This window comes from Haemophilus sp. THUN1690 (assembly GCF_059704375.1).
The window spans coordinates 461,371-576,713 of sequence record NZ_AP046582.1 but is presented as its reverse complement, the minus strand read 5'-3'; the positions used below and the strand labels follow the sequence as shown (position 1 = coordinate 576,713).

Here is a 115,343-nt window from a genome sequence, read left to right as displayed (position 1 = left end):
GCCATTTAACTAACTGCTCTTGCGCCCCTTTTTTCGTGTCGCGCAATAAAGTGCTAATTAAACTAACGTTATCATCTGTAAACCATTCCACACTAAAATCTTGCACGGCAGTATCTTGGCGTTGATTCACTAATTGTTCTGCTTTATTGACCGCTTCATTAAAAGAACCAATTTCATCCACTAAACCATTTTGGAATGCATCACTGCCTAACCAAACCTGACCTTGAGCCAGTTTATCTACTTGTGTTTTAGAAAGCTGGCGGCCTTTGCTGACAATCTCTAAAAATCTGTCATAACCATGCTCAATTTCTGTTTGATAAATATCTTGCACTGGTTTTACTAACGGAGAAAATGCGGATGTATTAGCTAATTCAGTGGTTGAAACACCGTCTGCATTCACGCCTATTTTCTTAATGCTATTTTCAAAAGTCGGGAACATCGCGAAAATACCGATAGAGCCCGTAATGGTGTTTGCATCGGCAATAATATAATCCGCAATGGATGAAATCCAATAACCACCAGATGCGGCCATAGCCCCCATAGAAACAATCACTGGCTTACCGATTTTCTGTAAATTTTCAGTCTCTTGTCGGATAATTTCTGAAGCAAAAGCACTACCGCCCGGTGAGTTGACTCGTAAAACAACGGCTTTTACTGAGTTGTCATCGTAAGCTTTACGGAGAATTCGTGCAATAGTATCACCACCAGCATTTTCTTCATCGCTTTCACCATCTACAATCGTTCCCTCAACATTCACGACTGCAATTTTATTCGGTACATTGTAATGTTCTAAACGATCAGGCAGTTGAGTCAAATAATCATCAAGTTCAATGAGATTCGCTTTCCCGTCACTCCCTTTCCCAAAAAGTGCGGTAAGTTTTTTATCTAAATCCAAACGAGTTACAACATCGGTTACTAATCCACGTTGTTGGGCATAAGCGGTACTATTGCCTTTTAATGCTTTAAGATCCGATAAATATTGTTTCGCATTCGGCAAAACGTTATCTTTCTTAATCTTACGATTTTCGCTGACGGATAAAACATAATTATTCCACATTTCACCTAACCAACGCTGCATATTTGCTTTTGCCTCAAGAGACATGTCGTTGCGTAAAAATGGTTCAACTGCTGATTTATACGTTCCCACGCGGAAAATATGTGGTGTAACGGCTAATTTGTCGAGCATTTCTTTGAAATACAAATTCTCTTGCGATAAACCGTGAATATCCACACTTCCAATTGAATTTAAATAAATTTCATCAGCAAAGCTCGCTAAATAATATTGTCCTTGAGAATAATTATCCGCATAGGCGATCACTGGTTTTCCTGCATTTTTAAACTGGCTGATAGCGCCACCAATAAAATCTAATGCGGGTAAATCTGCCCCTTCAAAATAATTAAGATAGAGTACTAATCCTTTAATTTTAGGATCATCTTCCGCTTGTTTAATGGCAAATACCACATCAAACGTCGAAATTTTTCGAGGGACGTGCTCGCCATTCAATTCGCTTAACGCATCTTGCCAACGAAGTGTTTCATTTCGGTTGTCCGCTAGATAGCCATCTAAATTCAGTAATAACGCGCCTTCCCCTGTTAATGTTGTAGATTTTTTTCCTCCGCTTGAAAAGCTAATAATCACCACTAGCAATAGTACAAAGCCTAAAAACACAACATTCATCACAAGATCACGAATGAAACATAGCGCTTTCCAACATAATTTTAATACTCGAAACATACAAATTACCTTTAAAAAATTTGCGCTAGCGTATCACAAAGCTTTGTCAAAAACTATGCTATAATGACCCGCACTTTTACTTATAAGGGATAATAAAATGGATGCGTTAACTCTTTTAACAACAAGAAAATCAAACAAAAAATTGACCGCACCTGCGCCTAATACAGAACAACTTGAACTTATTCTCCAAGCAGCAATGCACGTACCAGCTCATGGGAAATTACATCCTTATCATTTTGTTGTAATGGAAAATGATGGATTAAATAAATTGGAAACGCTACTTAAAGCAGCCGTTGTGGAATTTGATTTGGGTGAAGAAAAATTAAATAAAGCTGAAAATTTAGCACATCGAGCGCCTATGGTCATTGGTGTCGTAGCAAAGATAGATCCAACTATTGCTAAAGTACCTGGATGGGAACAAATGTTGAGTGCAGGCTGTGCAACTTATGGATTACAACTGGCTGCACAATCACAAGGGTTTGATAATGTGTGGATTTCAGGGAAATGGGTTAATGGCACTGCATTACGAGAAGCTTTCGGATGTCGTGAACAAGATCGTGTGATTGCGTTAGTCATGATTGGCATAGGCATGGAAAAAGCCGAACGTGAATGTCGTGTTATCGATACAAAAGATTTTGTAACCTATCTATAAAATATTTCTTGCTTTCCTCAAGACTTAGAGGAAAGCAAAATATTGCCTACTCTTCTTCCAATTCATCCGCCATTGCCGCCAATATTTCTCGTGTAAGAAGGGCCAATGCACGATAAAAAGGCAAAGTTGCTTGATTTTCTACTTGAGTTAAAAACTTCGCTGCACAAGGTAATAAAAAAGTTTCAAAGAATTCTTGTTGAGCCACTAAAGAATCCGAATTATCTTCAAGCCAAGAAGCTGTAAGCAATAATAAGGCAAAATGATCCGCACTTTCCACCTCTGGCATATTGCGTACAAGGCGAAAATTCATAAATTCTTCAACATCAATGTCATAAGCTGAAATAGCAGTCATAACTTTACCACTGGTACCAAATAATTTTTGATACTCTTGATTCAATAAATTGAGATCAATTTTAACTTGTAAGCTATTCAGCGCTAATTCACTCTCTTTATCAGTATCTAACGCCCAAACTTGACTCAAACCTTTTTGTTGCAACCAAGTGAACGCGCCTGCAAGTACTTCATCGGTAGGAGAACGATAAAAAAGATTACCGAATAATCGACTAATTAATGAAAAATTATTAATTTGTTTTTCAGACATTACGCTTTTTCCTTTAAAAATGCGGTCAATTTTTCTTGTGTTTTTTGAGCGGCAAGTTCAATCATTGCTTTACGCGCCTCATCATCAATTAAATGAATATCACCGAATAATTCAAACTCAACATTTTCAATGCCACAGTAATTAAACAGTCCATTAATCAAACAATGATTGAGGGACTTATCTACACCAAATTCTTTATATTTATCAACATTACTGCCAATCGTAATAAATTGCTGCATTTGCTTATTTTTGAGCAATCCCACTGATTCGCCGTTTTCCGTTTTATAGGCAAAGCCATGACTTAATACGCGATCTAAATAACCTTTCAATATTGCTGGAAAGCCCATCCACCAAAGGGGATAAACCAACGTAATTAAATCCGCTTGAAGAATAAAATCATGCTCTTGCTGAATATCTTCTGGAATAATACCTTTGTTAGCATTCTGCAATTCTTCATGAGATAAAATTGGATTGAAATTCATTTCATAAAGATCACGAAAAAATACATTTACACCATTTTCTTGACTAATTTGCTCAATACGATTAGCAATCGCTCGCCCAAAACTACGCTTAGAATTAGGATGAGCAAAAATAATTAAGTGGTTCATTTTTCTTACCTATTTGTAGGGAAATAAAACGTGGCAAAAGTCTATCAAAATAGACCGCACTTTGCATATAGAATCACATAAAAAAAGCGGGCATAGCCCGCTCTTTTATTTGCATCATCATTATGCTGCGTTTTTACGTTCTTCTTCCATACATACTGCCGCAGTAAATAATACGTCAGTTGATGAGTTTAATGCGGTTTCAGTTGAGTCTTGTAAAATACCGATAATGAAACCTACACCGATCATTTGTGCTGCTACATCATCAGAAATACCAAATAAGCTACATGCTAATGGGATTAATAATAATGAACCACCTGCCACACCAGATGCACCGCAAGCACAAAGAGAAGCCACGATACTTAATAAAATCGCACTAACAAAAGATACTTCCACACCTAATGTGTGTACTGCAGCTAACGTTAAAATTGTGATCGTGATTGCAGCACCTGCCATATTGATGTTCGCACCCAATGGAATAGAAACAGAATAAGTTTCTTCATCAAGGTTTAAACGTTTTGCTAATTCAATATTTACTGGGATATTTGCCGCAGAACTACGTGTGAAGAATGCAGTTACACCACTTTCGCGTACACAAGTCCATACTAATGGGTACGGATTACGACGAATTTTCCAATAAACTAATGCTGGGTTAATAACAAAAGCAGTAAATAACATTGTACCGATTAATACTGCAAGTAATTGCACATAACCCCCTAATGCGACTAATCCTTTATCAGATAAGGTTTCAGCCACTAAACCGAATACACCAAATGGCGCAAAAGAAATAATGACGTGAACAATTTTTGATACGCCTTCAGCGAAATCAGATAATACGTTCTTAGTTGCATCAGATGCATGACGTAACGCTAAACCTAAACCGATAGACCATGCTAATACACCAATAAAGTTTGCTTTGAAAATTGCATTTAATGGATTGTCCACCACGTTTAAGATAAGGGTAAATAAAACTTGACCAACAGCTTGTGGCGCTGAGCTTGCATCTTCTTTGGTTGCAAGTACAACTTCCGTTGGGAATACGAACCCTACAATAACTGCGACAATCGCCGCTAAGAAGGTGCCTAAAAGGTAAAGCACGATGATTTCTTTCATATTGCTTTTCGTACCAATCTTACGGTTTGCAAGCGCAGCCATAACAAGGAAGAAAATCAAAATTGGCGCAACAGCACGCAATGCTTTAACAAAGATGCTACCTAAAACGCCTACTTTTTCCGCAATATTAAAACCCAAAGCACCTTCAAGTGCAGGTCCAACAAGCGCAATAATGATCCCTAGAACTAAACCAGTTGCAATTCTTTTTACTAAATTGCCCTGGAATAACAGACGAAATAAACGAGATGTGTTCATACTTTTATCTTTCTTTTCAATAAATTTAACTTCAGATTGTTACCAATCCACCTACAAGGGAATTAAAGATAGCGTAAATTCTTATCGAAAGAAAATATTTTTTGTTATTTTTTATCCAATAAGTGAACTTTTTTCTAAATTTGTTAGATATTTTCTAAAAACATACTTATAAAAAAAATTTTTATTTAACCTATTGACACCCTGTATGAAATACCAGTAAACTTTAACTGTACAAAAAAACAAGGTAAAAGGTTATTTATCCATATTATTTAACAGGAGATAAGAGAATGAGCAACCAAACTTTGACTTCACAATATGAAATGGATTTTTCTTATAATCCACTCCCTTTTTTCAGTGATATGGATGACAGCCTTAAATTCAATAAAAAACTAGACTTGAATCTTTATTGCATTAAGCGTCCAAAGCAGACCTGTTTTATTCATGTAACTAATCCAAATATGTTAGCTTGGGGAATTGAAACTGGAGATATGCTAGTCGTCGAAAAAAATGACGATCTTTATTCAGGTGATCTTGTTGTGCTAGAAGAAAATAACGAATTTCATGTCTATGAATTTATGGCGCATAGCGGCAATTACCTTTTCATGGCATTGGATTCCACTACACCAAATATAAATACAAAAGATTGGTCAAATTTACCTATTGTCGGCACAGTAACCAATACGATTCATCAAATGAAACGTCGCGATAAAATGAAATGGGCAGCGTAGTTAAAGGCGAATAAAAAAGTGCCCTAAAATGATCTGCACCTCAAAAGCAGGAGTAAACAAACCCGTAATTAAGGTGCTGATTTTATTATGGATAAACACTACACAATCGCATTTAAATAACAGTTTCTCTAACCAATAACCGTCTAAGATTTAAGTGAGATAAAATTTAATTTTACTTATTTATTACCACTTCTCTAACGCTTCTTTATCGCTTTCTCTTGCTTCAATCCAACGTTCACCTTGATGGGTTTGTTCTTTCTTCCAGAATGGGGCTTTGGATTTTAAGAAGTCCATAATGAATTCATTGGAGTGATAAGCATCACCTCGGTGAGCTGAACTGATACCAACTAAAACAATTTCATCACCAGTATGTAAAAGTCCCACACGATGAATTACAGATACTCGCTGGATATCCCAACGGACTTTCGCCTGTTCTACAATTTCACGTAAGGCTTTTTCTGTCATTGCGGGATAATGTTCCAAATATAAGCTGGATACCTCATCGCCTAAATTAAGATCGCGTACTTTACCCACGAAAATAACCGTTGCGCCAACCGAATGTTGCTCAGAAAGCCATTGGTAAACGACATTTTGATCAAAAGGTTGTTCTTGTACTGAAATTTGAATATCCGTCATTTAGCCTCCTGTTACAGGTGGGAAAAACGCAATTTCATCACCATTTTTGACCGCACTTTCTAATGGCATCAAGGTTTGATTAATGGCGACTAAAAGCTTTCCTTTTTCTAACGCTAACGCCCATCTATCACCTTTTTGAGCAAGATGTTCACGCACCGCTTCTGCTGTCGCAAAATCGCCTTCAAGCTGAATAGAATCTTCCCCGATTAATTCTCGAGTTTGAGCAAAAAATAAAACATTTAACATCTTATTTTTCCTCCGCAATAAAATGACCGGATTTTCCACCACTCTTTTCTAACAGGCGAACGTGCTCAATCACCATGTCTTTTTGTACGGCTTTACACATATCGTAAATGGTTAAGGCAGCCACACTTGCAGCGGTTAATGCTTCCATTTCTACGCCGGTTTTACCGGTTAATTTGCAAAGAGATTGAATACGAACTTGATTGGTTTCAAGTAACGGTTCTAAATTCACTTCTACTTTAGAAAGTAACAATGGATGGCAAAGCGGGATAAGTTCCCAAGTACGTTTTGCCGCTTGAATACCTGCAATACGTGCTGTAGCAAATACATCGCCTTTGTGATGTTTGCCTTCCACGATCATAGCAAGGGTTTCTTTTGACATAGTAACGATGGCTTCAGCACGAGCTTCACGAACGGTCTCTGCTTTTGCAGAAACATCCACCATATTGGCTTCGCCTTGAGAATTGATATGCGTAAATGTAGTCATAATAAAATAAAAGTGCGGTTAAAATATTGAATGTTTTACATGTGTGATGAAAGCAAAATAAGTGAACAGTAAAAGTCACCTATTTTCTTTTAGCCACCGATAGAAGCTAAATGATTTCTTACGCCACTATCACCGATATGCAAATAATGATGTTCACGTTTACCTTGCAATGCAGAAAAAATACGTGCTTGCAAAATATCTTGCTGTTCATGGGATTGCAATAAATCACGTAATTCAATGCCTTCTTCGCCGAATAAACAGAGATGAAGTTTGCCCTTCGCTGACACTCTGAGACGATTACAGCTTGCGCAGAAATTCTTCTCATAAGGCATAATTAAGCCAATTTCGCCAGCATAATCAGGATGCGTGAAGACTTTTGCAGGGCCATCTGTATGGGATTTATGCTGTAATGTCCAACCATTTTTCAACAATTTATCAGCTAAGACTTGTCCAGAAAGATGGTGTTTATCAAAGAAACTATCCATTTCACCCGTTTGCATCAGTTCGATAAAGCGCATTTGAATTGGGCGATCTTTGACCCAAACAAGGAATTGTTCAAACTCTTTGTCATTCAAATTTTTCATCAAAACTGAATTAACTTTGACTTTGTTGTAGCCCACTTCAAACGCACGATCGATACCACGCATCACGTCATCAAATTTATTGATACCCGTAATTTGGTGGAACATTTTTGGATCTAAGCTATCAACACTGACGTTAATAGACGTAATTCCTGCTTTCTTCCAATCAGCCACATCTTTTGCCATGCGATAGCCATTTGTCGTGACAGCTAATTGACGGATTCCATCAATATTAGCAATGCTTTCAGCAATAGAAATAAAATCTTTGCGTAAAGTCGGTTCGCCACCCGTTAAACGGATTTTCTCTGTGCCCATTTCAGCAAACGCTTGAGCAAGGTGGGTAATTTCTTTTAAAGTTAAGAAACTTGGTTTGTTGGCTTCGGGTTGATAACCATCAGGTAAACAATAGGTACAACGAAAGTTACACTGATCGGTAATCGACAGTCGTAGATAATAATATTGGCGTTGGAAAGGATCGACTAAGCGAGACTCTCCTACGTTCTTGATAGGAATGGATTGCATTTTACACCTTTCTAAATACGGAGAGGATAAACCGTTTCCAGCGTATCCCTGAATAACACACGGCGTTATTGGCTTGTCGCCGTATTTCTTGTGAAACTTAGGCTAAACAAGCTCGGAGTTATGCGTTAAATTTAATTTGTCGTCATTCTAAAAGATTTCACTTCATAAAAACAATCAATAATATTGATGAAAATCAGTATTTTCCTAAATTATTAAAAATCAATTATATAAAAAAATACATAATGAATTTAAAGCTGCCTCATTAGTGATAATTAATCTTATTTATGTAAATAACCATAAATTTTGACCTGATTATTATGAGGTATTTTTATTGATTTAAATCATAATTTAATCAATAAATAAATCTCTCTACTTTTCATAATCAGAAAAATATCCTACCATTTTTATCGGATTTATTTTTACTTAATCAATATAGGAGTGATTTATGTCTTTTGCCCAACAAAAACTTAGCGAACTCGCTGTTTCAATTCCAGGTGCAACTAAAATTTTTCGTGAATATGATTTAGATTTTTGCTGCGGAGGTTCTGTATTATTAGAAGTCGCAGCACAAAAAAAGAATCTTAACCTTGCTGAAATTGAAAAACGTTTAACTGATTTGCAACAAAGTAAATCAGAAAATAATGATAAAGATTGGACTTCGGCATCTTATGCAGAAATGATCGATCACATTATTACTCGTTTTCATGATCGCCACCGTGAACAACTCCCTGAATTAATTACATTGGCGGAGAAAGTAGAAAATGTACATGGTGATCGTGATGACTGCCCTGTCGGCGTAGCCGCACAGTTAGAAAAAATTTATGCTGAACTTAGCCAGCATTTAATGAAAGAAGAACAAATTTTGTTCCCTATGATCAAAATGGGAAATTATGCTATGGCCTCAATGCCAATTCGTGTAATGGAAATGGAACACGATGAAGCAGGACAAGATGTGGAAGTGATCAAATCGCTTACTAATAACTGCACGCCACCTGCAGATGCTTGTTTCAGTTGGAAAGCCTTATATAGTGGTATTAATGAATTTATTGATGATTTAATGCACCATATTCATTTGGAAAATAATATTTTATTTCCACGTGTATTAAACGAAAAATAATTTAATATTCGTCAAAAAACAACCGCACTTTAATCTATTCCGAAAAATAAACTAAAGTGCGGTCATTTCCAAAAAATTTTGAGTTGGTCGATAAGCCGAGTTCTGTCGTGAACAATCATTCCTCTAGGCGACAAATTACTCTGCCGCTCAAGCAACCTACCCGAATCCTGAGCGGGCCACTCATTGGATTCCTATTTGGTCTTGCTACGAGTGGAGTTTACCCTGCTGCCAACCGTTACCGGAGGCACGGTGCGCTCTTACCGCACCCTTTCACCCTTACCGTTTACACGGCGGTCTGCTCTCTGTTGCACTGGTCGTCGGCTCACGCCGCCCGGACGTTATCCGGCACTCTGCCCTGTGTAGCTCGGACTTTCCTCTCGTTTACTTGTCCCACTAGGTCGTATAAATACGGTTAAGGGCTTCAATAAACCAGCGATTGTCTAACCAACTCGGAGCGTAGTATAGGGGCAATCATTAGTGCGGTCAATAAAATCCCCAATTTTTAGATATTGCTCGTCAATCTTATAAACAATAATGCCTCGCTCACATCGAATTTTTCATTCGTATTTTTTTATGATTCCGCTAAAATAGCGCCAATTTCAACCGGTCTTTTAGGAAGAAGAATGAACTATCTAAAAATTGCACAGGATTCCCTTTCAGTGGAAAGCAACGCACTTTTGCAACTCAGCCAACGTTTAGGCGAGGATTTTAATCAAGTCGTGGATTTAATCCTTGCTTGCGAAGGACGATTAGTCATCGGCGGGATAGGGAAATCTGGTTTAATCGGTAAAAAAATGGTGGCTACCTTTGCCTCTACGGGCACACCAAGTTTCTTTTTACATCCGACTGAAGCCTTCCACGGCGATTTAGGTATGTTGAAACCAATTGATATCGTGATGTTGGTTTCCTATAGCGGTGAAACCGATGATGTCAATAAACTGATTCCAAGTTTAAAAAATTTTGGTAATAAAATTATTGCTGTGACGAGTAACAAAAATTCCACGCTCGCACGCCATGCAGATTATGTTCTAGATATAGCTGTTGAGCGTGAAGTGTGTCCAAATAATCTCGCGCCAACAACATCCGCACTTGTAACGCTTGCACTTGGTGATGCACTCGCCGTGTCGCTCATTACGGCACGCAATTTTCAACCAGCTGACTTTGCTAAATTCCATCCAGGTGGCAGTCTTGGTCGTCGTTTATTATGTAAAGTGAAAGATCAAATGCAAACTCGCCTACCAACAATTTTACCGACCACTAATTTTACTGACTGCCTCACAGTCATGAATGAAGGGCGAATGGGCGTTGCCTTAGTAATGGAAAACGAGCAACTTAAAGGCATTATCACGGATGGCGATATTCGCCGCGCGCTTACAGCCAATGGTGCAGAAACGCTGAATAAAACAGCTAAAGATTTTATGACAAGTTCACCAAAAACTATTCATCAAGACGAATTTTTATCCAAAGCAGAAGACTTTATGAAAGCGAAAAAAATTCACTCGCTAGTCGTTGTTAATGATGAAAATCACGTGGTGGGTTTAGTAGAATTTTCAAGCTAAGGAATCCCAATGCAACAAAAATTAGAAAACATTAAATTTGTTATTACTGATGTAGACGGCGTACTCACCGATGGACAACTTCATTATGATGCCAATGGTGAAGCCATCAAAAGCTTTCATGTTCGCGATGGTTTAGGCATAAAAATGCTGATGGATGCGGGTATTCAAGTGGCAGTGCTTTCTGGTCGCGACTCCCCTATTTTACGCCGTCGCATTGCCGATCTTGGTATTAAATTATTCTTTCTTGGAAAACTTGAAAAAGAAACCGCTTGTTTTGATCTTATGAAACAAGCAGGCGTCACTGCCGAGCAGACCGCTTATATTGGCGATGATAGCGTAGATCTTCCCGCCTTTGCAGCGTGTGGAACTTCTTTTACTGTGGCTGATGCCCCTATTTATGTGAAAAATGCTGTTGATCATGTACTTTCTACCAATGGCGGAAAAGGTGCCTTCCGAGAAATGTCCGATATGATTTTACAGGCACAGGGAAAATCTTCTGTGTTTGATAGCGCCCAAGGGTTCCTAAAATCAGTGAAAAACATGGGGCAGTAATAACTCATTCGTCAATATTATTGCTCAATAAAAAATAAAGTGCGGTTAATTTTTAACGAGTTTTAAAATCTCTCAAAAATCAACCGCACTTTTATATTTATAACGCTCCCATACTCTTTAACAAGACTCTTTCCTAAAATACTCATAGAACTGCGGTAAGAGTTGCGTAATCAAATTCAATTGCTGATACGGTAAACTAAAGACAGCGCGCTCTTCTGCCGTCATCTCTTGTTTTTCTAATTCTTTTAAATGTGTTTCAATACGTTCTTGCTGTTGGTTAAAAATAGCTTCGGATATTTCTTCAATGTGTTCTAAGGTATAGATAATTTTCTTTGCCACAGGATAAAAACCGGATAAAAACTGTGCGGTCTGTTGCAAATTTTTCATTCTGTCGCGATAAGCGCCAAGGGCAGAAATATAGCTTAATAGAGAATAATTAAGCTTGAGCAAATCAAAACCTTTCTGTAAATATGCCTTATATTTCACTGGCTCATTATTCATATTAGAAAGTGTTGTACTCAGTGCGGCTGCATATTGATGCGCATTGCGACGTGCTATGCGATATTTAAGATCGTCGCTTTTACCAAATTGCAATTGGCTAATAATATGCAATAAATATACCGCATCACTACGCAATGCTTGATGACTCACTTTATCAAGCTGCAAATATTTCCAATCCGGCCATAAGTAAGATACTGCAAACCATGAAATCGCGGCACCAAGCAAAGTATCGAGTAAACGAGGCATCAACGCAGCAGCCGTATCGAATCCCATGACATCAAAACTGAGCAATACTTGTAGTGTGATGAAAAAGGTTGAAAAGCTGTAATTATTACTACGGAAGAAAAAGAACAAAGTACTTGTGAGCACCACAAGCCCCAGTTTTAATTCTAAGGTTGAATTTAAATAAGGTAATAGTGACCCCACCACTACGCCTAATATCGTGCCAATAATACGCTGACGTAAACGGACTTTAGTTGCTGAATAGTTTGGCTGACACACAAATACAGTGGTCAATAAAATCCAATAACCAAGATTAAATTGGAAAAACTCAACAATTGCACAACATAAAAATACCACAATGGATAAGCGTACCGCATGACGGAACAACGGCGACTCAAAAGTAAAATGACTAAAAATCACCGCACTTATATTTTTTAACCCTGTGATTTGTTCCGTATGAATTTGAGCTAATTGTTCTGTATCCGTCGTTTCTTGTGCCAATTGGCGAAGTTGCCAGTTGATACTTTGTAGATTATCTAACAAGGTTTGAATCTCAATCAGTTCATCTTGATCATTGAGATGTTGTGCTTTATATAGTTCAAAGGAATGCAAGGTGCCCAAAAGTGCACGTTCGACACGTTCATTAAAATGATAAGGTTTATTTTCACGTAAACTCACCGTGATTTCTTTACAGGATTGTGCTTGTAGCTCTAACAAACGTTGAACACGGAAAATCAAATCTGTATTTTTTAGTTTTTCCGTTATTTGTTGATAATCAAAATGTGTAGAATTGGCGCGCTCATGAATGTCTTGTGCGGCAAAATAGTAACGTAACATTCTCTGGGTACGAGGATGGCGATGTTGCCCTCTAATACGGTAAAAAAGTGCGGTACGCACAATATTAAACGCCGTGACAACATTCGCATTTTTCATTGCAAAATTGAGATGTTTTTTTTCAATCTCAGCTACTTCGTCAGGATCAAAAAAACAGGATTTAGTATCTAAATATTCGCCCAACGCACAAAACGCTTTAGCGACACTTTCTTGCACGGGACGATTTGGGAAAAACAGGTAAACAATCAGAGTCACCACACTATATAGCAAGGTACCGCATAAAATCATTATGGGATTAATAAACCATACATTTCCTTCAGGCACATAAGTCAGCGTGGTATAAAGAGCAACCACTAATGAACCAAAAGCAATCGTGCTATAACGCTGCCCTACGGCGCCAATCATGGTGAAAATAAATGTCAGCACCGTCATTAACACAATATATTGGATAGGCTTACCTATATGTAACTGCACAATAAAGGATGAAATAGAAAAGGCAATGAGCGTGAAAAATACGTTTTTCAATCGTCCAGTTAAACGGTTATCCAAATCCACTAAACCACCTGCAATAATCCCTAGAATCAAAGGCATTGATTGCGAAGAAATATCAAAAGCCCATATTCCCACTGCCGCAATATTTACAGCAATAAAAACAGGAATCGCAGCGATTACTTTGGCATTTAACCGAATATTCATTTCAAATCCTTATCAAAATAGAAAAGTGAGCAACAAGGCTCACTTTTTATTGTATGAAGTGCGGTAATTATTTATGGGATTTTGCCCAATTTAAGAAACGTGTTTGAGTTTCTTTATCAGCTTGTTGGAACCAATATTGGAGCTGTTGCTCTGCAACGTTTTCACCTTGAACAACCACTTTACCTTTATTCGCTTTTGCATTACTTGCTGGAGTAGCGACCATTGGGCTAGCTGCTGTAGTTGCAGCAAATGCAGCAAATGCAGCAACAGATGCGGTTGCGCCAGACGCATTATATTCAGCAAGATCATTCACCACATTAGCACTTGGAAATAAACCTTCTTGTTTTAACACATCCACTTTTGCTGAAAGCGTATTACCAGATTTTGTTTTTACGCTAATGCTTGGCATTTCATTGAATTTATCACCTTCTGAACGACCACGAATAGCTGGTGCCGAAATAACAAGATCCTCTGCATTGCCTTGAAATGTCACGATTACTGGGTTAGATTCAAAAAGGGTTTGGCTAGATCCAGAACCAATAATTTCACTTAAACGAACAACAACCTGATGGTTTTGGGTGTCATTCACAGCAAAGGTTTTAGCATCCTTTGCAAGAGATTTAGATGCCTTTTGACCATCAATGGCTAAAAGCTCAAGGTTAGATGAAGTAGAAACCATGCCAGCAAAAGTCGCTGTGCTAGCACATAATGTTGCAAGACCTAATACAACAGCACGTAATTTCATAATTACTCCTTTTTATAAATGAAAATGAAATCGTTCCTTATGCTATGCTAAATCAGCAAAAATGAAAATAAAAAAAGTGAGAATTAGTTTAAAAAATCTTTGTTGTAATAGCACAAATAATCACAATATTTTATCATGTTGATGTCTAGACTAGTCACGACTAGTACCAAGCACAATGTAATCTATAAAATATCAATAGGAGTAACAATGTTAAACGATATTTTAACTGGCTATGGAATTTTCATTCTGGAAATTCTAACAATTTTATTACTCATTCTTGCTATTGTTGGTTTGGTGATTTCTTATCGTCAACATAACAAATCTAAAATAGGAGAATTAGAAATTAAAGACTTATCTGAAGAATTTGATCATCAAGTTCGTGTTTTACGTGATTTTAATCTTTCAGAAGAAGAGCTAAAACAGCAAGCTAAAGCAGAGAAAAAAGCTGAAAAACAAAAGGCTAAAAAACGTAAAGAAAAATTAAAAAAAGGTGAAACCTTAGATGACAAAAAGAAAAGCTATGTGTATGTCTTGGATTTTCATGGTGATATTTCAGCATCAGAAACGACCACACTTCGAGAAGAAATTTCAGCAATCTTAAATGTAGCAACACCTGAAGACGAAGTATTATTACGTTTAGAAAGCCCGGGCGGTATTGTTCATGATTATGGGTTTGCAGCCTCTCAGTTGTCTCGTTTGAAACAAAAAGGCATAAAATTAACCATCGCTGTAGATAAGGTTGCAGCAAGTGGCGGTTATATGATGGCTTGTGTAGCAGATAAAATTGTATCTGCGCCTTTTGCTGTTATTGGTTCTATCGGCGTCGTAGCACAAATTCCAAACGTTCATCGTTTATTGAAAAAATATGATGTTGATGTAGATGTTATGACTGCTGGTGAGTTTAAACGCACAGTAACCGTATTAGGTGAGAATACCGAAAAAGGCAAACAAAAATTTCAACAAGAGTTGGAAGAAACCCATCAATTATTTAAACAATTCGTCTCACAAAATCGCCCTTGTGTAGATATTGATAAAATTGCTACTGGGGAACATTGGTTTGGCCAACAAGCAATCAACTTGAAATTAGTCGATGAAATTTCAACCAGTGATGATTTAATTTTGGAAAAAATGAAAGAAAAACATGTAGTAAGTGTGAAGTATCGATTGAAAAAATCCTTGATAAAAAAATTAGGTCGTCAAGCTGAAGAAAGTGCAGTAAATATTATCCATCGTTATACTACAAAGCGAGCAAATGATTTTATACATTAAAAATAGATATCTTTACACTCCTTTACAAAAAAGAGGGATAATTCACTGATTTTATTATTTACAAGACAATTTTTTGCCTTTACTATGTACAGCGGAAGCTTTTACAGTTTTATAATATTTAATTCATGAAGTTTCATCATTCTCTTTCCGAAGAGCTATTGACAAATAAAAGGTAAAAAAAATGAAATTATCCCGCATTTTATTATCAACTGTTGCCATCGCAACTGCTGCAGCTTGTGGTAACTTGAGTAAGGTGACTGACGCTGGTAAACCAGAATATAAAGACGTAAATGGTGAACAAGTACCTCAATTAGTGTGGCCTAAAATTGATTCTGCGACATTTAACCACGATGGTAGCCAATTTGGTACCTGGCCAAATTGGGACAATGTTCGCATAATTGAAGCTGGAATGAATAAAGATCAAATTCGCCAATTAATTGGTAATCCACATTTTACTGAAGGATTGTATGGCGTGTCTGAATGGGATTATGTATTCAATTATCGTGAAAATGGCATTCATAAGATTTGTCAATATAAAGTATTATTTGACAAAAATCATAATGCGCAAAGTTTCTTCTGGTATCCAAACAGTTGTAATGGAAATTCAGCATTTAATTTGAGTGGTGACTTTTTATTTGATTTTAACAAGGATACTTTAACAGCTCAGGGTAAAAAGGTAGTTGATAATGTTGCATCTCAATTAAAATCTGCTGGTGCTAAAAAAGTTAAAGTTGCAGGTTATACAGATCGTTTAGGTTCTGAAACTTACAACTTAGAGCTTTCCCAACATCGTGCAGACAGAGTTAAAGCTCGTTTGATTGAAGATGGAATTACAGCTGAAATCACCGCTGTAGGCTATGGTAAAAACCCTCAAATAAAAGCTTGTGATGGTGTTAATGGACAAGCACTAAAAGATTGCTTACGCCCTAACCGTCGTGTTGAGATAACTGCTTCTGGTTCTGTATTAAAATTACAAGAAGGTGGTCAATCTAACGGTGGTACTCAAGGTCCAGCAAAACTATATCAAAAATAATTGATATTGAGCTTCAAAAATACTCCACTAACATAAATCAAGTAGAGTATTATTAATTTCAAGACTTGCGCATCTAATGGTTTAAATGATTAGATGCGCTTTTTATTCATCTCTCACAAAACGAGAAAATCTCAATTTTCTCTTTACCCTACCCCAAATTTTCTATTGTTATCGCGCCTATAAATGAGGATAATAGCCGACCTATACACAAGGCAGAAAGCAATGACACAATATATTTTATTAATTATCGGTACTGCACTGATTAACAACTTTGTATTGGTGAAATTCTTAGGACTTTGTCCTTTTATGGGCGTATCCAAAAAAATTGAAACCGCAGTGGGAATGGGATTAGCAACAATGTTTGTATTAACTGTCGCCTCCCTTTGCTCGTATTTAGTTGATCATTATATTCTTGTTCCCTTAAATGCTACTTTTTTACGCACATTAGTATTTATTTTGGTTATTGCCGTAGTTGTACAATTTACCGAAATGGTGATAAATAAAACTAGCCCAACACTATATCGTTTACTTGGAATTTTCTTGCCTTTGATAACCACAAACTGCGCAGTTCTCGGTGTCGCATTATTAAATGTAAATCTTGCTCATAATTTAACAGAATCTGTCATTTATGGTTTTGGTGCATCTCTTGGCTTTGCACTTGTATTAGTGCTTTTTGCTGCGCTTCGTGAACGTCTTGTAGCAGCCGATGTACCTTTAACTTTCAAAGGTTCATCTATCGCCCTTATCACCGCTGGTTTGATGTCTCTTGCTTTTATGGGATTCACAGGACTAGTGAAGTAATAAAATGATCTATCTTTTAATGGCTATTACCATTTTGATTTTATTTATTGGGTTCTCTCAGTATTTTTCAGGAAAAAGAAAGAAATAATGACCCTTTTATTCATCATAATCACTTTACTCGCTTTAATTTTCGGTGCGATTTTAGGCTTTGCTTCACTTAAACTCAAAGTTGAGGCCGATCCCATTGTGGAAAAAATCGACTCTATTTTACCACAAAGCCAATGCGGACAATGTGGTTATCCGGGATGCAAACCATACGCTGAAGCTATTTGCAATGGAGATGAAATCACAAAATGTATTCCTGGCGGTCAACCTACCATTGTAAAAATTGCAGAAATTTTAGGTGTTGATGTGCCAGCAATGGACGGTGTAGAAGAACCTATCGAGAAAGTCGCTTTTATTGATGAAAACATGTGCATTGGCTGCACAAAATGTATTCAAGCCTGTCCTGTTGATGCCATTATTGGTACAAATAAATTCATGCATACGATCATTCCAGATCTCTGTACAGGTTGTGAACTTTGCGTAGCACCCTGCCCAACAGATTGTATATCAATGATTCCCGTGAAAAAAAATATCGATAATTGGGATTGGAAGTTTGATGCAAAATTAGTCATTCCAGTAATGAATGTAAATGGCACTGAGAAAAAATTGGTTGTGGGGAAATAAATGGCGGACGTATTATCTCGTTTCAATTCTGGTAAATTATGGGATTTCAAAGGTGGCATTCATCCGCCTGAAATGAAATCACAATCTAATTCACAACCATTACGTCATCACCCTTTAGTTACGGATTTTTATATTCCTCTTAAACAGCACGCAGGAACAATGGGTAACCTTTTAGTAAAGGAAGGCGATTACGTATTAAAAGGTCAACCTTTAACACAAGGTGATGGCTTACGTATGCTACCCGTTCATGCGCCAACTTCAGGTACAATTAAATCGATTAAACCTTATGTCGCTGCACATCCGTCTGGTCTTGATGAAGCTGCAATTCATTTGCAAGCAGATGGCTTAGATCAATGGCTAGAGCGTAATCCTATTGATGATTTTTTAACACTCTCGCCAGAACAACTCATTAACAAAATCTATCAAGCTGGTGTAGCTGGCTTGGGTGGTGCAGTATTTCCGACTGCCGCTAAAATTCAATCAGCAGAGAAAAAAGTTAAACTCTTAATTATCAATGGTGCAGAATGTGAGCCTTATATTACTTGTGATGATCGTCTTATGCGTGAACGCGCCGATGAAATCATAGAAGGCATTCGTATTTTGCGTTATATCCTACGACCTGAAAACGTAGTCATCGCCATTGAAGACAACAAACCTGAAGCAATAGAGGTAATTCGTAAAGCGCTACAAGGAGCAAATGACATTAGCATTCGCGTGATTCCAACAAAATATCCTTCGGGTGCCGCAAAACAGCTTATTTATTTACTTACAGGAATGGAAGTACCAAGTGGCGTGCGTTCTTCTAGTATTGGCGTACTGATGCATAATGTTGGTACAGCCTTTGCAATTAAAAGAGCGGTTATAAATGACGAACCTTTAATTGAACGTGTCGTCACCCTTACTGGTGATAAAATTCCTAAAAAAGGTAATTATTGGGTTCGACTTGGTACACCAATTTATCAAGTATTGACGCACGCTGGTTATCAATTTGATGAACGTTATCCAGTGTTTGCCGGTGGCCCCATGATGGGATTGGAACTTTCCAACCTAAATGCACCGGTGACCAAAATTGTCAACTGCTTGCTTGCACCAGACTATTTTGAATATGCAGAACCAGAGCCTGAACAAGCTTGTATTCGCTGTTCTAGCTGTTCTGATGCCTGCCCAGTCAACTTGATGCCACAGCAACTCTACTGGTTTGCTCGTAGTGAAGATCACAAAAAATCAGAAGAATACGCCCTCAAAGATTGCATCGAGTGCGGGATTTGCGCCTATGTATGCCCAAGCCATATTCCGCTGATTCAGTATTTCCGCCAAGAAAAAGCAAAAATTTGGCAAATAAAAGAAAAACAGAAAAAATCAGATGAAGCCAAAATTCGTTTTGAAGCGAAACAAGCGCGAATGGAACGTGAAGAACAAGAGCGTAAAGCACGTTCACAACGTGCAGCAGAAGCACGTCGAGAAGAATTAGCGCAAACCAAAGGTGAAGATCCTGTTAAAGCAGCGTTAGAACGCTTGAAAGCGAAAAAAGCCAATGAAACAGAATCAATACAAGTTAAAACGATTACCTCAGAAAAAGGGGAAGTTTTACCTGATAACGCTGATTTAATGGCACAACGTAAAGCTCGTCGTCTGGCTCGTCAGCAAGCGGAATCTCAAGTCGAAAACCAAGAACAACAAACTCAACCAACCGATGCAAAAAAAGCAGCAGTTGCAGCCGCACTTGCTCGAGCAAAAGCGAAAAAACTTGCGCAAGCAAATGAAACCGCTGAATCAGTCTCAAATACTCAAACCGTAGAAAGTGCGGTAGAAAAAACAGAAGAAAATTCAACCGCACTCGATCCGAAAAAATCAGCCGTAGCCGCTGCTATTGCTCGTGCAAAAGCAAAAAAACTTGCTCAAGTGAATGGAACTACAGAATCAGTTCCAAGCACTCAAGCGATAGAAAGTGTGGTAGAAAAAACAGAAGAAAATTCAACCGCACTTGATCCGAAAAAAGCAGCCGTAGCCGCTGCTATTGCTCGTGCAAAAGCAAAAAAACTTGCGCAAGTAAATGGAACAACAGAATCAGTTCCAAGCACTCAAGCCATAGAAAGTGTGGTAGAAAAGACAGAAGAAAATTCAAGCGCACTCGATCCGAAAAAAGCAGCCGTAGCCGCTGCGATTGCTCGTGCAAAAGCAAAAAAACTTGCGCAAGTAAATGAAACCACTGAATCAGTCTCAAATACTCAAACCGTAGAAAGTGCGGTAGAAAAAACAGAAGAAAATTCAACCGCACTTGACCCGAAAAAAGCGGCGATAGCTGCGGCTATTGCTCGTGCAAAAGCGAAAAAACTGGCAAAAACACAAGCAACATTAGAAAATTATCAGGAATAAAATAATGTTTAAAATGGTTAGCTCTCCTCATACTCATTCGGGGAAACTCACAGCGCGTATTATGCTTTGGGTAATGTTGGCAATGATGCCAGCTTTTTTCACGCAAATTTATTATTTTGGATTTGGCGTGGTGTTTCAATCCGCATTAGCCATTGGTACAGCAATCATTGCGGAATTTATTGCAATAAAATTACGCGGCAAAAAGCCGTTAAATTATCTTTCAGATTTCAGCGTATCCCTGACTGCTTTAATTTTGGCAATGGCTATTCCACCTTATGCGCCTTATTGGGTCATCATCATTGGAACACTCTGTGCAGTTTTATTAGGTAAACAGATTTATGGTGGTTTAGGACAAAATCCATTCAATCCTGCGATGATTGGCTATGTAATTCTCTTGATTTCATTCCCGTTACAAATGACAACTTGGATGCCACCAATTAATTTATTACAGGAACCACCGACTTTTTTAGATGCATTTTCATTAATATTTTCAGGTTTAACCACTAATGGATTCACCCTTTCACAACTTACACATAACATTGATGGCATCACCCAAGCAACGCCTTTGGATAGCGCAAAAATTTTCTATAAAAGTCACACTCAATTAAATGATTTTTATGAATTAATTAAACTGCCTATCTTTATGGGTAATGGAACAGACTTTGCTCAAGGATGGTGGCAAGTCAACATGGCTTTCTTAACGGGCGGAATTTTCCTTATTTTAAAACGTGTCATTCACTGGCAAATTCCAGTGGCGATGCTTGTCACCTTTTTCTGTTTAGCCACCGCGACCGCTTTTACTGGCTTCACGCATTTAAGTGCGATTAGCCAACTCGTGAGTGGTGCCATGATGTTTGGCGCATTTTTTATTGCGACAGATCCTGTCACGGCCTCCATTACACCACGAGGAAAAATTATTTTTGGCGCATTAGTGGGGTTATTTGTCTATCTCATTCGCTATCACGGAAACTTTCCAGATGGTGTAGCATTCGCAATTTTATTAAGTAATATTTGCGTTCCACTTATCGATCATTACACACGTCCTCGAGTATCTGGTTATCCAACAAAAGGAAAAAAATAATGGGCACAGTAAAAATCACATCGCGTTACGGGATATTGTTAGGCTTTGTCGCCCTACTCTGCACAGCAATTTCTGCGGGTATTTTTTTCCTAACAAAAGATAAAATTGATGCAGTGATGGCGGCACAACAACGAGAATTACTTTTACAGGTCATTCCACAAGATTATTTCAATAATAATTTGCTAGAAAGTGCGGTTATCCCTCAAGATAAAAATTTGGTGGGCATTCAGAAAATTTATTTTGCAAAAAAAGATGGAAATATTTCTGCTTATGCCTATGAAACCACCGCGCCTGATGGCTATTCTGGCGATATTCGTTTGCTTGTGGGATTAGATCCGAAAGGTGAAATTTTAGGCGTACGAGTAATCGAACACCATGAGACTCCTGGCTTAGGCGATAAAATTGAACTCCGTATTTCCAACTGGATTCTAAATTTCACTCATCAATCGATTAATGAGCATAATTTAAGCGAATGGGCAGTAAAAAAAGATAGCGGAAAATTTGATCAATTTTCTGGTGCAACCATTACACCTCGCGCAGTGGTGAATCAAACTAAACGCTCAGCATTAATCATGCTAAATAACCAAGCCTTGTTACAACAGCTTTCAACACAAGTGAAATAATATGACAGATTTAACTGAAAAAAATACCGCACTTGAAGAAGAACAGATAGAAAGTGCGGTTGAAAATCAACAAAAATCCATGTGGAAAGAAATCTTTGCTCAAGGAATTTGGAAAAATAATCCAGCGGTTGTTCAACTTCTCGGGCTTTGTCCGCTTTTAGCGGTGTCTAGCACAGCCACCAACGCACTTGGCTTGGGATTAGCAACAATGCTTGTGCTCACTTGCACAAATACGGTCATTTCGCTTTTCCGTAAATATATTCCGAATGAAATCCGCATTCCAATCTACGTGATGATCATTGCGACCACAGTAACTGTCGTTCAACTTTTAATGAATGCTTATACCTATACGCTTTATCAATCACTTGGGATTTTTATTCCACTTATCGTTACCAACTGTATTGTGATTGGTCGAGCAGAAGCATTCGCCTCAAAAAACAGTTTACTCCATTCAGTTTGGGATGGTTTCTCAATGGGATTAGGAATGGCGCTTAGCTTGACAGTACTTGGCGCATTGCGTGAAATCATTGGACAAGGTACGATTTTTGACGGCATCGAAAATCTATTTGGCGAACAAGCAAAATTTTTAACACTCCATATTTACCATACAGAAAGTAGCTTTTTACTTTTCATTTTGCCTCCAGGCGCATTTATAGGATTAGGCTTGCTCCTTGCAATAAAAAATCGAATTGATAAATAAGATGAATAAATTAAAAAGAATCGAAATATTAACCCGATTAAGAGATCAAAATCCCCACCCGACCACAGAATTACAGTATAATTCGCCCTTCGAATTATTAATTGCGGTAATTCTATCGGCACAAGCAACCGATAAAGGCGTGAATAAAGCAACAGAAAAACTATTTCCTGTTGCAAACACGCCACAAGCGATTTTAGATTTAGGATTAGATGGTTTAAAAAGCTATATTAAAACTATCGGGCTTTTTAATAGCAAAGCAGAAAATATTATCAAAACCTGCCGTGATTTAATTGAAAAGCACAACGGTGAAGTACCCGAAAATCGCGAAGCCTTAGAGGCATTAGCGGGTGTGGGTAGAAAAACAGCCAATGTTGTACTAAATACGGCATTTGGTCATCCAACCATTGCAGTGGATACCCATATTTTCCGTGTATGCAATCGAACTAATTTTGCACCAGGTAAAGATGTTGTAAAAGTAGAAGAAAAACTGCTTAAAGTCGTACCTGATGAATTTAAAGTGGATGTTCACCATTGGTTAATTTTACACGGTCGATACACTTGTATCGCACGTAAACCTCGTTGTGGCTCGTGCATTATTGAAGATCTGTGTGAATATAAAGAAAAAATTGAGTTTTAATTTTTGCGATAAAACACCTTAATTATTTACCGCACTTTTTATTAAAAATAGGAAAACAAATGACAACAAACAACAAACAACGACAAACTTGGTCGAGCCGACTCACTTATGTCATGACTGTCGCAGGCGCAACTGTCGGTTTCGGCGCTACTTGGCGTTTCCCTTACCTTGTGGGCGAAAATGGTGGCGGAGCCTACGTGCTACTTTTCTGTATAGCAATGATCGTAATCGGTATTCCGATGATTCTCGTTGAAAACGTTATTGGCCGTCGCTTACGTGTAAACTCCATTGATGCCTTTGGCGATAAAATTCTAGATAAAGGAAAAGGCATTTCCAAATATTGGAAAATCCTTGGTTATATGGGCTTACTCGGTTCATTCGGTATCATGGCGTATTATATGGTGCTTGGTGGCTGGGTTATTTCTTATATCATCAACCTAATTAGCGGTACATTGGATATTTCAACACCAATTACAAAAGACATTGCCAAAGATTTCTATGAGCTGCATATTGGCAATAGTCCTTATGAAATTATGCTATACACCTTCTTATTTGTTATAGTGAATTACATTATTTTAGCTAAAGGGATCATTGGTGGAATTGAGCGCTCTGTAAAATATTTAATGCCATTGCTATTCATCTTCCTCATTGGAATGGTTATTCGCAACGTAACATTACCTGGCGCAATGGAAGGAATTACATTCTATTTAAAACCTGATTTCAGCAAAATTACGCCACAATTATTTATCTTCGTTTTAGGTCAGGTATTCTTCGCATTAAGCCTTGGTTTTGGCGTATTAATTACCCTTTCCAGTTACTTAAATAAAGAAGAAGACTTAATACAAACTGCAGTTATTACTGGTTTTACCAACACAATTATTGCCGTACTTGCGGGCTTTATGATCTTTCCATCACTTTTCACCTTTGGAATTGAACCAAATGCAGGCCCAACTTTAGTATTCCAAAGTTTACCTATCGTATTCTCTCACTTATGGGCGGGTAAATTCTTTGCAATTATTTTCTTCGGCTTATTATTAATTGCTGCGCTAACTACTTCAATCACAATTTATGAAGTGATCATTACCGCATTACAAGAAAAGCTCAGAATGCGCCGTGGCAAAGCGATTGTCTTAACCCTTACTGGAATTTTTGTCTTAGGCAATATTCCTGCAATTTTAGGTGATAATGTATGGAAAGATTTCACCATTTTCGACAAAAGCATTTTTGATTTCTATGATTATGTTAGTGGAAATATTCTCTTTATGCTGACCGCACTTGGTTGTGCTATTTTCGTTGGTTTCGTGTTAAAAGATGAGGCGAAAAAAGAACTTTCTCCAACACCTCACTCAACATTCACTAAAATCTGGTTTAACTATGTGAAATTCGTTGTGCCAGTGATTATTTTAGTCATCTTTATCAGTAACCTATTCTAAAAAAGAAAAACCGAGTCTTTACTCGGTTTTCTTTTTTAAAGGAAATATCTATAAAAATATTTGTGCCTTTAAGCCAATTCGCGTCCCTTCTTTTATAACATTTTCTAACCGCACTTTAAATCCATGTAATTCCGCAATTCGCATAACAATAGAAAGTCCCAAGCCACTGCCCTTTTCATTTTGTCCAGCTGGGCGATAAAAACGCTGACCAAGTTTTTTCAAATCTTCGGGTTCAACACCACCGCCATTATCTTCAACAATAATCTGAGAAGATGTGATTTTTACTGAAACGGTTGTATCTTCTGGGCAATATTTAATGGCATTATCGAGTAAATTTCTAAGCATCAATGAAACTAAAATTGGTTGCCCTTGTTTTGGCGTTAGTTCAGATTCTTTCTCAAAAGCCAACGTAATTTTACGTTTTTCTGCCACAAAATAACGCTCAGCGATCAGCGATTGAATGATTCCTTCCCAATCAATAGGCTGTAATTCTTCCAATTCTTGTAAATTATCCAGTTTTGAAAGCGTTAAAAGTTGCTCAATTAACTGCGATGCACGATCAATGCCTTGTGTTAAATGCAAAAGTGCTTGTTCTCGTAATTCACTATCATCACCAGCCAGTTGAGCAACTTCAGTTTGAATACGCAATGCCGCCAATGGACTACGCAATTCATGGGCTGCATCAGAGGTAAAACGACGTTCGCGTTGTAACATAGCCGAAGTGCGGTCAAAAAATTGATTTAAATTTTTTACTAAGGGTAAAATTTCAACGGGTAGCCCCTCAGTATTCAGTAATGACACATCACCAGATTTTCTCGTTTGTACTTCTTGGCTCAAACGTTTAATCGGTCGAAGTTCTTTATGAATCAACCATCCTAAAACAATAATCAAAATAGGCAAGCTAGCAAACCAAATCCACATTTGCCCAAAGATCATTTCTTCAATTAAATCTTCACGATAATCTAACTCTTGCCCTACTGCGATAATCAATTTCCCATTCGCTGCCGTACGCCAGAAAATTCGCCAGTTATCGTCATCATCATAAGTATGAGAATTATGAAAACCCATTTTATTATTAAAAATAAAATCTTTTCCATTTCGTCCATCACTGAATAAAAGTTTCCCAGTTTTAGAAAAAATAGCAAAGGCTAAGGCATCATCGTCATAACTTTTTTTTAATGCCGACAGTGAATTTTTATTTAGCGTTGTGCTAGATTCCACCAAAATAGTACTTAAATCTGAATTTGCGAGCCGTTCAGCAAAGAGAACTTGTTGTGCATCAAAAACTTTATTCACATCGTGGCGCACTTGCCACCAAGCGACAAGCGTAGAACCAAGCCAAACAAAAAGTGCGGTTAAACAAAGCACAGAAATAAGACGCAACGTAAGGCTTCTATTTTTCATTTTTCAATTTGTCCTAAAGCATACCCAACACCATGCACCGTGCGAATAAATTGTTTCCCCAATTTTTGGCGTAAATTATAAATATGCACGTCTAATGCGCCGCTGCTAATTTCCTCATCCCAACTTGATAATTTTTCTTCAATCGATGAGCGAGACAATACGCGATCTTTATTCAGCATAAATAATTCAAGCAATTTATATTCACGGCTTGTTAAAGAAATAGGTTGATTATTTAGCCAAACAGAACGCTGATTTGGATCTAGTTTAACGCCTTCGTGCTCAATCACCGAATGATGATGGCCATAACGACGACGAATCAGTGCTTGCAAACGCGCCGCAACTTCAGCCAAAGCAAAAGGCTTGCAAAGGTAATCATCTGCACCACTTTGTAAACCTTTAACACGTTCATCTAATGTATCTCGGGCAGTCAAAATCAATACGGGTATATCTTGATGCTTGGAACGCCATTGTTGTAATACCTCTAATCCATCAAGTTTAGGCAATGTCAAATCCAATACCACCGCATCATAAGGCGCAGACGCTAAGGCATCCATTCCTGTTTTACCATCTGCAAACCAATCCACCGCGAAACCTAGTTTCGTTAAACCAATCTGTAAACCATTGCCGATTAGATTATCGTCCTCTATCAATAAAATTCTCATAAAAATTGACCGCACTTTATAAACAAAAACAGCGAGCTAATGCTCGCTATCTTCAAAGATAATTATTCTGCTTTTTCGATACGCAATACATCAAGTTCTGCTTTCTCAAATACCTCGTTATCCAATTTTCCATAAATTTTAACTTTATCCTTTGAATCTACGTTTAAACCATTCCAAATGCGTTTTTTGATTTCAATCTTGATTTGCCCAGTCCCATCAGTAAACCAAAACTCATCGTCATCAATTTGCTGAGTGATATTCCCCACTAAAGTGATCATTGAATTATCTGCAGCAGATAAAGCTTGTTTTACGCTAATTGCTGAAGGGGTTGCTTGTTGAAAACCGCCTTGAGCATTTCCGCCATTAAAACCTGCGAATGCAGAAGTGGTTGCTAATGCGAAGATTGTTGCTAATGCAAATTTTTTCATAATGTTTCCTTTTTAAGTCAGTTAATTTCAAGCACCATTGCTTGGATGTGCGTATTAAAACAAATAAATCTTAAGAAAAGATTAAGAAATATAAAAAACCTAAATTTTTTTTAATTTAGGTTTCTCATAAATTAAAGTTTATTCAACTGCTCAATAGACGGTGCGTAATAATAAGCGCCCGTTACAGCCTTAGTGAAACCTAAAATGCGGTCAGTTTTTCCATCTTTTTCACCAAACATATTAAGTAACTGTTGTTCAATGTTATAAAGCGTTGCACAGTAAGCAATAAAGAATAATCCGTGTGTACCGCTGGCTGTACCATAAGGTAAGCTTTGACGTAAGATTTTTAATCCCTTGCCATTCTCTTTTAAATCTGTACGACCAACATGAGAAGTATCCGCCTTATCTTCCATTTCTACGCTATCCGTTTTGGTGCGTCCGAACACATTTTCTTGTTTTGCTGTATTTAATTTTTCCCATTTAGCGAGATTATGTTCATAACGTTGAGTAAACACATAACTCCCATCTTTATCATTGCCATTTGAAATTAATGCCACTTCTGCTCGTTGTGCATCCTTTGGATTTTCAGTTCCGTCAATAAACCCCGTGAGATCTCGTTCCTCCACCCAACGGAAACCATGAATTTCTTGCTGAACGTCAATAGCTTGAGCAAAAGCATTAACTGCAGCTTGTGCCACAGAAAAATTAACGTCAGGGCGTAACGATTGAATATGAACTAAAAGATCGGTTTGTGTACTTGGCGCAGTTAAATCACCTTTTCCTAAAGTAACAAAAGGTTTAAGCTCTGGTGCGTCCTGCCCACCAAGGGTTTTCCAAGCTTTATCGCCGAAAGCAACTACCGCCCCCAAACGTGCATCGGGATAAGTTTGTTGAAGCTGTTCTAAGCTAGTAAGGAATTGGCGAGCCGCCGCTGGAATCTGAGAATAATCTGAGATATTTGCTTCTAAAAATACGCCTGCTTTGCAACCATCAAGCAAAATACCAGTTTGTGCTGTCATAAAAATCTCCTAAAAAGGCAATTGGAAAACTCTTGCATTATAACAACAGCCATTAAAAAATCTTAAATATTCAAATAAAACTTGATCTGAGTAACAAAAATTCAAATTTATTGTTGAGATTTTTTCTCATTAGATATATCTTTCAAATAAGAATGGATTTCATTTATAAAGTTATTAGTTATATGCCCTACCTTTTACGTTATATCAGCATATCTTTACTCTTTTTATTTTCTCAAGCAGTCTTTGCCGATAATTATCAAAAATGGGTAGATGACATCACTCAACGCTTGAATCACACCGAACAACTTCTTAAAGAAAACAAAATTGATGATGCCAAAACCGAAGTTCAAATGGCCTATTTTGAGGTATTTGAAAATTTAGAAGGTCCCATTCGCATTAATTTTTCTGCGCAAAAAAGCTATCAAATGGAAGCCACTTTTGGTGAAATCCGCAAAATGATTGGCGAAGGTAAATCAATGAATGAGGTTCAAGCCAAAATCAACGGTTTAAAAAATGAATTACAGCAAGTTTTACCTTCTCTTGTTGAAGGGCATCAACTCAATGCTGATAGTCAGCACGGCGTTTATGATAATCAAGCCATCAAACCTTATTGGCAACAAAGTTTCAAAACCATTGATGATTTTATCGCTCAAGCCATTACCGCTTATGAAAGCGGTGATTTTGCCAATGCTAAAAAAGCATTCCAACAAGCTCAATATGACGGCTACAAAAATTCTGAAATGGAAATGTCGGTCAGAACCAACCGCTCTTCTGAAATTTCAGCCGCAATCAATCAACAATTCTATAATTTGATTCGTTTGAGCGAACAACCTGATCAAATGACGGAAATTGCTTACCAAAGCACTCAACTCTTGCAAGATATTGAAGAACAGCTTCCTAATTTGCCTACCACTCGCGATGAACAAAACGCTCAAGCGACACAATCACAAGCGCAAACTTCAAATAACGTTGCAGAGCAAGATTGGGCAAAAATTACGACCGAAATCAACCAACGTATTCAACAAGCTATCGCCCTTTATGAACAAGGTGATGCGAAAAAAGCCATGCTTGCAGTGCAAGACACTTACTTTGACGTATTTGAAAGTTCTGGCATGGAAAACAAAGTAGGCTCGCGCGATAGCAACTTTAAAGCAGAATTAGAAGGTTATTTCACCCGTTTAGTCAGTCTAATGAAAGCGGGAAATGGCGACAAATTACAGGAACAAGCTGCAGGTTTAAGACAAAACTTAGCCAAAGCGGTTCAAATATTGCAAGGTGGCGAACAAAGTGATTGGTCTATGTTCTTATATAGCTTGCTTATTATTTTACGTGAAGGCTTAGAAGCGTTATTAATTGTTGCCGCTATTGTGGCTTATATGGTGAAAAACAATCATCATGATAAATTGCCAGTTATTCGCCAATCCGTTTATGTGGCGTTAGGGGCAAGCATAGTTACTGCATTCATCTTCCAACTTATTTTTGAAAACTCAGGCCAAAACCGTGAATTGCTTGAAGGTTTCACGATGATTATCGCGGTCTTTATGCTGTTTAGTATGAGTTACTGGTTGCTTTCTAAAGTCGAAGCACAAAACTGGAAACGCTACCTCGAGGGCAAACTCTCAACGGCATTAACGGCAGGCTCTCTATTCGGCTTATGGCTTACCAGTTTCCTTGCTGTATATCGTGAGGGCGCAGAAACCGTATTGTTCTATTATGCCCTAGTTGGCGATGCGAAAAGTGCGGTCAGTTTAGCCTATCTTTTTGCCGGCTTTATTTGTGGGGTGATTTTACTCGCAATTTGCTACTTTATAATGCGTTACACCGTGGTTAAATTGCCATTAAAACCATTCTTTATGTTTACTGGTTCATTTATGTATTTAATGGCATTTGTGTTTGCTGGCAAATCTGTACTTGAACTTATTGAAGGTAAACTGTTTGAACCAACATTAATTAACGGTGTACCAGAAATCTCGTGGTTAGGTGTTTATCCTTATGTGGAAACCCTTGTGCCACAAGCGATCTTAATTCTTGCTGCTATTTTTGCTTTGTTTGTTATGAAATATCAAAGCAAAAAAGCGGTTTCCAATTAACTCAAAACTCATCTCAGGAGAGAAACTATGAAAAAAGCACTTCTTAGCGCAAGTTTATTAGCAGGAATGTTTGCAGCAACTTCTGCTTACGCATTCCAAGAATATCCAATCGGTGAAGCGGTTACCATGAATGACATGGAAATTGCAGCGGTTTACTTAAAACCAGTGGATATGGAACCTCGCGGCATGGGCTTGCCTGCAGCAAAATCTGACATTCACTTAGAAGCAGACATTCACGCGGTGAAAGGTAACAAAAACGGTTTTGGTGAAGGTGAATGGATGCCTTATTTAACCATCAACTATACTTTAGTCAATACCGATACTGGTGCTAAACAAGAAGGTACCTTCATGCCAATGGTTGCTGGCGATGGCCCACACTATGGCGCAAACATCAAAATGATGGGCGTGGGTAACTACAAATTAACTTATCATATCGATCCGCCACCAAAAGCTGGTATGCACCGCCACACCGATGAAGAAACTGGCGTAGGTCGTTGGTGGAAACCATTTGATGTAAATTATGAATTTAAATTTACTGGTTTAAAATAATAGTGCTGTAGGGTGGGCTTTAGCCCACCAATTAACAATCAGACATGAAAAAACGGTGGGCTAAAGCCCACCCTACCATTTAAAATTCTCTTTCTATGACTTATTTTTTCATTTTTGTTCTGCAATCTCTTTTGCCAATTTCGCTTTTACTCGGTGCATCTTGGGCAATCAAAAAAGGCAACATTTCGCCTAAAACGCTTATTTGGCTAAGTCTTATTGGCTTGGCTTTGGGTGTTGTCCTGCGACTCAATATTCCTAATAGACAAACCAGCAATCTTATTCTAACCATCGGTTTTTTAATTATCTTCTTACTTTTTGCAATCAGCCAATGGAGCAAATCATCAAACCTTGCCGCATTCTGGCAATTTGCATTAATGCTTATAGCAGGAGCAACTTGGGCAAAAGATCCAAACATCACCGCACTCACCAACACAGATGTTATTAACACTGACTTTATTTTAAATATAAGTGCGGTTATTTTTGGCGTAATTTTTAGTTTAGCTTCAAGTGCATGGCTCTATTTCTTACTTAAACAGCAACAAAAAACACAAGGGAAATCCACCGCACTTTTTGCACTCAGCTTTTTACTTTTTGTCGCTTTAATTCTTCCGCTTGTAGCAGAACTACTGCTTACCTTAATGAAATTACAACTCATTGAACTAACCAAAGTGCGGTTAAGTTTTGTGGCAAAATCAGGGGAAATCTCCGCTTGGCTCAATATCATTTGTGTTGTATTAATGCTCGTTGTGTTGTGTATTTTTACCATTCAAACACATTCAATACGTTTAAGAGAAGCAAAAGCCGAAAAAGATCTTATTGAAAAACGCAAAAAATTAGCCTTCGTACAAACATCAAAACGCACTATTTACTGGGGAATACTGGGTATTTTATTTGTTGCCGCAAGCCAACTTTATTGGGAAAAAGTTGCCTCTCAACCGCCACAACTTTCCGAAGCAATTCCAGTACAACTGAATGACAAAAATGAAGTGCATTTAGCACTAGAGCCACTTAAAGACGGTAAACTTCACCGTTTCGTTTGGATTGCTGATGATGGCAAAGCCGTACGCTTTTTCATTATCAATCGCCAACCGAATAAAGTCAGTATGGCGGCAGTATTCGATGCTTGCCTACTCTGTGGCGATCAAGGCTATGTCATGCAAGGCAATCAAGTAGTCTGTGTTGGTTGTGGCGTGCATCTCTTTATTCCATCCATTGGTAAACCAGGCGGTTGCAACCCTGTACCTATTGAAAATTGGCAACAAACTGAAAATGAAATCGTGATTTCTCGTAAAAGCCTTGAAGATGGCTTAAATCTATTCAGTACGATTGTGGAAATTGAAGTGCAAGATCCTATTAGTGGCGCCAAACTCAAAAACACTAAAACTGAATATAAATATAGCCACGAAGGGCATACTTATTTCTTTGAGAACGAAAAAAATCTCGATTTATTCCGCGATAATCCCGATAACTATCTCGGCATTAACAAAAACGAAAATCCAAAAGGGGAATAACAATGCTTGCTCGAATGTTATTTCAATCTTGGCGATTTGGTATCAAACGTAAATTACTCGCCATTATAACTATATTCTTAGCGGCAGGCTTAGTCTCTGCGCTGCTTGCCGTTTCCATTGATATTGGTGACAAAATGGCGAAAGAGCTGAAATCTTACGGTGCCAATATTTTGGTGGAGCCAGCCAGCAATGCGGCATTGCCTGATGAACTCAGCCATAGCGCATCATTATCTAGCCAAGATTTTTTAGATGAAAAAGAACTACCCAACATCAAAGATATTTTCTGGCGAAATAATATCGTGGGGTTTTCCCCGCTGCTTTCAGCAAATGTGCAAGTGACAAAATCTTCACAACATTCCACCGTACTTTCAGCGCCTAAAACGATTAATATTCTTGGTACCTTCTTTGATCATAATATTGCCGTGCCTGATGAAGAAGATTACCACACAGGACAACGAATCATTAGCCCTTATTGGAAAGTAAAAGGGGAATGGGTTGATGATTTAAACAATGACTTTGGCGAAATCGTCCCTGCACTTGCTGGCGAACAACTAGCCAAAAGTAATGATTGGAAAATTGGCGATAAACTTAGCTTAAGCTACACAAACGACAGCGGCGAAAGCCAACAAAGTGTGGTAGAAATTAAAGGTATTTTAAGTACTGGTGGAACAGAAGATAATCAGCTTGTGATACCCCTAAGTGCGGTACAAAATTTGCTTGGTTTAGAAGGCAAAGTGCAATCTGTCCGCGTATCTGCCCTCACCGTGCCAGAAAACGATCTTTCCCGTAAAGCGCGTGCCAATACGGATGCCTTAGATGCGGAAGCCTATGACCGTTGGTATTGCACCGCTTATGTTTCATCAATTTCCCATCAATTAGAAGAAGCAATCTCTGGTGCAATGGTTCGCCCAATTTGGCAAGTCGCCGCGTCTGAAGGTGTCGTCATTGGCAAAATCCAACTCTTACTTGCGGTCGTTACCTTCGCGGCATTAATCGCTGCAGCAATGGGGATTGCTTCCTTAATGAGCGCAGGAATTATCGAACGCTCAAAAGAAATTGGCTTAATGAAAGCCCTAGGTGCCTACCAATGGCAAATCACCTTACTGTTCTACTGTGAAGCGGTGTTGAGTGCATTAGTAGGCGGAATATTTGGCTGTTTAGCTGGATGGGGATTAGCCAAATTTATCGGTGCCGCATTATTCGGTGCGCCTCTTGATTTCGCTTGGATCGTCGTGCCTTGTGTTCTTGTGCTCTCCATTCTTATTGCTGTGATTGGCACTTGGTTCCCTGCACATAAAATCGCTAAACTTTACCCTGTCGAGGTGCTTTATGGCAGAGCATAAAAGCACAAAAACTCAAAGCATGTTCTGGCGATTAATTTTCCGCGCGTTGCGATTACGCCTCCAACGAGTATTCATTATTTTCACCGCTCTTACTGTAGGCGCAAGTATCGTCACTGCAATGGCAGCGGTTTACTTCGACATCAACACCAAAATGAGCCAAGAATTACGTACTTTCGGAGCAAATTTCTACATTGGTTCAGCCGATGGTGGAATGATGAATCAAGCAGAATTAAACGCAATTTTGCAAAAAGCACCCGATAGTTTTATCACGGCAGCCAGTCCTTATCTTTATGGCGTCGCACGCAGTGATTTAGAAAAAATTGTACTGATGGGCGTAAATTTTGATGCCATGCGAATCCTCGCCCCTTACTGGCAAATTACGGGATCAGCAATCAACGTAAACTTTGACGATCGCAATGCGATGATCGGTAAAACCCTCGCTGAACGATTACATGTGAAAGTGGGAGACAGCCTACAACTTTCTAAAAATGCCGTGGAAAAATACAGTTTCAACATTAAAGGAATTGTAGAAGCTGGTGATGCAACTGACAATATGCTTATTGTAAATGTTGAATTTGCACAAAATTGGTTGGATAAAGAAGGCGTAGTAAACAACGCCTTACTCAATGTACAAAATGAGCAAGGCGCCAATACAGTGGATCAATTTGCCGAAAAAATCATGCAACAATATCCTGATTTAACCGCTCGCCCGATCCGTAAAGTTTCAGCCTCAGAAGGACAAATTTTAGAAAAAATTAAAGGCTTAATGGGCTTAATTTCCCTTGTGATTTTGGTGCTTGCAACCTTATGTGTGAACACCACCTTAATTGCAATTGTTGGCGAACGCGCCAAAGAATTTGCCTTACAGAAAGCTCTGGGCGCGAGAAAATTAGACATCATTCGCCAAATCAGCACAGAAATTTTAATTATCGCTTTCTGTGCAATTATTATCGGACTTGGCTTGGGTTATTTATTAGCTCAACTATTGGGAATAACCGTATTCAAATCTTATATTGATATGCGACTTCCTGTATTGCCAATTACGATTGTACTTTCATTATTAGTGGCATTTGTAGCTGTTATTATTCCAACACGTCGAGCATTGAGTATTAATGTTGCGAATGTGTTGAAGGGTGAGTAAAAGTGAAACGCTTATAAATTATGTTCTTCGTTTTTACTTCTGCCAAATCTCCCCTACCCCTCTTTGCTAAAGAGGGGTAATTGAGGAAATTTTTAGTGCTGAGATTTAACCTACCATTTGAGATAATAAAAGTAGATAACACAGTTATAGTATATTTAACCACAAAACCACTCCCCTCTTTAGCAAAGAGGGGTAGGGGAGATTTGGCAGCCTTAATTCACGAAGAAATTAGATAATAAAAGTAGATGAAACAGTTATAGTATATTTAACTACAAAACCAATCCCCTCTTTAGCAAAGAGGAGTAGGGGAGATTTGGCAGTCTTAATTCACGAAGAAATTAGATAATAAAAGAGAAAAACATGACCAACTTTGTAATAGAAACCCAACATTTATATAAACGCTTCGGGCAAGTTACCGCGCTGGAAGATATTAATATTCAAATCAAACAAGGGGAATTTGTTTCCATTATGGGGGCATCAGGCTCAGGTAAAACCACGCTGATGAATATTTTAACGGGCTTAGATACCGCTAGCGAAGGTAACGTGATTTTGGATGGTGTTGATGCTGCCCAATTAGATGAAGTCGGTCGTCAACGTTTCCGCGCAGAAAAAATCGGCTTAGTGTTTCAACAATTCCATTTAATCCCTTATTTGACCGCACTTGAAAACGTGATGCTGGCACAACATTATCACAGCGTGATTGATGAAGCATCCGCCAAAGCAGTATTAGAACAAGTAGGCTTAGGCCATCGCATTGATCATCGCCCAAGCCAACTTTCAGGCGGTGAACAACAACGTGTTTGTATTGCGCGTGCGTTAGTGAATCAACCGCCCGTTATCTTTGCCGATGAACCAACGGGAAATTTAGATGAGCAAAACGAATCTTTAGTGCTAGATTTGCTTACAAAACTTAATCAACAAGGGCGCACTATTGTGATGGTGACACATAATCCAGAGTTAGGTGAACTCACCGATCGTGTTATTTATTTACATCACGGAAAATTTGTAAAGGAAGAAAATCATGCTAACAAATAAACTATTGAAATTAGTTGCCATAAGTGCGGTTATTTTTGGCGCTGTTTCTTGTAAAGATGAAGTTGCCTCAGTGGGGCAAAAAGCACCTGATATTGCCGCCTATGATCTTCAAGGTAATCCTGCAAACCTTGAGAATTGGAAAGGCACACGATTACTTATTTTTTGGTCAGAAACTTGCGGACGTTGTATCGCAGAGTTAAAAGAATTTGAAAAACTCGCAGAAGAGAATCCTGGCAAAGTTTCACTGATTGCGATTAATGTGGATAGCGATAAAATGGACACCAAAGCCGTCGTGGCTAAACGTGAACTCCATTTGCCTGTAATCAAAGATCAAATGAAAATTACAGCAGAACGTTATCAACTTATCGGCACGCCAACTTCATTTGTCATTAGCCCTGAAGGAAACATTCAAGCTAAATATGAAGGCAAAATACCCGAAGACGATTTAACCAAATTATTTAAAGGATAATCCATGAAAAGAATTTACTCTACTCTACTCTCTTTAAGCTTACTCACTGCCAGCCAACTTGTATTGGCTGATGTGAATGCGGAACAAGCTGAAAATTTTTATAAACGAACCTGTGCCACTTGCCATGGAAAATCCGCTGAAAAATCAGCATTCGGACAATCCAGAATTATCAACACGCTAAATTCAGAGGAAATTTACACCGCACTTTCCGATCGTAAAAGTGGAAAAATACAAGGTGCAGGCAACATGGTAAAAAGCAGATTGAGTGAAGAAGAGATAAAAATGCTGTCTGAGTTTGTGCCGACATTGAAAAATAAGTAAACAAAAATGCGGTCAATATTGACCGCATTTTTATCACAATCCAACATTATCTTTAATCCGTTCAGCAAACATACCGATGCTCAACGCAAAATAATTAGATTTATTCCAATCCAAAATAGTACGGAAATTATTTGAAACTAAAAATGCTCTGCCCGCTTCACGATCAGGGCGAACTAACCAAAGCTGAGCATTTTCAAGTGTATTTAATTTTGCTTGCTCCTGTGGATTGGTGCTTTTTAATATTAGCCCCATCGCTTGCCAATCTTTTAAAGAACGAGTTTTATTGCTTTCTGTACCAGAATAACTCAAATCAATAGGTTGCGTAAGCATCACCTCTACGCCCCAAGGCAAACTATTATCCCAGCCGACTGTATGCAAATAATTTGCAATAGAAGCAAAAGTATCAAATTGGTTTTTCCAAATATCTTTTACGCCATCATTATTTCCATCAGCCGCATAACGTAAGAAAGTGCTTGGCATAAACTGAGTTTGTCCCATCGCGCCCGCCCATGAACCTAACATACGTTCACGTTGAATATGATCTTTTTCAAGCATTTTCATAGCTGAGATAAATTCTTTCATAAATAATTTTTCTCTACGACCTTCAAAAGCCAAGGTTGCCACTGCAGAAAGTACATCATATTTACCTTGATAATGCCCGAAACTACTTTCCATTCCCCATAACGCAAGTAAATACTCCTGCTGAACACCATATTTTTGGCTTGCTTTTTGCAATGGCGCTTGCACTTCCCAATAACGCTCAGCCGCGACATTCACTTTATTTTGAGTTAGCACTCTATTGAGATAATTGCTCGTGCCATTCGGATTAGACACTGGAGGGGAATTAGGATCTCTTTTACGAATTTTACCGGCTTGTTCACGATCTAAATCTACTGCCTTTTGCATATAGAGAATATTATTTTGAGCATTCAATACCGATAATGACACACCTTCAGCGGCTGCTTTACCTTTTAAAAATTGAACATAATCATTAAAATTTTCTGGTGTTCTTTGCTTAGTATAACTAGTGCTATTAACTACAGGCTTAATATCAGACGAACTAGAACAGCCAACTAAAAAAAGTGCGGTCGATAATACAGAAATTTTAAATAACATATTCAATTTCATTGGATTTCCTATTTACGTAAAAAAGTTTGATAAAGGTTTTTTAATAACGAGGTTGGCAATAAACGAGAACCAAAACGCAATGCAAAAGTAAATAATCCAGATAACAATCCTTGAATTCCCAAACGATATTTTAATTTGAATAAACGCCATTCTGCTTTGGCTTGATTGACACCACGACGGCGACTCACCATGCCATTTCCTACTCGTGCATAAACTAAAATATCAGGCAAATTCGCGACATGTAAACCTTGCGCGACAAGTTTTATCCACAAATAATAATCTTCTTGAAGATCTTCATATCCACCACAATTAATGACCGCACTTTTTTGATATGCCACCGTCATGTGATTAAACGGACAACGTTTTTGCGTGAATTTGATAATTTCTTGAGCTGACGTTGGCACATTACGATATGCCACAATATCATTTACATTTTCACCAAATTCAGCAATTTGTCCGCCAAAAATAATGGTTTCAGGATGATTTTCAATAAACGCCACTTGCTTTTCAAAACGATCAGGCACGCAAATATCATCGGTATCCATACGGAAAACCCAGTCATAATCACAATGCAATAAACCTTCGTTCAAGGCTTTGCCTAATCCTCGATTTTGCGGCAATTTAACTAATTTTAGTGGCAGTTTTGTTTCAAACTCCGTCACAACAGATTCTAATTCTGGCGTTACTGCGCCATCAAAAACCAATACAATTTCATCTGCTTGACGAGTTTGTGCAACAAGACTTTCAAAACACTCCCGTAAGAATTGAGGATTTTCCTTAATATATAAGGACATTAGGACTGAAAATTTCATTTTATTTTCCCAACCGTTTTAAATTAATGGCTAATTTTGGCGAAATTAAAATAACCAAAGTAATAATAAATTGTTTAATGCTTTTTGTTTTCTTAAAAATATCAAAATAATATTTTGCTGCTTTACGCGATAAATTCATGATATGGGGATAAGCCAAAATATAGCTCGCGTTAATATCAAAATTACGAGCTTGCTCTACCGTTTTCACATAATGCTCGCGAATATAATCAATGGCTTTTTGTGTGTTGGTAGTATCCGTAGACACACTTGAACGTTTGGTATGGAAAGTACAATAAGTTAGAGGTTCATTAATTTTATAAGGGGTAAAACTTGGCTCTTGTAGCAGTTTTAATAAGAAATCATAGTCTTCCAAAGAACGAAGTGCGGTGGATAATCCACCTATTTTTAAAAACATCTCTTTTTTAATTGCAACCATTGGCATGCCACCAATCTTATTGGCTAACAAAATACGTTCTGTCGAGATTTCTTGGGGTTCAATCGGTTGAGTCACATAAGTAAACCCTTCATTGACCATTTCACACTTAGCTGGATGATAAATAAAATTAATATCTGGATTTTGCTCAATCACTTGTAATATTTTTTCGCATTTTTTCGGCATAAAACGATCATCATCATCGAGAAAAAGCAACCAATCTCCCTTTGATGCACGCGCGCCAATATTACGACTTTCTGCTGCACCTTGATTGGTTTCGTTACGGATGACCTTTACCACAAATGGATAAGATTGTGTCACTTCAACGGGGTCTTTCGAGCAATCATCCACAATAATCACTTCAAAATTACTTGATGTTTGTTGAGTTAAACCTTCTAATAAAACTGGCACTTCTGCTTTTCGATTATAAGAAGGCACAATAATGCTTAACATAATTCCTTCCTTTAATTAACCAAATTTTTCTTAATCGCAAAGATTTTTTTCAATGGATATTTCATTAATTTTTTAAACAAATTATTGGATAAAGATCCACGAACACTTTCTAAATTGCTTATCAATACAGGATTTTCAATGACCATGAGAGGGCGAACCACTTTATTTCTTATATTAAAATCCTGTTCAAAGAGTAAAAAATCATCTGCTAACCAAAATAGTTTGTTTTGAGAAACTTGCTGGATAAATGTTCTTGCAGCAGATTTTTTAATAAGATAGCCCACAGTTCCAGCAAAATAACTTTTATAAGGGAAAGCGTAATTTACATTGCCTGTTTTTTTGCATAAAAAAGAAAAAGTTGTTGGATAATTAATTTCTAAATCGGCATCATTGAAATCATTAATTTTTGACTGCCCAACCAATACAATTTCAGACTCAAGTTTTTCTGCTAAAAGTGCGGTTAAATTTTGCTGAAAATCTTGGTGGAATAAAGCATCATCTTCACAGACTAACGCATAGCTATCTTCAGCGATGTCGTTATCTTCGACAATTTTTTGGTACACAGAAAGATGGCTTAAGGTACAGCCGATTTCACCCTTAGTGACATTACGGCCATAATGTGCTTTAAATTGTTCAATATTAAAAATAGCCGCTAATTCATTCCAATCTTTTTGCATGGTATTAATAGCAGAAAAAATTTGGAAATCCTCAGTATTTTTTTGAGAAAAGAATAATTCCCGACGCTGAATATCTTTATCTAAAGAGATCAAATATTTTTTTAACATAAAATTATTCCTTATAAAATCGCTTTCCATTCTTCAATAATTTTCTCAATGCCATAATCTTCACTCATTACACGAGATTTTTCTGACATTTGCTGATAAAGTTCAGGATGATTCATTAATAAATCTAAACCGTTAACCATTTCTTCAATATTATTTTTTTCACAAAGAAAACCATTTTCTTTATGCTCCACTAATTGCTTTACACCCGGAGAACAATTAAAGGCAACAATAGGCAAACCAAATGCCATCGCTTCAATAACAACTAAAGGCAAGCCTTCTGTTTGTGAAGGTAAACAATAAATTGAACTACTTTCATAATAAAAAGCGACATCATTGGTACGAGGAATAAAATTAACTGAATCTTCAATATCCAATGCTTTAGCAAGATTTTTTAAATTCTCTTCTTCCTCACCCGATCCCACTATTTTTAAATTCCAATCGGGATGATTTTTTGCTAAAACTTGCCAGGCTTTTAATAAATAATCAAAACCTTTATAAGAAAATAAATGCCCTACAGATAAAATAGTTTTATTTTCCCATTTTGCTAATTTATTCTTTGGCAAAAGAGTATTTGGATTAGCAATACTGATTATATTGTTCGTTTTAAATTTTTCTTGCCACAGCGTTTTTTCTGACTCGGTTAATGTAACGACTTTATCACATCTTGTTGAAGCTAAATATTTACCGAGTGTGCGAACTAGACGATTGCCAGTAAAGTTAAAAGAATAATGCTCCCATAAAATATGCTTTACATGTAAATTGACCAATGCCAAGGCAGAAAAAAGCATAATCGCACCATCAACCACAATTAAGGTATCCAGCTGCAATTCTTTAACCAATTCTCTTAATTTTTTTGTGATAGAAAAATAATCTTTTTTCAATGAATAGGGCAATTTATTCATTGCGTAAATATTAATTTTTTCATCGACTTGGAAAAAAGGCTTATTACCGCCAATGCTAATAAAAGAAACATCATATCCCTGTTTAGCGAGAGCATTGGCAACATTAATAGAAACGCGCTCCGTTCCACCCGCACTTTCGATATTCATAATAAAGAAACCAATTTTTTTCATCTTAGATTTCCTTATAAATCGTTAATCCAAGTTCTGGGAATGAATCGTAACAGAATTGCCATCTTGGAATACTCGTTCTAATAAAACGAATTTCTACATTAGGATGACTTAATAAATTAAACGCAACAGAACTGAAGAACGTGTAAATAATCACTTTTTTATTCGATAAATTCTTAAATACGTAATCTTCAAAAATGAGTTCTGATTCAACATAATTTACCCCATCTACTCGGTAATCTTCTGCAGGATGAGGGAAATAATAGTCAAAAGGAATCTGATCTTTTAATTTTTTTATTAATGAGAGGTTTTCCTCTTTTGTATTTAACAAGGGCTGCCCAATAAAAAATGAGACCTCTCCATCTATATCGCAATCTACTTTATTATCCCATAAGGAAATAGGTTCAATATTGGAAACAATATTTTTGTAATTAGGATAAATCGTATAATGTTTTTTTATTTTTTTAAATAATTTATGCACATTATATTTATCGCCAATAAAGGCTTTAATCAGTTTATATTTAAATGTATCAGGCTCTCTCAATAAATTGGGGTGAGGGAAAATATTATCTGAGCCATCATCAAAGGTATAAAGCTCTTTAAATGAAACATGGCTAAGATAAGTTTGTAGCCATAATGAATTAAGATTAGCGAGAAAAACTTTATCAAAACCTTTGTGCGTAATTTTATTCTTGATCTGGCGCATTAACTTGAGAGAGTCGAAACCTTTTATATCTTTTCCCGTATCAATGTTCACCGAATCACTACAAACTTCCGCTAATTTACTCGCGTACAAGGTTCTTTTTTTATCCCACACACCACCAAACATGACGCCAAAGAATTGCTCGTTAGGATGTAATTCAATGATTTTTCTCGCAATTAATACTTGCAATGGTGTGCAACAAAGAATGAGATTCATAGGGTTTTACTCACTTTAGATGTCATAAAATAAAGAATAGGAATAATGGAAAGCGAACCAATAATTCCAGCATAAGGGATATATTTAATTTCTGTAAAAGTTAAAGCCACAAGGCTCGCTACATAAATGATTGTAGATAAAACCGAACATTGGGAAATAAGTTTATTTTTTCCATAATAAAAAAGATAATTAACTAAAATCAAATAAGGAATACTTAATGTGGTCGAAATTAAAAATAAAATAAAATAATATTTCGTCCCCACAAATTGGCTACCTAAAATCCAAACTAGCACATCTTCAGGAATAATCCACATGACTAAAGCAGGGATAGGTATCAGCAAAAACGAAAATAACGCCCATTTATGTAACTGTTGAATCACTAATTTTTTTTGTTTTAAGGCTTCATAAAAATAGGGAATGATCGCTTTATTAAGTGCTTGAATAGCAATAGAAACCACCAAAGCAAGTTGAGCGCCCATTGCATAAAGCCCTAAATCTGTTTCACTGAATTTATGATAAATAAAAATACGGTCTAACTGCCCTTTTAAGAAAAAGCTCGCATGATGCAAAATAAGCGGCAATCCAAATCCTAAAATATAAAATAATGCAGATTGATAATGTTTAAATTGATATTTTTTAGATGTTGCACTCTTTCTGTAAAGAAAATAAGAAAAAAACCAAACGACTAAATTGCTCAATAAAATTGCCAAAATTCTTTTTTCAACAAGATCATTTTGATAATACTCGAGCAATGCGACGGTAAATACCGCACCAGTAACAGTGAGTGAAAATTGAATAAAAGCATAGGACCAAGCCTTTTTCTGGCATTGTCTTACACTTAACTGAACATTTAAGAAAGATTGGAAAATTGAGGAAAGTGCAGCGTAAAATAATATTTCAGACTGAGCAATCCAACACCCCATTAAAATAATACTGCCAATTATCGTGGTATAAGCATAGCCAATGTTCACTACTAAATTTAATGAACGTTTTCCATAAAAATAAAAATAACGGGAAATTGCGCCCTCTTGAGTTAAAGAAACCACAATCAAAAATAAACTTAAAAAAGTTTGATAATAAGAAAGTGAGCCATACCCTTCTACGCCTAATTTACGCGATAAATAAGGCAAAAGTAAAAAAGGAACTAACTTTGACGATAATTCCCCAACAAGGTAAATGACACTGTCTTTAAAAACTTTCATAAATATAACCGCACTTTTGATGAATTCGAGCGTTTGTTTATCAAAAAATAAGGGGGCTTATTTTAACAAAATCAACATAGACAAGCTATGACTAATCATTATAATGAAACCGCTTCATATCAAGGATCTTATCTATGTTAGAACTAGGAAAACTTCTTACCGCACTTATCGCGCCACCTCTTAATACCTTTGTATTACTGATTATTGCAGCAATTCTTTATCGTGTTCATTTCAAAAAATTAGCCAAATTTATGGCATTTATCAGTTTCACGTGGCTTTATATCATGAGTGCACCTTTTACTGGTTTATTACTAACAGATAATGATGATATTCCAGCCCTTACCCTAGATGACTATAAACAAGCTCAAGCCATCGTCATATTAGGCGGTGGATCTTACCCAACCAAAGAGCTGTATGCAGAAACAGCTTCTGGCGCACCGCAACTAGAACGCTTACGTTATGCGGCATTTTTACAAAAAGAAACGGGCTTACCTATTTTGACTACTGGCTATTCTTTGATAGGCATTTCTGAAGGCGACTTAATGGCAAAAGAACTTAACCAATTCTTTAATGTGCCAACGCAATGGATCGAAAATAAAGCCCGTAATACGGAAGAAAATGCCAGTTTCAGTAAAAATATTTTAATTAAAGATCATATTCAAAAAATTATTTTAGTAACAAATCAATGGCATATGAAACGAGCCAAATATCTTTTTGAAAAACAAGGATTTAATGTACTTCCTGCTGCAGCGGCAAGCTATGTCAGCAAAGGAAATCTATCTGCAAAATCTTTTATTCCTGACTTAGGTGCATTGAATAGCAATATGATTTTATTAAAAGAGTGGATTGGTTATTGGAAAGCCCATTACTCACAATAATTTGCTTATAAAAACGAATCTTCTTTGATGAAAATCACAGCTTGCATATATATTTTCGGTTACCATAAAAATCACTCAATTTGATGTAGAGAACAAGTTATGAACGGAATCGAATTACGCATTAAAGGCAAAGTGCAAGGTGTGGGATTTCGCCCTTTTGTGTGGTTGTTAGCAAATGAATATGGCCTAAAGGGCGATGTAAATAATGATGGGCAAGGAGTATTAATTCGATTTGTAAATCCAGAAAAAGAAGCACTCACGCTTTTTTTAAAAGATTTACAGGAAAAACTACCGCCCTTAGCTTTAATCACAGATATTCAGCAATGTGAAAAACACTGGGAAAGTCTACCGCACTTTGCTGAATTTGTAATCCGAGAAAGCGAAAACAATGCGATGGACACACAAATTGTGCCTGATGCCGCTACTTGTCCCGCTTGCGTAGAAGATTTATTTAATCCTGAAAATCGTCGTTATCACTACCCTTTCACTAATTGCACCCATTGCGGGCCTCGTTTTACGATTATCAAAAAGATTCCTTATGATCGTAAAAATACATCGATGTCGGATTTTCCTTTCTGCCCAGATTGTGAAAAGGAATATAAAAATCCAGCAGATCGCCGATTTCATGCCCAACCTAATGCCTGCCCAGTTTGCGGCCCGCATATTTGGTTACAAGATACCGAACATCAACTTGCAACACATCAAACAGCCTTAAAACAAACCGCACTTTTGCTCAAAGAAGGAAAAATTTTGGCAATCAAAGGGATCGGTGGTTTTCATTTGGCTTGTGATGCAAAGAATTTCGATGCGGTTCAATTACTGCGAGATCGCAAACATCGTCCAAGCAAACCTCTTGCCGTCATGGTGCCAAGTTTAGATTTTTTACAAAATTTAACAGAAACCGAAATCAAATTACTCACTAGCACAGCTGCGCCAATCGTTTTGTTACAAAAAAATAAGGTGCCCAATCTCGCAGAAAATATCGCACCAAATTTAAATGAAATTGGGGTGATGTTATCGAGTAATCCATTACAGCATTTGCTTTTACGTGAAATCAATCAACCGCTCGTCATGACATCTGCCAATCCTAGTGGTCAGCCACCTGTTTTAGACAACGAAAGTGCGGTGAAAAAATTGAGTAATTTGGCAGATTTCTATCTTTGCCATAATCGCGATATTTTGCAACGTGCTGATGATAGCTTAGTGAGAGCCTCTTTTGATGGCGTAGAAACACTACGCCGAGCACGTGGCTACGTTCCTGATGAAATGCTATTGCAAACGGAAAATACAAAAAATATCTTAGCGTTGGGTTCTGATCTTAAAAATACATTTTGCCTACTAAAACAAAATAAAGCCGTTGTTAGCCAACATATTGGTGATACCTCTAATGAACTTGTGCAACAACAATTAGAAAATAATATCGACTTATTTTGCCAAATTTATCAATTCAAACCAGATTTAATCGCGGTGGATGCTCACTCAGGTTATTTTTCATCAAAAACGGGGAAAAACCTCGCAAAAAAATTATCGGTACCTTATGTGGAAGTGTTACATCATCATTCACATATCGCCGCTGTATTGGCAGAACATCATTGTCATGAACAAGTGATTGGTCTTGCCTTAGATGGTATTGGAATGGGGGCTAACGGGCAACTTTGGGGCGGTGAATGTTTATTAGTAGATGGCGAACAATCTCAACATTTAGGTGGATTGCCTGACGTTGCTTTGCCAGGTGGCGATCTTGCGGCAACTCAACCTTGGCGTAATTGGCTTGCTCATCTTCAAAAATTTGTACCGAATTGGCGTGACATCGCAGCTAAAACTTGTTCCGAATTACCTTGGGAACCTCTTTCCAATGCCATTGAACGTAATCTTAATTCCCCCCTTATTTCATCGGCTGGAAGACTATTTGATGCCGTAGCTTATGGGTTAGGTATTGTGGGCGAAAAACTCTCTTGGGAAGGAGAAGCAGCGTGCTATTTAGAAACGCTAGCCACAAAATCTGACTTTATCAAAGATGAAAAAAGTGCGGTCAATATTCAGGTTAAAATGCCAATCAAAAATAATCAATTGGATTTAGCCACATTTTGGCAAGATTGGCTGGATTACGATGATTCCAAAGAAAACAAAGCATTTATTTTCCATTATGCGCTGGCAAAAGGTTTTGCTGAATTAGCTCGTCAGCAAGCAAAACGCCACAATTGCAAAACCATTGTGCTTTCAGGCGGTGTAATGCATAACCAATTATTACGTCGTTTATTGAAACAAGCGCTTGCAGAATTTAATGTGCTAAGTGCACATCAATATCCAATGGGAGATGGCGGATTAAGTCTAGGGCAAGCGATGATCGCATCAAGATTGTCTGGCTAATGCCAAATTCATTTAAGCAAATGTTCTTATTCGCATATAAAAAACGATCGCCAGTTAAGCGATCGTTTTTTATGAATGAAGGCAATTACAATCGAGTAATTTCACCTAAATCGCCCCCATCCTTCAAAAATTCATAGAAAAATTCTACCGCACTTTTTACAGCTTCACTCATCGGAAAACCAAAGGAAACAAGATCAGGCTGGATACCAATAAAAATAACCTTAGGGATATCTTCCCTAATTGCTCGATTAAAAAGTTAAGTGGCAAATTATGCTAGTTATACAAAAATGTAGATTGAAAACACAATATTCTACTGTACTTCACCAAGTAGTTTATTCAGCCTAGCGATCTCTTTTCTTTGCATTTCTATTATTTCATTTTTATGTTTTAGTAGTTCTTCTTTATGAGCTAGTTCAGTCTTTAGTTGAGCAAGCTCAAATGTCAGCCCGTGTGAAGAGCCTATGATATTAATATTGCTATCACTTTCCTGAAATAAAACGACATTGCGTTCACCAACTGACATTAACTCAATAATATCCATATCCAAAATATTAACAATTTGTTCTAACTTTGGAATATTTAACCTTGTTTCCCCACGTTCGATTTTAGCGTAACCATTTGTTGACATCCCTAATTTATTAGCCATCTCTTCTTGAGATAAATGTTTACTTTCTCTTAAAAACTTAATTTTTTCATTCACTTTCATACTTAAACCCACATTTTAGGAAGAATTACAAACATTACGTTGTTTGAAGAACATAATGCCAACTAGCATAATATACACGATTTTACCCTCCTAAATAACTATATGGAATCACAAAAATGAATTGGTATATTCAAGTTTTAAAAAATTATGCAACATTTAGCGGACGAGCAAGAAGAAAAGAGTATTGGATGTTCGCGCTTATCCATTTTGTTGTCTTCATTATTCTAAGCATTTTAGATGGAGCCTTAGGAATGATAACCGAATCAGGCTTTGGTATTCTTTCTGGTATCTATGGTTTAGCGACTTTATTACCTGCTTGGGCTGTATGTGTAAGAAGATTACATGATACCAATCGCAGTGGCTGGTGGGTGCTTATCTCAATTATTCCGCTAATTGGTTTTATCGTATTATTAGTATTTATGTGCTTAGATAGTAAGCCTGAAGCTAATAAATATGGCGATGCTACAAAATAATTAAATCTATTTCTAGGAGGGTAAAATGTCAAAAAACACTTGGCAAATATTTAAAGAAGAATATCAGATATTTTGTTCATCTTTAAACATTAAGCAATCGCTTATTCCACTTATCATTATTACATTAACAATACTGATTTCAGTAAAGATCATTTATGAACCAAAATATTTAAGGTGGTCTGCCATTGGAATGAGTGTAGTAGTTTTATGTTGGACTAATCGTCTTCCTAAAAGGTAATTTTTATGAAAAAACTAATTTTGGCTTCAACTGCTTGTTTATTGCTATCCGGTTGTTTTTCTGAACTACCAAAATGTGATGATACTGAAGTAAAAAAAACGTTAGATAGTATGATTACGACTAACTTAAGAACATTAGATCGCTCGCTTAAGTTCATTGATGTAAAAAATATTGAAGAAACAGGATTTAATAAAAATAAAGAAATTCGTCTTTGTACTGCTGATATTCTAATCTCTAATGGAGAAGAAGAAAGTATTATTTACAATATTCACTGGCAAAATAAAAAGAATTCAATGTTTTATGTTGAAATTCAAGAATAACTCTCTCTTAAAATCTACCGAAAAAGGTAGATTTTATTCTATAAAAATCAACTAAATTAGGTTTTATATGAACAAATTACTACTACCTGTAATACTTGGGCTCTGTGCATTCAATACTCAAGCGGTAATGAATCCCAATACCCCTTTAGGTAAAGACACGTCAGGAAAAATAATTACCTATAAAGATTTTGAAAAAGTTTTTATAAAAGAACTTTCAAAAGGTGTAAAAATAGCAGAGAAAAACAATGAAGAAATTGAAGCCTGGGACTTTATTGAAGCAGTAAATGGCATTCGATGTGATGTGGCAACTGAAGTATTAGGAAAGGCACAAAGTACAGAAGGATTAGGCAATAAATATCCTACTGAATTATTCGAAGCAGCAATGCATGTAACAGAAAAATGCTTAATGAAAGAGAAATCGATCTTTAAAGCAGAATAAATTAAAGGACATAAAATGAAATTATTACACAAATCTTTGTGTATCTTTTTATTTGGATTGTCGACTATAAGTCAAGCATCTAAATATAATGATTCTGAATATGAACAAGCATTAGATAATCTTGTTACGTCCATACAAATGTTAGAAGAAGAAAATGTTCTTCAAGATAATCTTGATTATATCAAAACAATGCTATCTGAAATGAAGTGCTTAAATCTCACGCGCGTATCCAGTGATCTTGATGAAAAACCATTAAAAACATCAACAAGATTGCTTGTTAATCAACAAGTAAACGAGTTATTAAATGATTGTAATAAGCCGTCACAAGTTGCAAATACTCAAGTAAAAAATGAAGAATTAAATAAAAAAGACGCTGAAACTTCCAGATTTAGAGGTGTATATGAAAGTTTAAGAGATGAACAACGTTCAGATATTCCATTTAAACTATTAACATCAAATGATAAATATTATTCAAATGGAAAGGAACGGTATTTTAAAGATGTATTAGGAGAAATGGAATTTTTTATTAAAAGGCTAAGCTCAGATAATGTATTAAATTTTAATAATCTTATTGATACTATATCAGGGACTGAATGTTTACTCGCAGCGTCAATGTTTCATAACCTTGTTGAATCAGGTCCTGAACTTAGAAAAACCATTAGTGATCAAGAAATGAAAATAATTATTAAGGTAAGAAATGAAATATTTAGAACTTGCCAATCTCCTAAGCAAATATTTCAACCTGTAGATTAAAAAATAGCAAGCCTACTTTAGGCTTGCTTATTTTTCATCTACAATCTCGTTATTTCAGATAAATCCCCATGATCTCTCAAAAATCCATAGAAAAATTCCACCGCACTTTTTACAGCTTCAGTCATCGGAAAACCAAAAGAAACAAGATCGGGCTGGATACCAATAAAAATAACCTCAGGAATATCTTCCTCTAGTTGCTCGATTAAAAAATTAAGTGGCAAATTATGCGTGCTGACGAAGAACATTTCGGCAATAAGTTCTTTATCGATAATACGAATTTTGCCAACAGGCAATTCCATTTCTGTTGCATCAAAGATAATTAAACGCTTTGGTTTCATGGCTCGGATCTGATGCACAAGATTTTCTGGTGCTGAACCACCATCAAGTGCGGTCCAATTTGGCAACGGATTTTCACTACAAAGCTGAGCAAGATAAGGACCTGCACCGTCATCGCCCATCATTGTGTTACCAACAGTTAGAATTACATTTTCATTCATCACGACGTTTCACCATAATATACATCACAGGTTCACGCTGGATGGAAGCAAGCGTGTCCATTAAAATATCGACCCATTTTTGATGTTCAGGCGAAAAATTAGCTCTATTTTCATCAAGTGCCTTAGCCAATAAATTCACATGACTCGAATCAATCACAATTTCGCCAAATTTCATCAAGCCCGCAAATTTACGTTTTGCATCGCCTTCAGGGAAGGTATCTACAAAACGTTGATAATCTGCATAATCACAAATTAGCAATTTTTTAAAGCAGTCAATTACTCCAACGTGGTGACCAATCGCAAGGGAATAATACATTACTTGCTTGGCTTGCTCTGGAACTTGCTCATCGTTTTCAACAAAACGCTCATTGAGTAAATAGAAAAAAACTTGGGTTGTCATGGTACGTCCTATAAAACTTGTAAAGTAATTTCTTCGCTAATCAATACTGCCAAATCTCCCCTTACCCCTCTTTGCTAAAGAGGGGGATTTCTCTTTAGCAATAAAGCGTCTTCTCTCTCATTTTAATTTTCTGTTCTTAATGCAGAAAACTAGATTGAAATTGACTGCTCTTATTCCCCTCTTTAGCAAAGAGGGGTAAGGGGAGATTTGGCAGAAATCAAAACGGAGCTATTAGTTTATTTAGCAATCATTAGGCTATCCCGAAAACGGCATACTAATTGCATGTAATCGGTTTACGATTTCACTCAAACGAGGATCCGCTTCACGTTCCAAAAATTCGCCAAGGCGAACGCCAAACGGAACCTGATCTTTTTCAGACATCATACTCATAAATTGATTAGCAATGTCTCCACCTTGTCGATAACCCGCCAAACGACGCGCTTCACGTTCTAATTCCACGCGTAAATCTAATGGAATATTTGGGAAACGTAATTTAGCCTCTGCATTAGGATCGGCAATTTCTTGTTTACCTTTGAGTTTTTGATCAAGTAAACCAAGTGCCATTGCAAAACCATAAATAGTCGCGGCTGGAGTTGGAGGGCAACCAGGAATATACACATCAATTGGTACAATTTGATCGCTACCGCCCCACACGCAGTACAAGTCATGGAAAATACCGCCACCACAACCGCACGCTCCATAAGAAATACAGATTTTTGGATCGGGTGCAGCTTGATAAGCACGCATTGCAGGTGTACGCATTGCACGAGTTACCGCGCCGGTAAATAATAAAATATCCGCATGGCGAGGTGATGCAACAACCTTAATCCCAAAACGTTCAGCGTCAAAGGTTGGTGTAATGGTACTAAAAATTTCAATTTCACAACCATTACAACCGCCACAGTCAACACGATAAACATAAGCGGAACGTTGAATATTTTTCAACAAAGTTTGTTTCATTTTCGCAATGTTTTCATCCACACTAAATGGCGTTGAAATACCATTCACGGGCATTGGGATTTGTGTGTTCATCTTGCAATCTCCCTAACGTGATCAAATAACGCCAATTTCACGCGCATATTGGATTCCATATCGGCGGTTTTTTCCAAACTGTTTTGGCGTTTACAGGTTGGGCAAGTATTGAGCACCGCTAATTTATGTTTTACCAGTTCATCGTTATCCAACGTTTGTTTGAATAAATCCACGGCATAATTGAGTTCTTTATGAGAAACAAAAGGTTGACCACATTGATGACAAATCGTTGTAGTAAAGGTTGTTTCTTGATAAAGATCCTGTTTATTGCTGACTGATAATTCAAAATCTTGGCTTAAACGAATGGCTTTTGTCGGACAAACTTCTTCACAACGGCCACAGAAAATGCAGCGGCCTAAAAATAATGACCAAGTACGTTCGCCTGTTTCAGGATCAGTACGCATGGTAAGCGCATTAGCTGGACATGCCATTGTACAGGCTGCACAAACAATACATTGATCAGAGTTCAGTTCTGGTTTACCACGGAAATCAGGATCAACTTCATAGGGTTTAAACGGATATTTAGTGGTAACATCCCCCGCATTTAATACGGTTTTAAGTAATTTAAACATTGTGCGCCCCCTATTTTAATGGTGAATTTTTACGTTCAATGCCGTAGCGTTCGATTTCTTTATAAGAAACCGTTTGAGCTTTGCGTTTACGTACATCCACCACCGTCACACGGTCAGTACAAGAATAGCAAGGGTCAAGGCTACCAATGATAAGTGGCGCATCTGATACCGTATTGCCACGCAACATATAACGTAAAGTTGGCCAGTTTGCATAAGTCGCTGCACGACAACGCCAGCGATATAATTTTTGGTTATCGCCAAGCATTGACCAGTGAATATCTTCACCACGCGGCGCTTCCGTGATACCTAAAGCAAAACGTCCAGGGGTGTAATTGAAACCTTCAGTGATAATCGCACCAGTTGGCAAGTTATCTACCATATAATCAATGATATTCATGGATTCAAACACTTCATTTACCCGCACTTTCACACGAGAAATGACATCACAACCATCTTCAGTGAAAACATTGAATGGCACATCGCCATAACCTGAGAATGGATGAACTTTACGCACATCACGGGCAAAACCAGAGGCACGAATTAATGGCCCAACAGGACTGAAATCACGTGCTACTTGGCGTTCTAATTTACCTACGCCCACAGTACGTTGTTCCATATTTGGCGTATTGAGTAAAATGTCCACCAATGTTTTGATTTCTTCACGCATTTCTGCAATAAGCTTAATGCATTGTTCACGTTGATGTTTCAACATATCACGACGCACACCACCGATAAGGTTAATACCATAGGTTTTACGTGCACCAGTTAGTACTTCAGCCAAGGTCATGGATTTTTCACGCACACGGAAGAATTGCATAAAGCCTGTATCAAAACCGGTAAAGTGGCTAGATAAACCTAAGTTCAATAAATGACTGTGCAAGCGTTCAACTTCCAACAAAATTGCACGAATCCATTGTGCACGTTCAGGAATTTGAATACCTAACGCATTTTCGACTGAGTTAGCATAAGCAACGCTATGAGTAAAACCACAGATACCGCACACACGGTCAGCCAAGAAATTGACTTGATCGTAATCCATTCGGGTTTCTGCCAATTTTTCCATACCACGGTGTACATAGAATAAACGATAGTCCGCATCAATGATATCTTCCCCATCCACGAATAAACGGAAATGTCCTGGTTCATCCGAAGTGATATGTAACGGGCCAAGTGGAACAATACGTGCTTCGCCTTTTTCGTTAATAAACTCATAGGTTTCCGTTGCCGTAGTTGGATCTGGACGCAAACGGTAGTCCATTGAATCTTTACGTAATGGGTAAAGATCATCTGGCCAGTCATCTGGTAACACTAAACGACGTTGATCGGGAAGACCGACGGCTTTTAAACCGTACATATCGAATAATTCACGTTCGCCCCACACCGCCGCTTTGACTTTCGGTGTCACGGAAGGAAATTCGAGTGTGACTGGATCTACGAGTGCTTTAATCGTCACAAAAGTTTTGACGACACCTTCCATAGAAAGCACATAATACACTGCATAATGACCATGAATTGAGCGTTCATCGTTACCAAAAACTAATGGCAACCAGCCTTCATGTTGATAGTAAAGATATTCCACCACATCAGGTAACATATTAGTTTTCACTGTTAAAGTCACTTGATTCGGTGTAGACCACTCCTCATCTAAAATGGTATTCGGAAATTTTGCATTAACGGCTTCAATATAATTTTTGCCGAGCATTTTTACCGGATCGACCGATGTATTTTTAGTTAATTCCATTTTTTCCCCCAGTTGTCGATCATTTCGCTAAACTTTGCCAAGGTAAAACTAGCATATCGCCAAAGGACACATGTTCAGATCCAAGCACAATTCCTACCGCACTTTTTAGTAACTGCAAGATTGGCTCTGCAATATGGATACCCATTACAAACATTAACAACAATAGTATGGCCATTGCCGCCAAAGAGACTTTACTGACTTCGCCTGCTTCCACATTATCAGGTTGTTTGCCAAGCACTGTTTTTAATAGCATTAAGGCAAGTCCTGCAAGCACGATAGTGAGTAAAATTAAGCATAAAATAACTAACCAAGTTTTACCCGCTGTAATCCCTGCAACCACAACACTAAATTCACTCACAAATACGTTAAATGGAGGGATACTACCCAATGCCAACGCACCACCTGCGAAAAGCACCGCACTCACTGGTGCAACACGCCATAATCCACGCACTTGATTCATATCACGAGTTTTATATTTCAATAGAATATTACCCGATGCACAGAATAATAAGGTTTTCGCAAGACTGTGGTTGATGGTGTGAAGTAAACCTGCAAATACCCCAATTGGGCCACCAAGACCGAAAGCGAAACTGATTAAGCCCATATTTTCGATACTTGAGTAAGCAAGCAAACGTTTAATATCAAATTGCACGATGATAAATAACGCCGCCACAAGCACTGAAAGTAAACCAAAGATCAACATTAAAGTTTGTGGAAACTCTGCGCCAACCGCTTTTGAAACTAATGTGTAGTAACGCAACACCACAAGCATTGCACAGTTTAATAACACCGCTGATAAAATTGCACTCACTGGGCTTGGTGCTTCACTGTGTGCGTCTGATAACCAAGTATGCATTGGAAATAGACCGCACTTCGTGCCGAAACCAATCAATACGAAAGCGAATGCGATATACATCAACATTGGGTTTAAACCTGTGGCTTGTTGATTCACTGCTGACCAGAAAATCGCTTGGCTTGGATCAGCAAGCACGCCATTTGCATTAGCAAAGGTTAAAAGTGTTCCGTATAAACCGAAAGCGACGCCAACAGAACAGATGATGATGTATTTCCACGCAGCTTCAAGGGATGTTTTTTGTTTGTAAGTACCGACCAAAAACGCAGAGCTTAATGTTGTCGCTTCAATGGCAACCCACATTAAAATTAAGTTATTGGTGATAACTGACACAATCATCGTAAAGAAGAATAAGTGTAAGAAGCCGTGGTAATGTGCATAGGTTTTAAAATCAATATGCCATTCTTCCAATTCTGTGTTCATATAACCGATGGAATACACTCCAGCAAGTGAACCCACGACAGCAATTAAACCTAAGAAAATGGCAGAAAGACTATCAACATACACCCAGTTGTTAAATGCACTGATATTGCCTTTTTCCAACACGCCAGAAATGACCTGTACAGAAAAGAACAACATCAAAATTAACCCAGTAATATGGAATGCGGTACAAACTGTCCGATTTTTTGTTCCGCGTAGTGCAAAGCTTTCAAAAGCGATGACTAAAGGTGCGACTAATAACGCAATTATCCATTGTTCATACATAGCGTTACCCCTTCAAACTCATAAGTTGTTTAGCATCAACAGTGTTGAAAGTGCGGTAAATTTTATTCACCAACACCACCATAATGATGACCGCAAAAATCGCATCGGTGGTAATGCCGATTTCAACTAATTCTGGCGCATTGTTGGCAAGTAAAGCCAACGTTAAATGCGCACCGTTTTCCATTAAACAATAACCGAAAACTTGTTTCACAATATTGCGTTGGCTCACAATACACACTAAACCTAAAAGGAAGTGGCTAAGTGAGACTGACAACGCTGGTTTTAAATGTTCAACTAACGGTAAGTTCACTGGAATGACAACAAAGTAACATAAGCAAACGATGATAGATGTGATCGGGATCAACCAAGCGACATTCATTCCTGCAGGAGTTTGACTTTCATCAATTTTTCGTAAAGAAAAGATTAAAATTCCTGGCACTAATAATACTTTCGTGATGAATGCACTAATGGACCACATATAAAGTTCGTGAGCTTGCATTTCAAATGCCAAATAAACGAATAACACCACCAATACAAGAGACTGTAAGCCATAGCATAACGCGGATTTTTTTGCGGTTTTTGCCATAATGACACAAAGCGATGTAATGATGAGCAAACTCGCTAATACATTGATCATTAACATAATTCTCTCCTTAACCCGCAAGGCCTAACCAATAGGCAGCGATAAAGCTAGAACACACAGACATCACCATTAAAATCACTAAAACAAATGTCATAGAGAATGGCAATGGTTGTGCATTTTGCACGTTTTCAGATGGTTTACCGATAACACATTGACCAAATTTATAAAGCAACCAAACAAACGTTGCAGTAGATTCAATCAACGCAATCACCATTAACCAAGTTACCCATGAATATTCTTGTCCAAGATCGAAACCTGCGGCAAATAATGGGAATTTACTGAAGAAACCGTTAAACGGCGGCACACCAGCAATAGCCAATGCAGCAATACCAAATCCAGTACCAACCACAGGCATGGTGCGCATAATCCCTTGTAAACGAGGCATTGAACGTGTGCCTGTGGCATAACTCAATGAACCTGCAACTAAGAAGAATAAACTTTTCGCAAAGGCGTGGTTAAAGATATAAGCAATCGCTGCAACAAAAGCTAATTTAGAACCTAATGCTGCAAGAGAAAGCCCGATGAAAATGTAAGAAAGTTGAGTAATAGTTGAATACGCAAGTAAGCGTTTTAAATCCGCTTGTGGCAAGTACATTAAGAAACCATAAATCAATGTAATCATTGCCATCACAGTTCCCACCTCACCCACAATGTGCGGAATTTCACCAGCAGACATCACGGAACGAGCGAAAATATAGACGCCCACTTTTACCATTGATGCGGCGTGCAAATACGCACTGACAGGTGTTGGCGCTTCCATCGCATTTGGTAACCAAATTTGCATTGGAAGTTGCGCTGATTTACCCCATGCAGCAAACATCACGCCAAATAACACGATAGTTTTCGCTTCTGGCGCAAGATGTTCTAACGCCGTGATAGAGAATGTGCCAGATTGGCTAAATAAATAAGCCGCGGCAAGATATAAACCTAATGAACCTACGTGAGTGATAATCAACGCTTTCATCGCAGCCGCCATTGCTTTTTGGCTTTGATAATAGCTGATTAATGCCCAAGAACATCCCCCTGTGATTTCAAAGAAAAGCAACTGACCCGCTAAAGTTGATGAATACACCAAGCCCGCCATTGCACCGATGAAGATCAATAAGAAAGCATAAAAACGAGGTAATCCGTTATGCGGATGTTCACGGTTTTTATCGGTTAAATAACCACAAGAATATAAGCAAATTAAGAAACCTAACCCCACAACGGCAAAGGCAATTAAAGTGCTCACTGCATCTAAGGTCACGCCGAAGATTGCGGTATCACCAAATTTAACTAAATCATAGGTGACAGATTGTACGCCATTTGCATACCACTGCCCTGCCACAGCCAGTGTGCCAAGGGTAGCAAGTGCGGCAAAAATTGTGGCAATTTTTGGGAAAGATTGTTTGTTCAACCCCACAATAAACGCACCGACAAACGGCAAAATGATTGTAATTAGTGCTAAACGTTCCATATTTCCTCCTTACAATCCTGTGAAGTAAAACACAAACGCCAACACTGAAATGCCGAAACCGACCACAGTTAAACGTCCTGTTAGCATAAAACGGGTACGTGCCAATGTGTTTTCAAATACACATGCGGCGATAAATACCACGAGTAATTTCACAAAGAAAGAAACGATGCCTAAAATGACCGCACTTACCGTGAACTCTTGTGCTGCACCGAATGGGAAAAGCACACTCACAAAGATAGAGGCAACCACCATTGATTTTAAACTCAAACCGACTTTCAATAAGGCGAAAGAAGGGCCTGAATATTCAGTAAGTGGGCCTTCTTGAAGTTCTTGTTCTGCTTCAGCTAAGTCAAATGGGATTTTGCCCATTTCAATAAAGATCGCAAAAGCAGCGGCAACTAAGGCAATTACTGTTGCAACGGGATATTGCCAAGGTTGGCTAGAAAGTGCGGTGCTAATCACTGCAAAATTTGTAGAACCTGCAATTAAAGCAATCACAATGAATGCCAACATTAAGATTGGTTCAACAAGTACGCCTAATGTCACTTCACGGCTTGCACCTAAACTTGAGAAAGTACTGTTAGAATCCAAACCCGCAATTGAGAAGAAAAAGCGGAACAACGCGAACAAATAAATAACGGTGATTAAATCACTGCCTGCCCCAAACGGTGAGTGATGAGTAAACATGGGTAAACTCATCGCAACCACCATGACTGTGCTAATTAACACATAAGGCATAACACGAGATACCCAACCCGCATTATCTGGCCAAATATTTTGACGCGTCATTAATTTAGCAATGTCGCGATAATCTTGTAACAAGCCCGGACCACGACGAGATTGAATACGAGCCCGAATCATCCGTGAAATGCCTGAAAAGAGTGGTGCCAAAGCGAGAAGAATTAACGCTTGCACAATGGCTAAAAGGAACATTCCAGCGGAAGTGGAAATTTGTGAAGGTAATGAAATCATAATTTCCTCCTACATCAACGCAATGGAAAGTAATAACACAACCAAGGCAATCACGAAGTACACGCAATAAACGCGGAAGTCGCCTTGTTGTAGCCATTGAATTTTACGACCTAACCATGGGATAAAATGCGCAATCGGCATTGTTACTTTTTCTTCCCAGAATGGTTCTGTTTTGGTCGCACCTGAAATTAATGCATTGATACCTTTTGCACCAGCAGGCGCAGGATCAAGCACTTGACGCAAGGTATAAAGTGGTTTGAAGATAATACGAAGCGGACGAGTAAAACTACCCGCAGATGCTGCCATATCCATTTCGTAAGCATAACCACAAGCCCAAGGGTTGCCTTTTGCACGATCTGCCATACGATTGCCTTTGGTATAAGCGTAATACATAAACGGCAACACAAAAAATGCAATCAACATAATGCTCACCATTGGTGTAGAAAGCACCGTATTCGGTGTATTGCTTGCTACCACTACGCCATTTTCTGCTAAATTAAGCATTTCATTATGAGAAAGTGCGGTTGCAATATTGGCAATAATTGGAGTTACCACAGAAGCGCCAACGCCCAAAAGTACACAGAATAATGCCAAGATTGCCATTGCAATCACCATTGGTTTTGGCACTTCACGTGCATGTGCTGCTTTTTCGCTGCGTGGTGCACCACCAAAGCTAATACCATACACTTTCACGAAACAAAGTGCGGCAAGCGCACCTGTTAAGGCAAGCATAATGATTGCAACAGGACCAGCGATACGTAATACCACATCATTGTGTTGGCTTAGGCTGAATAAAGATTGATAAGTAAACCATTCACTCACAAAACCATTAAACGGAGGTAATGCAGAAATTGCCATGGTACCAATCAAGAAACAGAAAGCAGTAAATGGCATTAATTTGCCAAGTCCGCCCATTAAATCCATATCTTTTGAATGTAAACGGTACATCACAGAACCAGCACCCAAGAACAATAAGCCTTTGAATACCGCATGGTTAAGTAAGTGATATAAACCGCCAAGTAAACCGACAATAGCAAGTACAGGATTATGGATTGCCATACCAATCATACCGACACCTACACCCATCATAATAATGCCTATGTTTTCTACGGTGTGATACGCCAAAAGTTTTTTGATGTCATGTTCTGCTAAGGCATAAAGTACGCCAAGCACAGAAGAAACTGCGCCAAAAGCAAGCACAATCACACCAAACCACATATTGTGTGCGCCAAGTAGATCAATACCAACTTTGATAATCCCGAAGATACCGATTTTAACCATCACACCAGACATCATTGCAGAAGCATGAGAAGGCGCAGCTGGGTGAGCTTTTGGTAACCAGCTATGCAATGGAATCATCCCTGCTTTTGCACCGAAACCAAGAAATGCCAAAATAAATACCGTAAAGGCTAAAGGCATTGAAAGCTCGGTGTGGCGGAAGGCTTCAAATTCAAAGCTACCTGCGTAGCAATAGAAAATAAAGAAAGCGATCATAATCAACACAGAACCAGCGTGAGCAATGAAGAAATACAACAAGCCCGCATTGGTTGCGTTGTCATCTTGTTCGGTTAGTACTAAGAAGTAAGATGCCAAAGACATCATTTCAAAGAACACTAAAAAGTAGAAAGCGTTATCGCTGGTGACTAAGGCAACCATTGAGGCGATAAACAAATTCATAAAGAAGCCCATCGTGCCAGCGCCTTTACCAATGTATTCTTTCACATAGGAAAAGGAATAAAGTGCGGTGATAATAACCATTAAAGAAATGACACACACCATAAACGCAGCTAATCCGTCAATGCGGATTGAAAATTGGGCGAAGTCGAAAGGGGTTGAAAACACATCAACGACCGTATCGTTGCTGATAAGCACGGGAATGCAGGCAACAATGCCTAACAAGCCACCAAGTACACCGGTCACGCCGGATATATTGATTGAAAGTTGTTCATTTTTTCGCACAGCGAGAGAAATAAACGCACCAACGACATAAATCAACAAGGACGTGATGAGCAAACTGATTGAAGAACTCATAATTTCACTCCATTGATTAACGAGTAAACAAACAATAAACTTTTATCTTGGCACGACAGGAGAACCCACCATTGCCATTTCGCGTTTTTTGCGATTTGCTTGTTCGATACTCTCATCACTAATTAAGAATAAAGTTTTTGTTGGGCAAGTTTGAATACAAGCAGGGCCATCTTCACGGAAATAGCAAAGGTCGCATTTCACTGCGATAGCTTTTACACCTGGTTCCCATGCAAGCATATTATGAACATCAGTATTATTCGGTGCGGTGCGAATATCACGTTTTACCGCATCAGTGAAAGAGAAACTGTCGTAGTGGTTTGGTGCGTCTAATGGCGCGCTACCGTGTTGAGTAATCGCCCCGAATGGACAAGCAATGGCGCAAAGCTTACAGCCAATACACAAACCTTCGTTTAATTGAATAGTGTCATTTTCGTGCTTAATTGCATGCACAGGGCATACCGTAGCACAAGGTGAATCATCACAATGACGACATAAGATCGGCACAGTAATATCGTCGTTACGCATTACTTGTAACCGCGGAAAGGATTGTAATCCAAAAGCTTTGTGTACTTCGCTGCAAGCAGCCATACAGGTATTGCATCCAATGCAATCTTTCGGATCACCTATAACAAAACGGTTCATATTTTCCCCCAAAGTATGTATAGATAGAAACAGAAAGTAGGTGGAAGGCATTACACCAATACATCACAATAACCACTCTGGAAATAAGGATACTCCTTCAGAGTTACCCAGACTAGAGTAAAACGATTGTTTTATTGACTGAGATCATAAATTTTTTTGTTTTTATCGAAGGGAAAATTTGGTATTGAGATTGACTCTCAATTCAATTTGTTAAGATTGTAAGTAATTGAAACTATTAAACTAATTATTGAAAAACAATTGCTAATGCAATGTTAAAATCCTGTTGGCATTTTCTCATTTAGCACAAAAGTGCGGTAGATTTCTCGCAAGTTTTGGAGACTATTTTTAAGTGGATTTTCATCATAAAAATCCTCTTTTCTAAATGAGAATAAATAAAAAAGACATAAAAAACACCGCACTTTGCGGTGTTTTTTCATTATGTTTTCGCTACCAGCTGATTACCATTGGTAACCTACGCGAGCTGCAAGACCATTTTGCCCCTGATAGTTACCAGCTGCAATACCAACTAAGCTCTTACCTCGTGTATAAGCTTTCGGAATAGTTGCATCCTTTAAATGACCTACTGCATTCGTGATCGCATAACCATCATATATCTAATACATTTATCGTTAAAGGCACTGAAGATTTGCCTATCGGGGTGATTGTCAAGCCTGAGCCATTAATGACAGTCATATCTCCTATCGCATTGCTAAACGTAGCGCTAGCTAACCCCCAGCTAAATTGTTAGCTAATTTAAATCATAATGTTCCCTCATTTTTATAATTAACAACAATATTATTATCTGACAATTCTATTGCGGCCCCCTCTAGAAGGTTTAAACGACTCTCTTCCATACATCTTGACTCAATTTTTTAATACTGCATCAATCTTTTCTTAGCAAAATTATCACTTATAACTGTGGCCGCAACAGAATTGTCTCCCCCATATAGAAAAATTATCTCCAAAATTAGATTCTTTATCACACCATATAACTGTGATCCATTAATAACGTCTGTAAAAGAACTACAATAGCTACCGAATTATATCTCGTTGCAGTAGCACCACTCCTAATAACAATACTATTAACCTTATTAACACTTGAACTTGTATCAAGAGAAAAAGAAAGATCTCCTACTTGCACTTTTACTCCAGTAACTATATGCGGAAAATAAAAGGAAGTTAGAGTAAAAATTAGCTCAATTGTATCGATGCTAATATAAAATTTAAGTAAAAAAGCGGGTAATTTAGAGGAAGTTTTTAAGATTAAAGATTCTACACATTACAAATCAAATGAAACATGAATTGGTATAAATAAAATATTTAGCACAATAAAAAATCTGCCCTTAATCAGCTAGAATTTAAACTAACTTTTCAGGGCAGATGATTAAAGTGCGGTCTTTTTTATCAAGTTTTTTAATTATTCTTCGATAGAACGTAATAATTCGTTAATGCCTACTTTACCTAAAGTTTTTGCATCCACTTTTTTCACGATTACGGCGCAGTATAAGCTGTATTTTCCACATTTGGATGGAAGGCTACCAGATACCACCACAGAACCTGCTGGTACACGGCCGTAGTGAATTTCACCAGTCTCACGATCATAAATTTTGGTTGATTGACCGATGAATACGCCCATTGAAATAACACAGCCATCTTCCACAATAACGCCTTCTACCACTTCTGAACGAGCACCGATAAAGCAGTTATCACCGATAATGGTTGGGTTAGCTTGTAATGGTTCTAATACGCCGCCGATGCCTACACCACCAGATAAGTGAACGTTTTTACCGATTTGTGCGCATGAACCTACCGTTGCCCATGTATCGACCATGGTACCTTCACCAACGTAAGCACCAATATTTACATAAGATGGCATTAATACGCAGTTTTTAGAAATGTATGCACCTTTACGCACCGTTGCAGAAGGCACAACACGGAAACCTTCTTGAGCAAAACGTTCTTCAGTGTAATCCGCAAATTTTAATGCCACTTTGTCGTAATATTTTGTTTCTGCACCATCAATGATTTGGTTGTCATTAATACGGAATGAAAGTAAAACCGCTTTTTTTAACCATTGATGTGTTACCCATTCGCCATCAATTTTTTCTGCAACACGGTATTTACCAGAATCTAATCCTTCGATCACTTCTTCAATCGCTGCACGCGTTTCTGCATCAACGATTTTCGGTGTAATTTCTGCACGTTTCTCAAATGCAGCTTCAATAATTGCTTGTAAGTTTGACATTGTATTTCCTATGTTTTGTGTGAATAAGATGGAATCTGTTTTACCATATTTTCGCTTGCTGCGCAAAAACACCTAAAAAAATCACCGCACTTTGTATTAAAACAAACTGCGGTGATCCTAAAACATAATTGATTAAAAAATTGAAAGCGCTAAACCACAAACGACTGACATACTCAATACAACTGCAATCATTGCATAACCAAAATCACTCATGTTTTTCTCCTCACTAAAAATGGTGCCATATTGTAACAAGATTGTTTTAAGAAAATCACCTCTTTTACAAAAAAATTTCAATAAAAGTAACGAAATTTTTTACAAACCTTTATAATAGGCAAAAATTTTTGGGGATCGAAATATGGCAACAATTAAAGATGTCGCAAAAATGGCTGGCGTGTCCACCACAACCGTATCTCATGTTATTAATAAAACTCGCTTCGTTGCAAAAGATACGGAAGAAGCGGTGTTATTAGCAATTAAGCAGCTTAACTATTCACCCAGCGCTGTAGCGCGCAGTTTGAAAGTCAATACCACGAAATCCATTGGGATGATTGTGACGACCAGTGAAGCGCCGTATTTTGCCGAAATCATTCATTCTGTTGAAGAACATTGCTATCGACAAGGTTATTCTTTGTTCTTGTGTAATACACAAAATAAACCTGAAAAAGTCAAAAACCATTTGGAAATGTTGGCGAAAAAACGGGTAGATGGTTTGCTTGTAATGTGTTCTGAATATACGCAAGATTCATTGGATTTGCTTTCGTCATTTTCTAGTATTCCAATGGTTGTAATGGATTGGGGCCCAAATGCGAATACCGATGTAATTGATGATCATAGTTTTGATGGAGGTTATTTAGCAACCCAACACCTCATTGAGTGCGGCCATAAAAAAATCGGGATTATCTGCGGTGAACTCAATAAAACTACGGCAAAAACTCGTTATGAAGGCTTTTTAAAAGCAATGGCTGATGCGAATCTTGAAGTGCATAAACCTTGGATTTTCGAAGGGGCATTTGAGCCTGAAGACGGTTATGAATGTATGAATCGTTTACTGGCTCAAGAGGAATTACCAACTGCCCTATTCTGTTGTAACGATGTGATGGCACTTGGTGCAATTTCTGCACTGACAGAAAAAGGATTGCGCGTGCCCGATGATATGTCTGTTATCGGCTATGATGATATTCATGCTTCACGTTTCTATGCGCCTCCATTAACCACCATTCACCAATCGAAGCTACGATTAGGCAGACAGGCGGTGAATATTTTGTTAGAAAGAATCAGTCAAAAAGATCAAGGCGTTCAGCAATATAGCCGTATTGACATTGGCCCTGAGCTTATTATTCGAAAATCCGTTAAATCAATTTTATAAAACTTATTAAAAATAAACCGCACTTTTTAAATAATCTATAAAAAGTGCGGTTCTTTTTTATCTATTTTTTAGCTTTTCTTGATTATCTTCAAGGTTTCCTTGAATAGCATTTGCCCTATCTTCCGTTTTTAGCTATATCTATCGCCAACTTACGAATTTTATTTTTTACTTTTAGGAGTTCCTATGACACAAGAGTACCGCACTCTGCGCAATAACATTAGTATGTTAGGGCGTTTTCTCGGAGAAACTATCAACGATGCCCAAGGTGCCGATATTCTCGAATTAATCGAAAATATTCGTAAACTTTCTCGTAATTCTCGTGCGGGTGATGATAAAGCAAGACAAGAATTGCTCGACACGCTCGGTAGTATTTCTAATGAAAATATTATTCCTGTCGCACGTGCTTTCAGCCAATTTTTAAACCTCACGAACATTGCAGAACAATATCAAACAATTTCGCGTGAACATTCTCTAGCACAAAGTTCTTCTCAATCCTTAAGCGAACTTTTCAAACGCTTAAAAGAACAAAATGCCTCAGTGGAAGACGTGCATAAAACAGTCGAAAAATTATTAATTGAGCTTGTTCTTACCGCACATCCAACAGAAACAACACGTCGTTCACTCATTCATAAACACATTGAAATCAATAAATGTTTAAGCAAGCTAGAACATCATGATTTAACTGAAAAAGAACGCAATATTATTGAACGTCTATTACTTCGATTAATCGCTGAAGCATGGCATACCAACGAAATTCGTACTGTTCGCCCAACGCCATTTGATGAAGCAAAATGGGGCTTTGCGATGTTGGAAAACAGTTTGTGGCAAGCCGTGCCAGAATTTTTACGTCAACTAAACGAAACTGCCCGTGAATTTTTAGGTTACGATTTGCCAGTAGGATTAAAACCCGTACGCATTTCCTCTTGGATGGGCGGCGACCGCGATGGAAACCCATTTGTCACCGCACAAATCACCAAAAAAGTGCTTTATTTTGCCCGTTGGAAAGCGGCGGATTTATTCTTACAAGACATTAGCAAATTAGCCGATGAACTTTCAATGGTGAAATGTAGCGATGAATTTCGTGCTAAATACGGTGAGCATTTGGAACCCTATCGTTTCGTGGTGAAAAATTTACGCAATCATCTTACGGCAACATTAGCTTATTTTGATGATCTCCTATCAGATCGCACACCGCGCGTATCCGAAAGCGAGATTATTTTAGAAGATAATCAACTTTGGGAGCCGCTTTATGATTGTTATCAATCTTTAATCCAATGCGGTATGCGCATTATTGCCAATGGTTCATTGTTGAATATTTTGCACCGTATTAGTTGTTTTGGCGTGACACTTTCCCAAATGGATATTCGCCAAGAAAGCACACGTCACACCGATGCCATTGCTGAAATCACGCGCTATATTGGTTTAGGCGATTACTCTCAATGGACAGAAGACGATAAACAGGCTTTCTTAATTCGGGAATTAAGCTCACGCCGTCCATTGATTCCGCAAAACTGGACGCCATCGCCTGAAACCAAAGAAATTTTAGATACTTGCAAAGTGATTGCTCAACAAAAACAAGGTGTCATTGCGTGTTATGTTATTTCGATGGCGCGCAGTGCATCTGATGTTTTAGCCGTTCATTTACTCTTAAAAGAAGCGGGCGTGCCATACCATATTCCTGTCGTGCCATTATTTGAAACCTTGGACGATTTAGATGCAGCCGAAAAAGTCATGACTCAACTTTTCAATGTGGGTTGGTATCGTGGCGTTATCAATAATCGTCAAATGGTGATGATTGGCTATTCGGATTCGGCAAAAGATGCGGGAATGATGGCGGCCTCTTGGGCGCAATACCGTGCACAAGAAGCCTTAGTGAATTTAACGAAAAAACTTGGCATTGAACTCACTTTATTCCACGGACGTGGTGGCACCATTGGTCGTGGTGGTGCGCCAGCACATGCAGCATTACTTTCTCAACCGCCTCGTTCACTAAAAAATGGTTTACGTGTGACAGAACAAGGCGAAATGATTCGTTTCAAACTGGGTTTGCCCGCTGTGGCGGTAGAAACCTTTGATCTCTACGCTAGTGCTATTTTAGAAGCAAATCTTTTACCGCCACCAGAACCGAAACCAGAATGGCGCATGATAATGGACGAGCTTTCCACTATTTCTTGCGATATTTATCGTGGTGTGGTTCGTGGTGATAAAGATTTTGTTCCTTATTTCCGCAGTGCGACGCCAGAACAGGAACTCTCCAAACTGCCACTTGGTTCTCGCCCTGCAAAACGCAATCCAAATGGCGGCGTGGAAAGTTTACGCGCGATTCCTTGGATTTTTGCCTGGATGCAAAATCGCTTAATGCTACCCGCTTGGTTGGGCGCTGGAGCATCTATCCGTCAAATTATTGAACAAGGCAAAGGCGATATCATTCATGAAATGTGCGAAAACTGGCCGTTCTTTTCAACGCGAATCGGAATGTTGGAAATGGTATTTAGTAAATCGGATACTTGGCTTTCCCAACAATATGATCAACGATTAGTGAAAAAAGAACTTTGGTATTTAGGCGAAAATTTACGTAAGCAACTTGAAGATGATATTCAAACTGTGCTTTCACTTTCTCACCAAAGTGAACTGATGTCTGATTTACCTTGGATTGCAGATTCAATAGCATTGCGTAATATCTACACGGATCCACTCAATCTTCTGCAAGTAGAATTGCTTCACCGTTTCCGTGAAAATCCAGAGCAAGTCAATCCCGATGTGGAACAAGCATTGATGATTACCATTACAGGTATCGCGGCTGGGATGCGTAATACGGGCTAGAAGGATGAAAAAAGTGCGGAAAATTTTCCGCACTTTTTTATTCAAATCGATCACTTAATAAAAATTGTAAAACCGCATCCATTCTCAAATGAGGAATACTCTCCCCTTGTTCTAAAGGCTGAGGTTCAAAACTATCGAAATCAAAGTGCGGTTGTTTTTGCCAAAATTCTGTTCTTGGTAATTTACTTGGCACCGTTCCTGGATAAAGCGTAATCAGTTGTTTATCAATAGAACGAATCCCTTGAATTGCTTTAATTTCTTTTCCTTGCTGATTCACAATCACTTGCTTTGTGGTACGAACCGCAGCAATAGCGGTATATTCCGTATCGATTCCTTCAAATTCCACATGACGCCCCCCCTCTTGCACAATTTGACGCATTAAACTCACTAAATTTGGAATTTGATCCCGAGTAATATGATCCGCTTTCGTCGCAACAAACATTAATCGATCAATTCGCGGAGAAAACAAACGATGAAGAAAATTTCTGCTACCATAATGGAAATTATTAAATAACTGATTTAAGCCCATTTGCATATCTAAAAAGGCTTGCTGACTGTGATTTAAAGGCGTTAAACAATCCGCCAAAATAACTTGACGATCAAAAGTAGAAAAATAATTTTCGTAAAAACCTTTCACAATTTTATTGCGATAATAATTATAACGTGTTGTCAGCACGGCAAAATAACTATTCGATTTAGCTGTTTTTTTCAAGGTTTTCCACTGTTCTTCCGAAAGATGAATCAATGGGAAAAATTGCAATGCTGGCGCCCCCTCTAAATCACTGGGCAACACAAATCGCCCAGGCTGAATAAATTGCATGCCTTGCGACTTACATTGGTATAAATAATCTGTATAACTTTTCGCTATCTTGGCTAAAACATCTTCATTTGCGACCACACTTAAATCTAAACCCTGCAACATGGAAAACCAATTCTGTGCCAATTCTTCTCGAATGCCAGTTGTGACCTTGATTTGCTCTTGTGACCATTGTTGAAAATCTAGATTTAATAACGGCAAATCGAGCAGCCACTCTCCCGGATAATCAAAAATATCCAGATAAAGCGTACCACGTTCTTTCAAATGGCGTAGCAAGCCAGATTGACGTTGAAAACGAATTGCTAAACGTGTTTCACTCACACCCCGAGTAGATTGAAACCACTGAGGCGGATTTTGTGACAAATCATTTAAATTACTTTCATAATCAAAACGTGGCACACTGAGATCTTGTTGAGATACTCGTTTTACCGCCAAGATCGCACCATTTCTAGCTGCTTCAAATAATGGCAAATGCTGTGATGAATTTTGATTAATGGAGAGAAGTTGATTGATTAAACTTGTAATAAACGCCGTTTTTCCACTCCGACTTAACCCTGTTACCGCCAAGCGCAAAGTGCGGTCAAAACCACGATTAATGATTTGATTGATTTCGTTTTGAACCCTATTAAACATTCAATATCCTAGCCATTTTTACTAATATGCCTTACAATTTGGCACATAATTTATCACAATGCATTTGTTATGTTACGCAAAAATCTTACGTTTTTCTGTTTTCTATTTGGTATTGGCTTGAATTCCCAACTTCAAGCGGCTCCGCGCGTACCAGAACACCTAACAGAAAACGGACTAACTTATTGTACTAATGCCTCTGGATTTTCTTTTAATCCGCAAACTGCTGACGCTGGCACAAGTATGAATGTCGTAACAGAGCAAATTTATAACAAACTTTTTGAAATTAAAAACCATAGTGCGAACGTTACACCCGTGCTCGCACAATCCTATTCAATTTCACCAGATAACAAAGAAATTTTAATTAATTTACGCCGTGGGGTAAAATTTCATCATACTCCTTGGTTTACCCCAACTCGTGATTTTAATGCGGAAGATGTGGTGTTTTCAATCAATCGAGTGTTGGGTCATGATACTTACTTGCCAACCTTAGCAGAAACAGCAATTACCTATAAAAACCCACAATATAAAGTGTTTCACGAGCAAGCAAGAAAAGTTCGCTTTCCTTATTTTGATAGCATTAAGCTTAATGAAAAAATTAAATCAGTGACCGTACTTTCGCCTTACCAAGTGAAAATTGAATTATTTGAACCAGATTCATCGATCTTGTCGCATCTTGCCAGCCAATATGCCATTATTTTTTCACAAGAATATGCCTATCAATTAAGTGCTGACGATAATCTCACTCAATTAGATACTCACCCCGTGGGCACTGGGCCTTATCAAGTAAAGGATTATGTGTATAACCAATATGTTCGCTTAGTGCGTAATGAAAACTATTGGAAAAAAGAAGCAAAAATTGAAAATATTATCGTAGATTTATCTACCGATAGAAATGGGCGACTCGTCAAATTTTTCAATAATGAATGTCAAATAGCCTCTTATCCTGAAGTGAGCCAAATTGGCCTATTAAAGAGCGACGATAAGCACTACTATATGCAATCCACTGACGGAATGAATCTGGCATATCTTGCTTTCAATTTTGAAAAACCATTGATGCAAGATCGTACCATTCGAGAAGCTATCTCACAAAGTTTGAATCGCGCACGTATTATTCACAACATCTATCACAATACTGCGACAGTGGCGAATAATATTATTCCTGAAATATCTTGGGCTTCTAGCGTAAACACGCCAGAATTTGACTTTGATTACAGTCCAAAAATCGCGAAGAAAAAATTAGAAAATAAACATCTTTCGCTCAATTTATGGGTAATTAATGAAGAACAAATGTATAACCCAGCACCTTTTAAAATGGCGGAAATGATTAAATCCGATTTGGATCAAGTCGGCGTGAAAGTGAAAGTGCGGACAGTGACACGCACATTTTTGAGTGAGCAACTTCGTAATAAATCAGAAAATTACGATTTAATTTTAGCGGGATGGTTAGCTGGAAATCTTGATCCTGATGGATTTATGCGCCCTATTTTGAGCTGTAATACGCAAAATGAAATCACAAATTTATCTAACTGGTGTAACGAAGAATTTAATAATTTAATGGATCGCGCGATTGCTACCTCTAATTTATCTGAACGGGTGCGCGCTTATAATGACGCTCAAGAACTGATTCTACATGAATTGCCGATTATCCCTATCGCGAATGTAAAACGCATTTTGGTGGCAAATAGCCGAGTAAAAGGCGTGGAAATGACACCTTTTGGTAGTCTTAACTTTTCTGACTTACGCTTACACAAGGAGAAACCCTAATGTTGTGGTCTGTTATTCGCCATACCCTTTGGGTAATCTTGCTCTTGCTTGTGTTATCTTTGCTAAGTTTCGTGATTTTATTGCGAGATCCGCTTAATGCAGATCTCGTCACTCACAATATTTACACCAGTTATTTTAATTATTTAAGCACCTTATTACATGGCGATTTTGGGATTACTTATAACGGTGGAAAATCTCTGATAGATTTGATTCTAACGGTACTTCCACCCACATTAGAGCTCTGTTTTACCGCACTTTTATTAGCGTTCATTCTCGGCGTACCGCTTGGCATTATAAGTGCGGTAAATTCTCAGCATATTTTTGCCAAGAGTTTAAAAAGTTTATCTTATGTTGGTTTGTCGATCCCTATATTTTGGCTTGCGCCGATTTTACTTTATGTGGCGGCAGTAAATCATTGGGAAATTGCATCTATTGGGCAATACAATTTACTCTATGAAATAAAACCGATTACTGGTTTCCCAGTCATTGATGTTTGGTTTATAGATGTGCCTTATCGAACCAAAATTGTACAAAATGTTTTGCAACATTTAGCCTTACCGACACTTGTGCTTTGTATTTTGCCAACAATGGAAATTATCCGAATTATTCAACAACGAGCAGAATATGTTTTGAACCAAAATTTTGCCAAAGTTGCCACGACACGGGGTTGGTCAAAATGGAAAATTCTCCATCAATATGTATTCCGTAATACGTTTCCTCTGCTTGTTCCACAAGTACCGCGCGTGTTCACCCTAGTATTAACTCAATGTATGTTGGTAGAAACAGCTTTGGGTTGGCCTGGAATTGGTCGCTGGCTGATCGATGCCGTAATGCAACAAGATTACAATAGTATTTCTGCGGGTGTAGTTGTTATTGGCGTTTGCATTATTTTGATCGACACATTCATTAAAGCGCTTACTTTCGTGCTCGATCCATTTAAAAAGAAAGGTTGGTATGCAAGATAAAGAACCTGAAGAATTTCGAGAAAATACCTCAATATTCCAAATATGGCTACTATTTCGCAAAAATACCGTTGCGTTGTTCAGCTTTTATTTATTAACGTTGTTAATTCTAACCGCACTTTTCAGCGGTTGGATCGCACCTTATGCTCATAATATGCAGTTTGTTGGGCAAGAATTAATGCCGCCATCTTGGGTTGAAAAAGGGCAAATTGCCTTTTTCTTTGGTACTGATGATTTAGGCCGTGATGTACTAAGCCGGCTAATTATGGGCACAAGTTACACGATTGGATCATCGTTGCTAGTCGTACTTGCAGTTGCCTTAATTGGTGGAACGCTTGGCATTGTTGCGGGTATGTTGAAGGGCTTAAAAGCGCGTTTTGTCGGCCATATTTTCGATGCCTTTTTATCTCTCCCTATTTTGCTCATTGCCATCGTGATTTCCACTCTGATGGAACCGAGTTTATTGAATGCAATGTTCGCAACACTTTTAGCGATATTGCCGTATTTCATCCATGCAATTTATCGAGCCATTCAACAAGAATTGAAAAAAGATTACGTGCTCATGTTAAAACTCGAGGGCATTTCTAACTGGGAGTTATTAAAAAGTACGATTTTGCCAAATATCACCGTAGTCTATGTTCAAGAAATTGCACGCGCATTTGTTGTCGCCATATTGGATATTAGCGCCTTGAGTTTTATTTCTCTTGGCGCACAGCGACCAACCCCAGAATGGGGCGCAATGATTCGAGATTCTTTAGAACTCCTCTATCTTGCACCTTGGACAGTATTACTCCCTGGCTTTGCAATTATTTTTACCATTTTATTAAGCATTATTTTTAGCAATGGCTTAACTAAAGCTATCAACCAATATTACGAATAATTTATGGCACTACTAGACATCCGTAACCTAAATATCGAAATACAAACCTCAAACGGCCTCGTTAAGATTGTGGACGGCGTAAACTTATCGATTAATGAAGGGGAAATTTGTGGGCTTGTTGGCGAATCAGGTTCTGGTAAAAGTTTAATCGCTAAAGTAATTTGTAATGCCATCAAAGAAAACTGGATTATTACCGCAGATCGCTTTCGTTTTCATGATGTAGAGTTACTAAAACTCAGTCCTAATAAACGTCGAAAGTTAGTGGGTAAAGAAATATCCATGATTTTCCAAGATCCTCTTTCTTGTCTTGATCCAAGTCGGAAAATTGGTAAACAATTAATCCAAAATATCCCGAATTGGACATTTAAAGGAAAATGGTGGCAATGGTTTGGTTGGAAAAAACGCCGTGCCATTGAATTATTGCATCGTGTAGGGATAAAAGAACACAAAGATATCATGGCAAGCTATCCTAATGAATTAACGGAAGGTGAAGGACAAAAAGTCATGATTGCTATCGCAGTGGCAAATCAGCCTCGCTTGCTCATTGCCGATGAACCGACTAATGCATTAGAAGCTACAACAGCATTACAGGTATTTCGATTACTTTCGAGTATGAACCAAAACCAAGGTACAACCGTTTTATTGGCTAGCAATGACATCAGAAGTATTAGTGAATGGTGCGATCAGATTTCTGTACTCTATTGCGGGCAAAATACGGAATCAGGCACAACGCAAATGTTGCTTGAAAGTCCTCATCATCCTTACACACAAGCATTGATTAATGCCGTACCTGATTTTACGCAGCCTTTGGGATTTAAAACCAAACTAAGCACCTTAGAAGGTACCGTGCCAATTTTAGAACAAATGCCTATTGGTTGCCGTCTTGGTCCTCGTTGTCCTTTTGCACAGAAAAAATGTATTGAAAAACCAACTCGATTCAAAATAAAACAACATGAATTTTCTTGCCATTATCCAATTAATTTACGCGAGAAAACCTTCAAAGAAAAAGCAATGAGCGCACCATTAACCCTTGCAAGCAAAGGAAGTGAATAATGCCGTTATTACAAGTAGAAGATTTGACTAAAACTTTCAAAGGCCGCAAGCGTTTATTTGGTACGAGTGACTTTAATGCGGTAGAAAACGTAAGTTTTTCTCTTGAACGCCAACAAACTTTGGCGATTATCGGCAAAAATGGTTCTGGAAAATCAACGTTAGTAAAAATGATCGCGGGCATTACACAGCCCACTTCTGGCAGAATTTTATTTAACGATCATGAATTGCAATTTGAGGATTTTCAATACCGCGCGCAACATATTCGAATGGTGTTCCAAGATGCGAATTCAGCGTTTAATCCTCGCTTAAATATCGGTGAAGCATTAGATGCGCCGCTACGTTTAGCAACAGATTGGGATGAAGAACGTCGCAATCAAAAAATCTTTGAAACACTGTTACTTGTAGGACTTTACCCCGATTACACAAATCTAAAAATCAAAAATCTTTCTATCAGCCAAAAACAGCGTGTCGCTTTGGCTCGCGCGCTGATTTTAGAACCTGAAATAATTATTATAGATGATGCACTTGGTAATTTAGATGCCTCGGTACGCATTCAATTACTAAATTTAACCCTTGATCTGCAGCAACGTTTGGGCATCTCTTACATTTATGTAGGGCAAGACCTCGGCGTGATTAAACATATTGCAGACACAGTCATCGTGATGGATAAAGGGAGAATGATAAAGAGCGGTACGCCTAAAACGCTATTTACCGATCCACAAACAGATGTAACTGGCCGTTTAGTGGAAAGTTATTTTGGAAAAATTTTGGATGAAAGTGCCTGGGTAAAGGAAACTCATACGAACTAAGGAAAGAAAAAATGAACTCTCGTCCCTTTTATTTCGGACTTATATTTATCGCGATTATCGCTGTACTTGCTAGCTACTTAGGGAGTACCGACTTTTCTCATCACTATCATATCAGTGCCTTAATTATTGCCATCTTGCTGGGAATGGCAATCGGCAATACCATTTACCCGCAATTTTCTGCACAAGTGGAAAAAGGTGTATTATTTGCGAAAGGTCCTCTTCTTCGCACAGGCATTGTGCTGTATGGTTTTCGACTCACCTTTGGCGATATCGCAGATGTTGGATTAAATGCTGTTGTCACTGATGCGATTATGCTGGTTTCAACCTTTTTTCTTACCGCACTTTTGGGTATTCGTTATCTAAAAATGGATAAACAATTGGTTTATCTCACTGGGGCTGGATGTAGTATTTGTGGTGCAGCAGCGGTAATGGCAGCAGAACCTGTTACCAAAGCAGAATCTCATAAAGTTTCAGTGGCGATTGCCGTAGTGGTCATTTTCGGGACGCTTTCTATTTTTACTTATCCATTTTTCTACACTTGGTCACAAAATTTAATTAACGCTCATCAATTCGGTATTTATGTTGGCTCTAGCGTGCATGAAGTGGCTCAAGTTTACGCGATAGGGGGAAATATAGATCCTATCGTAGCGAATACCGCCGTCATTACCAAAATGATCCGAGTGATGATGCTCGCACCATTTTTATTAATGCTTTCTTGGTTATTAACACGTAGTAATGGGGTATCAGAAAATACATCACACAGAATTACAATTCCTTGGTTTGCTGTACTTTTTATTGGCGTTGCCATTTTTAATTCTTTTGATTTATTACCAAAAGAACTCGCGAAATTATTAGTTGAAATCGATTCTTTCTTATTAATTTCAGCAATGGCTGCGCTTGGCTTAACTACGCAAGCAAGCGCAATAAAAAAGGCAGGACTAAAACCTCTGATTTTAGGGATACTGATTTATTTATGGCTAGTGATTGGGGGATTTTTAGTGAACTATGGAATATCAAAATTAATATAAAATTCACTTAAGATTGACCGCACTTTTAAAGTGCGGTCTTTTTTATGAAGAATATTTTCAGATATGCTTATTTAAAGGATTAAATTACGCTCTATTTCAAAGTACGATTTAATAAACCATCCTCTAAAAATAAAGGACCAATTGGACGTTTAGGAATATCAAACTTTTGCGGATAAATCACATCAACCAAATACAATCCATCGGGTTTTGCTGTTGGTGCGGCAAGCTGACGATTTTTCTGCTCAAGTAGCCATTGCATCCATTCAATCGGCTTATTTCCAGCACCGACCTCAATCAAACTTCCCACAATATTGCGCACCATATGATGCACAAAAGCATTCGCTTGAATATCAACAATAATATATTTTCCAATACGAGACACATTCAAATGATGCACATTACGCCAAGGGGTATGGGACTGACATTGTGCAGCGCGGAAAGAGGAAAAATCATGTTCTCCTAATAAACATTGCCCTGCCTGATGCATTTTTTCGGCATCTAAATCTAAATGACAATGAGTCATTCCTCCCGCTAAAATCGCAGAGCGTAATTTATTACAATAAAAAATATAGCGATAACGGCGTGCTGTTGCAGAAAATCTCGCATGGAATTCATCATCGACTTGTTTTGCCCAACTCACTGCAATGTCATCAGGTAAATGAGCATTAGTACCAAAAGCCCAAGCCTTCTCTGGACGAACCGAATTCGTTTCAAAATGAACAACCTGCCCCGTTCCACTCACACCAGAATCCGTTCTGCCAGCACAAAATATTTCAATTTTTTCATTCGCAATACAAGAAAGCGCCTTTTCTAATTCTTCTTGTACACTGCGGACTTTTTCTTGTCTCTGCCAACCATAATAATTTTGCCCGTTATACTCAATGCCTAATGCGATTTTCATTTTTTACCTTTTGGCTTAATAAAGTGCGGTTATGGTAGCTCAAGTTTATTTGGAGCGCAAATTCACAAAATCACTCCAGAATTTATTAACAAATAAGTGATAGCTTCCAAAAATTACAGCAATAAATGTGACATTTTTGTGATAAAGATCTCATTCTGATAATCTATCATTAGAGTTTACACTCCAAATTACCTATAATTAATCAACATATTATGAAAAACTAAAAGGAAAATTATGAAAACATTGAGTGAATTTATTGTTGAACGCCAGGCAGAATACCCAAATGCAAAAGGAGAATTGAGTGGTATTTTGTCGTCAATTCGTCTTTTAGCGAAAATTATTCACCGAGATATTAATAAAGCAGGCTTAACAAATATTCTCGGCCAATCAGGTGTTGAAAACGTACAAGGCGAAAGTCAAATGAAACTTGATTTATTCGCTCATAACACGATGAAAGCGGCATTAATGGCGCGTGAAGAAGTGGCTGGTTTTGCATCTGAAGAAGAAGAAAGTTTTATCGCGTTTGATACGGAACGTGGACGCAATGCCAAATACATTATTTTAACGGATCCCCTTGATGGTTCTTCGAATATTGATGTAAACGTATCCGTCGGTACAATTTTCTCTATTTACCGTCGCGTATCTCCAATTGGCACGCCAGTCACCTTAGAAGATTTCTTACAACCAGGGAATAAACAAGTTGCTGCAGGTTATATTGTTTACGGCTCATCAACTATGTTGGTATATACCACTGGTCATGGGGTTAATGGTTTTACTTATGATCCATCAATCGGTACATTCTGTCTGTCGCATGAAAATATGCAAATGCCAAAAACTGGCCGTATTTATTCCATCAATGAAGGACAATACCTCAAATTCCCACAAGGTGTGAAAAAATATATTAAATATTGCCAAGAAGAAGATAAAGCGACCAATCGCCCTTACGCCTCTCGCTATATTGGTTCACTTGTAGCAGACTTTCACCGCAACTTATTAAAAGGCGGCATTTATATTTACCCAAGTGCAACTAACTATCCAAATGGCAAACTTCGTTTATTATATGAAGGCAATCCAATTGCATTTTTAGCGGAGCAAGCTGGTGGTGTAGCAACAGATGGTTATCGTCGAATTTTAGATATCGAACCAACCGCACTTCATGAACGAGTTCCATTATTTGTTGGTTCACAAGATATGGTGAAAAAAGCGCAAGAAATGATGGAAGAATTCAAAGAATAATAAAAATCTCCTCGATTAAAAGAGGAGATTTTTATCAATAAACTGATCAAAAAAACCGAACTTAATGTTCGGTTTTCTTTTTCATTATATGATACGGCGCGATTGAGTGTAAGTTCTAGCCCAATATTCTTCATCAAGGGAACTTATCGTCACACCTTGCCCTGTACTTGCATGCATAAATTGGTTGTTACCAATATAAACACCGACATGGTTATTTCTACGGAAGAAAACTAAATCGCCTTTTTTCAACTCTGATTTACTAATTTGTTTACCTAAATAGCGCTGTTCAGCCGTAGAACGCGGCAATTCAATACCAAATGCTTCAGAAAAAGTTGTTTGCATAAATGCAGAACAATCAATACCATGTTTAGTTGTACCGCCCATACGATAACGAGTGCCTACCCATTCATTATAAACACCAGCTAAAGCCTTATCACCCATCAATGCAGATGAACGGTTTGTTCTCACTTTGTGGAAAATCCCTGAACGATTACCTTTTTCTAAATTACTAATCAAACCGGTTAATTGAGCATCATCACTTTCTGAAATAACTTGATGATTTGCCGTTCGAGGACCATTAGAACAAGCGGTTGCAAGCGTCGCTAAACCGATAATAACTAAAATTCTTTTCAACATAATTTAAAATAATTAAAAGATATAAAAATACAATTTTACCCGAGACTATCAAAATTTGAATGAAATTGCCAGTAAAAATCCAATTTTAATGGAATTTTTGTGATCTTTTACGCAATTTTGGTTTAATTTGTACCACCTACGGTAATTTCATCAATTTTTAGTGCTGGCTGTCCAACACCAACTGGCACACTTTGCCCTTCTTTACCACAAACTCCGATACCTAAATCAAGTTCTGATTTATCTGCAACCATAGAAATCTTTTGCATCACTTCAATGCCACTGCCAATTAAAGTTGCGCCCTTCACAGGTTTCGTAATTTTTCCTTTTTCAATTAAATAAGCTTCTGAAGTAGAAAATACAAATTTACCAGACGTAATATCCACTTGCCCACCACCAAAGTGCGGTGCATAAATGCCCTGTTCTACAGAAGCAATCAAATCATCAAACTGACTTTGGCCAGCAAGCATATAAGTGTTAGTCATTCTAGGCATTGGTAAATGAGCATAAGACTCACGTCGTCCATTCCCCGTTGGCGCCACGCCCATCAAACGAGCATTCATTTTATCTTGCATATAACCTTGCAAGATCCCATCTTTGATGAGTACATTGCACTGGCTTGGCACACCTTCATCATCAATAGTTAATGAACCTCGACGATTTTCAATCGTGCCATCATCCACAATCGTACATAACGGTGAAGTCACTTGTTCTCCAATCTTGCCTGTGAAAAGTGAACTTTCTTTACGATTAAAATCCCCTTCTAAACCGTGACCTACCGCTTCGTGTAACAACACGCCTGGCCAACCAGCACCTAATACAACTGGCATTAATCCAGCAGGTGCCGCAATTGCGCTAAGATTTACTAAAGCTTGACGAACCGCTTCTTTAGCAAATCGAACTGCTCGAATATCGCCATCAACAACTTCAAAGAACCAATCTAAACCGAAACGCCCACCAGAACCACAACTGCCTCGTTCACGTTTGCCATTTTCTTCTACTAACACAGAAATAGATAAGCGAACTAAAGGACGAATATCTGCGGCTAGCGTACCATCCGTCGCCATGACTAATACTTCTTCATAAACGGAACTAAGGCTTGCTGATACGCGGGTTACGCGATGGTCTTCCGCGCGTGCTGTACGATCAACTAAATGTAATAGCTCAATTTTTTTCTCTTTAGTCAAACTTTCCAAAGGATTAATCGCTGCATAACGAGCAATCGGATTTACAACATTAAAAGCAGATGGCGAAATCAAATTCCCCTGTTTGACTTGCGCGATCCCCTTTACAGCCTCCGCACATTGCTGCAAAGAGGCGAGATTAATTTGATCCGCATAAGCAAAACCTGTTTTATCACCAGAAACTGCTCGCACGCCAACACCACGATCAATATGAAAACCGCCTTCTTTTATAATGCCATCTTCCAATACCCAACTTTCATCTTGGCTAAGTTGAAAATACAAATCAGCATAGTCAATATTACGATGCGACATCATATCGAAAATATTGAGCAATGCTTTAGTTGAAAGATTACTTGGTGTCAGTAATGTATTTGAAACTTGGTTTAACATATTTTTTCCAGTCTAAAAGTAAATATCTTGTAAGAGCTTGTGTCCGTTTGGTGCAACAGCACAGATTAACATCAGATGAATAAAGTGCGGTTAATTTTGAGGTTATTTTTCCAAATGCGCTAATCCAAATTGGTACAAAGCATTCTTCTTATAACCATACAACTCAGCAACAATAGCCGCCGCTTTTTTTAGCGGTAATTCTTCTGCAATTAATTCAAGCGCTTTCACTGCTTGTGGAGAAATTTCATCGTTATTGTCAGATTTTGGTTTGCCTTCCACAATCAAAACCATCTCGCCTTTTGTACGATTGGGGTCTTCTAAAAGCCATTCTCGTAAATTTTTAATCGTATTACCCGTAATCGTTTCCCAAGTTTTAGTAATTTCACGGGCTAACACAATATATCGTTCTTCCCCTAACACCGATTGCATATCTTCTAATGTATCTAAAATACGGTGAGTGGATTCATAAAAAATTAAAGTGCGGTCTTCTTCTGCGATATTTTCTAATTTATCTTTGCGAGCTTTACTTTTCGCAGGTAAAAAGCCTTCAAAACAAAATCTATCAGAAGCAATCCCCGATGCGCAAAGTGCGGTAATTGCCGCACATGCTCCAGGCAAAGGAACAACGCGAATGCCAGCTTCACGGCATTGGCGTACTAAATGAAAACCAGGATCACTAATTAATGGCGTCCCCGCATCAGAAATCAAAGCAATATTGCTACCTTGCTTGAGTTTTTCCACCAAAATATGGGCTTTTTCTTGTTCATTGTGATCATGCAAAGCAAAAAAGGGCTTTTTGATACCGTAATGACTTAATAAAAGACCACTATGACGGGTATCTTCTGCTGCAATTAAATCCACTTGCGCAAAAGTATCTAAAGCACGATGGGTAATATCCTGTAAATTGCCAATCGGTGTGGCAACAATGTATAAAATTCCGGTTAAATCAGTCATTTTTGTTTGCTTTTAAGTTATGAGATAAGTAAGATCTGCCACAATTATTGTCTGTTCATGATGGAGCAAGAATGTCTATTCTATTACAAGGCGGACGTTTTAAAAAACGTTTAATGCCAATTTTATTGTCAATGGCCTTAGCTGGCTGTTCAAATCTACTTGGCAGCAGTTTTACGCAAACTTTACAACAAGATGCGAATGCAAGTTCTGAATTTTATATGAATAAATTAGGACAAGCACAAGAACTTGAAGATCAACAAACCTATAAATTGCTCGCGGCTCGCGTGTTAATCAGTGAAAATAAAGTTGAACAATCAGAAGCTTTATTAAGTGAATTAGGTGAATTAAATGATGCGCAAAAATTAGATCGTGCATTAATTGAAGCGAGAATTTCTGCTGCAAAAAATGCTAATGAAGTCGCTCAAAATCAATTACGTGCATTGGATTTAAATAAATTAAGCCCGTCACAAAAATCTCGTTATTACGAAACCTTAGCTATTGTTGCTGAAAACCGTAAAGACATCATTGAAGCCGTAAAAGCGCGGGTAAAAATTGATGAGAATTTAACAGATGTACAACGTCGTCAAGATAACGTTGATAAAACTTGGGCATTATTACGTTCAGCAAATACTGGTGTAATCAATAATGCTTCAGATGAAGGCAACGCGGCTTTAGGTGGTTGGTTAACGTTAATCAAAACCTACAATGATTATATTCGTCAACCAGTTCAATTAAGCCAAGCATTGCAAAGTTGGAAAAATGCTTACCCAAATCATGCAGCCGCAACGTTATTCCCAAAAGAATTGCTTACATTGCTTAATTTCCAACAAACGAATGTGTCACAAATTGGTTTACTATTGCCATTAAGTGGTGACGGACAAATTCTTGGTACAACCATTCAATCGGGTTTCAACGACGCGAAAGGTAACTCAACCATTCCAGTGCAAGTATTTGATACCTCAATGAGTTCTGTACAAGATATCATTGCACAAGCAAAACAAGCGGGGATTAAAACGTTAGTGGGTCCATTACTAAAACAAAATCTTGATGTAATTTTAGCGGATCCTGCACAAATTCAAGGTATGGATGTGCTTGCATTAAATGCAACACCAAATTCTCGTGCAATTGGTCAACTTTGCTATTATGGACTTTCACCAGAAGATGAAGCAGAATCCGCTGCAAATAAAATGTGGAATGATGGAATTCGTAGTCCACTCGTCGCCATGCCGCAAAATGATTTAGGACAACGAGTAGGTAATGCATTTAATGTACGTTGGCAACAATTAGCGGGCACAGATGCGAATATTCGTTACTATAATTTACCGGCGGATGTCACTTATTTCCTTCAAGAAAATGGTTCAAATTCAACCGCACTTTACGTGGTCGCTAATCCAGATGAATTGGTTGAAATGAAAGGTTATTTAACGAATAGCGCACCAAATTTACGTATTTATGCAAGCTCACGCTCAAGCTCCAATACAGCAAGTAGCAATCCTGAGTTTGTCGCTCAAATGAATGGTGTTCAATTTAGTGATATTCCATTTTTTAAAGAAACCAATTCACCACAATATCAAAAACTAGCCAAAACAACTGGCGGTGAATATCAATTAATGCGTTTATACGCAATGGGTGCTGATGCTTGGTTACTCATCAATCAATTTAATGAATTGCGCCAAGTTCCAGGATATCGCTTAAGTGGTTTAACCGGTATTTTAAGTGCGGGTACAAATTGTAATGTTGAACGCGATATGACTTGGTATCAATATCAAGATGGTGCAGTTGTACCGGTCGCAAACTAATGTTTTCTTTAAAACGTCAACAAGGGGCGAGCTTTGAGCATCAAGCTCGCCTTTTTTTAGAATCAAAAGGCTTAAAATTTATTGCAGCTAATCAAAATTTCAAATGTGGTGAACTTGATCTTATTATGAGTGACAAAGAAACCATCGTTTTTGTTGAAGTTCGCCAGCGTTCTAATAATACCTTTGGCTCGGCAATAGAAAGCGTAGATTGGCAAAAACAACAAAAATGGTTGGATGCTGCAAATTTATGGCTAATGAAACAAAATATGAGTTTAGAAGACGCCGATTGTCGTTTTGACTTAATCGCCTTTGGCAAAACGCCCCAAGATATTCAATGGATTCCTAATTTTCTCGATTAATGGCTTTTTATGATGTTACAAAAAGTAAAAGATATTTATAGCGAAAGTATTCAAATTCAAATTGCTGCGTCTAGCATACTTTCGGAAAATATTGCTAACGCCACCCAAATGGTGATGCAATGTTTACTTGGTGGCAATAAAGTGATCGCTTGTGGCATCTCGCGTTCTTATGCCAATGCACAGTTTCTCGTATCTAACTTGCTTAATCGATACGATTTAGCAAGACCGAGTTTTCCCTCTGTTCTATTAAGTTTAGAAAGTGCGGTGGGTTCTTCTCTTGTTTTTGAACACTCGCCTGAAGAATTGTATTGTCACCAATTTAATGCCGTTGCCAAACCGGGCGACTTACTTATCGCTTTTGCACCTTTGGGAACAGAGAAAATCGTGCTAAACACTATTTCTCATGCAGTAAATAAAGAAGTTAATGTCATTGCACTCACTGGCTCTAATAACGATGCAATTCAAGGAATTTTAGCTGATAGTGATTTAGAAATATCGATTCCGGCAACCAAAGAAAGTCGAGTCCTAGAAAACCATCTTTTTGTTATCAATGCCCTTTGTGAATTAGTTGACCATACCTTGTTCCCAAGTGCTTGACAGCAAAATAAATCAATTTCAAACTAGCAGTAATTTAATCTCAAAAGGAGTTAATTATGACATTATCCCCGTTAAAAAAACTGGCTATTGTGCTTAGCACAACATTCTTTTTACAAGGCTGTATCGTTGCGGCTCTTGGTGGTGGCGCTGCAGCAGCTAAAGTAGGTACCGATCCTCGAACTGCTGGTACACAAGTAGATGACGAAACACTCGAATTCAAAGTAGAAAATGCCGTTGAAAAAGATGCTCAAATTAAAACTGAAGGTCGTGTAAATGCCGTGTCTTACAATGGTCGAGTACTTTTAATCGGTCAAGTGCCTAATAGTGGTGTAAAAGACACTGCCGCAGATCTTGCAAAAGGCGTTGAAGGTGTCAATGACATTTATAACGAACTGACTGTTGGCCCGAAAATCTCTTTTGCACAAATTAGCAAAGACAGTTGGATTACTACGCAAGTCAAATCAAAAATGTTAGTCGATGGTCGAGTTAAAGCAACCGATGTTAAAGTTATTAGCGAAAATGGAGAAGTTTTCCTACTCGGTACAGTGACTCATGCCCAAGCTGATGCAGCCGCAGATATTGCGAGCAAAATCAGTGGCGTGAAAAAAGTAATTAAAGTTTTTAAATATCTCAACTAATCTTTAAAGTGCGGTAAAAATTCAACGAATTTCAACCGCACTTTTCTCATTTTTACAAGTAAAAAATTTGATTTTTTTGCTCTTTCTAAAAAACCATTTATTTTTAAATAAGTTACCTATTGTCAATAATTCAAGCAAAAAATTTATTGCTTGATCTCAAGCAAAAAACACATTACCTTGTGCGTGATTTTATTACAAACACTATATCTTGTGTTTAACATCGCCATAATAACAAGGGTCGTACAATGAATAAAAGCTTAATGGTAACCAAGCGTGATGGCACGCAGGAACAAATCAATCTTGATAAAATCCACCGTGTTATTACATGGGCAGCAGAAGGTCTAGACAATGTGTCTGTTTCCCAAGTTGAGCTTCGCTCACACATTCAATTTTATGAAGGCATTCGTACTTCAGACATTCACGAAACTATTATTAAAGCAGCCGCAGATTTAATCAGTAAAGATACGCCTGATTATCAATTTTTAGCTGCTCGCTTAGCGATTTTCCATTTACGCAAAAAAGCCTACGGTCATTTCGATCCCCCTCGTTTATACGATCACGTCAAAAAATTAGTACGCATGGGTAAATACGATCATGCCTTATTGGATGATTACACCCGTGAAGAATGGGACACAATGGACGGATTCATCGACCATTGGCGTGATATGACGTTCTCTTATGCTGCCGTAAAACAATTAGAAGGTAAGTATTTAGTTCAAAACCGTGTGACGGGAGAAATCTACGAATCAGCACAATTCCTTTATTTACTCGTTGCCGCTAGTTTATTCTCTAAATATCCAAAAGAAACGCGTTTGGATTATGTAAAACGTTTCTACGATGCAACATCTACCTTCAAAATTTCCTTACCAACGCCAATTATGGCTGGAGTTCGCACACCAACTCGTCAGTTCAGCTCTTGCGTATTAATTCAATGTGATGACAGCTTAGATTCAATCAATGCAACCGCATCAGCTATTGTGAAATATGTTTCACAACGTGCGGGGATTGGTATTAATGCAGGTGCAATTCGTGCATTAGGTAGTGAAATTCGTGGCGGTGAAGCATTCCATACGGGTTGTATTCCATTCTATAAATATTTCCAAACCGCGGTGAAATCTTGCTCACAAGGTGGCGTTCGTGGCGGTGCGGCGACACTTTATTACCCTATTTGGCACTTAGAAGCAGAAAGCTTGCTTGTGTTAAAAAATAACCGTGGTGTAGAAGACAACCGCGTTCGTCATATGGATTATGGCGTTCAATTAAATAAATTAATGTATCAACGTTTAATTAAAGGTGGCGAGATTACTCTATTTAGTCCATCGGATGTACCTGGACTTTATGAAGCATTCTTTGCGGATCAAGATAAATTTGAAGAACTCTACGTAAAATACGAACAAGATCCAACTATCCGCAAACGTACTGTCAAAGCCGTTGAGATTTTCTCTTTATTAATGCAAGAACGTGCATCAACAGGCCGTATCTACATTCAAAACGTAGACCACTGTAATACTCACTCTCCGTTTGATCCACAAGTGGCACCGGTTCGCCAATCTAACCTATGTTTAGAAATCGCGTTACCTACGAAGCCGCTTGAGCACATTAATGATGAAAATGGAGAAATCGCACTTTGTACCCTCTCTGCATTTAACTTAGGTAAGATTGAAAACTTAGATGAATTAGAAGAACTTGCCGATCTTGCAGTGCGTTCACTTGATGCATTATTAGATTATCAAGATTACCCTGTTGTGGCGGCAAAACGTAGTTCACTTGCTCGTCGTGCATTAGGTATCGGTGTCATTAACTATGCTTATTACCTTGCGAAAAATGGTGTTCGTTATTCTGATGGTTCAGCTAACGATTTAACTCATCGCACTTTTGAAGCCATTCAATATTATTTATTGAAAGCCTCTATGAACTTAGCAAAAGAGCAAGGTGCTTGCGAATACTTCAATGAAACCACTTATGCAAAAGGCATTTTACCTATTGATACCTATAAGAAAGATTTAGATGCCTTAACACAAGAGCCATTACATTATGATTGGGAAAGCTTGCGTAAAGATATTCAAGAATTTGGTTTACGTAACTCAACATTAACCGCCTTAATGCCATCGGAAACCTCATCGCAAATTTCCAATGCGACGAATGGTATCGAGCCACCACGTGGTCATGTAAGTATTAAAGCGTCAAAAGATGGCATCCTAAAACAGGTTGTACCTGAATACGAAAACTTAAGCGATAACTACGAATTACTTTGGGATATCCCAAGCAATGACGGCTACTTACACCTAGTCGGTATTATGCAAAAATTCGTAGACCAAGCGATCTCCGCCAACACCAACTACGATCCAAAACGTTTTGAAGATGGAAAAGTACCTATGAAAGTGTTGTTAAAAGATCTTTTAACCGCTTATAAATATGGCTTAAAAACCCTTTACTATCAAAACACCCGCGATGGCGCTGAAGATGCTCAAGAAGATCTTGATGACGGCTGTGCTGGTGGGGCTTGTAAAATCTAACTATTTACTTTCAAATTATTAGCGGGCTTTAGTCCGCTACTTGTAACCTATTAATTACTATTGGCAAAATTAAGGTTGCCAAAACGGGGAACAATATATGGCATACACCACTTTCTCACAAACCAAAAACGACCAATTAAAAGAACCAATGTTCTTTGGTCAAAACGTTAACGTTGCGCGTTACGATCAACAAAAATATGAGACGTTTGAAAAGCTCATTGAAAAACAACTTTCTTTCTTCTGGCGTCCGGAAGAAGTAGATGTGTCGCAAGACCGTATCGACTATGCCGCGTTACCTGAGCATGAAAAACACATTTTCATCAGTAACTTAAAATATCAAACCCTATTAGATTCTATTCAAGGCCGTAGCCCGAACGTTGCATTATTGCCGTTAGTGTCTATTCCTGAATTAGAAACTTGGATTGAGACTTGGACCTTCTCTGAAACCATCCACTCTCGCTCTTACACCCACATTATTCGTAATATCGTGAACGATCCATCTATTGTATTTGATGACATCGTGACCAACGAAGAAATCATCAAACGTGCGCGCGATATTTCTTCTTACTACGATGATTTAATCCGTGACAGCCAACTTTACAGCCTATATGGTGAAGGCACTTACACTGTAGATGGTAAAGAATGTGTGGTGACATTACGCAACTTGAAAAAACAACTTTATCTTTGCTTGATGAGTGTGAACGCACTTGAAGCGATTCGTTTTTATGTATCCTTTGCTTGCTCCTTTGCCTTTGCGGAGCGTCAATTAATGGAAGGTAATGCGAAAATCATTAAATTTATCGCACGTGATGAAGCGTTACACTTAACGGGTACGCAGCATATTTTAAATATTATGGCTGCAGGTCAAGATGATCCTGAAATGGCAGAGATTGCAGAAGAATGTAAACAAGAAGCCTATGATTTATTCTTAGCGGCTGCAGAACAAGAAAAAGACTGGGCTGATTATTTGTTCAAAGACGGTTCTATGATTGGTTTGAACAAAGACATTTTGGTGCAATACGTGGAATATATCACCAATATCCGTATGCAAGCGGTCGGTCTTCCATTGCCATTTGGTGCTCGTTCTAACCCGATTCCATGGATTAACGCATGGCTTGTTTCTGACAACGTACAAGTGGCACCACAAGAAGTGGAAGTGAGTTCTTACCTTGTTGGTCAAATTGACTCAAAAGTTGATACGAATGATTTTGGGGATTTCGATCTCTAATTAAAAACACATAAGAAAATAACCGCACTTTGGAATATTCTTTTTAAATATTTAAAGTGCGGTTAATTTTTTGTTCATTTTAAAAGGCTTTCTAACAGAGAAAGCCTTTTATTTCTTAGATTTCTAATAACAATCTTGTTGGATCTTCCAATAATTCTTTAATCGTTACCAAGAAACCAACAGATTCACGACCGTCAATTAAGCGATGATCATAAGATAAGGCAAGATACATCATCGGACGAATCACCACTTGACCATTAAGCGCAATCGGGCGTTCTTTAATAGCGTGCATTCCTAAAATCGCACTTTGTGGTGGATTGATAATTGGAGTGGACATAAGAGAGCCAAACACGCCACCATTTGTAATGGTAAAATTGCCGCCAGTGAGATCTTCTACTGTCAATTTACCATCACGACCTTTTTCGGCTAATGCTTTAATTTGTTTTTCGATCTCTGCCATGCTGAGCTTATCGCAGTCGCGAAGCACTGGTGTGACTAATCCACGAGGAGTCGAAACCGCAATACTGATATCAAAATAGTTATGGTAAACAACATCATCACCATCAATAGAAGCATTAACTTCAGGATAACGTTTTAATGCTTCCACAACTGCTTTAATATAAAAAGACATAAAGCCTAAACGGACACCATGCTGTTTTTCAAATTTTTCGCCATAGGTTTTACGCAAAGTCATTATCGGTTGCATATCCACTTCATTGAAAGTAGTAAGCATTGCTGTACTATTTTTGGCTTCCAGTAAACGTTCAGCAATACGTTTACGCAAACGGGTCATTGGAACACGTTTTTCAGAACGTGCGCTATAAGCCACCGTACTAATCGTATTTTGTTCAGTGGCAGCTTCTTGTTTTGCTTGCAGTGCTTGTCGTTTTGCGATTTCACGTTCAATATCTTCACGTGTTAAACGTCCACCCACACCGGAACCTTGAATTTGCTCTGCTTGTAAATCATGTTCTGCTAATAAACGACGAATCGCAGGGCCTTGATCCGCATTATGATTATGACTATTTTCAATCGCTGCATGTTGACGATCAGATGGTGTAGGTTCATTCGTTGCTTTTAAAGTCGCGGAACTGACATCCCCTTCTTGAGCCGTAGAAATTTTGCCTAGCAGCTGTTTACTCACCACAGTTTCGCCCTCAGCTTGAACAACTTCTGCCAGTACGCCATCAGAAAGTGCGGGTACTTCTAGCACAACTTTATCCGTTTCAATTTCTACAATAACTTCATCACGTTTAACAGTATCACCTACTTTTTTATGCCAAGTAGCAACGGTTGCATCCGCAACTGATTCAGGTAGGTCTGGAACAAGAATTTCAATGGTCATTTTATTTTTCCTTATCTCTTAACTTAAAGTGCAACTTATTGCACTGAATTACTCTTTTACTTTTTATCCATGATGCAATAAGTGCATCTATACATTTATAAAAATATCTTAATTTTCAACCGCACTTTATAGGGTTAACGCATCTTCCACTAATTGTTTTTGTTGTTTAGTGTGAAGCGACATATAACCCACAGCAGGCGAAGCTGAAGCCGGACGCCCTGCATATTTGAGTTTAACGGATTCTGGAATTGCTGATTCAAAATTATGTTTGCTGCAATACCAAGCCCCTTGATTAAGAGGTTCTTCTTGGCACCATATATAATCCGTGACATGTGCATAAGGCTCAAGCGCTTTCTTCACATCCTCATGTGGGAATGGATAAAGCTGCTCAATACGAATAATCGCCACATCTTTTTGATTATTGGCGCGACGTTGTTCAAGTAAATCGTAATAAACTTTACCTGAACACATGACCACACGTTTTACATCTTTAGGATCAAGCTCGTCAATTTCTCCAATTACCGTTTGGAAAGCTCCATTAATCAACTCATCTAAACTGGATACAGCCAATGGATGGCGTAACAAAGATTTTGGAGAAATGGCAATCAATGGACGGCGCATTTTACGTAAAGATTGACGGCGCAACATATGGTACACCTGCGCTGGCGTTGATGGCACACAGACTTGCATATTTTGTTCAGCACAAAGTTGCAAATAACGTTCAAGACGAGCAGAAGAATGTTCAGGTCCTTGTCCCTCATAGCCATGAGGCAATAGCATAACTAAACCACACATTCTGCCCCATTTTTGTTCGCCGGAGCTAATAAATTGGTCGATAACAATTTGTGCACCATTAGCAAAATCACCAAATTGCGCTTCCCAAATGGTTAACGTTTTTGGATCTGTTGTTGCATAACCATATTCAAAAGCAAGTACAGACTCTTCTGAAAGTACTGAATCCCATACTTCAAAACGGCCTTGATTGGCGTGTAAATGTGTTAATGGTACATACCCCGTACCATCATTTTGATTATGCACCACGGCATGGCGATGGAAAAAGGTTCCACGCCCCGCATCTTCACCGGATAAACGAACATTAACACCTTCATCAAGCAAGGTTGCATAAGCCATGGTTTCAGCCATCCCCCAGTCGAGCAATTTTTCGCCTTGATACATTGCTTTACGATCATTATAGATTTTTTCTACACGAGGATGCGCACGTAAACTTTCTGGATATTCACATACACGTTTAGCAAGCGTTAAAAAACGTTCCTGTGAAAATTTGCTTTCATACGGCGCAGTCCAATCATAGTTGAGATATTGCAACCAATCCATTTTTGCCGTATCCATTTCTCGCCATTCTGATACGACTCGATCACCATTATCTAGCGCATCGCGATAATCATTCGCCATCTCGGTAACTTGCTCTTCAGTCATCACGCCTTCTGAAACTAAGCGATCTGCATAAACTTTGCGAGGTGTAGGATGTTTTTTGATGATGCTATACATCATTGGCTGAGTAGCTAATGGCTCATCAGCTTCGTTATGACCATGACGACGATAAGAAATTAAATCAATAAAAATATCTCGTTTGAATAAATTACGATATTCCACCGCCATACGCGCAGCAAAAGCCACCGCTTCAGGATCATCACCATTAACGTGAATAATCGGTGCTTGAATCATTTTCGCGATATCGGTGCAATACTCTGTAGAACGCGTGTCATTCGGATTAGATGTCGTAAAACCAATTTGGTTATTAATCACGATACGAATGGTACCACCCACACTGTAACCACGAGCATTTGACATATTCAATGTTTCTTGAACAACGCCCTGCCCTGCTACAGCGGAATCTCCATGTACGGTAATCGCTAAAACTTGACTACGCGTTGTATCATTAATGCGAGTCTGTCTTGAACGCACAGAACCCACCACTACTGGGCTTACAATTTCCAAATGAGATGGATTGAATGCCAACGTTAAGTGAACTCGCTTATCATCCACTGCGAAATCAGAAGAAAAACCTTGATGATATTTCACATCTCCCGTACGTTCACTCGAATGTTTACCTGCAAATTCATCAAATAAATCCTCTGGCTTTTTACCTAATACATTCACGAGCATATTCAAACGCCCACGGTGTGCCATTCCCATTACCACATCATTTACACCTTGGCGACTAGCATGACGGATAATTTCTTTCATCAATGGAATAAACGCATCACTTCCTTCTAAAGAAAAGCGTTTCGCCCCTGGGAATTTTGCACCTAGATAGCGCTCTAAACCGTCTGCAGCTGTCAGTTCACGAAGAAAATTAACACGTTCTTCAGATGTAAAAAGCGGTTTCTCTAACACACTTTCCATTTTGCTCTGAAGCCAAGTTTTCTGTGCCATATCTTGCACATGCATAAACTCTAAGCCAATTGAGCCACAATAGGTCTCTTTCAACATTTGAGCTAACTCACCAAGCTTAATGGTATCGCGTTTGTAAACGTAATGATTAATATTGAAGGTTTCGTTGAGATCTTGTTCGGTAAAACCGTGATGACGATAATCTAATTCAGGGACGGAAGATACTTTCCAACGATAATAATTGAGGGGATCGAGATTAGCCTCTAAATGGCCACGAAAACGATAGGCATTGATAAATTGTAGAACTTTCACCAATTTTGCACCAGCAGCAGGATCTATCACTGTCACCGCTTCATTATGATTTTCTCGCGCTAAGCGACGAAAATAATCTCGTACTGGTGTATGGGGTTGTTCAAGTGCGGTCATTTTTGGTAAAGAATCAAAAGTGGCTCGCCAGCTTTCCTCCACCGACTGCGGATCACTCAAATAGCTTTCATAAAGTTCTTCTATATAAGATTGATTTGCACCACCTAATGCTGTGCTAGCTAACCAATCATCAAATGCCTTGTTTTGCTGCATAATTACCTCTTTATTATGATTATTTGGAACAATCTTTTTCGCTCCATTTTTTATACATTATACATAGGATTGAAAAGGAAATAAGCCTCTTATCAGAAATTGTTACAGATTTGTGATCTGGCTCAAATGTTTAATTAATGACTTGGTTTAGTTAAATGAATATAACAAAATTTTCTTATTCAATATTCTTAAAAAACCAATAATTCGAATAACTCTATAACAAAAAAAATACTTGGGGATAAAGAAGAATATACTTATGATAGATAGAAAAAAGGCGGGTAATTCCCGCCTCATAATGTAAAAGGTTGTTGCTAGCTAACTAGCCAAAACTTTAACTAAATACTTAGAAAGTTAAGAATGGTGCTATTTTTTCAATAGTGGTTGAACCTAAACCATCAATTTTTGATAACTCTGCGATGTCTTTAATTTTGCCAACTTTATTACGATAGTCGATGATTGCTTGCGCTTTTTTCTCACCGATACCAGAAAGTTGTTGTAATGTGTTAGCATCCGCTTTATTAATATTAATCTTAGCAGAATCTACAACAGATTTAACGTTATCTTTTGCACTATTCATTTTTTCTGCTGCTTTTTCTTTCGTTTCTTTCACTTTGTCCGCAGCTTTGTGTTTTAAAGCTTTGTGACTATATTCTGATGAAGAATCTTTTAATGCTTTTGCTTTATCTTTTACTGAATCAACCTTTTCTTTCGTTGCAGCCATTTTTTCTTTCACAGAAGAAACGCCTTCAGTCGCTTTTTCTTTTGTTGAAGAAACTTTTTCTAAAACATTTCCTTTCGCAGCTGACGCAGAATCTTTTACTGATTTCACGTTTTCTGAAACAGTTGTTTTAACATTATCTTTCGCCACATCTTTTAATGTAGCCAATGGATTTTCATTTGCTAATGCAGAACCTGAAATAGCAAGGGTAAGTGCGGTAACACTTAAAAGAGATTTTAAAGATTTCATATAAACTCCTATTATAAAATTTGCCTGAGGCATACTTAAGACTCCCCCTATGGCAATAGGTTCAAAATACCATAAAAAATTCACCGCACTTTTAACGATTTAAAAATGGGTTTGTCTGTTTTTCTCGGCCAATGGTTGTATAAGGTCCATGCCCAGCAATAATAATCAGATCATCATTCAACGGTAATAGTTTTGTTCGAATAGAAGAAATCAATGTTTCATAATCCCCGCGAGGGAAATCGGTACGACCAATTCCACCTTGAAATAATACATCGCCTGTAAATGCCACTTTTTTCTCATGTTCAATAAAACCAATATGCCCTGGCGTATGCCCTGGTAAATGTAAAATCTCGAAATTAAAGCCATCTAATTTTAAAATTTCACCTTCTTGATTAAACCAACGATCAGGTAAAAAGGCTTCAATATTTGGAAAACCAAAACGTTGCGCTTGTTCTGGCAAACTCTCAAATAAAAATTTATCTTCTTCATGAGAGCCCCAAATTTCGACGCCAAAATGTTGTTTCAACTGCATGGCTGCACCAACATGATCTAAATGACCATGGGTAAGCAAAATCACTTTAAGATTTAAATCTAGTTCTTCAATACGCTGAATTAGGCGTTCGGCTTCGCCGCCCGGATCAATGATTGCTGCATTTTTGTCGTCATCCCAAATCAAAGAACAGTTTTGTTGAAATGCGGTGACTGGGATAATTTCAATATTCATGTTTGCTCCTTATAATCGATAAAATTGTTGAGTATTCAAAAGCATTTGCTCTTGAACATAATGTAATGGCAAAGATTTTAATTCAGCTACTTTCTTCGCTACTGCAAATAATTGCTCAGAAATTACCGCACTTTCAAATCCTTCATGTGGCCAAGGACTATCCGTTTCAATCATCAAACGGTTTAACGATAAATGTTGAGCAACATACTGTGTTTTAGGATTCCATAAAATATCAGGCGTTAGGCTCGCAAAATATGGTGTAGATAAAAATTTCTGAAAAGATTTTTCATCTGTCTTAAACCAATGAAAATGGGCACGTTGAATATTATGTTTCTGCAATAATTCAAGGGCAATATCCACATCATTATGCACAATATGTAAATTTAACGGCAAATCCCATTTTTTCGCTATCAGAATAAATCGTTCCAGTAATTCAATGTAAGGTGTGTAATCCAAATTTAAATTTTCACGTTTAGAATAATATGGCAACCCCACCTCGCCAATCGCAGAAATCGATGAATGATGTTCATCAATCCATTGAAATAATTCTTCTCGCTCTTCTAAATTCAGCAAGGGCTGTTCAGGATGAAAACCAACTGCAATATAAAGTTTCTCGGGATAAGCCTGTTTTAAATTCAATAGTTTTTTAGCACTTTTTAGATTCGTACTTACTGTAAGCATACCTGTAATCTTTGAATCACCAAGTGTTTTCTGAATATTCTCATCAGAGAGTTGATCCAAATGAAGATGACTGTCAAATAGCATAGTATTTTCCAATGAAAAACCGCACAAAAGTGCGGTCAATTTTAAATTTATTTTATACCCCTTTCCAGGTTCTAACAGGGCCAGTATCCACATGAATAAAATTACTTGTTGGATAATATCCTACTCCACCATTACTCAGATTTTCTGCAGCAGCTTTTACTTTAGACAAAGGCACGCCTGCAATGCGAAAATCAATGGCCTTTCCTTTAATATGATAACTATTACTTGCTACTCCGCTACTTTGACGATGGCGCATTGCATTAGTTGCAGCAGAACGATACCCACAAATTACTTCAATTTCAGCATTGCGTAACCCTAAATTTCTTTGAATGTTATAAAACTTGTGGAATAAATTTGGATCCATTCTATGAACTTGGTTTGTTCGTTTATCGCGCATAAAATGATCCAATTTCTTTAATATTGCGCTCGAGAAACCTTTGTGTACAGAAAATTCACCACTTAATCGCTCTCCCGTATTAATGTTACGGAACGTCAAGATACGAGGCTTAGGTGTTGAAACCATTGCTAAGACAGAATTTGGTAAAACTGATGCACCTAAAACAATTCCACCGAGCGACAGCCATTTACGTTTCTGTTTATCAACCTTATGCATCATCTCTCCTTTCTATTTTTTGATGGATTATTAAAGATATTTTTTAACGACATTCCAGTTAATTCCACTAAAATTCATCAATCCATCATATTTATAAATATCTGGCAATACCTGAATATTTCCATTCTCAACCCAAGATGTCACATAGTATATAAACACTGGGTTTTCCGAACGAATTGGGGCAGAAACCGTTTTTTTACTCTCTAAAACATTCTTTTTACGTTCATCAGACCACCCTGCTTCTTTCAATAAAATACTAGCAAGTTGATCTGATTTTTCCACACGAACACAACCAGAACTTAATGCGCGATCTTTACGGCTAAACAACCCATGATTTGGCGTGTCATGTAAATAAATGGCATCTGTGCTTGGCATATTAAATTTATAATTACCCAATGCACTATCGCCCGCAGCTTGTCGAACTCGATAAGGGAATTTATTACCAATAGATGCCCAATCAATAGAAGCTGGATCAACAACATTTCCCTGACTATCTAAAATTGAATAATTATGTTCTGCAATATAATTTGGATCCGCTTTCATTTTTGGCAATAAATCTTCATTAATTAAGCGAGTCGGGGCATTCCAAGGTGGATTAACAACAACATTACTCAATTTGCTATACATCACTGGCGTACGTCGTTCATCCTTACCAACAATAACACGAGACTCCAAAATTAAATTACCATCACGATAATACTGCAATTTATAACTTGGAATATTTACAAAGATGCCATTATGAAAATCAGGAATTACTCGCAAACGCTGTGCATTAATTGCAAGTTTCTGCCCAACCTCTGATAAGCCTGATGCAGATACCATTGATGACAGTGCTTTAACAGTTTGATGATATAAGTGATTATCACCCGATAAACTTTGTACAAAACTTAAAAGTTGGCCATTTTCTACCGCACTTAACCAACGTTGAATATGCTCATCTGCAGGTTGTTGAACTTGATAAGCGCTAGATGAATAAAGCCAGCGTTGAGCTTGCGCGCCCACATTTTGAGTATAATACAAATAATCTAGCAATATATCGCTCAATAAAACATCATAAGCTAACCCGTCTTGTTGTTCGATCAATTCAAAGGACTCTAAGGATTTTGCTGAACATTTAGAAATACCACTAGCCACCATTGCTGCGTAATCCTGTAATAATTGGCGAGCCGCAGCATTATCTTTCCATAATGGTGTATATTTACGTTCTGCATATAAACGAGCTAACAAAGGCTTAAACTGTAAAGCATGCTCGCCTATTTCATGGGTGAGAGACATCTCTAAAATCGATTGCTTTTCCTGTGATAAGCGCGCTTGATCTAATTTAATTTCTTCTTCGAGCTTTTGTTTTTCTTCCGGAGATAAATGCGAAACATCAATTCCATGAATTTGCGCAGATTTCCCATTGTTTGCAAAATCTGCTAAAGCGCATCCTGATGTCATCATTGACAATGACAACACAAATACTGAGAGCTTTGCAGTGCTTTTAAACATAGCCATTCCTTAAACATTTCCTAAAAACAACCGCACTTTATCTAAGTTCTAAAACAAAGTGCGGTTAAAATAATTTTATTTTTTCTCTTCTACTTTTTCTGTTGGTTTCTGAGCTTCTTTACCAATATCTTGCGCACTTGAATTCAACATGACAAAATCCGCAGCCATTTTTTCTGCTTCTTTTAAGAAGAAATCTGGCGCTTCATAATCTTTCGGTAAATCATCAATATCATTTAATGCTTTTTTACCTTCGCGTTTAAAACGATCATTAATATCTTTTAAGCGTCTTGCATCATCCTTATCATTTTCAGCTTTACGCGTTTGATAATTCAACGATAAGAATTTGCGATCACGGCGCTCATTACGAATTTTTAAATCTTCATTCAATGCAACAAATTCAGGATCTTTAGCAATACGCTCAAGATGTTTTTTATTTAATACATCAACGTCTTTGCGCGCATTACCAACTTCTTTATAAGTTGCGGATGGAATTTTATCCCACGGCAATGCATTATCTTCTTTATCTTCACCGTACTCTTTCGCATCGATAATTTCAGGGAAATTAATATCTGCCGCCACACCTTTTAACTGAGTTGACCCACCATTAATTCGATAGAATTTTTGGATGGTATATTGCAATAAACCTAACGGCGTCTGATCCAAATCATACACAAAATTTAAAGGACGACTTTGCTGAACGGTACCTTTACCGTAAGTATTTTGTCCAATAACAATACCACGATTGTAATCCTGCATTGCCGCTGCAAAAATTTCTGATGCCGAAGCACTGTAACGGTTAATCATGATAAACAAAGGACCTTTATATTGTTGCTCAGCATCATCGTCTTCATGTACACGAATTCGTTGATAAGCATCACGTACTTGCACAACAGGACCATTCGTAATAAACAAACCACTTAATGAAACCGCTTCTGTTAATGCGCCACCACCGTTCTCACGCAAATCAATAATTAACGCATCAGCTTTTTGTTTTTCTGCTTTAACCAATAATTTTTTAACATCATCAGTTAAACCAATATAGAAACTTGGCACTTTGATTATCGCAATATTTTTGCCATCGGCTTTATCCATGGTTAATTTTGCGGCTTGATCTTCAATACGGACTTTATCGCGCACTAAAGTAATGATACGGGATTTTCCCCCTTTAGACGGTTCAATTTCCAACCGCACTTTTGTGCCTTTTTTACCTTTGATTTTCTCAACAATATCTTCTAAACGCCAGCCAACGATATCTTCAATCTCGCCTGTAGCTTGTCCCACACCAATAATTTTATCTCCGGGATGTAATTTTTTACTTTTCTCCGCTGGTGCACCAGGAACAAGTGACTTAATACTTGTTTCATCATCTTCTGATTGTAACGTTGCCCCAATCCCCTCAAGAGAAAGATTCATGCTTTCGTTAAAACTTTTCGCTGTTCTTGGTGCAAGATAGCTGGTATGTGGATCAATTTCGCGAGCAAATGCATTCAAATAAGTTTGAAGAATATCATCAGCCTTAGTTTGAGTTAAACGGCGAATTGCCAAATTATAACGTTTGGTAAGTTTTGACTTAATTTCTGACCATTTTTTATCTTTTAATTTAAGATTGATAATGTCATTTTTTACTCGCTCTTCCCAAAGTTTGTTAGCTTCCTCTTCGGTTTTCGGAAATGCTGCTTTTTCACGATCAATTTCAATTTGATCCTGGCCATTCAAATTAGGCTCTTTATCTAATAAAGACAACGCATAAGCATAACGTTCATAACGACGCTTCATCATTACATCATAAATATCAAAAGCAGCAGAAAGATCACCTTGATTTAACTGGTCATCCAACTTAGCGCCATATTTTTGACGAAGTTCATCTACATCAGATTGCAAAAAGGTGTTATGGCTAAAATCAATATTTTTGATATAACGATCAAAAATCTTCTCAGAAAAAGCATCATCCAATGAGATCTTTCGATAATGCGATTGGGTTAATCGAGTCGTTGCACGCTTAGTCGCCAACTGATTCTCTTCGCTTGCTGTTGGAATAGTGATATCGCTCAGTTTTAATTTAGGCTGCACAGCCAAAGCAGGCACAGAGCCGATTAACAATACCGATAACAATGCGCTAGTAATCACATTTTTTGAAATATTAGATCTCATAACCTTTCCCGAGTAGAATTAAATCATTATGCAAATAAACGATCTGCAGCTACGCTCATAACCAAACCGTTTTCAAGTTCAACACGTGCTGAGTCTTTTAGCACTTCCACTACTGTTGCTTTTTTCGCATGATCACCAGCTTTTACTTTCACCACAGAACCAACAGAAATTTGTGAAAAATCAACCGCACTTAATGACGGTTTATTGAAATGTTTAGCATTTTTATTTACAGGTTTACGTGGGCGTTGTTTTTGTTGAGCTTTTTTCGCTGCAGCCTCTGCTTTACGTTTTTCGGCAACACGCGCTTTAGCATCTGCAAGCTGTTGAGCTGCATGGGCTACATGTTCAGCTTCTAACACGCCGGCTGGATTACCTTGTAAATCTACGCGCACTGCGCCTTCGCGACAGCCATGTAAATAACGCCAATTTGATGTGTATTGACGAAGAGCCTGACGCAACTGAGTTTTGCTTACACGCTCATCATCTTGTAATGCTTCCGCTAAATCTTGGAACAGACCAATTTTTAATGGTTTTGCTTCGCCTTCTAAAATAAAGCAAAGTGGGAATTTTTCAGCCAAATACGCAATAATATCTTTTGTATTGGTTAGTTTTTGTGAATTTACTTGCGCATCAGTGGTCTGAACGCCAGATTGAGAATCAGTCATGTTAGTTATCCTAGGGTAAATATAAACCGACTTAGTTTATCGCACTTTTTACAAAATTTACAATGAATCAAAACATTGTGAATAAATTTTGCACAAAAATAGTCAAGAACACTTCCCATATATACTTAAACAAGGCTAAAATGACCCGTTTTTAACAACCGAATAAAAGATAATCTTTCGTGCAAGAATCAAACCTCACACAAAAATCATTTCAAATTATAAAATGCGAAGAATGTGATGTTAGCGTAGAAACACCTTTAATATTAAATAAAGATGAACAAGCTGAATGTCCACGTTGTCATCACCATTTAGCGACAGGTGGGCGTTGGTCTGTTCATCGTTGTGCTATGGTTGCTTTATCGATCCTTATTTTGATGCCATTTGCCTTGGGTTATCCCCTATTAAGTCTTCATTTGTTAGGTGTAAAAATTGATGCATCTATTTGGGAAGGTATTTGGAAAATGTCAGTGGCAGGCTATGAATACACTGCCTTTATGGTGTTTATCTGTGCCGTTGTGATGCCAATTACCTTTGCAATTTTAGTCATCATGCTCTGGATTGCAAAAATTTTGCATATTAAACCACGTAGTGTTTTGCTTTTTTTAGGTTATATAAAACCTTGGGTTATGTTTGATGTTTATTTAGTTGCGCTAGGCGTGACGATGTTCAAGGTGCGTGAATATGCAACACTGGAAATTAATGTTTATTTAATTCCCTTTATTTTCACCGCACTTTTGACAACCTTACTTTTTATCAAATTAAACCTTAAAGCATTATGGAAAGAGTTTTATCCCGAAAATGAACCCGCTTATGATGCAAACAACATTGAATTATGTAATGCTTGTAACTATACATTTTCAAAAAACGGTATTCATTACGATAAAAAGAACAACCCACGATGTCCGCGCTGTTTATCGCCTGTTCATATTTCAGATAATATTAAGTTACAACGCACTTGGGCAAGTTTAATTGCAGGGATTATTATGCTTTTCCCAGCAAATTTATTACCCATATCAGGCATTTATTTAACAGGAGCACTCTCTGAAGATACATTAATATCTGGTGTAATTTCTTTTGTTAACATGGGCAGTTATTTTGTTGCTTTCGTGGTATTCTTTGCGAGTATTTTTGTCCCAATCAGTAAAGCGGCAATCTTACTTTACTTACTAAGTTGTGTTCATTTTAAATGGCAACATTCTATAAAATGGCAAATACGTTTATTGCATATTGTGCATTTCGTTGGGCGCTGGTCGATGCTAGATTTATTTGTATTAGCCTTAATGATGTCACTAGTAACTAGGGGTGAAATTATTAATTTTACCGTTGGTCCTGGCGCATTTTACTTCGGCGCTGCCGTATTTTGCAGCATGATTTCAACCTCACAATTTGATAGTCGATTAATTTGGAAAATTTATGACAGAGAAAAATAGTTCTTCAATGAAAGATCAACATACAGAAATTACAGCGGCAGTACGAAAAACTCGTCGTATTTCTCCATTTTGGTTACTTCCCTTTATTGCATTATGTATTGGGGCAATTTTATTCTTCCAAATTGTTAAGGAACGTGGCACAAGCATCACGATTACCTTTACCAATGGCTCTGGTATCGTTGCGGATAAAACACAAGTTCGCTACCAAGGTTTGCAAATTGGTGTGGTGAAAAAAGTAAATTTCACAGATAACATGCAAAAAGTGGAAGTTGTTGCCAATATCAATCCTGAAGCGTCAAGTATTTTACGTGAAAATACAAAATTCTGGCTTGTTCAACCAAATGTTTCACTTGCAGGAATTTCAGGTTTAGATTCTCTCGTATCAGGCAATTACATCACTCTTCAACCGGGTGATGGCGATCACGAAGACGAATTTATTGCGGAAGAACAAGGCCCCATTGCCCAAGTTTCGCCTGGAGATTTATTGATTCACTTAATTTCTGATGACTTAGGCTCAATTTCCATCGGTGCATCCGTCTATTTTAAAAAACTACCTGTAGGAAAAATTTACGATTACCGCATTAATAAAGACAATAAAGTGCAAATAGATGTGGTGATTGATAAAGCCTATGCACAGTTTGTGAAAAAAGATTCACGTTTTTGGAACATCAGTGGCATTAACGCTAACATTAGCCCATCAGGCTTAAATCTAAATGTAGAAAGTTTAAATGCGGTTGTACAAGGTGCTGTTTCTTTTGACTCTCCAGCTGATAGCCCAAAAGCAGATGAAAATAGTCATTTCACGCTCTATACCAATTTAAAAGCCGCAAAACGTGGCATTGAAGTCAACGTAAATATACCTGCATCTGCTGGTCTCGTTGCAGGACAGACCGAGGTTTATTCTCAAGATAATCCTATCGGGATTCTTTCTAAAATAAGTGCGGTTGAAAATAACGATGAAATTTTAGAAGGCAGTTTATTGATAGATCCAAACCAAGCCTCTTTATTTAAAGCGAATAGCAAAATTGTACTTCGCAATAAAAAAACGGATCTTGGTAATTTAGCAGATCCAAAAAAATTCTTTCGTGGCGAATATTTTGATGTCATTGCCGGAGATGGTGAAACTAAGCACCAATTTGATGTCATTAAAGAAAATGAGTTATTACTCAATGCACCTAATACATTAGTTTTAACACTCACCGCACCAGAAAATTATGGGGTAAGTGAAGGGCAAAATGTGTTTTATAACAACATGCCAATTGGACAAATTGTTTCACAAAAAGTCGACGTAAATGGTGTGCAATTTAAGGCAGCAATTGCATCCGAATATCGCAATTTAATTCACGAAAATACACAATTTGTCGCAGCAACCAACTTTGATATCAGCGTTGGATTAGACGGATTGCGTTTTGAATCCGCGACACCAGAAAAATGGTTACAAGGTGGCATACGAGTACTAACGAAACAAGGTCAGGGAAAAGCTAAAGATAGCTATCCGCTTTATCAAAATATTAGCAATGCTGAACATGGCATCATAGGAAATATTCTTACTCCAACGATAACCTTACAAACCCAAACGTTACCAAGCATTGATAAAGGCTCTCTCGTACTATATCGTCAATTTGAAGTGGGAAAAATTTTAAATATTAAACCTAAAGCTAATAGCTTTGATGTAGAAGTTTATATTTACCCTGCCTATCAACATTTGTTAACAGATAAAAGTCGTTTTTGGGTAGAAAGTGCGGCTAAAATTGATATCACACCTAAAGGTATTAGCATTCAAGCAACGCCACTTGCACGTTCCTTAAAGGGTGCGATTAGCTTTGATAATAGTGGTTCGGGCAATAATCGAACACTTTACGCAAATGAAAGTTATGCAAAATCTATCGGACTTGCAATCACCTTAACGGCAGATGATGCAACCAATCTGAGTAAAGGGATGAGTCTGCGCTATTTGGGTTTAGATGTGGGGCAAATTGACAGTATTCAGCTTGATGCGAAATCTAAACACATCACTGCAAAAGCGTTAATAAACCCTAATTATATGAATATGATTGCAAAAGAAGGTTCTAACTTTACGATTATCTCACCACAAATTTCAGCCGGTGGAATAGATAACCTTGATAGCTTATTACAACCTTATATCGATATTGAAATTGGGAATGGTAAACCAAAAACACAATTCAATTTAGCTCAAACAGCACCACAACGTAATAAATTTAGTAATGGTACGCCATTTATTTTAGAAACACGTGATGCCATGAATTTAAGTGAAGGTTCACCAATTCTTTATCGAGGCGTAGAAGTGGGTACAGTGAAAAAATTTGAGCTTAACAGTCTTGGAGATCGCGTCTTAGTGCATATTGCAATCATGCCGAAATATAGTCATCTTGTTCGACAAAATACAGAATTTTGGATTGCATCAGGCTATGACTTTACCTTAGGCTGGAAAGGTGCGGCATTTAATACAGGAAGTGTTCAACAGTTGCTAAAAGGTGGCATTTCTTTCTCCACACCAGCAGAAAAAGAAATTCAACCACAGGCGCAACCAAACAAACGTTTCTTACTTCAAATAAAACGCCCTGAAGAAGTGCAAACTTGGGGAAGCGGAGCATTACCACAATAAATAAAAAATGGATTAAACGGTAAAAGGTTTAATCCATTTTTTATTATCGATTTAAATAGTCCAATAAGTTTTTCCACTGTAATTGCATATCTTTTATACCCAACTCATACATTGCCTGCAATTTATTGGGATCTTTTTCAATACGCTTAATCTTCAAATCAACTGAAGGTCGAATAACAAAAATATCGCCTTTTTCTGCTAGCTTAATCACATTTTCAACTTGTCGATTATACATGGCATAACGCTGATTTACGGCACCGGCAAAATGTGGATAACGTCGATAAAACCATTTGGCAATCCAAGTCATTGGCTTAGATTTTCTATACTCTAAAGTGCGGGTAAGAATAACAATAATTTTATCGTATCCTAACTTCTGCATTTGTTCGACAGGAATAGAATCCGCAATAGCGCCATCCAAATAAGGAATACTGTCTATCTCAACTGGCCGAGAAACATAAGGCATAGCGGAAGTAGCACGCAACACCTCCATTTGCGCCAAAGGATCTATTAATTTGACATATTCCGCTTGGGCAGTTTGTAAATTAGTCACAGCCACATAAAAATCGATATCTGATTCTTTAAACGTTTTATTATCAAACACATCATATTTGAAAGGTACTTCATAAAAAGCAAAATCTTTATTCACGATATTTCCAGTGCTCACCAAACTTTTAAAACTGATATAACGCTTATCTGATATAAATTTCTTGTTATAACGAATTGCCCGACCTTTTTGCCGAGAAGGATAATTAACACCAAACAATGCACCTGCAGAAACAGAAATGATACCATCCACCCAAAAATCTTTATCTAAGAAGGCATCTAGTACACCTGCGGTGTACATGCCTCGCATCGCCCCACCTTCTAATACTAAGCCAATTTTCATTGATTTTTTAACTTCTTCCATTTGAAAACAACACATAAAAATATTGCGTGCCATTACTGAACACGCAATTATTTGAACAATCTGAATTAATCCCGTTTCCGACTCAGCAACCACCAAATCATCACAATAAATAGCAAACTTGGCATTAGCGCACCGAAAACAGCTGGCATGTTATAAACAACGCTCATTTGCCCGAAGATTTCATTTACTACATAGAACAAAAAGCCAAAACAGATGCCCGTTACAATTCTTGCCCCCGCGGTCACACTGCGTAGCGATCCAAAAATAAACGATAACGCTAATAACATCATTACACCAACAGACACAGGTTGGAAAATTTTCCGCCAGAATGTGAGTTCAAAGCGACTCACATCCTGACCCGTTTCACGTAAAAATGAAATGTAATTATACAAACCTGAAATAGACAGTGATGTAGGACGTAAAGAAACTGCGCCTAATTTATCTGGCGTTAAATTTGTTTCCCATTTTTCCGATAAGCGATTACTTGTCGTGATTTCATCCTTGCTAATCATAGAATGATTCACTTGACGTAAAGTCCATTTACTTTCATCTTCCGAATAACTTGCTTGGTTAGCATGTTTCAACTCCGTCAAATTACGATGCTGATCAAAAGTATAAATATAAATATCGTTTAATTTTGCGTCATCCGTCACACGTCGAACAAACACAAAATTATTACCATCTTTTGCCCAAACCCCATTTTTCATGGAAAGCATTGAACCACCAGAAAGTGCTCGAGCACGCATATCACGTGCGAACTGTTCTGTTTGCGGAATCCCCCACTCACCAATCACCATGGTTAACAACACTAATGGTAATGCGGTTTTCATCACTGCCATACCAATTTTAAAACGAGAAAATCCAGCAGCTTGCATAACAACGAGTTCGCTTCGACTTGCAAGATTACCTAAAGCCATTAGGGCACCAAGTAATGCCGCCATAGGAAAGAAAGTTTCAATATCTTTTGGAATGGTTAACCCAGTAAAAGCCACCGCTTGCCAAATATCATAAGTACCTTTACCCACACTACGAAATTGTTCCACAAATTTGATAATGGCAGAAAGCCCAACCAATGTAAGCAAAGTAGCAAAAATTGAGCCAAGAATACTTTTTCCAATATAACGATCGAGGGTATTCATCATTTTGCTTATCCTTTTCTACTGAATAAATGGCGGAATTTATACATCGCAGCGCTATCCCAACCGTTTAACACGATACCAAGCAACAAAAAGCCAATATTAACAAGAGGCATAAAAATAGCCGCATCTAATTTTCCTGCAGCCCCTGCAGATTTAAAGGAACTTTGTAATAAAAAATAAATTAAATAGAGTAAAAGTGCGGGTAAAATTTTGGCAAATCGACCTTGTCGAGGATTTACACGACTTAATGGCACAGCAATTAACGCCATTAATGGAACTGCCAGAATTAATGTAATACGCCAATGCAATTCAGACTTCGCAGAAGATGAATCTAAACCGATAAGTTGAGGCAATGTTAATTCTGCGACTTCATCATTCGTATTTTCTGTTTCCTGATGCCCCAAATAGGCTTGATATTCATCAAAATGCGTAATGCGGAAATCTGGCAAAACAGACGTGCCTTCAACTCGTTGAGTATTTTGTAAATTCAGAATTTGATCGCCATTTGGCAGCGCTTTTAATTCGCCTTTTTCAGCAGTCACAACTGATGGTTTCGTTTGTCCTTTTGGTGCCGTTTGGAACAAATACACGTCATTAATTTGATTTCCCTTAATACTATCAATAAATAAAACAAAATTGTTGTTATTCGTTGCTATAAACTGACCAGAAGCAAGCGCCCCCATTGTTGGATTCGCTTTGGCATCTTCCACAATTGCCGCTTGTTTTTGAATTGACCAAGGCGAAAGCCACAAGACGTTATAAGCAGCAAGTCCCGCAGTAATCAATGAAAGCATTAACGCCACACGCACTAAAACACGCTGTCCGACACCACAAGCACGCATCACCGTTATTTCACTTTCCGCATAAAGACGACCAAAAGTGAGTAAAATCGCAATAAACAAACATAATGGCAACATTAATTGCGCCATAGCAGGCATGCCTAGCCCAAGCAAGGAAAATACCAAATCAGCTGGCACTTTACCATTAGCCGCAGATCCCAGTACGCGCACTAACTGCTGAGAGAAAAATATCAGCAATAAAATGAACAAAATAGCGACTTGGCTCTTAAATACTTCTTTCGTTAAATATCGAATTAAAATCATCTTATTTCGTTTGTTTTTCTAAATCTAAAACGGGGGAAAACTGGATAAAATCGGTCGCGTATGATACCTTATTTTCGCTGAATTAAACAGAAATTTAAGGATATCAAATGAAATATCAAGCAAAAAACACCGCACTTTCTCAAGCAGCTGATTCCATTGTTTTAGGCGTATATGAGAACAATGAATTTTCAAAAAGTTTCCATGAAATCGATCAATTAACCCAAGGCTATTTAAACGATTTAGTGAAATCAGGTGAGCTAACTGGCAAATTAGCCCAAACCGTTTTACTTCGTGATCTTCAAGGTTTATCTGCTAAACGCGTATTAATCGTTGGCTGTGGGAAAAAAGGAGAACTCACGGAGCGTCAATATAAACAAATCATCCAAGCTGTATTAAAAACACTAAAAGAAACCAACACGCGTGAAGTTGTTTCTTATTTAACTGAAATTGAATTAAAAGATCGCGATCTTTATTGGAATATCCGCTTTGCCATTGAAACGATTGAACACACCAATTATCAATTTGATCATTTCAAATCTCAAAAAGCAGAAGCCTCCGTTTTAGAATCCTTCATCTTTAATACGGATTGTGATCAAGCACAACAAGCCATTGCTCATGCCAATGCGATTAGCTCAGGTATAAAAGCAGCACGCGACATCGCAAATATGCCACCCAATATCTGCAACCCCGCTTATCTTGCTGAACAAGCAAAAAATTTAGCAGAAAATTCTACCGCACTTTCTTTGAAAGTTGTGGATGAAGAAGAAATGTCAAAACTTGGAATGAATGCTTATCTTGCCGTCTCAAAAGGCTCTGAAAACCGTGCTTATATGTCTATTTTGACATTCAACAATGCGCCAGATAAAAACGCCAAACCCATTGTACTTGTAGGCAAAGGATTAACCTTTGATGCAGGCGGTATTTCACTTAAACCTGCTGCTGACATGGATGAAATGAAATATGACATGTGTGGTGCTGCCTCTGTCTTCGGCACAATGAAAGCCATTGCAGAGTTGAACTTGCCATTAAACGTTATTGGTGTTTTAGCTGGTTGTGAAAATCTGCCTGATGGCAATGCTTATCGCCCAGGTGATATTCTCACTACCATGAACGGTTTAACCGTAGAAGTGCTCAACACCGATGCGGAAGGTCGCTTAGTCCTTTGTGATGCACTTACTTATGTTGAACGTTTTGAACCTGAGCTTGTTATTGATGTTGCAACCTTGACTGGTGCTTGTGTGGTTGCCCTTGGCCAACACAATAGCGGCTTAGTTTCTACAGATAACGAGCTTGCCAATGCACTACTTCAAGCCGCAACAGAAACCACTGATAAAGCGTGGCGTTTACCATTAAGCGAAGAATATCAAGAGCAACTGAAATCACCTTTCGCCGATCTTGCCAACATTGGCGGTCGCTGGGGTGGCGCAATTACTGCTGGCGCATTTTTGTCTAACTTCACGAAAAAATATCGCTGGGCACATTTAGACATTGCTGGTACAGCTTGGTTACAAGGCGCAAATAAAGGCGCAACTGGCCGCCCTGTTTCTTTATTAACACAATTTTTGATTAATCAGGTTAAATAACCACAAAACTGGCACACGTTGCACCTTTAAATCGATTACTCTGCTAGTTCGGTTTGCTCGTGTGCCATCAGTTCCTGACCCACATCATCAAGCAAACTTAGATAACGTTCATATTGTTTCAACATATCGGCAATCAATTCATCTTGATCCATATATTGAACATCGTAACCGACTCGTCCATCAAAGAAATAAGTGTAAGGCTCGTAAGTAACACTATGCTGAATGTGCGGTAGATTTTCATCGTTAATTAATTGCTCTGACACTTCTCGCCCAACAGATTTAATACCATACATAAAATCTCGCATTGATTCTTTATGAATTACCAATTCCAAAGCTGGCTCTTCTTGTTCAAATAATGTGTTGATTTCTACACTTAAATTATATTTTCCTGTTAATTCTTGACGTAATTCTCGCATAGCGGGTAACGCCGTATTTTTAAGGAAACGTAAAATATCTTTCTCTTGAGTTTGGTTCATCATTTGCTCTAAATGTGATTTCCATTTATCGCCGCTCCAGAAAATACTAGTTGGATTGACTTTAGTAGAAAAATATTTTTTATCCGCAATTAAGCCTTTCCATAAACTAAAACACATTACCAACATCAATAAAGCAAAAGGCAAGGCAACAATTAATGTCATTGTTTGCAAATTAGCAAGTCCACCAGATTGCATAAGAACAATCGCGACAACTGACATCAAAGTTCCCCACATTATCGCTTGCCATGCAGGCGAGGCTAAACTTTTATCTCGAGATGCAATGTTATTTAACACATAAATACCTGAATCCGCCGAAGTGATAAAAAACAATGAAATCACTAATAAGCTCACAAAGCCTGTTATTGTTGGTAAAGGCAGATAATTTAAAAATTTAAATAATAAAATTTCTGGGGAAGAAATAAATTCGCTAAGCCCGCCCGCAGCAATGCCATCATTTAGCCATACTGCTGTATTACCAAAAACAGTAAACCATAAAATACCAAATAAACTTGGAATAACTAACACCCCAAAGATAAATTCACGAATAGTTCGCCCTTTAGAAATACGCGCAATAAATAAACCCACAAACGGAGCCCAAGAGCACCACCATGCCCAATAAAGAATCGTCCATCCACTAAACCAACTTGTGTGTTCTTGCTCATAAGCATAAGTTTTAAAGCTGAGTTGCACTAAATTACTAAAATAATTACCAATGTTGTCGCTAAATGCAGATAAAAGATATAACGTAGGCCCTGCAATTAAAACAAAAAGAAGTAAACAAAATGCTAAAGTTAAGTTAATTTCACTTAATATTTTCACGCCTTTTCCAACACCAGAAATAGCAGAAAAAACAGCTAAACTCATCACTACAATTATTATTCCAACTTGTAAAGTAAAGTTATTTTTGCTTACCCATCCCATTTGCTCCAAACCAGCGCCAAGCTGTGATGACCCAAAACCTAGCGTAGTAATGATCCCAAATAATGTTGCAAGTAACGCCATAATATCAATCATATCGCCGATTTTTCCATTAATACGATCTTTTAATAACGGATAAAAGCAAGAACGTAACGATAAAGGTAATTTATAACGAAACCCAAAATAAGCTAATGCTAAAGCAATGGTGCCATATACTGCCCAAGCGTGAATACCCCAGTGGAACAGGGTGTGAAGTAAAGCTTCTTGTTGTTTATGTTCGGCTGGACCCGTTGTAATATCAGAAAGATAATGGGTTAATGGTTCTGCTACGCCAAAAAACATCAGCCCAACCCCCATTCCAGCGGCAAATAACATCGCAAGCCAAGATAAGAAACTAAATTCAGGTTCTTCTTCATCCTGCCCTAGTTTTATATTGCCAAGACTACTTACTGATAAAATTAATAAAAATCCTAAAAACACTGAAAAAGTGAGAACATAAAACCAACTAAAATTGGCAAAAATGCTAGTTTTAGCTTGATTCAATAATGCTTGAGTTTGTGCTGGGACAATTAAAATCATCACCATAAGTAACAACACAAAAAATAATGTAACGCCAATTACCAAAGGATTAAATGACGTTCGCTTTGTCATAAATTGAAATAAAGACAAACTTTTCCCCTTAACGATTAAGTGAATAGATTAAAAAATAGATTTAATAAACATTGCCTAGAGGCAAAAATGTGTAATGGAACCACTACAAATGACAGCACATAGAAGTGCGATTTTGAAGGAAACGTTCAGTAGGAATTGAAGGTTTGTTTCCTAAAAGCCAATATATAATAGCAAAATGCAGTTATTATTTCAAATTAGTGAAGATTTGTTTAAAAGTGCGGTGAAAAATCAAATATTTTTCTTTATATAATTTTCTAAAATAAATCTTGATAAAGAGAAGGTGGGATGAACTTTATTAAAATAGAATATTTATTTAATAAAAACCGCACTTGGAGAAAAACAAAGTGCGGTCATTTTTACTACATCACCGACACCGCTTTAATTTGAACATAGACATCTTGCCCAATAGAAAAACGCAGTTCATTTTGCGCCCATTTACTGATACTTGCCCAAATCTTATGTCCATCCACCAGCACCGCAATATCCACTCGAGAATCTTGTATCTCAATTTGTGCAACTTGGCCAGGTAAAATATTACGAATGCTTGTTTGTTCTGGCTTTTTCAGTGTGATAGAAACATCTGAACTATAAATACAAACTCGCACTCGCTCGCCTACATTTGCAGGCACTTGATGAATCCAGAGCGCTTGTTCGTCTAACGAAAGTGCGGTCATTTTATAAGGTGGATTATGCAAATGAACGGGCAAGGCAAGTACACTACTCTGTTCGCTTTCCCCTTTCCAAGGGGCAAAAATAGGACTATTCCAAATTTTTTCTACGCTGTCATAGGCTTTCACAATGCCGTTTTCCATCAGTACAACGCGATCAGCTAAACGCAACAGTTCGTCCAAGCTATGTGTAACATATAAAATCGGGATATTAATTTCTTTAGAAAGACGTTCCAAATATTGCATTAGCTCGCGTTTACGGGGAACATCAAGGGCAGAAAGTGGTTCATCCATCAGTAAAATATCAGGATCAGTCAGCAGTGCCCGCCCGATTGCCACACGTTGTTTCTCTCCGCCAGAAAGCGTAAGCGGATAACGCTTTAATAAGTGAGTAATCCCGAGAAGATCGACAATATAATTAAAATCATCTTGCGAGACATTTTTCATACCATAGCGCAAATTGCCTTTCACAGTATAGTGAGGAAATAAGCGCGCATCTTGGAACACATAGCCAATTTTACGCAAATGAGTCGGCAATGATTCTTGGGTTTCCCTATCTACTAAAGTGCGGTCATTTAAACGGATGAATCCTTCGTCTGGTTGTATCAAGCCACTGACGAGATTAATCAGCGATGTTTTGCCTGAACCAGACAAACCGAAAATGGCGGTTACACCTTGATCTGGCACTTGTATATTCGCTTGCAAGGCAAGTTGCCCGAGCTGTTTTTTCACATTAATCTGCAACATTTCCTTGTCCTAATTTTTTCTGCATTCGCTTGCTCAACCACTCTGACAATAGCAAAGAAATCAATGAAAGAATGATAGCAAATAAACATAACCGAGCAGTTTGTTCTTCTGCTCCCGGTGTTTGAATAAAAGAATACATCGCAAGGGGAATCGTTTGAGTTTCGCCTGCAATGTTCGACACAAAGGTTATAGTCGCGCCAAATTCCCCCAATGATCGTGCAAAACCAAGCACCAGCCCAGCTAAAACCCCAGGTAAAGAAAGTGGCAAGGTTATTGTAAAAAATACACGCCAAGCGGAAGCGCCAAGTGTTTGCGCTGCTTGCTCCAATTTAATATCAATATTTTCTAAAGAAAGTCGAATCGCACGAACAACCAATGGAAAGGCAACCACTGCAGAGGAAAGCACCGCCCCCTTCCAACTAAAACCAAAAGATAAGCCAAACCACTGATATAAATACTTGCCAATCAAACCATTGCGTCCCATTGCCACAAGTAGTAGATAACCGATAACCACAGGTGGCAACACTAAAGGCAAATGAATCACGCCAGTAATCAGAGATTTTCCATAGAAGTTTTTGCGCGCTAAAAGCCACGCCACAAAAATGGCTAAAGGCAAACTCCAAAGCATAGAACTGACGGCGACACTCAGGCTTAAATTAATCGCTGATATTTCCATTGGAGTCAGATTGAAAAATGAAAAAAATTGGGTAAGCAAAATGAATCCTTATCTGAGTAGCCTCTCTTTAAATTCCTTGTTTATGAGAATATCCCACATTAATGAGAGGTAAGATGCTCTATAATAACAAAAGGGCAGAAATATCCGCCCTTCATGACTATTAAGATTCTATCTTATTTTGCAGAGAAACCATACCCTACAAGCACTTTCTTCGCAGCATCTGATTCTAAATATTTTAAGAAGTCACGAGCATCCGTATTATCATGATCTTTCAAAATAGAAACGGGGTAAACAACTGGTTTATGGCTATCCGCAGGGAACACTGCAACCGTTTTAACTTGTTGGCTAATTTTTGCATCAGTGCTGTATACAATACCGTAAGGTGCTTCTGCACGTTCCACTAAAGCTAATGCACCACGCACATCTTTTGCACGCGCTAAACGATCTTGCACTTTATCCCATAAATTTAATTTAGTTAATGCTTCTTCTGCGTATTGACCCGCTGGTACGTGCGCAGGATCGCCAACAGATAAATAACTATCTTTTAATGTATTAATCCATTCGCCTTTTGCAATATCCACAGAATTTACCGCACTTTTTGCTGGTGCGATTAAGACTAAATCATTGCCCACTAACACTTTTTCAGTTTCTTTCACGGTTAAATCTTTTTCAGAAAGATATTTCATCCATTTATTGCTTGCAGAGACAAAAATATCTGCTGGCGCGCCTTCTTCAACTTGTTTTGCTAAAGTTGAAGAAGAAGCGAAAGAAAACACTACTTCATTTTTCGGGTTTTGTTTTGCGTAATCTTTTGCGACTTGTTGTAAAGCATCTGTCATTGAAGCCGCTGCAAATACAGTCACTTTAGCAGATGCTGCAAAAGAAAAGCCTAATCCAGCGATTAAAAGTGCGGTTGAAATTTTAGTTAATTTTTTCATGAATCATCTCCTGTGATATAACGTTATTTACTTTATTATATATCAATAAAAGTATATAAAGGAAGTGTGAAACATAAAAAATCCCTACTCATTTTTAGTAAAAAAACCTATTAAACAATAGGATAATTTTGCTTTTAAAAGATCGTCGTAGCGAATCTTAAGATTAGTTCCAGAAGAAATTTTATCTCATTCTATTTTTCCAGTAGAATACTCGAATCATCACTGGGGAGAACCGAAATGAAAAACACCGAAATTTTACTCACCATTAAACTTCAACAAGAACTTTTTATCGATCCAAAACGAGTGCGTTTACTCAAAGAAATTCAACAATGCGGTTCGATTAATCAAGCAGCGAAAAATGCAAAAGTGAGCTATAAAAGTGCGTGGGATCATTTAGAAGCGATGAATAAAATCAGCCCTCGCCCATTGCTTGAACGAAATACAGGTGGAAAAAATGGCGGAGGCACGGCGCTTACCACTTATGCCGAGCGTTTGCTCCAACTCTACGATTTATTAGAACGTACGCAAGAACACGCTTTTCATATCCTACAAGATGAATCTGTGCCGTTAGATAGTTTGCTCACGGCAACCGCACGTTTTTCTTTACAAAGTAGCGCACGCAATCAATTTTTTGGGCGAGTGGCACAACAACGAATCATTGACTCTCGTTGTGTTGTGGATGTGAATGTACAAGGATTACCAACGCCGTTGCAAGTTTCTATTACCACAAAAAGCTCTGCTCGTTTGAAACTGATTACAGAAAAAGAAGTGATGCTGATGTTCAAAGCGCCGTGGGTGAAAATTAGTGAAAAACCACTGGAGAATCAATCTAATCAGTTCCCTGTAAATATCAAATCACTAAATGAAGAGGAAGCGATCCTTCAATTTGCTGAAAGCGATATTGAATTTTGTGCCACAGTCCACCAGCCGAATCAATGGCAAATCGGACAACAAGTTTGGATTCACATTGATCAAGAGCAAATTATTTTAGCAACGCTGGGCTAATTCCAAAGTGCGGTAAATGTTGGAAGAACATTTTAATCTCATAAAAAAACAGGCTTGATGCCTGTTTTTTCTTATCGAATAAAACCCAAAACTAATTAGAAAGATTTTTTACAATCAGCGTAATCCCATCCACACGTTCAACTTCAATCAATGCGCCAACAGTGAGATTATCGCCTTGAATACGCCAAGTTGTGTCACCAAAAGCGCCTCTACCAATTCCATTCGCGCCAAGTTCTTGAACAATGCCTTGTTTACCAAGTAAGGCATGATCGCGTTGATTTAATGTTGAATGAGATTGATCATGGCGATCTTTGCCATGTTGATATTTCCACCAAATCACAGAAAGTATACAAGCTAATAGCGCGTAAAAAATAGCAAGTGAGACAAGAGAAAGGCTTGGAAAAAGAAATTGCACAAATGCCGTCACTAAAGCCGCTAATCCCCACCATAGCAAAAATATCCCTGGTGTAAGCACTTCACCAAT

Annotated in this window: 105 protein-coding genes, 1 other RNA gene, 1 pseudogene and 1 riboswitch (2 of these 108 only partly in view); of the genes and pseudogenes, 49 read left to right on the top strand and 58 right to left on the bottom strand. The window is 37.9% G+C overall.

Annotated features, from left to right (window positions below; translation table 11 throughout):
- Positions 1-1,735, bottom strand: partial view of a signal peptide peptidase SppA gene (gene sppA, locus AC6H22_RS02760; RefSeq protein ID WP_497513365.1) — the 5' portion only. Its footprint begins 113 nt before the window's first position; only the first 1,735 of its 1,848 coding nucleotides appear in the window; it begins with the start codon at positions 1,733-1,735; the stop codon falls past the left edge of the window.
- Between the two features lie 97 nt (positions 1,736-1,832).
- Between sppA and AC6H22_RS02755 the strand changes: the two genes are divergently transcribed.
- Complete coding sequence (locus AC6H22_RS02755) at positions 1,833-2,387, top strand: NAD(P)H nitroreductase (protein ID WP_497515298.1); 555 nt, start codon at positions 1,833-1,835, stop codon at positions 2,385-2,387.
- A 46-nt stretch (positions 2,388-2,433) separates the two neighbouring features.
- On the opposite strand, the gene AC6H22_RS02750 is transcribed toward AC6H22_RS02755, so the two are convergent.
- The 3 genes from AC6H22_RS02750 to sstT all read right to left on the bottom strand — a co-directional run bounded on the left by AC6H22_RS02750 (position 2,434) and on the right by sstT (position 4,961).
- Positions 2,434-2,988, bottom strand: coding sequence for a TorD/DmsD family molecular chaperone (locus tag AC6H22_RS02750; protein ID WP_046952944.1), 555 nt, complete (start codon positions 2,986-2,988; stop codon positions 2,434-2,436).
- The gene (locus tag AC6H22_RS02745; RefSeq protein ID WP_046952943.1) at positions 2,988-3,596 is read right to left on the bottom strand and encodes an NAD(P)H-dependent oxidoreductase; all 609 of its coding nucleotides are present in this window, start codon (positions 3,594-3,596) and stop codon (positions 2,988-2,990) included. Before AC6H22_RS02745 ends, AC6H22_RS02750 begins: the two co-directional genes overlap by 1 nt.
- 120 nt (positions 3,597-3,716) lie before the next feature.
- Positions 3,717-4,961 (bottom strand): serine/threonine transporter SstT, encoded by a 1,245-nt coding sequence (sstT, locus tag AC6H22_RS02740; protein ID WP_005626569.1) that lies wholly within the window; start codon positions 4,959-4,961, stop codon positions 3,717-3,719.
- 287 nt (positions 4,962-5,248) lie between these two features.
- Here sstT and AC6H22_RS02735 point away from each other — a divergent pair, with 287 nt between their 5' ends.
- On the top strand, positions 5,249-5,689 hold the full coding sequence (locus AC6H22_RS02735; protein WP_046952942.1) for a LexA family protein: 441 nt from the start codon (positions 5,249-5,251) through the stop codon (positions 5,687-5,689).
- 183 nt (positions 5,690-5,872) lie between these two features.
- On the opposite strand, the gene moaE is transcribed toward AC6H22_RS02735, so the two are convergent.
- The 4 genes from moaE to moaA all read right to left on the bottom strand — a co-directional run bounded on the left by moaE (position 5,873) and on the right by moaA (position 8,158).
- A complete protein-coding gene (gene moaE, locus AC6H22_RS02730) occupies positions 5,873-6,325 on the bottom strand; it encodes a molybdopterin synthase catalytic subunit MoaE (protein ID WP_005625816.1) in 453 nt (150 codons plus the stop codon).
- Positions 6,326-6,571: a molybdopterin synthase sulfur carrier subunit gene (gene moaD / locus AC6H22_RS02725; RefSeq protein WP_005625813.1), complete on the bottom strand. Its 246-nt coding sequence runs from the start codon at positions 6,569-6,571 to the stop codon at positions 6,326-6,328.
- A 1-nt stretch (position 6,572) separates the two neighbouring features.
- Positions 6,573-7,055 (bottom strand): cyclic pyranopterin monophosphate synthase MoaC, encoded by a 483-nt coding sequence (gene moaC, locus AC6H22_RS02720; protein ID WP_005625811.1) that lies wholly within the window; start codon positions 7,053-7,055, stop codon positions 6,573-6,575.
- 89 nt (positions 7,056-7,144) lie between these two features.
- Positions 7,145-8,158, bottom strand: coding sequence for a GTP 3',8-cyclase MoaA (moaA, locus tag AC6H22_RS02715; protein WP_046952941.1), 1,014 nt, complete (start codon positions 8,156-8,158; stop codon positions 7,145-7,147).
- Positions 8,147-8,288, bottom strand: a riboswitch (molybdenum cofactor riboswitch). Its footprint overlaps the gene before it by 12 nt.
- A 315-nt stretch (positions 8,289-8,603) precedes the next feature.
- Between moaA and ytfE the strand changes: the two genes are divergently transcribed.
- Positions 8,604-9,275 carry an iron-sulfur cluster repair protein YtfE gene (ytfE, locus tag AC6H22_RS02710; protein ID WP_005625800.1) on the top strand — a complete coding sequence of 224 codons (672 nt, stop codon included), beginning with the start codon at positions 8,604-8,606 and terminating at the stop codon, positions 9,273-9,275.
- A 75-nt stretch (positions 9,276-9,350) separates the two neighbouring features.
- Here ytfE and rnpB read toward each other — a convergent pair.
- An RNA gene (gene rnpB / locus AC6H22_RS02705) (RNase P RNA component class A) lies at positions 9,351-9,727 on the bottom strand.
- 171 nt (positions 9,728-9,898) lie between these two features.
- On the opposite strand from rnpB, the gene AC6H22_RS02700 reads away from it, so the two are divergent.
- Both AC6H22_RS02700 and AC6H22_RS02695 read left to right on the top strand, forming a co-directional pair.
- Entirely contained in the window at positions 9,899-10,834 is a 936-nt protein-coding gene (locus AC6H22_RS02700) for a KpsF/GutQ family sugar isomerase (protein WP_192885313.1), read from the top strand.
- 9 nt (positions 10,835-10,843) lie between these two features.
- A complete protein-coding gene (locus tag AC6H22_RS02695; RefSeq protein WP_005625798.1) occupies positions 10,844-11,386 on the top strand; it encodes a KdsC family phosphatase in 543 nt (180 codons plus the stop codon).
- 117 nt (positions 11,387-11,503) lie between these two features.
- Here AC6H22_RS02695 and yccS read toward each other — a convergent pair whose 3' ends face one another.
- Both yccS and AC6H22_RS02685 read right to left on the bottom strand, forming a co-directional pair.
- On the bottom strand, positions 11,504-13,639 hold the full coding sequence (gene yccS / locus AC6H22_RS02690; protein WP_118816829.1) for a YccS family putative transporter: 2,136 nt from the start codon (positions 13,637-13,639) through the stop codon (positions 11,504-11,506).
- Positions 13,640-13,706: 67 nt separating this feature from the next.
- A complete protein-coding gene (locus AC6H22_RS02685) occupies positions 13,707-14,384 on the bottom strand; it encodes a curli polymerization inhibitor CsgI-related protein (protein ID WP_118816828.1) in 678 nt (225 codons plus the stop codon).
- A 207-nt stretch (positions 14,385-14,591) separates the two neighbouring features.
- On the opposite strand from AC6H22_RS02685, the gene sohB reads away from it, so the two are divergent.
- The 10 genes from sohB to AC6H22_RS02635 all read left to right on the top strand — a co-directional run bounded on the left by sohB (position 14,592) and on the right by AC6H22_RS02635 (position 25,006).
- The gene (sohB, locus tag AC6H22_RS02680; protein ID WP_118816827.1) at positions 14,592-15,653 is read left to right on the top strand and encodes a protease SohB; all 1,062 of its coding nucleotides are present in this window, start codon (positions 14,592-14,594) and stop codon (positions 15,651-15,653) included.
- 181 nt (positions 15,654-15,834) lie between these two features.
- The gene (locus AC6H22_RS02675) at positions 15,835-16,686 is read left to right on the top strand and encodes an OmpA family protein (RefSeq protein WP_005626164.1); all 852 of its coding nucleotides are present in this window, start codon (positions 15,835-15,837) and stop codon (positions 16,684-16,686) included.
- A gap of 222 nt (positions 16,687-16,908) precedes the next feature.
- Complete coding sequence (gene rsxA / locus AC6H22_RS02670; RefSeq protein ID WP_032825413.1) at positions 16,909-17,487, top strand: electron transport complex subunit RsxA; 579 nt, start codon at positions 16,909-16,911, stop codon at positions 17,485-17,487.
- Positions 17,488-17,574: 87 nt separating this feature from the next.
- The gene (gene rsxB / locus AC6H22_RS02665; protein ID WP_005626168.1) at positions 17,575-18,156 is read left to right on the top strand and encodes an electron transport complex subunit RsxB; all 582 of its coding nucleotides are present in this window, start codon (positions 17,575-17,577) and stop codon (positions 18,154-18,156) included.
- A complete protein-coding gene (gene rsxC / locus AC6H22_RS02660) occupies positions 18,157-20,532 on the top strand; it encodes an electron transport complex subunit RsxC (protein ID WP_118816825.1) in 2,376 nt (791 codons plus the stop codon).
- Positions 20,533-20,536: 4 nt separating this feature from the next.
- Positions 20,537-21,613, top strand: coding sequence for an electron transport complex subunit RsxD (gene rsxD, locus AC6H22_RS02655; protein ID WP_005626172.1), 1,077 nt, complete (start codon positions 20,537-20,539; stop codon positions 21,611-21,613).
- Complete coding sequence (gene rsxG / locus AC6H22_RS02650; RefSeq protein ID WP_118816824.1) at positions 21,613-22,236, top strand: electron transport complex subunit RsxG; 624 nt, start codon at positions 21,613-21,615, stop codon at positions 22,234-22,236. The genes rsxD and rsxG overlap by 1 nt, the downstream gene beginning before the upstream one ends.
- Before the next feature lies 1 nt (position 22,237).
- Positions 22,238-22,936 (top strand): electron transport complex subunit E, encoded by a 699-nt coding sequence (locus AC6H22_RS02645; protein ID WP_005626176.1) that lies wholly within the window; start codon positions 22,238-22,240, stop codon positions 22,934-22,936.
- Position 22,937: 1 nt separating this feature from the next.
- Positions 22,938-23,573, top strand: coding sequence for an endonuclease III (nth, locus tag AC6H22_RS02640; RefSeq protein ID WP_005626177.1), 636 nt, complete (start codon positions 22,938-22,940; stop codon positions 23,571-23,573).
- Between the two features lie 59 nt (positions 23,574-23,632).
- The gene (locus AC6H22_RS02635) at positions 23,633-25,006 is read left to right on the top strand and encodes a sodium-dependent transporter (protein WP_005626179.1); all 1,374 of its coding nucleotides are present in this window, start codon (positions 23,633-23,635) and stop codon (positions 25,004-25,006) included.
- Positions 25,007-25,054: 48 nt separating this feature from the next.
- On the opposite strand, the gene qseC is transcribed toward AC6H22_RS02635, so the two are convergent.
- The 4 genes from qseC to AC6H22_RS02615 all read right to left on the bottom strand — a co-directional run bounded on the left by qseC (position 25,055) and on the right by AC6H22_RS02615 (position 28,519).
- Positions 25,055-26,410, bottom strand: coding sequence for a quorum sensing histidine kinase QseC (gene qseC, locus AC6H22_RS02630; protein ID WP_118816823.1), 1,356 nt, complete (start codon positions 26,408-26,410; stop codon positions 25,055-25,057).
- Positions 26,407-27,072 (bottom strand): response regulator, encoded by a 666-nt coding sequence (locus AC6H22_RS02625; RefSeq protein WP_005626184.1) that lies wholly within the window; start codon positions 27,070-27,072, stop codon positions 26,407-26,409. The genes qseC and AC6H22_RS02625 overlap by 4 nt, the downstream gene beginning before the upstream one ends.
- Before the next feature lie 62 nt (positions 27,073-27,134).
- Positions 27,135-27,500, bottom strand: coding sequence for a YgiW/YdeI family stress tolerance OB fold protein (locus AC6H22_RS02620; RefSeq protein WP_005626188.1), 366 nt, complete (start codon positions 27,498-27,500; stop codon positions 27,135-27,137).
- A gap of 131 nt (positions 27,501-27,631) precedes the next feature.
- Positions 27,632-28,519: a Dyp-type peroxidase gene (locus tag AC6H22_RS02615; protein ID WP_005626191.1), complete on the bottom strand. Its 888-nt coding sequence runs from the start codon at positions 28,517-28,519 to the stop codon at positions 27,632-27,634.
- 182 nt (positions 28,520-28,701) lie between these two features.
- On the opposite strand from AC6H22_RS02615, the gene AC6H22_RS02610 reads away from it, so the two are divergent.
- From AC6H22_RS02610 to AC6H22_RS02575, 8 genes are all read left to right on the top strand, one after another.
- Positions 28,702-30,609, top strand: a complete 1,908-nt coding sequence (locus AC6H22_RS02610; RefSeq protein ID WP_497515297.1) for an FTR1 family iron permease — start codon at positions 28,702-28,704, stop codon at positions 30,607-30,609.
- A 27-nt stretch (positions 30,610-30,636) separates the two neighbouring features.
- Positions 30,637-31,158 (top strand): iron transporter, encoded by a 522-nt coding sequence (locus AC6H22_RS02605; protein ID WP_005626197.1) that lies wholly within the window; start codon positions 30,637-30,639, stop codon positions 31,156-31,158.
- A 95-nt stretch (positions 31,159-31,253) separates the two neighbouring features.
- Positions 31,254-32,669: a Fe-S-containing protein gene (locus tag AC6H22_RS02600; RefSeq protein ID WP_118816821.1), complete on the top strand. Its 1,416-nt coding sequence runs from the start codon at positions 31,254-31,256 to the stop codon at positions 32,667-32,669.
- 2 nt (positions 32,670-32,671) lie between these two features.
- Complete coding sequence (locus tag AC6H22_RS02595; RefSeq protein ID WP_005626204.1) at positions 32,672-34,012, top strand: ABC transporter permease; 1,341 nt, start codon at positions 32,672-32,674, stop codon at positions 34,010-34,012.
- Positions 33,999-35,153, top strand: a complete 1,155-nt coding sequence (locus AC6H22_RS02590) for an ABC transporter permease (RefSeq protein ID WP_497515295.1) — start codon at positions 33,999-34,001, stop codon at positions 35,151-35,153. Before AC6H22_RS02595 ends, AC6H22_RS02590 begins: the two co-directional genes overlap by 14 nt.
- A gap of 360 nt (positions 35,154-35,513) precedes the next feature.
- On the top strand, positions 35,514-36,188 hold the full coding sequence (locus AC6H22_RS02585; protein ID WP_118788260.1) for an ABC transporter ATP-binding protein: 675 nt from the start codon (positions 35,514-35,516) through the stop codon (positions 36,186-36,188).
- On the top strand, positions 36,175-36,657 hold the full coding sequence (locus AC6H22_RS02580) for a TlpA family protein disulfide reductase (RefSeq protein ID WP_005636777.1): 483 nt from the start codon (positions 36,175-36,177) through the stop codon (positions 36,655-36,657). The genes AC6H22_RS02585 and AC6H22_RS02580 overlap by 14 nt, the downstream gene beginning before the upstream one ends.
- Positions 36,658-36,660: 3 nt before the next feature.
- Positions 36,661-36,978 carry a c-type cytochrome gene (locus AC6H22_RS02575; RefSeq protein ID WP_497515292.1) on the top strand — a complete coding sequence of 106 codons (318 nt, stop codon included), beginning with the start codon at positions 36,661-36,663 and terminating at the stop codon, positions 36,976-36,978.
- Between the two features lie 33 nt (positions 36,979-37,011).
- Here the strand turns inward: AC6H22_RS02575 and AC6H22_RS02570 are convergent, their stop codons facing one another.
- From AC6H22_RS02570 to lsgA, 7 genes are read right to left on the bottom strand one after another with little or no spacing between them, the layout of a single operon-like run.
- Positions 37,012-38,106, bottom strand: a complete 1,095-nt coding sequence (locus AC6H22_RS02570) for a lytic murein transglycosylase (RefSeq protein ID WP_497515290.1) — start codon at positions 38,104-38,106, stop codon at positions 37,012-37,014.
- Between the two features lie 8 nt (positions 38,107-38,114).
- Positions 38,115-38,918, bottom strand: coding sequence for a lipooligosaccharide biosynthesis galactosyltransferase LsgF (gene lsgF / locus AC6H22_RS02565; RefSeq protein ID WP_046938563.1), 804 nt, complete (start codon positions 38,916-38,918; stop codon positions 38,115-38,117).
- 1 nt (position 38,919) lies between these two features.
- Complete coding sequence (gene lsgE / locus AC6H22_RS02560) at positions 38,920-39,804, bottom strand: lipooligosaccharide biosynthesis N-acetyl-glucosamine transferase LsgE (protein ID WP_046938562.1); 885 nt, start codon at positions 39,802-39,804, stop codon at positions 38,920-38,922.
- A gap of 11 nt (positions 39,805-39,815) precedes the next feature.
- A complete protein-coding gene (lsgD, locus tag AC6H22_RS02555; protein ID WP_497515287.1) occupies positions 39,816-40,589 on the bottom strand; it encodes a lipooligosaccharide biosynthesis galactosyltransferase LsgD in 774 nt (257 codons plus the stop codon).
- Between the two features lie 11 nt (positions 40,590-40,600).
- Positions 40,601-41,662, bottom strand: coding sequence for a lipooligosaccharide biosynthesis family 4 glycosyltransferase LsgC (lsgC, locus tag AC6H22_RS02550; protein WP_497515285.1), 1,062 nt, complete (start codon positions 41,660-41,662; stop codon positions 40,601-40,603).
- Position 41,663: 1 nt separating this feature from the next.
- Positions 41,664-42,578: a lipooligosaccharide biosynthesis sialyltransferase LsgB gene (gene lsgB, locus AC6H22_RS02545; protein WP_497515283.1), complete on the bottom strand. Its 915-nt coding sequence runs from the start codon at positions 42,576-42,578 to the stop codon at positions 41,664-41,666.
- A complete protein-coding gene (lsgA, locus tag AC6H22_RS02540) occupies positions 42,575-43,780 on the bottom strand; it encodes a lipooligosaccharide flippase LsgA (RefSeq protein ID WP_497515281.1) in 1,206 nt (401 codons plus the stop codon). Before lsgA ends, lsgB begins: the two co-directional genes overlap by 4 nt.
- Positions 43,781-43,914: 134 nt before the next feature.
- Between lsgA and AC6H22_RS02535 the strand changes: the two genes are divergently transcribed.
- The gene (locus AC6H22_RS02535; RefSeq protein ID WP_497515279.1) at positions 43,915-44,658 is read left to right on the top strand and encodes a YdcF family protein; all 744 of its coding nucleotides are present in this window, start codon (positions 43,915-43,917) and stop codon (positions 44,656-44,658) included.
- A 99-nt stretch (positions 44,659-44,757) separates the two neighbouring features.
- Complete coding sequence (hypF, locus tag AC6H22_RS02530; RefSeq protein ID WP_497515277.1) at positions 44,758-47,028, top strand: carbamoyltransferase HypF; 2,271 nt, start codon at positions 44,758-44,760, stop codon at positions 47,026-47,028.
- Positions 47,029-47,113: 85 nt separating this feature from the next.
- Here hypF and hycI (AC6H22_RS02525) read toward each other — a convergent pair.
- Positions 47,114-47,301 (bottom strand): annotated as a pseudogene (gene hycI / locus AC6H22_RS02525) (hydrogenase maturation peptidase HycI); the annotation flags it as partial.
- A 37-nt stretch (positions 47,302-47,338) separates the two neighbouring features.
- The gene (locus AC6H22_RS02520) at positions 47,339-47,734 is read right to left on the bottom strand and encodes a helix-turn-helix domain-containing protein (RefSeq protein WP_497515275.1); all 396 of its coding nucleotides are present in this window, start codon (positions 47,732-47,734) and stop codon (positions 47,339-47,341) included.
- Between the two features lie 116 nt (positions 47,735-47,850).
- On the opposite strand from AC6H22_RS02520, the gene AC6H22_RS02515 reads away from it, so the two are divergent.
- From AC6H22_RS02515 to AC6H22_RS02495, 5 genes are all read left to right on the top strand, one after another.
- Positions 47,851-48,207, top strand: coding sequence for a DUF805 domain-containing protein (locus AC6H22_RS02515; protein WP_114892112.1), 357 nt, complete (start codon positions 47,851-47,853; stop codon positions 48,205-48,207).
- 25 nt (positions 48,208-48,232) lie between these two features.
- Positions 48,233-48,445, top strand: a complete 213-nt coding sequence (locus tag AC6H22_RS02510; RefSeq protein ID WP_114892113.1) for a hypothetical protein — start codon at positions 48,233-48,235, stop codon at positions 48,443-48,445.
- A gap of 5 nt (positions 48,446-48,450) precedes the next feature.
- Positions 48,451-48,765, top strand: a complete 315-nt coding sequence (locus tag AC6H22_RS02505) for a hypothetical protein (RefSeq protein ID WP_114892114.1) — start codon at positions 48,451-48,453, stop codon at positions 48,763-48,765.
- Positions 48,766-48,832: 67 nt separating this feature from the next.
- Positions 48,833-49,204, top strand: a complete 372-nt coding sequence (locus tag AC6H22_RS02500; protein WP_114892115.1) for a hypothetical protein — start codon at positions 48,833-48,835, stop codon at positions 49,202-49,204.
- 15 nt (positions 49,205-49,219) lie between these two features.
- Positions 49,220-49,957 carry a hypothetical protein gene (locus AC6H22_RS02495; protein ID WP_114892116.1) on the top strand — a complete coding sequence of 246 codons (738 nt, stop codon included), beginning with the start codon at positions 49,220-49,222 and terminating at the stop codon, positions 49,955-49,957.
- Between the two features lie 38 nt (positions 49,958-49,995).
- Here AC6H22_RS02495 and hycI (AC6H22_RS02490) read toward each other — a convergent pair whose 3' ends face one another.
- The 12 genes from hycI (AC6H22_RS02490) to dapD all read right to left on the bottom strand — a co-directional run bounded on the left by hycI (AC6H22_RS02490) (position 49,996) and on the right by dapD (position 63,746).
- Positions 49,996-50,454: a hydrogenase maturation peptidase HycI gene (hycI, locus tag AC6H22_RS02490; protein ID WP_114892117.1), complete on the bottom strand. Its 459-nt coding sequence runs from the start codon at positions 50,452-50,454 to the stop codon at positions 49,996-49,998.
- Complete coding sequence (locus AC6H22_RS02485) at positions 50,447-50,854, bottom strand: formate hydrogenlyase maturation HycH family protein (protein WP_005631954.1); 408 nt, start codon at positions 50,852-50,854, stop codon at positions 50,447-50,449. Before AC6H22_RS02485 ends, hycI (AC6H22_RS02490) begins: the two co-directional genes overlap by 8 nt.
- A gap of 255 nt (positions 50,855-51,109) precedes the next feature.
- Positions 51,110-51,886: an NADH-quinone oxidoreductase subunit B family protein gene (locus AC6H22_RS02480; RefSeq protein WP_005626090.1), complete on the bottom strand. Its 777-nt coding sequence runs from the start codon at positions 51,884-51,886 to the stop codon at positions 51,110-51,112.
- A complete protein-coding gene (locus AC6H22_RS02475) occupies positions 51,883-52,458 on the bottom strand; it encodes a formate hydrogenlyase complex iron-sulfur subunit (RefSeq protein ID WP_005626087.1) in 576 nt (191 codons plus the stop codon). Before AC6H22_RS02475 ends, AC6H22_RS02480 begins: the two co-directional genes overlap by 4 nt.
- 10 nt (positions 52,459-52,468) lie before the next feature.
- Entirely contained in the window at positions 52,469-54,199 is a 1,731-nt protein-coding gene (locus tag AC6H22_RS02470; RefSeq protein ID WP_005626084.1) for a hydrogenase large subunit, read from the bottom strand.
- 19 nt (positions 54,200-54,218) lie between these two features.
- Positions 54,219-55,757: a hydrogenase 4 subunit F gene (locus AC6H22_RS02465; protein WP_005626082.1), complete on the bottom strand. Its 1,539-nt coding sequence runs from the start codon at positions 55,755-55,757 to the stop codon at positions 54,219-54,221.
- A 4-nt stretch (positions 55,758-55,761) separates the two neighbouring features.
- Positions 55,762-56,400, bottom strand: a complete 639-nt coding sequence (hyfE, locus tag AC6H22_RS02460; protein ID WP_118816814.1) for a hydrogenase 4 membrane subunit — start codon at positions 56,398-56,400, stop codon at positions 55,762-55,764.
- Between the two features lie 10 nt (positions 56,401-56,410).
- A complete protein-coding gene (locus tag AC6H22_RS02455) occupies positions 56,411-57,856 on the bottom strand; it encodes a hydrogenase 4 subunit D (RefSeq protein WP_005626079.1) in 1,446 nt (481 codons plus the stop codon).
- A 9-nt stretch (positions 57,857-57,865) separates the two neighbouring features.
- Positions 57,866-58,828 (bottom strand): respiratory chain complex I subunit 1 family protein, encoded by a 963-nt coding sequence (locus AC6H22_RS02450; RefSeq protein WP_005626077.1) that lies wholly within the window; start codon positions 58,826-58,828, stop codon positions 57,866-57,868.
- 9 nt (positions 58,829-58,837) lie between these two features.
- Positions 58,838-60,859 (bottom strand): hydrogenase 4 subunit B, encoded by a 2,022-nt coding sequence (gene hyfB / locus AC6H22_RS02445; protein WP_005626075.1) that lies wholly within the window; start codon positions 60,857-60,859, stop codon positions 58,838-58,840.
- Between the two features lie 42 nt (positions 60,860-60,901).
- On the bottom strand, positions 60,902-61,501 hold the full coding sequence (locus tag AC6H22_RS02440) for a 4Fe-4S dicluster domain-containing protein (protein ID WP_005626073.1): 600 nt from the start codon (positions 61,499-61,501) through the stop codon (positions 60,902-60,904).
- Positions 61,502-62,918: 1,417 nt separating this feature from the next.
- Entirely contained in the window at positions 62,919-63,746 is an 828-nt protein-coding gene (gene dapD, locus AC6H22_RS02435) for a 2,3,4,5-tetrahydropyridine-2,6-dicarboxylate N-succinyltransferase (RefSeq protein WP_005626071.1), read from the bottom strand.
- A 355-nt stretch (positions 63,747-64,101) separates the two neighbouring features.
- Between dapD and purR the strand changes: the two genes are divergently transcribed.
- The gene (gene purR, locus AC6H22_RS02430; RefSeq protein WP_118816813.1) at positions 64,102-65,112 is read left to right on the top strand and encodes an HTH-type transcriptional repressor PurR; all 1,011 of its coding nucleotides are present in this window, start codon (positions 64,102-64,104) and stop codon (positions 65,110-65,112) included.
- A 183-nt stretch (positions 65,113-65,295) separates the two neighbouring features.
- Positions 65,296-67,935 carry a phosphoenolpyruvate carboxylase gene (ppc, locus tag AC6H22_RS02425; RefSeq protein ID WP_497515271.1) on the top strand — a complete coding sequence of 880 codons (2,640 nt, stop codon included), beginning with the start codon at positions 65,296-65,298 and terminating at the stop codon, positions 67,933-67,935.
- A gap of 37 nt (positions 67,936-67,972) precedes the next feature.
- Here ppc and AC6H22_RS02420 read toward each other — a convergent pair whose 3' ends face one another.
- Positions 67,973-69,385 carry a YcjX family GTP-binding protein gene (locus tag AC6H22_RS02420; RefSeq protein ID WP_497515269.1) on the bottom strand — a complete coding sequence of 471 codons (1,413 nt, stop codon included), beginning with the start codon at positions 69,383-69,385 and terminating at the stop codon, positions 67,973-67,975.
- A gap of 69 nt (positions 69,386-69,454) precedes the next feature.
- Between AC6H22_RS02420 and AC6H22_RS02415 the strand changes: the two genes are divergently transcribed.
- The 6 genes from AC6H22_RS02415 to AC6H22_RS02390 are packed head-to-tail and all read left to right on the top strand — an operon-like array spanning position 69,455 to position 75,881.
- Complete coding sequence (locus AC6H22_RS02415) at positions 69,455-71,149, top strand: ABC transporter substrate-binding protein (protein ID WP_497515268.1); 1,695 nt, start codon at positions 69,455-69,457, stop codon at positions 71,147-71,149.
- Positions 71,149-72,114 (top strand): ABC transporter permease, encoded by a 966-nt coding sequence (locus AC6H22_RS02410; protein ID WP_497515267.1) that lies wholly within the window; start codon positions 71,149-71,151, stop codon positions 72,112-72,114. Before AC6H22_RS02415 ends, AC6H22_RS02410 begins: the two co-directional genes overlap by 1 nt.
- A complete protein-coding gene (locus AC6H22_RS02405; protein ID WP_005626057.1) occupies positions 72,104-72,991 on the top strand; it encodes an ABC transporter permease subunit in 888 nt (295 codons plus the stop codon). Before AC6H22_RS02410 ends, AC6H22_RS02405 begins: the two co-directional genes overlap by 11 nt.
- A gap of 3 nt (positions 72,992-72,994) precedes the next feature.
- Positions 72,995-74,044, top strand: a complete 1,050-nt coding sequence (locus AC6H22_RS02400) for a peptide ABC transporter ATP-binding protein (protein ID WP_005626055.1) — start codon at positions 72,995-72,997, stop codon at positions 74,042-74,044.
- Positions 74,044-74,853, top strand: coding sequence for a peptide ABC transporter ATP-binding protein (locus AC6H22_RS02395; protein ID WP_005626053.1), 810 nt, complete (start codon positions 74,044-74,046; stop codon positions 74,851-74,853). The genes AC6H22_RS02400 and AC6H22_RS02395 overlap by 1 nt, the downstream gene beginning before the upstream one ends.
- An 11-nt stretch (positions 74,854-74,864) precedes the next feature.
- Positions 74,865-75,881, top strand: a complete 1,017-nt coding sequence (locus AC6H22_RS02390) for a YeiH family protein (protein WP_005626051.1) — start codon at positions 74,865-74,867, stop codon at positions 75,879-75,881.
- 91 nt (positions 75,882-75,972) lie between these two features.
- On the opposite strand, the gene truA is transcribed toward AC6H22_RS02390, so the two are convergent.
- A complete protein-coding gene (truA, locus tag AC6H22_RS02385; protein ID WP_005626049.1) occupies positions 75,973-76,782 on the bottom strand; it encodes a tRNA pseudouridine(38-40) synthase TruA in 810 nt (269 codons plus the stop codon).
- Between the two features lie 234 nt (positions 76,783-77,016).
- Here truA and fbp point away from each other — a divergent pair, with 234 nt between their 5' ends.
- Complete coding sequence (gene fbp, locus AC6H22_RS02380) at positions 77,017-78,018, top strand: class 1 fructose-bisphosphatase (RefSeq protein ID WP_046953018.1); 1,002 nt, start codon at positions 77,017-77,019, stop codon at positions 78,016-78,018.
- An 84-nt stretch (positions 78,019-78,102) separates the two neighbouring features.
- Here fbp and AC6H22_RS02375 read toward each other — a convergent pair whose 3' ends face one another.
- The 3 genes from AC6H22_RS02375 to rsmI all read right to left on the bottom strand — a co-directional run bounded on the left by AC6H22_RS02375 (position 78,103) and on the right by rsmI (position 81,179).
- Positions 78,103-78,654 carry an NlpC/P60 family protein gene (locus tag AC6H22_RS02375; protein WP_005626045.1) on the bottom strand — a complete coding sequence of 184 codons (552 nt, stop codon included), beginning with the start codon at positions 78,652-78,654 and terminating at the stop codon, positions 78,103-78,105.
- Positions 78,655-78,776: 122 nt separating this feature from the next.
- A complete protein-coding gene (tldD, locus tag AC6H22_RS02370) occupies positions 78,777-80,225 on the bottom strand; it encodes a metalloprotease TldD (RefSeq protein ID WP_118816810.1) in 1,449 nt (482 codons plus the stop codon).
- A gap of 102 nt (positions 80,226-80,327) precedes the next feature.
- Complete coding sequence (rsmI, locus tag AC6H22_RS02365; RefSeq protein WP_046953016.1) at positions 80,328-81,179, bottom strand: 16S rRNA (cytidine(1402)-2'-O)-methyltransferase; 852 nt, start codon at positions 81,177-81,179, stop codon at positions 80,328-80,330.
- Positions 81,180-81,250: 71 nt separating this feature from the next.
- Between rsmI and AC6H22_RS02360 the strand changes: the two genes are divergently transcribed.
- From AC6H22_RS02360 to nrdB, 6 genes are all read left to right on the top strand, one after another.
- Positions 81,251-82,978, top strand: coding sequence for a penicillin-binding protein activator (locus AC6H22_RS02360; protein WP_005628471.1), 1,728 nt, complete (start codon positions 81,251-81,253; stop codon positions 82,976-82,978).
- The gene (locus AC6H22_RS02355) at positions 82,978-83,337 is read left to right on the top strand and encodes a YraN family protein (protein ID WP_118816809.1); all 360 of its coding nucleotides are present in this window, start codon (positions 82,978-82,980) and stop codon (positions 83,335-83,337) included. The genes AC6H22_RS02360 and AC6H22_RS02355 overlap by 1 nt, the downstream gene beginning before the upstream one ends.
- A gap of 12 nt (positions 83,338-83,349) precedes the next feature.
- Positions 83,350-83,934: a D-sedoheptulose-7-phosphate isomerase gene (locus tag AC6H22_RS02350; protein WP_032825706.1), complete on the top strand. Its 585-nt coding sequence runs from the start codon at positions 83,350-83,352 to the stop codon at positions 83,932-83,934.
- A gap of 56 nt (positions 83,935-83,990) precedes the next feature.
- A complete protein-coding gene (gene dolP, locus AC6H22_RS02345; RefSeq protein WP_005628465.1) occupies positions 83,991-84,572 on the top strand; it encodes a division/outer membrane stress-associated lipid-binding lipoprotein in 582 nt (193 codons plus the stop codon).
- A gap of 245 nt (positions 84,573-84,817) precedes the next feature.
- Positions 84,818-87,088 carry a class 1a ribonucleoside-diphosphate reductase subunit alpha gene (nrdA, locus tag AC6H22_RS02340; RefSeq protein ID WP_005628463.1) on the top strand — a complete coding sequence of 757 codons (2,271 nt, stop codon included), beginning with the start codon at positions 84,818-84,820 and terminating at the stop codon, positions 87,086-87,088.
- A 97-nt stretch (positions 87,089-87,185) separates the two neighbouring features.
- Positions 87,186-88,316 carry a class Ia ribonucleoside-diphosphate reductase subunit beta gene (nrdB, locus tag AC6H22_RS02335; protein ID WP_065249677.1) on the top strand — a complete coding sequence of 377 codons (1,131 nt, stop codon included), beginning with the start codon at positions 87,186-87,188 and terminating at the stop codon, positions 88,314-88,316.
- A 115-nt stretch (positions 88,317-88,431) separates the two neighbouring features.
- On the opposite strand, the gene odhB is transcribed toward nrdB, so the two are convergent.
- The 9 genes from odhB to proQ all read right to left on the bottom strand — a co-directional run bounded on the left by odhB (position 88,432) and on the right by proQ (position 99,971).
- Positions 88,432-89,661: a 2-oxoglutarate dehydrogenase complex dihydrolipoyllysine-residue succinyltransferase gene (gene odhB / locus AC6H22_RS02330; protein WP_497515266.1), complete on the bottom strand. Its 1,230-nt coding sequence runs from the start codon at positions 89,659-89,661 to the stop codon at positions 88,432-88,434.
- Positions 89,662-89,787: 126 nt separating this feature from the next.
- A complete protein-coding gene (sucA, locus tag AC6H22_RS02325; protein WP_497515265.1) occupies positions 89,788-92,595 on the bottom strand; it encodes a 2-oxoglutarate dehydrogenase E1 component in 2,808 nt (935 codons plus the stop codon).
- Positions 92,596-92,938: 343 nt separating this feature from the next.
- A complete protein-coding gene (locus AC6H22_RS02320; protein ID WP_005628453.1) occupies positions 92,939-93,562 on the bottom strand; it encodes a ComEA family DNA-binding protein in 624 nt (207 codons plus the stop codon).
- A 91-nt stretch (positions 93,563-93,653) separates the two neighbouring features.
- On the bottom strand, positions 93,654-94,286 hold the full coding sequence (locus AC6H22_RS02315; RefSeq protein WP_497515264.1) for an MBL fold metallo-hydrolase: 633 nt from the start codon (positions 94,284-94,286) through the stop codon (positions 93,654-93,656).
- Between the two features lie 9 nt (positions 94,287-94,295).
- Positions 94,296-95,051, bottom strand: coding sequence for a TatD family hydrolase (locus AC6H22_RS02310; RefSeq protein ID WP_497515263.1), 756 nt, complete (start codon positions 95,049-95,051; stop codon positions 94,296-94,298).
- 52 nt (positions 95,052-95,103) lie between these two features.
- Entirely contained in the window at positions 95,104-95,664 is a 561-nt protein-coding gene (mepK, locus tag AC6H22_RS02305; protein ID WP_140585953.1) for a peptidoglycan L,D-endopeptidase MepK, read from the bottom strand.
- Positions 95,665-95,694: 30 nt separating this feature from the next.
- Positions 95,695-97,155 (bottom strand): L,D-transpeptidase family protein, encoded by a 1,461-nt coding sequence (locus AC6H22_RS02300; protein ID WP_497515262.1) that lies wholly within the window; start codon positions 97,153-97,155, stop codon positions 95,695-95,697.
- Positions 97,156-97,230: 75 nt separating this feature from the next.
- Complete coding sequence (prc, locus tag AC6H22_RS02295; RefSeq protein WP_497515260.1) at positions 97,231-99,306, bottom strand: carboxy terminal-processing peptidase; 2,076 nt, start codon at positions 99,304-99,306, stop codon at positions 97,231-97,233.
- 26 nt (positions 99,307-99,332) lie between these two features.
- Positions 99,333-99,971: an RNA chaperone ProQ gene (gene proQ, locus AC6H22_RS02290; protein WP_497515259.1), complete on the bottom strand. Its 639-nt coding sequence runs from the start codon at positions 99,969-99,971 to the stop codon at positions 99,333-99,335.
- Between the two features lie 179 nt (positions 99,972-100,150).
- Here proQ and AC6H22_RS02285 point away from each other — a divergent pair, with 179 nt between their 5' ends.
- Together AC6H22_RS02285 and AC6H22_RS02280 are read left to right on the top strand one after the other, a co-directional pair.
- Positions 100,151-101,401 carry a PqiA/YebS family transporter subunit gene (locus AC6H22_RS02285; protein WP_005637125.1) on the top strand — a complete coding sequence of 417 codons (1,251 nt, stop codon included), beginning with the start codon at positions 100,151-100,153 and terminating at the stop codon, positions 101,399-101,401.
- Positions 101,385-104,027, top strand: a complete 2,643-nt coding sequence (locus tag AC6H22_RS02280) for a PqiB family protein (protein WP_497515258.1) — start codon at positions 101,385-101,387, stop codon at positions 104,025-104,027. The genes AC6H22_RS02285 and AC6H22_RS02280 overlap by 17 nt, the downstream gene beginning before the upstream one ends.
- A gap of 43 nt (positions 104,028-104,070) precedes the next feature.
- Here AC6H22_RS02280 and AC6H22_RS02275 read toward each other — a convergent pair whose 3' ends face one another.
- The 3 genes from AC6H22_RS02275 to lptF all read right to left on the bottom strand — a co-directional run bounded on the left by AC6H22_RS02275 (position 104,071) and on the right by lptF (position 107,176).
- Positions 104,071-104,913 carry a patatin-like phospholipase family protein gene (locus AC6H22_RS02275; protein WP_497515525.1) on the bottom strand — a complete coding sequence of 281 codons (843 nt, stop codon included), beginning with the start codon at positions 104,911-104,913 and terminating at the stop codon, positions 104,071-104,073.
- 86 nt (positions 104,914-104,999) lie between these two features.
- Positions 105,000-106,076 carry an LPS export ABC transporter permease LptG gene (lptG, locus tag AC6H22_RS02270; protein WP_046942840.1) on the bottom strand — a complete coding sequence of 359 codons (1,077 nt, stop codon included), beginning with the start codon at positions 106,074-106,076 and terminating at the stop codon, positions 105,000-105,002.
- 5 nt (positions 106,077-106,081) lie between these two features.
- The gene (lptF, locus tag AC6H22_RS02265) at positions 106,082-107,176 is read right to left on the bottom strand and encodes an LPS export ABC transporter permease LptF (RefSeq protein WP_118816796.1); all 1,095 of its coding nucleotides are present in this window, start codon (positions 107,174-107,176) and stop codon (positions 106,082-106,084) included.
- A gap of 107 nt (positions 107,177-107,283) precedes the next feature.
- Between lptF and AC6H22_RS02260 the strand changes: the two genes are divergently transcribed.
- Positions 107,284-108,759: a leucyl aminopeptidase gene (locus AC6H22_RS02260; protein ID WP_005628430.1), complete on the top strand. Its 1,476-nt coding sequence runs from the start codon at positions 107,284-107,286 to the stop codon at positions 108,757-108,759.
- Between the two features lie 35 nt (positions 108,760-108,794).
- On the opposite strand, the gene AC6H22_RS02255 is transcribed toward AC6H22_RS02260, so the two are convergent.
- From AC6H22_RS02255 to modA, 4 genes are all read right to left on the bottom strand, one after another.
- Positions 108,795-110,822 carry a BCCT family transporter gene (locus tag AC6H22_RS02255; protein WP_005628427.1) on the bottom strand — a complete coding sequence of 676 codons (2,028 nt, stop codon included), beginning with the start codon at positions 110,820-110,822 and terminating at the stop codon, positions 108,795-108,797.
- A 362-nt stretch (positions 110,823-111,184) separates the two neighbouring features.
- The gene (gene modC / locus AC6H22_RS02250; RefSeq protein ID WP_497515257.1) at positions 111,185-112,240 is read right to left on the bottom strand and encodes a molybdenum ABC transporter ATP-binding protein ModC; all 1,056 of its coding nucleotides are present in this window, start codon (positions 112,238-112,240) and stop codon (positions 111,185-111,187) included.
- A complete protein-coding gene (gene modB, locus AC6H22_RS02245) occupies positions 112,227-112,955 on the bottom strand; it encodes a molybdate ABC transporter permease subunit (RefSeq protein ID WP_164994203.1) in 729 nt (242 codons plus the stop codon). Before modB ends, modC begins: the two co-directional genes overlap by 14 nt.
- Before the next feature lie 134 nt (positions 112,956-113,089).
- Positions 113,090-113,854: a molybdate ABC transporter substrate-binding protein gene (gene modA, locus AC6H22_RS02240; protein WP_065264636.1), complete on the bottom strand. Its 765-nt coding sequence runs from the start codon at positions 113,852-113,854 to the stop codon at positions 113,090-113,092.
- Between the two features lie 237 nt (positions 113,855-114,091).
- Here modA and AC6H22_RS02235 point away from each other — a divergent pair, with 237 nt between their 5' ends.
- Positions 114,092-114,859 carry a TOBE domain-containing protein gene (locus AC6H22_RS02235; RefSeq protein WP_118842659.1) on the top strand — a complete coding sequence of 256 codons (768 nt, stop codon included), beginning with the start codon at positions 114,092-114,094 and terminating at the stop codon, positions 114,857-114,859.
- Between the two features lie 91 nt (positions 114,860-114,950).
- Here the strand turns inward: AC6H22_RS02235 and AC6H22_RS02230 are convergent, their stop codons facing one another.
- Positions 114,951-115,343 carry the 3' portion of an NfeD family protein gene (locus tag AC6H22_RS02230; RefSeq protein ID WP_005628415.1) on the bottom strand. Its footprint extends 63 nt past the window's final position, so only the last 393 of its 456 coding nucleotides appear in the window; the start codon falls outside the window, past its right edge; the stop codon is at positions 114,951-114,953.

Excerpts from the sequence above, each read along its gene's own strand:
- modA (WP_065264636.1), bottom strand. The coding sequence starts at position 113,854 with ATGAAAAAATTAACTAAAATTTCAACCGCACTTTTAATCGCTGGATTA.
- AC6H22_RS02605 (WP_005626197.1), top strand. The coding sequence starts at position 30,637 with ATGAAAAAAGCACTTCTTAGCGCAAGTTTATTAGCAGGAATGTTTGCA.
- rsxA (WP_032825413.1), top strand. The coding sequence starts at position 16,909 with ATGACACAATATATTTTATTAATTATCGGTACTGCACTGATTAACAAC.
- AC6H22_RS02475 (WP_005626087.1), bottom strand. The coding sequence starts at position 52,458 with ATGTTTAAATTACTTAAAACCGTATTAAATGCGGGGGATGTTACCACT.
- AC6H22_RS02685 (WP_118816828.1), bottom strand. The coding sequence starts at position 14,384 with ATGAAATTACGTGCTGTTGTATTAGGTCTTGCAACATTATGTGCTAGC.
- AC6H22_RS02635 (WP_005626179.1), top strand. The coding sequence starts at position 23,633 with ATGACAACAAACAACAAACAACGACAAACTTGGTCGAGCCGACTCACT.
- AC6H22_RS02695 (WP_005625798.1), top strand. The coding sequence starts at position 10,844 with ATGCAACAAAAATTAGAAAACATTAAATTTGTTATTACTGATGTAGAC.
- AC6H22_RS02515 (WP_114892112.1), top strand. The coding sequence starts at position 47,851 with ATGAATTGGTATATTCAAGTTTTAAAAAATTATGCAACATTTAGCGGA.
- nth (WP_005626177.1), top strand. The coding sequence starts at position 22,938 with ATGAATAAATTAAAAAGAATCGAAATATTAACCCGATTAAGAGATCAA.
- AC6H22_RS02485 (WP_005631954.1), bottom strand. The coding sequence starts at position 50,854 with ATGACAACCCAAGTTTTTTTCTATTTACTCAATGAGCGTTTTGTTGAA.
- AC6H22_RS02610 (WP_497515297.1), top strand. The coding sequence starts at position 28,702 with ATGCCCTACCTTTTACGTTATATCAGCATATCTTTACTCTTTTTATTT.
- AC6H22_RS02320 (WP_005628453.1), bottom strand. The coding sequence starts at position 93,562 with ATGAAATCTTTAAAATCTCTTTTAAGTGTTACCGCACTTACCCTTGCT.
- AC6H22_RS02520 (WP_497515275.1), bottom strand. The coding sequence starts at position 47,734 with ATGAAAGTGAATGAAAAAATTAAGTTTTTAAGAGAAAGTAAACATTTA.
- moaA (WP_046952941.1), bottom strand. The coding sequence starts at position 8,158 with ATGCAATCCATTCCTATCAAGAACGTAGGAGAGTCTCGCTTAGTCGAT.
- lsgC (WP_497515285.1), bottom strand. The coding sequence starts at position 41,662 with ATGAAAAAAATTGGTTTCTTTATTATGAATATCGAAAGTGCGGGTGGA.
- AC6H22_RS02280 (WP_497515258.1), top strand. The coding sequence starts at position 101,385 with ATGACAGAGAAAAATAGTTCTTCAATGAAAGATCAACATACAGAAATT.
- AC6H22_RS02570 (WP_497515290.1), bottom strand. The coding sequence starts at position 38,106 with ATGAAATTGAATATGTTATTTAAAATTTCTGTATTATCGACCGCACTT.
- AC6H22_RS02260 (WP_005628430.1), top strand. The coding sequence starts at position 107,284 with ATGAAATATCAAGCAAAAAACACCGCACTTTCTCAAGCAGCTGATTCC.
- AC6H22_RS02495 (WP_114892116.1), top strand. The coding sequence starts at position 49,220 with ATGAAATTATTACACAAATCTTTGTGTATCTTTTTATTTGGATTGTCG.
- lsgE (WP_046938562.1), bottom strand. The coding sequence starts at position 39,804 with ATGTTAAGCATTATTGTGCCTTCTTATAATCGAAAAGCAGAAGTGCCA.
- AC6H22_RS02465 (WP_005626082.1), bottom strand. The coding sequence starts at position 55,757 with ATGTATGAACAATGGATAATTGCGTTATTAGTCGCACCTTTAGTCATC.
- AC6H22_RS02400 (WP_005626055.1), top strand. The coding sequence starts at position 72,995 with ATGGCACTACTAGACATCCGTAACCTAAATATCGAAATACAAACCTCA.
- lptG (WP_046942840.1), bottom strand. The coding sequence starts at position 106,076 with ATGATGAATACCCTCGATCGTTATATTGGAAAAAGTATTCTTGGCTCA.
- fbp (WP_046953018.1), top strand. The coding sequence starts at position 77,017 with ATGAAAACATTGAGTGAATTTATTGTTGAACGCCAGGCAGAATACCCA.
- AC6H22_RS02500 (WP_114892115.1), top strand. The coding sequence starts at position 48,833 with ATGAACAAATTACTACTACCTGTAATACTTGGGCTCTGTGCATTCAAT.
- sohB (WP_118816827.1), top strand. The coding sequence starts at position 14,592 with ATGTTAAACGATATTTTAACTGGCTATGGAATTTTCATTCTGGAAATT.
- hycI (WP_114892117.1), bottom strand. The coding sequence starts at position 50,454 with ATGAATGAAAATGTAATTCTAACTGTTGGTAACACAATGATGGGCGAT.
- lsgD (WP_497515287.1), bottom strand. The coding sequence starts at position 40,589 with ATGTTAAAAAAATATTTGATCTCTTTAGATAAAGATATTCAGCGTCGG.
- AC6H22_RS02440 (WP_005626073.1), bottom strand. The coding sequence starts at position 61,501 with ATGAACCGTTTTGTTATAGGTGATCCGAAAGATTGCATTGGATGCAAT.
- lsgB (WP_497515283.1), bottom strand. The coding sequence starts at position 42,578 with ATGAATCTCATTCTTTGTTGCACACCATTGCAAGTATTAATTGCGAGA.
- odhB (WP_497515266.1), bottom strand. The coding sequence starts at position 89,661 with ATGACCATTGAAATTCTTGTTCCAGACCTACCTGAATCAGTTGCGGAT.
- AC6H22_RS02405 (WP_005626057.1), top strand. The coding sequence starts at position 72,104 with ATGCAAGATAAAGAACCTGAAGAATTTCGAGAAAATACCTCAATATTC.
- AC6H22_RS02510 (WP_114892113.1), top strand. The coding sequence starts at position 48,233 with ATGTCAAAAAACACTTGGCAAATATTTAAAGAAGAATATCAGATATTT.
- AC6H22_RS02300 (WP_497515262.1), bottom strand. The coding sequence starts at position 97,155 with ATGTTTAAAAGCACTGCAAAGCTCTCAGTATTTGTGTTGTCATTGTCA.
- AC6H22_RS02410 (WP_497515267.1), top strand. The coding sequence starts at position 71,149 with ATGTTGTGGTCTGTTATTCGCCATACCCTTTGGGTAATCTTGCTCTTG.
- ytfE (WP_005625800.1), top strand. The coding sequence starts at position 8,604 with ATGTCTTTTGCCCAACAAAAACTTAGCGAACTCGCTGTTTCAATTCCA.
- AC6H22_RS02480 (WP_005626090.1), bottom strand. The coding sequence starts at position 51,886 with ATGAACACACAAATCCCAATGCCCGTGAATGGTATTTCAACGCCATTT.
- AC6H22_RS02585 (WP_118788260.1), top strand. The coding sequence starts at position 35,514 with ATGACCAACTTTGTAATAGAAACCCAACATTTATATAAACGCTTCGGG.
- AC6H22_RS02745 (WP_046952943.1), bottom strand. The coding sequence starts at position 3,596 with ATGAACCACTTAATTATTTTTGCTCATCCTAATTCTAAGCGTAGTTTT.
- AC6H22_RS02750 (WP_046952944.1), bottom strand. The coding sequence starts at position 2,988 with ATGTCTGAAAAACAAATTAATAATTTTTCATTAATTAGTCGATTATTC.
- AC6H22_RS02415 (WP_497515268.1), top strand. The coding sequence starts at position 69,455 with ATGTTACGCAAAAATCTTACGTTTTTCTGTTTTCTATTTGGTATTGGC.
- purR (WP_118816813.1), top strand. The coding sequence starts at position 64,102 with ATGGCAACAATTAAAGATGTCGCAAAAATGGCTGGCGTGTCCACCACA.
- hypF (WP_497515277.1), top strand. The coding sequence starts at position 44,758 with ATGAACGGAATCGAATTACGCATTAAAGGCAAAGTGCAAGGTGTGGGA.
- AC6H22_RS02615 (WP_005626191.1), bottom strand. The coding sequence starts at position 28,519 with ATGACAGCACAAACTGGTATTTTGCTTGATGGTTGCAAAGCAGGCGTA.
- AC6H22_RS02595 (WP_005626204.1), top strand. The coding sequence starts at position 32,672 with ATGCTTGCTCGAATGTTATTTCAATCTTGGCGATTTGGTATCAAACGT.
- AC6H22_RS02645 (WP_005626176.1), top strand. The coding sequence starts at position 22,238 with ATGACAGATTTAACTGAAAAAAATACCGCACTTGAAGAAGAACAGATA.
- nrdB (WP_065249677.1), top strand. The coding sequence starts at position 87,186 with ATGGCATACACCACTTTCTCACAAACCAAAAACGACCAATTAAAAGAA.
- AC6H22_RS02590 (WP_497515295.1), top strand. The coding sequence starts at position 33,999 with ATGGCAGAGCATAAAAGCACAAAAACTCAAAGCATGTTCTGGCGATTA.
- qseC (WP_118816823.1), bottom strand. The coding sequence starts at position 26,410 with ATGAAAAATAGAAGCCTTACGTTGCGTCTTATTTCTGTGCTTTGTTTA.
- lsgF (WP_046938563.1), bottom strand. The coding sequence starts at position 38,918 with ATGAAATTTTCAGTCCTAATGTCCTTATATATTAAGGAAAATCCTCAA.
- moaE (WP_005625816.1), bottom strand. The coding sequence starts at position 6,325 with ATGACGGATATTCAAATTTCAGTACAAGAACAACCTTTTGATCAAAAT.
- lsgA (WP_497515281.1), bottom strand. The coding sequence starts at position 43,780 with ATGAAAGTTTTTAAAGACAGTGTCATTTACCTTGTTGGGGAATTATCG.
- AC6H22_RS02600 (WP_118816821.1), top strand. The coding sequence starts at position 31,254 with ATGACTTATTTTTTCATTTTTGTTCTGCAATCTCTTTTGCCAATTTCG.
- nrdA (WP_005628463.1), top strand. The coding sequence starts at position 84,818 with ATGAATAAAAGCTTAATGGTAACCAAGCGTGATGGCACGCAGGAACAA.
- AC6H22_RS02350 (WP_032825706.1), top strand. The coding sequence starts at position 83,350 with ATGTTACAAAAAGTAAAAGATATTTATAGCGAAAGTATTCAAATTCAA.
- AC6H22_RS02275 (WP_497515525.1), bottom strand. The coding sequence starts at position 104,913 with ATGAAAATTGGCTTAGTATTAGAAGGTGGGGCGATGCGAGGCATGTAC.
- AC6H22_RS02470 (WP_005626084.1), bottom strand. The coding sequence starts at position 54,199 with ATGGAATTAACTAAAAATACATCGGTCGATCCGGTAAAAATGCTCGGC.
- AC6H22_RS02420 (WP_497515269.1), bottom strand. The coding sequence starts at position 69,385 with ATGTTTAATAGGGTTCAAAACGAAATCAATCAAATCATTAATCGTGGT.
- yccS (WP_118816829.1), bottom strand. The coding sequence starts at position 13,639 with ATGAATATTCGGTTAAATGCCAAAGTAATCGCTGCGATTCCTGTTTTT.
- AC6H22_RS02390 (WP_005626051.1), top strand. The coding sequence starts at position 74,865 with ATGAACTCTCGTCCCTTTTATTTCGGACTTATATTTATCGCGATTATC.
- AC6H22_RS02360 (WP_005628471.1), top strand. The coding sequence starts at position 81,251 with ATGTCTATTCTATTACAAGGCGGACGTTTTAAAAAACGTTTAATGCCA.
- sucA (WP_497515265.1), bottom strand. The coding sequence starts at position 92,595 with ATGCAGCAAAACAAGGCATTTGATGATTGGTTAGCTAGCACAGCATTA.
- AC6H22_RS02700 (WP_192885313.1), top strand. The coding sequence starts at position 9,899 with ATGAACTATCTAAAAATTGCACAGGATTCCCTTTCAGTGGAAAGCAAC.
- rsxG (WP_118816824.1), top strand. The coding sequence starts at position 21,613 with ATGGGCACAGTAAAAATCACATCGCGTTACGGGATATTGTTAGGCTTT.
- AC6H22_RS02235 (WP_118842659.1), top strand. The coding sequence starts at position 114,092 with ATGAAAAACACCGAAATTTTACTCACCATTAAACTTCAACAAGAACTT.
- lptF (WP_118816796.1), bottom strand. The coding sequence starts at position 107,176 with ATGATTTTAATTCGATATTTAACGAAAGAAGTATTTAAGAGCCAAGTC.
- AC6H22_RS02735 (WP_046952942.1), top strand. The coding sequence starts at position 5,249 with ATGAGCAACCAAACTTTGACTTCACAATATGAAATGGATTTTTCTTAT.
- tldD (WP_118816810.1), bottom strand. The coding sequence starts at position 80,225 with ATGTTAAACCAAGTTTCAAATACATTACTGACACCAAGTAATCTTTCA.
- AC6H22_RS02450 (WP_005626077.1), bottom strand. The coding sequence starts at position 58,828 with ATGATTTCATTACCTTCACAAATTTCCACTTCCGCTGGAATGTTCCTT.
- dapD (WP_005626071.1), bottom strand. The coding sequence starts at position 63,746 with ATGTCAAACTTACAAGCAATTATTGAAGCTGCATTTGAGAAACGTGCA.
- AC6H22_RS02675 (WP_005626164.1), top strand. The coding sequence starts at position 15,835 with ATGAAATTATCCCGCATTTTATTATCAACTGTTGCCATCGCAACTGCT.
- AC6H22_RS02575 (WP_497515292.1), top strand. The coding sequence starts at position 36,661 with ATGAAAAGAATTTACTCTACTCTACTCTCTTTAAGCTTACTCACTGCC.
- AC6H22_RS02580 (WP_005636777.1), top strand. The coding sequence starts at position 36,175 with ATGCTAACAAATAAACTATTGAAATTAGTTGCCATAAGTGCGGTTATT.
- moaD (WP_005625813.1), bottom strand. The coding sequence starts at position 6,571 with ATGTTAAATGTTTTATTTTTTGCTCAAACTCGAGAATTAATCGGGGAA.
- hyfE (WP_118816814.1), bottom strand. The coding sequence starts at position 56,400 with ATGTTAATGATCAATGTATTAGCGAGTTTGCTCATCATTACATCGCTT.
- AC6H22_RS02315 (WP_497515264.1), bottom strand. The coding sequence starts at position 94,286 with ATGAATATTGAAATTATCCCAGTCACCGCATTTCAACAAAACTGTTCT.
- rsmI (WP_046953016.1), bottom strand. The coding sequence starts at position 81,179 with ATGACTGATTTAACCGGAATTTTATACATTGTTGCCACACCGATTGGC.
- AC6H22_RS02755 (WP_497515298.1), top strand. The coding sequence starts at position 1,833 with ATGGATGCGTTAACTCTTTTAACAACAAGAAAATCAAACAAAAAATTG.
- rsxB (WP_005626168.1), top strand. The coding sequence starts at position 17,575 with ATGACCCTTTTATTCATCATAATCACTTTACTCGCTTTAATTTTCGGT.
- ppc (WP_497515271.1), top strand. The coding sequence starts at position 65,296 with ATGACACAAGAGTACCGCACTCTGCGCAATAACATTAGTATGTTAGGG.
- sstT (WP_005626569.1), bottom strand. The coding sequence starts at position 4,961 with ATGAACACATCTCGTTTATTTCGTCTGTTATTCCAGGGCAATTTAGTA.
- AC6H22_RS02505 (WP_114892114.1), top strand. The coding sequence starts at position 48,451 with ATGAAAAAACTAATTTTGGCTTCAACTGCTTGTTTATTGCTATCCGGT.
- prc (WP_497515260.1), bottom strand. The coding sequence starts at position 99,306 with ATGAGATCTAATATTTCAAAAAATGTGATTACTAGCGCATTGTTATCG.
- dolP (WP_005628465.1), top strand. The coding sequence starts at position 83,991 with ATGACATTATCCCCGTTAAAAAAACTGGCTATTGTGCTTAGCACAACA.
- proQ (WP_497515259.1), bottom strand. The coding sequence starts at position 99,971 with ATGACTGATTCTCAATCTGGCGTTCAGACCACTGATGCGCAAGTAAAT.
- AC6H22_RS02455 (WP_005626079.1), bottom strand. The coding sequence starts at position 57,856 with ATGGAACGTTTAGCACTAATTACAATCATTTTGCCGTTTGTCGGTGCG.
- modC (WP_497515257.1), bottom strand. The coding sequence starts at position 112,240 with ATGTTGCAGATTAATGTGAAAAAACAGCTCGGGCAACTTGCCTTGCAA.
- AC6H22_RS02395 (WP_005626053.1), top strand. The coding sequence starts at position 74,044 with ATGCCGTTATTACAAGTAGAAGATTTGACTAAAACTTTCAAAGGCCGC.
- AC6H22_RS02625 (WP_005626184.1), bottom strand. The coding sequence starts at position 27,072 with ATGAGAATTTTATTGATAGAGGACGATAATCTAATCGGCAATGGTTTA.
- AC6H22_RS02535 (WP_497515279.1), top strand. The coding sequence starts at position 43,915 with ATGTTAGAACTAGGAAAACTTCTTACCGCACTTATCGCGCCACCTCTT.
- AC6H22_RS02375 (WP_005626045.1), bottom strand. The coding sequence starts at position 78,654 with ATGTTGAAAAGAATTTTAGTTATTATCGGTTTAGCGACGCTTGCAACC.
- rsxC (WP_118816825.1), top strand. The coding sequence starts at position 18,157 with ATGGCGGACGTATTATCTCGTTTCAATTCTGGTAAATTATGGGATTTC.
- rsxD (WP_005626172.1), top strand. The coding sequence starts at position 20,537 with ATGTTTAAAATGGTTAGCTCTCCTCATACTCATTCGGGGAAACTCACA.
- hyfB (WP_005626075.1), bottom strand. The coding sequence starts at position 60,859 with ATGAGTTCTTCAATCAGTTTGCTCATCACGTCCTTGTTGATTTATGTC.
- AC6H22_RS02355 (WP_118816809.1), top strand. The coding sequence starts at position 82,978 with ATGTTTTCTTTAAAACGTCAACAAGGGGCGAGCTTTGAGCATCAAGCT.
- mepK (WP_140585953.1), bottom strand. The coding sequence starts at position 95,664 with ATGCATAAGGTTGATAAACAGAAACGTAAATGGCTGTCGCTCGGTGGA.
- AC6H22_RS02310 (WP_497515263.1), bottom strand. The coding sequence starts at position 95,051 with ATGCTATTTGACAGTCATCTTCATTTGGATCAACTCTCTGATGAGAAT.
- AC6H22_RS02620 (WP_005626188.1), bottom strand. The coding sequence starts at position 27,500 with ATGAAAAAATTTGCATTAGCAACAATCTTCGCATTAGCAACCACTTCT.
- moaC (WP_005625811.1), bottom strand. The coding sequence starts at position 7,055 with ATGACTACATTTACGCATATCAATTCTCAAGGCGAAGCCAATATGGTG.
- truA (WP_005626049.1), bottom strand. The coding sequence starts at position 76,782 with ATGAAAATCGCATTAGGCATTGAGTATAACGGGCAAAATTATTATGGT.